The following is a 112,752-nucleotide window of genomic DNA, read 5'->3' on the forward strand; positions in this document are numbered from 1 at the left end:
GCCGGACCGAGGACGGATACCCCCCACCCCGGCCCCGACCCCACCACCGAACCGCATGCGCTACACGAGCCCCCACCGGAGGAGCAGCTGCGCCGCAGGCATCCAGGGGCGCGGGGAACTGCGCAAAACGCCCGCCCCCACCCAGCCGCACACGCCATCCCCCGTACGCTGTACCGCGTGCAGGTACGACACGACGCCCCCCTCGCCCCCCTGACCACCTTCCGCCTCGGCGGGCCCGCCACCCGGCTCGTCACCGCGGTGACCGACGCCGAGGTGATCGAGGTCGTCCGCGAGGCCGACGCCACCGGCACGCCTCTCCTCGTCATCGGCGGTGGGTCCAACCTCGTCATCGGCGACAAGGGCTTCGACGGCACCGCGCTCGTCATCGCCACCAAGGGCTTCGAGCTCACCGGCGCCCACCTCACCCTCGCCGCCGGCGAAGTATGGACGGACGCCGTCGCCCGCACGGTGGACGCCGGACTCGCCGGGATCGAGTGCCTCGCCGGCATCCCCGGCTCCGCGGGCGCGACCCCCATCCAGAACGTCGGGGCGTACGGCCAGGAGGTGTCCTCCACCATCACCGAGGTCATCGCCTACGACCGCCGCAGCGGCGAGACCGTCACCCTCACCAACGACGACTGCGCCTTCTCCTACCGCCACAGCCGCTTCAAGGAAGACCCCGCCCGCTACGTCGTCCTGCGCGTCCGCTTCGCCCTGGAGGACGCCGGCGGCCTCTCCGCGCCGATCAAGTACGCCGAGACCGCCCGCACCCTGGGCGTGGAACCCGGCGACCGCGTCCCCCTCACCGACGCCCGCGAGACCGTCCTGAAGCTGCGCGCCGGAAAGGGCATGGTCCTTGACCCTGCCGACCATGACACCTGGTCGGCAGGCTCCTTCTTCACCAACCCCATCCTCACGGCCACCCAGTTCGCGGAGTTCCACGCGCGCGTGAAGCACCACCTCGGCGAGGACGCCGTACCCCCCGCCTACCCCGCGGGCGACGGCCGCACCAAGACCTCCGCGGCCTGGCTCATCGACAAGGCCGGCTTCACCAAGGGGTACGGCACCGGCCCCGCCCGCATCTCCACCAAGCACACCCTGGCCCTCACCAACCGGGGTGACGCCACCACCGAGGACCTCCTCGCGCTGGCCCGGGAAGTCGTGGCGGGCGTACGCGACACCTTCGGGATCACGCTCGTCAACGAGCCGGTGACGGTGGGCGTCAGCCTGTAGCCGACAGGTCCGAGAGCGCCCGCCCGTCAACACCGTCAGTACGCCAGCCCAACCCCCTGCTTCACCACCCCGGCATCCCCGACCATCCCCAGCATCGCGTGCGCCACATCCGCCCGCGAGATGAACCGCCCCCGAGCCGGGAACCCCCCGGCCACCACGCGATACACCCCGGTCACTGGCTTGTCCTGAAGACGCGGAGGGCGCACGACCGTCCAGTCCGTACCGCTCGCCGCCAGCTCCGCCTCCATCTCGCTCAGGTCGGCGTAGACGTCCTTGAGCACGGCGGACACGAGACCCCGCATCCACCGGTCCACCGCCCCCTCGGCCACCGGCGCCGGCCCGACCGGCCCCGCGCTGACCGCCAGCACCCGTCGGACCTGCTCCGCCTCCATCGCGGCCAGCACGACGCGGGTCAGCCGCGCCGCGACCCCGGCGTCCTTGCGGGCGCGCGGCCCGAGCCCGGACAGCACCGCGTCCCTCCCGGCCACGGCGGGCCGCAGCACCTCCGGGTCGGTGAGGTCCGCACGGACCACCTCCAGCCGTGCGCCCGTGACGGTCAGCCGGGCAGGATCCCGTACGACCGCCGTGACCTCATGGCCCGCCGCCAGGCCCTGTCCGACCAGCTCGCGCCCTATGCCCCCGGTGGCACCGAAAACCGTGAGTTTCATGGGTACTCCCGTACTCGAAGGAGGTGGGTGAGTATTCACTCACCTCTGCCTCCCTCTAGAGTGGGTAAGTACTCACCCACCCGTCAAGCCCGCCACCCGATCCAAGGGGACCGAACAACATGGAGCCCAAGCCCGGCCCGGCCCGCGTGCGCATCCTCGACGCCGCCCATGAGCTGATGCTCACCGTGGGGCTGGCGCGTGCCACGACCAAGGAGATCGCGAAGGCGGCAGGCTGCTCCGAGGCGGCGCTGTACAAGTACTTCGCCAGCAAGGAGGAGGTGTTCATCCGTGTCCTCGCGGAACGCCTCCCGAAGCTGGCCCCCCTGCTGCACGCCCTTGCCGCCGAGCCGGGCCGCCACACCCTGGAGGAGAACCTCACCGAGATCGCCCGCCAGGCCGCCCTCTTCTACGAGCAGAGCTTTCCGATCGCCGCCTCGCTGTACGCCGAGACCCAGCTCAAGCGGCGCCACGACGACGCGATGCGCGAGATGGAGTCCGGCCCGCACAAGCCGATCGAGTGGCTCGACGCCTACCTCCGGGCCGAGCAGGCCATAGGCCGGGTCGCCCCCACCGCCGACACCTTCGCCGCGGCCTCCCTGCTCCTGGGCGCCTGCGCGCAACGGGCGTTCGCCTACGACGCCACACAGGACGGCGTACGGCCGCCGGTGGAGGAGTTCGCCGCCCGGCTGGCCCGGACCCTCCTGGGCGGAATCTCGGCAGCGGGGGAATCGGCGTGACCGCACCGGCCCTCATGGAACACCGCGTCGTGTCCCAAGGTCCTGGTCTGCTTCAAGAGACCGGGCCGCTGAGCCAGTCGTCCACCCCCGACAGCAGCTTGGTCTTCACGTCCTCCGGCGCCGCCGAGGCCCGTACCGACTGCCGGGCCAGTTCCGCCAGTTCCGCGTCCGAGAAGCCGTGCCACCGTCGCGCGAACTCGTACTGCGCGGCCAGCCGGGAGCCGAACAGCAGCGGGTCGTCCGCGCCCAGCGCCATCGGCACGCCGGCCTCGAACAGCTTGCGCAGCGGCACGTCCTCGGGCTTCTCGTACACCCCGAGAGCCACGTTCGACGCCGGGCACACCTCGCACGTCACCTGCCGGTCCGCCAGCCGCTTCAGCAGCCGGGGGTCGTCCGCCGCGCGCACCCCGTGCCCGATCCGGTTCGCCTCCAGGTCGTCGAGGCAGTCCCGTACCGACGACGGACCGGCCAGCTCGCCGCCGTGCGGTGCCGACAGCAGCCCGCCCTCGCGCGCGATGTGGAAGGCCCGGTCGAAGTCCCGTGCCATGCCCCGGCGTTCGTCGTTCGAGAGCCCGAAGCCGACCACTCCCTTGTCCGCGTAGCGCACCGCCAGCCGGGCCAGCGTGCGCGCGTCCAGGGGATGCTTCATGCGGTTAGCGGCGACCAGCACCCGCATCCCGAGCCCGGTCTCGCGCGAGGTCGTCTCCACCGCGTCCAGGATGATCTCCAGCGCCGGGATCAGCCCGCCGAGCCGGGGCGCGTACGACGTCGGGTCGACCTGGATCTCCAGCCACCCCGAGCCGTCGCGGACGTCCTCCTCGGCGGCCTCGCGCACCAGCCGCCGGATGTCCTCGGGCTCCCTGAGGCACGAGCGGGCCGCGTCGTACAGCCGCTGGAACCGGAACCAGCCCCGCTCGTCCGTCGCCCGCAGCTTGGGCGGCTCCCCGCTGGTCAGCGCGTCGACCAGCGCCTCGGGCAGTCGCACGCCGTACTTGTCGGCCAGTTCCAGAACCGTCCCCGGCCGCATCGAGCCGGTGAAGTGCAGGTGCAGATGGGCTTTCGGCAGATCAGAGACATCACGTACACGCTCCATCCCAGGATCCTGCCGTACGCCACCGCCGTCCCGGTACCGCTTTCCCCTTTAGTGGTCTTGCTCGCACAAAAAAAGGGGCACCTCCTCACGTGAGGAGGTGCCCCTTTCCCACGGCGACCTCAGTCGCGGGCCTCCGCCAGCAGCTTCTGGATCCGCGAGACACCCTCGACGAGATCCTCGTCACCCAGCGCGTAGGACAGCCGCAGATAGCCCGGCGTGCCGAAGGCCTCGCCCGGGACGACCGCGACCTCGGCCTCCTCCAGGATCAGCGCGGCCAGCTCGACCGTGTCCTGCGGGCGCTTGCCGCGGATCTCCTTGCCGAGCAGGGCCTTGACCGAGGGGTAGGCGTAGAAGGCGCCCTCGGGCTCCGGGCAGAGCACGCCCTCGATCTCGTTGAGCATGCGGACGATCGTCTTGCGCCGGCGGTCGAAGGCCGTGCGCATCTCCGCCACCGCGTCGAGGTTGCCGGAGACCGCGGCGAGGGCGGCGACCTGGGCGACGTTCGACACGTTGGACGTGGCGTGCGACTGGAGGTTGGTCGCGGCCTTGACGACGTCCTTCGGGCCGATGATCCAGCCCACCCGCCAGCCCGTCATGGCGTACGTCTTCGCCACACCGTTGACGACGACGCACTTGTCGCGCAGCTCGGGCAGGAGCGCGGGCAGCGAGGTGAACTTCGCGTCGCCGTAGACGAGGTGCTCGTAGATCTCGTCCGTCAGCACCCACAGGCCGTGGTCGACGGCCCAGCGGCCGATCGCCTCGGCGTCGGCCTGGCTGTAGACGGCGCCGGTCGGGTTGGAGGGGGAGACGAAGAGGACGACCTTCGTCTTCTCGGTGCGGGCCGCCTCCAGCTGCTCGACGGAGACCCGGTAGCCGGTCGTCTCGTCGGCGACCACCTCCACCGGGACACCGCCGGCCAGCCGGATCGACTCCGGGTAGGTCGTCCAGTACGGCGCCGGGACGATGACCTCGTCGCCCGGGTCGAGGATCGCGGCGAAGGCCTCGTAGATCGCCTGCTTGCCGCCGTTGGTCACCAGGATCTGGGACGGGTCGACCTCGTAGCCGGAGTCGCGCAGCGTCTTCGCGGCGATCGCGGCCTTCAGCTCGGGCAGACCGCCGGCCGGGGTGTAGCGGTGGTACTTCGGGTTCGAGCAGGCCTCGATCGCGGCCTGGACGATGTAGTCCGGGGTCGGGAAGTCCGGTTCACCGGCGCCGAAGCCGATCACCGGCCGCCCCGCGGCCTTGAGGGCCTTGGCCTTGGCGTCCACGGCGAGGGTGGCGGACTCGGAGATCGCGCCGACTCGGGCGGAGACCCGGCGCTCGGTGGGAGGGATTGCAGCGCTCATGGGACCCATCGTTCCAGACCGGAAACTCCCCCGGCACACGGGTTTCACAGACTGAACAACGGCTGAACAACCGTCCGGATTCGTTCCGCACGCTGGGCGATCTTCCGTCTCCAAGACCCGTACGGGCGCTTTCTGTTCGACGAGGGGCCGCGGACCACGTACACTCTCACCTCGTTGGCCTTCAGCAGCCCGCCCAGCCGGTGCACACCGAGCACCCGGTCGGATGCGGTACGTTGGGGGACGCACAAAGGGTCGTAGCTCAATTGGTAGAGCACCGGTCTCCAAAACCGGCGGTTGGGGGTTCAAGTCCCTCCGGCCCTGCTACACACACCGTCGCCAGGATGTGTGCGCATGTACGTACAGCAATGCACCGCCGTGCGGCTCCAACCGGGCGCGGCACGGCCACGACCCGGGAACAGGTGAGGACGAATGGCGGACGCCGTGGGCTCCATTGATACGCCTGATGCCCAGGATGAGGCGCCGGAGTCCAAGAAGACCCGTAAGGGCGGTAAGCGTGCCAAGAAGGGCCCGCTGAAGCGTCTCGCGCTCTTCTACCGGCAGATCGTCGCAGAGCTCCGCAAGGTCGTCTGGCCGTCGCGGAACCAGCTGACGACGTACACGACCGTGGTGATCGTCTTCGTCCTCGTCATGATCGGCCTGGTGACCGTGATTGACTATGGACTCAACCACGCCGCCAAGTACGTATTCGGCTGAGCACAGAGCGAAGGGCGCCGCGGTTACCGGCGCCCCTTTTCGCATGTTCCACCCCTTGTATCCAGGAAGAAGCAGCCACCGTGTCTGACCAGAACCTGAACGACGCCATCGAGCCCGACGAGTCTGTCGACGACGAGCTCGACATCGTCGAGGGCGCGGACGAGGACCTGGACGAGGTCGAGGCTGCCGACGCCGAGGCGGGCGAGCCCGCCGAGGAAGCCGCGCTGCACACCGAGGACGAGGTCGAGTCCGGCGGCGACGTCGAGGCCGTCGAGGACGAGGAAGAGGCGGAAGCCGAGGAGGAGCCGGCCGAGCCGGTCGATCCCGTCGCCGCCCTGCGCGAGGAACTGCGGACCCTTCCCGGCGAGTGGTATGTCATCCACACCTACGCCGGTTACGAGAACCGCGTGAAGACCAACCTCGAGCAGCGCGCCGTCTCGCTGAACGTCGAGGACTACATCTTCCAGGCCGAGGTGCCGCAGGAAGAGGTCGTCCAGATCAAGAACGGCGACCGCAAGACGATCCGCCAGAACAAGCTTCCCGGCTACGTTCTCGTCCGCATGGACCTGACGAACGAGTCCTGGGGCGTCGTCCGCAACACCCCCGGCGTCACCGGCTTCGTGGGCAACGCCTACGACCCGTATCCGCTGACCCTGGACGAGATCGTCAAGATGCTCGCCCCGGAGGCCGAGGAGAAGGCCGCCCGCGAGGCCGCCGAGGCCGAGGGCAAGCCGGTTCCGGCCCGCAAGGTCGAGGTCCAGGTCCTGGACTTCGAGGTCGGCGACTCGGTCACCGTCACCGACGGCCCGTTCGCCACGCTGCAGGCCACGATCAACGAGATCAACGCCGACTCCAAGAAGGTCAAGGGCCTCGTCGAGATCTTCGGCCGCGAGACCCCGGTCGAGCTGAGCTTCGACCAGATCCAGAAGAACTGACGTCTTCCGGACAGAGCTTCCGACCAGGTCAGGCGGGCTGTCACAGCTCGTCTGACCTGCTCGGTTTTTGGCCGCGCATCTATACCCGCTATCGTTGTGCGGTATGCCTGCGTTCGGGTGGTCCCCGTAGGCAGGCAGGACCCGAATCGAAAGGACCCGGAGAGCTATGCCTCCCAAGAAGAAGAAGGTCACGGGGCTCATCAAGCTCCAGATCAACGCCGGCGCGGCGAACCCGGCTCCGCCGGTCGGCCCCGCGCTCGGTCAGCACGGCGTCAACATCATGGAGTTCTGCAAGGCCTACAACGCCGCGACCGAGTCGCAGCGTGGCTGGGTGATCCCGGTGGAGATCACGGTCTACGAGGACCGCTCCTTCACCTTCGTCACCAAGACGCCGCCGGCCGCGAAGATGATCCTCAAGGCCGCGGGTGTCGAGAAGGGCTCGGGCGAGCCGCACAAGACCAAGGTCGCGAAGATCACCCAGGCGCAGGTCCGCGAGATCGCCACGACCAAGCTCCCCGACCTGAACGCCAACGACCTGGACGCCGCGTCGAAGATCATCGCCGGCACCGCCCGTTCCATGGGCATCACGGTCGAGGGCTGAGCCCCAACCCCCGTACACCACAAGCAGAAGTGGCAGGGCCTGCTCGGCCCGTACCACGACTCCTTTCAGAACACACAGGAGCAGTTGTGAGCAAGCGCAGCAAGGCCCTTCGCGCTGCGGACGAGAAGATCGACCGGGAGAAGCTGTACGCCCCGCTCGAGGCCGTCCGTCTCGCCAAGGAGACCTCCACGTCGAAGTTCGACGGCACCGTCGAGGTCGCCTTCCGTCTGGGTGTAGACCCGCGCAAGGCCGACCAGATGGTCCGTGGCACCGTGAACCTCCCGCACGGCACCGGTAAGACCGCCCGGGTCCTGGTCTTCGCGACCGGTGACCGTGCCGAGGCCGCTCGTGCCGCGGGCGCCGACATCGTCGGCGCCGACGAGCTCATCGACGAGGTGTCGAAGGGCCGTCTGGACTTCGACGCCGTCGTCGCCACCCCGGACCTCATGGGCAAGGTCGGCCGCCTCGGCCGCGTGCTCGGTCCGCGTGGTCTCATGCCGAACCCCAAGACCGGCACCGTCACCCCCGATGTCACCAAGGCTGTCAACGACATCAAGGGCGGCAAGATCGAGTTCCGCGTCGACAAGCACTCGAACCTGCACTTCATCATCGGCAAGACGTCGTTCGACGACACCAAGCTGGTGGAGAACTACGGCGCGGCGCTGGAGGAGATCCTCCGTCTGAAGCCGTCCGCCGCCAAGGGTCGCTACATCAAGAAGGCCGCCATCAGCACCACGATGGGCCCCGGCATTCCGCTCGACTCCAACCGCACCCGCAACCTCCTCGTCGAGGAGGACCCGGCCGCGGTCTGAGACACCGGCAGGTTCCCGGGCCCCGCACCTTTCGAGGTGCGGGGCCCGTTCCCATGTGCGGGGACTGTGCGCTGAGTTAGCGTGCGAGCAGGGCACTTGCACCAGGGGGACGCATGAAGAGGACGACGGTCTGGCTCACCACGGCCGCCGCACTGGCGGGACTCGCCGCCTGTACGTCCTCCGGCTCCTCCGACCGGCCGGAGCAGGAGAAACAGCCGGCCTCGGCCCGCGTCTCCCTCACGGCCCTGCGCACCGCCGAGCGCTCCACCGAGCGGGCCGGCACCGCCCGGGTGAGATCCACCACCGTGATGGGCACCCAGCTGTCCCTCACCGCGGACGGCGCCCTCGCCTGGCGCGACGGCCTCTCCGGCGCCCTCACCATCACCTACACCGGCGGCACCGCGGCCGAGGCGATGCGCGGCCTCGGCGTCACCTCCATGCGGGCCCGCTACCTCTCCGACGCCTACTACGCGCGCATGGGCGACACCTTCGCCGCGAAGACGGGCGGCAAGCACTGGCTCAGGTACGCCTACGACGACCTGAAGGCCCTCGGCGGGGGCGCCGCCCTCGCCGACCAGATGCGCTCCACCACCCCCGGCCAGTCGGTGCGGCTGCTGCTGGACTCCGACGACGTGCGTGAGCTCGGCCGGGAGACCGTGGACGGCCGGAGCACCACGCACTACGCCGGCACCGTGGATGTCGAGGACGTCACCGACGCTGGACTCCGCCGGCGCCTCCAGGACGCCGACGTCACCGCCGAGACCGTCGACATCTGGATCAACGAGAAGAACCTGCTGGTCAAGAAGGTCGAGCGGACCACCACGGCGAGCGGCAGGGTGACCCAGACCGCCCACTACAGCGACTACGGCGTCAAGGTCGCCGTACGGAGGCCGCCGGCCGCCGACACCGAGGACTTCAAGAACCTCCTGTCACGGTCGAGCACCAACCCCACCTGAGCCGCGGGGAATTCACGGCCCCCTCGCGCCCCGCTCGGATAAGCTCGCGGTCTTGCTGTGAATCGACCATGTGTTCCTTGGGGGGAATCTAATGGCTATTTCTGTACGACGTTCCGCGCACCGCCGGGCCATCGGCGCCGGCCTCGCCGCCGTGGCCCTCGCCGCGGGTGCGGTGAGCTGTTCCAAGGGGGGCGAGGAGTCGCCGAAGATGACGCCCGCGGCGGCTATCGCCAAGGCGGCGAAGAACACCGAGGAGATCACCTCCTTCCACTACCGCATGAAGGGCGAGATGCCCGGCCAGGGGCAGGTCAAGGCCGAGGCCGCCATGCGGACCAAGCCCGACATCGCGATGAGCATGAAGATGACCGCGGACGGCGAGGGTTCCGCGGAGATCCGGCTCGTCGACAAGGCCATGTACATCGGGGGCAACGCCGACATGGCCAAGGAGATGGACGGCAAGAAGTGGATGAAGTTCGACCTGTCCTCGCTCGGCAAGGACGGGGACCTCGGGGCCACCGCGCCCGGCGCCGGCCAGGCCGACCAGAACCCGGCCTCCATGTCCTCCTTCCTCAACGGCGCCAAGAACGTGAAGAAGGTCGGCACCGAGACCGTCGACGGCGTCAAGACCACCCACTACTCGGGCGACGTCACCCTGGCCGAGCTCAAGGCATCCTTCAAGGACGCCGACAAGTCGGTCCGTGAGCAGCGCGAGAAGAGCACCGAGCAGCTCGAGAAGCTGGGCCTGGACAAGTTCACGATGGACATGTGGGTCGACGGCGAGGAGCACGCCAAGCAGTTCCGCATGCAGGGCGACGCCGACAAGGGCAAGTTCGACATGACCTTCACCTTCCTCGACTACAACAAGCCGGTGACCGTCACGGCGCCGCCCGCCGGGGAGACCGCTGACCTGGCCGAGATGATGAAGGAGCTCCAGAGCAGCTGAGCGCCGTAGGGCCGGATTTGCTTGACAGGGATCCGGTCACGTACGCTCCTACAGAAGCCAAAGACCGCTGGTCGTTGCCGTGTCCTCGCAAGAGGGGGCGGTGGCCGAAGGATCCGCTGAAAACTGCGGACGACCCGCGCAGGTGACTGTGGATATGCTCCCGGAACACGTGCCTTGTGCAGGTGATTGCGGTCGAGCTACGCCCCGTGCGCCTGCGCCGGGGCGTTTCGTTTTGTGCAGCCCCTTCTGAGCGGTCCTCATCACCCGGAAGGAGGCCGACGCTCTATGGCAAGGCCCGACAAGGCTGCCGCGGTAGCCGAGCTGACGGAGCAGTTCCGCAGCTCGAACGCCGCCGTGCTGACCGAGTACCGGGGTCTCACCGTGGCGCAGCTCAAGACGCTGCGTCGTTCGCTCGGTGAAGACGCCCAGTACGCCGTGGTGAAGAACACGCTGACCAAGATCGCGGCCAACGAGGCCGGGATCTCGACGCTCGACGACCTGTTCAACGGTCCGACGGCGGTTGCCTTCATCACCGGTGACCCGGTGACGTCGGCGAAGGGTCTTCGTGACTTCGCCAAGGACAACCCGAACCTCGTCATCAAGGGCGGTGTCCTTGACGGCAAGGCGCTGTCCGCCGACGAGATCAAGAAGCTTGCGGACCTCGAGTCCCGCGAGGTTCTGCTCGCCAAGCTGGCGGGTGCCTTCAAGGGCAAGCAGACTCAGGCTGCTCAGGTCTTCCAGGCGCTTCCGTCGAAGCTCGTCCGCACCGTGGACGCGCTTCGTGCCAAGCAGGACGAGCAGGGCGGTGCCGAGTAACTCGGCTCGCATCATGACCGCCGCCTGAGGCAGTCCGCCCCAGGAAGCGGTCGTAGCGGGCCGAACGTACGCCCGCCAGACATGTACATCGGCACCAGCCGAATTAGTGGAAGGATCGCCCCTCATGGCGAAGCTCAGCCAGGAAGACCTGCTCGCGCAGTTCGAGGAGATGACCCTCATCGAGCTCTCCGAGTTCGTGAAGGCCTTCGAGGAGAAGTTCGACGTCACCGCCGCCGCGGCCGTCGCCGTCGCGGGCCCGGCCCAGGGTGGCCCGGCCGCCCCGGTCGAGGAGGAGAAGGACGAGTTCGACGTCATCCTCACCGGTGCCGGCGACAAGAAGATCCAGGTCATCAAGGTCGTGCGTGAGCTGACCTCCCTGGGTCTGAAGGAGGCCAAGGACCTCGTGGACGGCGCCCCGAAGCCCGTTCTCGAGAAGGTCGCCAAGGACGCCGCCGAGAAGGCCGCCGAGTCCCTCAAGGGCGCCGGCGCCTCCGTCGAGGTCAAGTAACACCTCACAGGCCTTTTCGATCGGCCTGTAACGCGCAAGCACCGAAGAGCGATCATCCATCCGGGTGGTCGCTCTTCGTCGTTCCTGGAGGCGCGGTCACGGTTACCGTGCGGCCTTGAGGGCGAGGGGTATGGTGATCTTCGTCGTGTCTCCCGGAACCCATGGTTCGGGCAGGGGGGCCTTGACGAACCGCACGCAGCGCGCAATTCTCAGGACGCGTCGCCAGAACGGTCCGAATCCGAGGCATGGATCGGCGACGAAGAGGGCAGTATCAACGTGCGTTGAGGGCAGCATGCCGAGGACGTTGAGGGCAGCGAGAGTTTTTGAAGACTGGGCAGAAAAGCAGGGCTGGACATCAGTGCGCCAAGTGGCTACACTGACCCTTTGCGCTGCCTGTTAGCTGTCCCCTGCCCGTCACCAGGGGTCTGCCCTCGCCTCAGCATCGACGACCGGACCATCTCCGAGCTGGCCTTTTGGCCACATCGGAGAGACCTGTCTCTGTGCCGCGGAGAGGGCCCGGGGAGCGCGTAGTGAGTCCGAGCCCTCGGAAGGACCCCCTCTTGGCCGCCTCGCGCACTGCCTCGACCGCGAATACGAACAACGCCGCCAGCACCGCCCCGCTGCGCATCTCTTTTGCAAAGATCAAGGAGCCTCTCGAGGTTCCCAACCTGCTCGCGCTGCAGACCGAGAGCTTTGACTGGCTGCTCGGGAACACCGCCTGGCAGAGTCGGGTCGAGGAGGCTCTGGAGTCTGGTCAGGACGTCCCCACCAAGTCCGGTCTGGAGGAGATCTTCGAGGAGATCTCCCCGATCGAGGACTTCTCCGGGTCGATGTCGCTGACGTTCCGCGACCACCGTTTCGAGCCGCCGAAGAACAGCATCGACGAGTGCAAGGACCGCGACTTCACCTACGCGGCCCCGCTCTTCGTGACGGCCGAGTTCACCAACAACGAGACCGGCGAGATCAAGTCCCAGACGGTCTTCATGGGCGACTTCCCGCTCATGACCCACAAGGGCACCTTCGTCATCAACGGCACCGAGCGTGTCGTGGTGTCGCAGCTGGTCCGCTCGCCGGGTGTCTACTTCGACTCCTCCATCGACAAGACGTCCGACAAGGACATCTTCTCCGCCAAGATCATCCCGTCCCGGGGTGCCTGGCTGGAGATGGAGATCGACAAGCGCGACATGGTCGGTGTCCGCATCGACCGCAAGCGCAAGCAGTCCGTCACCGTTCTCCTGAAGGCTCTCGGCTGGACCACCGAGCAGATCCTCGAGGAGTTCGGCGAGTACGAGTCGATGCGCGCCACCCTGGAGAAGGACCACACCCAGGGCCAGGACGACGCGCTGCTCGACATCTACCGCAAGCTGCGTCCGGGCGAGCCCCCCACGCGTGAGGCCGCGCAGACGCTTCTTGAGAACCTGTACTTCAACCCGAAGCGTTACGACCTCGCCAAGGTCGGCCGCTACAAGGTCAACAAGAAGCTGGGTGCGGAGGCTCCGCTCGACGCGGGCATCCTGACCGTCGAGGACATCATCTCGACGATCAAGTACCTGGTGAAGCTGCACGCGGGCGAGACCGAGACGGTCGGCGACAGCGGCACGAACATCGTCGTCGAGACCGACGACATCGACCACTTCGGCAACCGTCGTCTGCGCAGCGTCGGCGAGCTCATCCAGAACCAGGTCCGCACGGGTCTGGCTCGTATGGAGCGCGTCGTCCGTGAGCGCATGACGACCCAGGACGTCGAGGCGATCACGCCGCAGACCCTGATCAACATCCGGCCGGTCGTCGCCTCCATCAAGGAGTTCTTCGGCACCAGCCAGCTGTCGCAGTTCATGGACCAGAACAACCCGCTGTCGGGTCTCACCCACAAGCGCCGTCTGTCGGCTCTTGGCCCGGGTGGTCTCTCCCGTGAGCGGGCCGGCTTCGAGGTCCGTGACGTGCACCCGTCCCACTACGGACGCATGTGCCCGATCGAGACGCCCGAAGGCCCGAACATCGGTCTGATCGGTTCGCTCGCCTCCTACGGCCGCGTCAACGCGTTCGGTTTCGTGGAGACGCCGTACCGCAAGGTCGTCGAGGGCCAGGTCACCGACGAGGTCGACTACCTGACGGCCGACGAGGAGGACCGCTTCGTCATCGCGCAGGCCAACGCCACGCTCAGCGAGGACATGCGGTTCGAGGAGTCCCGGGTCCTGGTCCGCCGTCGTGGCGGCGAGGTCGACTACGTCCCCGGTGACGACGTCGACTACATGGACGTCTCGCCGCGCCAGATGGTGTCGGTCGCGACCGCCATGATCCCGTTCCTCGAGCACGACGACGCCAACCGCGCCCTCATGGGCGCGAACATGATGCGTCAGGCCGTGCCCCTCATCAAGAGCGAGGCCCCGCTCGTCGGCACCGGCATGGAGTACCGCTCCGCCGTCGATGCCGGTGACGTGGTCAAGGCCGAGAAGGCGGGTGTGGTCCAGGAGGTCTCCGCGGACTACATCACCACCGCCAACGACGACGGCACGTACATCACGTACCGCCTGGCCAAGTTCGCCCGCTCCAACCAGGGCACCTCGGTCAACCAGAAGGTCATCGTCAACGAGGGCGACCGGATCATCGAGGGCCAGGTCCTGGCCGACGGTCCGGCCACCGAGAACGGCGAGATGGCGCTGGGCAAGAACCTGCTCGTGGCGTTCATGCCGTGGGAGGGTCACAACTACGAGGACGCGATCATCCTGTCGCAGCGCCTCGTGCAGGACGACGTCCTCTCCTCGATCCACATCGAGGAGCACGAGGTCGACGCCCGTGACACCAAGCTCGGCCCCGAGGAGATCACCCGGGACATCCCGAACGTCTCCGAGGAGGTCCTCGCCGACCTCGACGAGCGCGGCATCATCCGTATCGGTGCCGAGGTCGTCGCCGGTGACATCCTCGTCGGCAAGGTCACGCCCAAGGGTGAGACCGAGCTGACGCCGGAGGAGCGCCTGCTCCGTGCGATCTTCGGTGAGAAGGCCCGTGAGGTCCGTGACACCTCGCTGAAGGTGCCGCACGGCGAGATCGGCAAGGTCATCGGCGTCCGCGTCTTCGACCGTGAAGAGGGCGACGAGCTGCCGCCGGGCGTGAACCAGCTGGTTCGGGTCTACGTGGCGCAGAAGCGCAAGATCACGGACGGTGACAAGCTCGCCGGCCGGCACGGCAACAAGGGTGTCATCTCCAAGATCCTGCCCATCGAGGACATGCCGTTCCTCGAGGACGGGACCCCGGTCGACATCATCCTCAACCCGCTGGGCGTGCCGTCCCGAATGAACCCGGGACAGGTCCTGGAGATCCACCTCGGCTGGCTCGCCAGCCGCGGCTGGGACGTCTCCGGCCTCGGCGAGGACTGGGCGAAGCGCCTGCAGGTCATCGGTGCCGACCAGGTCGACCCGGGCACCAACGTCGCCACCCCCGTCTTCGACGGTGCGCGTGAGGACGAGCTCGCGGGTCTGCTGCAGCACACCATCCCGAACCGCGACGGTGAGCGCATGGTGCAGCCCACCGGTAAGGCGAGGATGTTCGACGGCCGCTCCGGCGAGCCGTTCCCGGAGCCGATCTCGGTCGGCTACATGTACATCCTCAAGCTCCACCACCTGGTCGACGACAAGCTCCACGCCCGTTCGACCGGTCCGTACTCGATGATCACCCAGCAGCCGCTGGGTGGTAAGGCCCAGTTCGGTGGCCAGCGCTTCGGTGAGATGGAGGTGTGGGCGCTGGAGGCATACGGCGCCGCGTACGCCCTCCAGGAGCTGCTGACCATCAAGTCCGACGACGTCACCGGCCGCGTGAAGGTCTACGAGGCCATCGTCAAGGGCGAGAACATCCCCGAGCCCGGCATCCCCGAGTCCTTCAAGGTGCTCATCAAGGAGATGCAGTCCCTGTGCCTCAACGTGGAGGTGCTGTCCTCGGACGGCATGTCCATCGAGATGCGCGACACCGACGAGGACGTCTTCCGCGCGGCGGAAGAGCTCGGCATCGACCTGTCCCGGCGCGAGCCGAGCAGCGTCGAAGAGGTCTGACGGGAGTCCGGTCGGAGGTACCGGTGAGGAACCTCCGGCCGGCCCCAGGACCCCCGTTTCAGACCCCAAGACTTACAACCCTGAGAGGGATTGACGCATAGTGCTCGACGTCAACTTCTTCGATGAGCTCCGGATCGGCCTGGCCACCGCCGACGACATCCGTCAGTGGAGCCACGGCGAGGTCAAGAAGCCCGAGACGATCAACTACCGCACGCTCAAGCCGGAAAAGGACGGACTCTTCTGCGAGAAGATCTTCGGTCCGACCCGGGACTGGGAGTGCTACTGCGGCAAGTACAAGCGTGTCCGGTTCAAGGGCATCATCTGTGAGCGCTGCGGCGTCGAGGTCACTCGCGCCAAGGTGCGCCGTGAGCGGATGGGCCACATCGAACTGGCCGCCCCCGTCACGCACATCTGGTACTTCAAGGGTGTCCCGTCGCGTCTGGGCTACCTGCTCGACCTGGCGCCCAAGGACCTCGAGAAGGTCATCTACTTCGCGGCGTACATGATCACGTACGTCGACGAGGAGCGCCGCACGCGTGACCTGCCCTCCCTGGAGGCGCACGTCTCCGTGGAGCGTCAGCAGGTCGAGAACCGTCGTGACGCCGACCTCGAGGCCCGCGCCAAGAAGCTGGAAAGCGACCTGGCCGAGCTGGAGGCCGAGGGTGCCAAGGCCGACGTGCGCCGCAAGGTGCGCGAGGGTGCCGAGCGTGAGATGAAGCAGCTGCGCGACCGTGCGCAGCGCGAGATCGACCGTCTCGACGAGGTGTGGACCCGCTTCAAGAACCTCAAGGTCCAGGACCTCGAGGGCGACGAGCTCCTCTACCGCGAGCTGCGTGACCGCTTCGGCACGTACTTCGACGGTTCGATGGGTGCCGCGGCGCTGCAGAAGCGCCTGGAGTCCTTCGACCTCGACGAGGAGGCCGAGCGTCTCCGCGAGATCATCCGCACCGGCAAGGGTCAGAAGAAGACCCGTGCGCTGAAGCGGCTGAAGGTCGTGTCTGCCTTCCTGCAGACCTCCAACAGCCCCAAGGGCATGGTTCTCGACTGCGTCCCGGTCATCCCGCCGGACCTTCGCCCGATGGTGCAGCTGGACGGTGGCCGCTTCGCGACCTCCGACCTGAACGACCTGTACCGCCGTGTGATCAACCGCAACAACCGTCTGAAGAGGCTTCTCGACCTCGGCGCGCCCGAGATCATCGTCAACAACGAGAAGCGCATGCTTCAGGAGGCTGTTGACGCCCTCTTCGACAACGGTCGTCGTGGTCGCCCGGTCACCGGTCCCGGTAACCGCCCGCTGAAGTCCCTCAGCGACATGCTGAAGGGCAAGCAGGGTCGATTCCGTCAGAACCTGCTCGGCAAGCGTGTGGACTACTCCGCGCGTTCCGTGATCGTCGTCGGTCCGCAGCTGAAGCTGCACCAGTGCGGTCTGCCGAAGGCGATGGCGCTGGAGCTGTTCAAGCCGTTCGTGATGAAGCGCCTGGTCGACCTGAACCACGCGCAGAACATCAAGAGCGCCAAGCGCATGGTGGAGCGCGGCCGCACGGTCGTGTACGACGTCCTCGAAGAGGTCATCGCCGAGCACCCGGTGCTGCTGAACCGTGCTCCCACCCTGCACCGCCTCGGCATCCAGGCCTTCGAGCCGCAGCTGGTCGAGGGCAAGGCCATCCAGATCCACCCGCTCGTCTGCACCGCGTTCAACGCGGACTTCGACGGTGACCAGATGGCCGTCCACCTGCCGCTCTCCGCGGAGGCGCAGGCCGAGGCCCGCATCCTGATGCTGTCCTCGAACAACATCCTCAAGCCCGCCGACGGCCGTCCGGTGACGATGCCGACCCAGGACATGGTCCTCGGTCTGTTCTTCCTCACCACCGACGGTGAACTGCGTGACACCAAGGGCGAGGGCCGCGCGTTCGGCTCCACGGCCGAGGCGATCATGGCGTTCGACGCCGGCGAGCTGGCGCTCCAGTCGCAGATCGACATCCGCTTCCCGGTGGGTACCATCCCGCCGCGTGGCTGGACGCCGCCTGCGCAGGAGGAGGGCGAGCCGGAGTGGCAGCAGGGGGACACCTTCCGCCTGCGTACCACCCTGGGCCGCGCGCTCTTCAACGAGCTGCTGCCCGAGGACTACCCGTTCGTCGACTACTCGGTGGGCAAGAAGCAGCTCTCCGAGATCGTCAACGACCTGGCCGAGCGCTACCCCAAGGTCATCGTGGCGGCGACGCTCGACAACCTGAAGGCGGCGGGCTTCTACTGGGCGACCCGTTCCGGTGTCACCGTGGCCATCTCCGACGTCGTCGTTCCCGAGGCGAAGAAGGAGATCGTCAAGGGTTACGAGGCGCAGGACGAGAAGGTCCAGAAGCAGTACGAGCGCGGTCTGATCACCAAGGAAGAGCGCACTCAGGAGCTCATCGCGATCTGGACCAAGGCGACCAACGAGGTTGCCGAGGCGATGAACGCGAACTTCCCCAAGACGAACCCCATCTTCATGATGGTTGACTCGGGTGCCCGAGGAAACATGATGCAGATGCGGCAGATCGCCGGTATGCGTGGTCTGGTGTCGAACGCGAAGAACGAGACCATCCCGCGTCCGATCAAGGCGTCCTTCCGTGAGGGCCTGTCCGTGCTGGAGTACTTCATCTCCACGCACGGTGCCCGTAAGGGTCTGGCGGACACCGCCCTGCGTACCGCCGACTCGGGTTACCTGACCCGTCGTCTGGTGGACGTCTCCCAGGACGTCATCATCCGCGAGGAGGACTGCGGCACCGACCGTGGCCTCAAGCTCAACATCGCGGAGGTCGGCGCGGACGGCGTGCTGCGCAAGGCGGACGACGTCGAGACCAGCGTGTACGCACGTGCGCTGGCCGAGGACATCACCGTCGACGGCAAGGTGCTGGCCCCGGCCAACACCGACCTCGGCGACGTCCTCATCGACGAGCTCGTCAAGCACGGTGTCTCCCAGGTCAAGACCCGCTCGGTCCTGACCTGCGAGTCCGCCGTCGGCACCTGCGCCATGTGCTACGGCCGCTCGCTGGCCACCGGCAAGCTGGTCGACATCGGTGAGGCGGTCGGCATCATCGCCGCCCAGTCCATCGGTGAGCCCGGTACCCAGCTGACGATGCGTACCTTCCACACCGGTGGTGTGGCCGGTGACGACATCACCCAGGGTCTGCCGCGTGTCGTCGAGCTCTTCGAGGCCCGTACCCCGAAGGGTGTCGCCCCGATCTCCGAGGCCCAGGGCCGCGTGCGGATCGAGGAGACCGAGAAGACCAAGAAGATCGTCATCACGCCGGACGACGGCAGCGACGAGACGGCGTTCCCGATCTCGAAGCGCGCCCGTCTCCTGGTCAGCGAGGGCGAGCACGTCGAGGTGGGCCAGAAGCTCACCGTGGGTGCCACCAACCCGCACGACGTGCTGCGCATCCTGGGCCAGCGTGCCGTCCAGGTCCACCTGGTCGGCGAGGTCCAGAAGGTCTACAACTCGCAGGGTGTGTCGATCCACGACAAGCACATCGAGATCATCATCCGGCAGATGCTGCGCCGAGTGACGATCATCGAGTCCGGCGACGCCGAGCTGCTGCCCGGCGAGCTGGTCGAGCGCTCGAAGTTCGAGACCGAGAACCGTCGTGTGGTCCAGGAGGGCGGTCACCCGGCCTCCGGTCGTCCGCAGCTGATGGGTATCACCAAGGCCTCGCTGGCGACGGAATCCTGGCTGTCGGCCGCCTCCTTCCAGGAGACGACCCGAGTCCTGACGGACGCGGCGATCAACGCCAAGTCCGACAGCCTCATCGGCCTCAAGGAGAACGTCATCATCGGTAAGCTCATCCCGGCCGGTACGGGCCTGTCCCGCTACCGCAACATCCGGGTGGAGCCGACCGAGGAGGCCAAGGCCGCGATGTACTCGGCCGTCGGCTACGACGACATCGACTACTCGCCGTTCGGCACGGGGTCCGGCCAGGCTGTTCCGCTGGAGGACTACGACTACGGGCCGTACAACCAGTAAGCACGTAGCTCGAGTCGGAGGGCGGTCACCTTTTGGGTGGCCGCCCTTCGGCGTGCTCGCGTGTGGTTCTCCGGCGCCCCGAGGGGTAAGGCGGGTCTGGGCCTCCCCCTCACGCCCGCATGCCCTCAGGGAGGCTCCTACGGCATCCAGAGGCGGTCGGCCCGACAGCGGGCGCCCGCCAACCGGCCGCCGTGGCCGACACGCCGTCGCCGGGTGGCGGTGGGTGGGCCGGCGCTGGGCCAGGCGGGCGTTTCCGGTCGGGGATGCGGGAACCTGTCCCGGTATCGCAGCGTTGGAGCATCATGGAGGCATTCGACTGCCCAGGGGGTGCTCCTGTGTCGCAACCGTCGTGGCAAGCGTGGCAGGACAAGGACGAGTCGCCGTCAGGGCCGGGCATGGACGGCCCGGCAGCGGGGTCCTGGTCCGGCGCGAGCGCCCCCGTCGCCCGGCCCTGGCCCGGATACGCCGCCCCGCAGCCCGTCGCCCACCCCGGTGCCTCCGCCATGCTCGCCTCCCACGCCGACCGAGAGCGGGCCGTAGATGTGCTGCGGGCCGGGTACGGGGAGGGGCGGCTGGAGAAGGGGGAGTTCGACAAGCGGGTGGAGCGGGCGTACGGCGCACGTACCGTGGGGGAGCTGGCGCTGCTCGTCGCCGATCTGCCGCTCGGGCCGGTGCCGCAGCCGGCGCCCCTCACCGCCGTACCGCGGACGTTCCTGCCCGCCCCGCGGCCGCGGGCGAACGGAAAGGCGGTCGGAGCCGCCGTGTGCGGGCTGCTGTGTGTGCCGACCTTCGGGTTCACCGGGATTCCGGCGGTGATCCTCGGGCACGCGGCGCGGGCGGAGATGGAGCGGACGGGAGAGGGCGGCGACGGGCTCGCGCTGACCGGGCTGGTGTTCGGCTGGCTGTCGATCGCCGCGTGGTCGGTGGTGATGACGCTGCTGATCGCGGTGGGTCTCGCCTCCGGGTGAGCGGCGCGGGAAGACGCTTCGCGCGTGTGTGCGGCATGTGAAATCGAAGATCGTCCACGGCGTTGGGGCTTGACATCGCCCCCTCCGCGATGGTGTCGCCGTCCATCTGTTTTGACCGCAGCGAATGAGCTGGGTACGCTCAGACCTTGTGCCTGGGGTGTGCCCTGGCTCCCGTGCGTGCCTTGAACCGCACTAGGGGGGCCGTGAGCGGCCACCGTAATCTGCGCCCTTTTCGCCTCGCGGCGGGAGTCCGCCGGATTCGACACACCCGACCGCGTGGGTCGGCGAGTGTTTCAGGTTAGCTTCACCATTCGGCACACAGAAACCGGAGAAGTAGTGCCTACGATCCAGCAGCTGGTCCGGAAGGGCCGGCAGGACAAGGTCGAGAAGAACAAGACGCCCGCGCTCGAGGGTTCGCCCCAGCGCCGTGGCGTCTGCACGCGTGTGTTCACGACCACCCCGAAGAAGCCGAACTCGGCCCTGCGTAAGGTCGCGCGTGTGCGTCTGACCAGCGGGATCGAGGTCACTGCTTACATTCCGGGTGAGGGACACAACCTGCAGGAGCACTCCATCGTGCTCGTGCGCGGCGGCCGTGTGAAGGACCTGCCCGGTGTTCGCTACAAGATCATCCGTGGTTCGCTCGACACCCAGGGTGTCAAGAACCGCAAGCAGGCCCGCAGCCGCTACGGCGCCAAGAAGGAGAAGTAAGAATGCCTCGTAAGGGCCCCGCCCCGAAGCGCCCGGTCATCATCGACCCGGTCTACGGCTCTCCTCTTGTCACCTCCCTGATCAACAAGGTGCTGCTGAACGGCAAGCGCTCCACCGCCGAGCGCATCGTGTACGGCGCCATGGAGGGCCTGCGCGAGAAGACCAGCAACGACCCGGTCATCACGCTGAAGCGCGCGCTGGAGAACATCAAGCCCACGCTTGAGGTCAAGTCCCGCCGTGTCGGTGGCGCCACCTACCAGGTGCCGGTCGAGGTCAAGCCCGGCCGCGCCAACACGCTGGCGCTGCGCTGGCTGGTCGGTTACTCCCGCGCCCGTCGCGAGAAGACCATGACCGAGCGTCTGCTCAACGAGCTTCTCGACGCTTCGAACGGCCTCGGTGCGGCCGTCAAGAAGCGCGAGGACACCCACAAGATGGCCGAGTCCAACAAGGCCTTCGCGCACTACCGCTGGTAGTCGCAGACCCCATCGAGACCGAGAGAAGACTGAAGCCTTATGGCTACCACTTCACTTGACCTGGCCAAGGTCCGCAACATCGGGATCATGGCCCACATCGACGCGGGCAAGACGACCACCACCGAGCGGATCCTCTTCTACACCGGCGTCAGCTACAAGATCGGTGAGGTCCACGACGGCGCCGCCACCATGGACTGGATGGAGCAGGAGCAGGAGCGTGGCATCACGATCACCTCTGCTGCCACCACCTGTCACTGGCCGCTCGAGGACGACGACTACACGATCAACATCATCGACACCCCCGGGCACGTCGACTTCACGGTCGAGGTGGAGCGTTCGCTCCGCGTCCTCGACGGTGCCGTCACGGTGTTCGACGGTGTCGCGGGTGTCGAGCCGCAGTCCGAGACGGTGTGGCGTCAGGCCGACCGTTACGGCGTGCCGCGCATCTGCTTCGTGAACAAGCTGGACCGTACCGGCGCCGAGTTCCACCGCTGTGTGGACATGATCTCGGACCGTCTGGGCGCCGTCCCGCTCGTCATGCAGCTGCCGATCGGCGCCGAGATGGACTTCAAGGGCGTAGTGGACCTGGTCCGCATGAAGGCGCTCGTGTGGTCCGCCGAGGCGGCGAAGGGCGAGATGTACGACGTCGTCGACATCCCGGCCACGCACACCGAGGCTGCCGAGGAGTACCGCGGCAAGCTGGTCGAGGCCGTCGCGGAGAACGACGACGAGATCATGGAGCTGTTCCTGGAGGGCCAGGAGCCCACCGAGGAGCAGCTGTACGCCGCGATCCGTCGTATCACCATCGCGTCCGGCAAGTCCGACGGCGTCACCGTCACCCCGGTGTTCTGCGGGACCGCGTTCAAGAACAAGGGCGTCCAGCCCCTGCTCGACGCGGTCGTGCGCTACCTGCCGACCCCGCTCGACGTCGAGGCCATCGAGGGCCACGACGTCAAGGACCCCGAGGTCGTTGTCAAGCGCAAGCCGTCCGACGACGAGCCGCTGTCCGCGCTGGCGTTCAAGATCATGAGCGACCCGCACCTGGGCAAGCTCACCTTCGTCCGGATCTACTCCGGTCGCCTGGAGTCCGGCTCCGCGGTGCTGAACTCCGTCAAGGGCAAGAAGGAGCGCATCGGCAAGATCTACCGCATGCACGCGAACAAGCGTGAGGAGATCGAGTCGGTGGGCGCCGGCGACATCGTCGCCGTCATGGGCCTCAAGCAGACCACCACCGGTGAGACGCTGAGCGACGACAAGAACCCGGTCATCCTGGAGTCCATGGACTTCCCGGCGCCGGTGATCCAGGTCGCCATCGAGCCCAAGTCCAAGGGTGACCAGGAGAAGCTGGGTGTCGCCATCCAGCGTCTCGCGGAGGAGGACCCCTCCTTCCAGGTCCACTCGGACGAGGAGACCGGCCAGACCATCATCGGTGGTATGGGCGAGCTGCACCTCGAGGTGCTGGTCGACCGTATGCGCCGTGAGTTCAAGGTCGAGGCCAACGTCGGCAAGCCGCAGGTCGCCTACCGTGAGACGATCCGCAAGGCCGTCGAGCGCGTCGACTACACGCACAAGAAGCAGACTGGTGGAACCGGCCAGTTCGCCAAGGTGCAGATCGCGATCGAGCCGATCGAGAGCGGCGACGCCTCGTACGAGTTCGTGAACAAGGTGACCGGTGGCCGTATCCCGAAGGAGTACATCCCTTCGGTGGACGCCGGTGCGCAGGAGGCCATGCAGTTCGGCATCCTCGCCGGGTACGAGATGACGGGCGTTCGCGTCACGCTTCTCGACGGTGCCTACCACGAGGTCGACTCCTCCGAGCTCGCGTTCAAGATCGCCGGCTCGCAGGCCTTCAAGGAGGCCGCGCGCAAGGCAAGCCCCGTGCTGCTCGAGCCGATGATGGCCGTTGAGGTCACCACGCCCGAGGACTACATGGGTGAGGTCATCGGCGACATCAACTCCCGCCGTGGTCAGATCCAGGCCATGGAGGAGCGGGCCGGTGCCCGCGTCGTGAAGGGCCTCGTGCCCCTCTCGGAGATGTTCGGCTACGTCGGAGACCTCCGCAGCAAGACGTCGGGTCGCGCAAGCTACTCGATGCAGTTCGACTCCTACGCCGAGGTTCCGCGGAACGTCGCCGAGGAGATCATCGCGAAGGCCAAGGGCGAGTAACGCACCGCGTTCGCACGCTTTAGGCTTGACTCCGGAGCCCGGAGGGGCATTCACCCGCGTTTGTGGGAGAGTGCCCCCGGGCCGAGGCTTTCCAGCAAAGATCACCTGGCGCCGATGAAGCAAGGCGTTCAGAACCACTCCACAGGAGGACCCCGTGGCGAAGGCGAAGTTCGAGCGGACTAAGCCCCACGTCAACATCGGCACCATCGGTCACATCGACCACGGTAAGACGACCCTTACGGCCGCCATTACCAAGGTGCTGCACGACGCGTACCCGGACCTGAACGAGGCCTCGGCCTTCGACCAGATCGACAAGGCTCCCGAGGAGCGCCAGCGCGGTATCACCATCTCGATCGCGCACGTCGAGTACCAGACCGAGACGCGTCACTACGCCCACGTCGACTGCCCCGGTCACGCGGACTACATCAAGAACATGATCACGGGTGCGGCGCAGATGGACGGCGCCATCCTCGTGGTCGCCGCCACCGACGGCCCGATGCCGCAGACCAAGGAGCACGTGCTCCTGGCCCGCCAGGTCGGCGTCCCCTACATCGTCGTCGCCCTGAACAAGGCCGACATGGTGGACGACGAGGAGATCCTGGAGCTCGTCGAGCTCGAGGTTCGCGAGCTGCTCTCCGAGTACGAGTTCCCGGGCGACGACCTTCCGGTCGTCAAGGTCTCGGCGCTCAAGGCCCTTGAGGGCGACAAGGAGTGGGGCCAGACCGTCCTCGACCTGATGAAGGCCGTCGACGAGTCGATCCCGCAGCCCGAGCGTGACGTCGACAAGCCGTTCCTGATGCCGATCGAGGACGTCTTCACGATCACCGGTCGTGGCACCGTCGTCACCGGTCGTATCGAGCGTGGTGTCCTCAAGGTCAACGAGACCGTCGACATCATCGGCATCAAGACCGAGAAGACCACCACCACGGTCACCGGCATCGAGATGTTCCGCAAGCTGCTCGACGAGGGCCAGGCCGGTGAGAACGTCGGTCTGCTCCTCCGCGGCATCAAGCGCGAGGACGTCGAGCGCGGCCAGGTCATCATCAAGCCGGGTTCGGTCACGCCGCACACCCAGTTCGAGGCCCAGGCCTACATCCTGTCCAAGGACGAGGGTGGCCGCCACACGCCGTTCTTCAACAACTACCGTCCGCAGTTCTACTTCCGGACGACGGACGTGACCGGCGTGGTGACCCTCCCCGAGGGCACCGAGATGGTCATGCCGGGTGACAACACCGAGATGAAGGTGGAGCTCATCCAGCCCGTCGCCATGGAAGAGGGCCTGAAGTTCGCCATCCGTGAGGGTGGCCGGACGGTCGGCGCCGGCCAGGTCACCAAGATCACCGCCTGATCTTGACCTGACAGGTCTCCGAGACCCGTAGGTCTCTGAAGGGGCCCGTACGACTTCGGTCGTACGGGCCCCTTCGCCTTGCGCGCGGGGTTGCATGCGGGGCGGGTGAAGAGTCGGCGAACTCTGTGGGACGTCTTTTCGAGGCTTCGGCCAACTGTCCGCCCAGGCCGTCCCGAATGTTCTTGTCTGGTCGCTGTGGGTCGGTTGTGAGGGTCGTAGCCTGAGGCGTCCGGTGGCCACTCCCGGCCCGGGATTCCCTCGCAAGGACGGACGGACACGCAGGTGTCGATACAGGACGCGGCGCGCAGAAGGCCGATACCGCGACGGGTCGTCGGCGGACTGCAGCAGCCGCTTCCGCCCCTCTCCGCGCCCGCCTCGCCGGGGCAGCCCGCCCCCGCCGCCCGGCACGCCGCCGTTCGCGACCGCGCCGGCCGCCGGCTGTACGCCATCGACGGCATCCGGCTCCTCGCCGCCCTGATGGTCGCCATGCACCACTACGCCGGCACCCACCGCGTCGACCAGCCCGGCAACCGCATATGGGACCGCCCCGTCTCCGACATCATGCCGACGGTGTTCCGGTTCGCCTCCTACGGCTGGATCGGCGTCGAGATCTTCTTCGTGATCAGCGGCTTCGTGATCTGCATGTCCTGCTGGGGACGTACCCCCCGGCAGTTCTTCACGTCCCGGGTGATCCGGCTGTACCCGGCGTACTGGTTCGCCATCGTCTTCACCACGGCCGTCCTGGCGGCCCTGCCGGGCGTGTGGGACCGCCTGCGCACCCGCGACGTCCTGCTCAACTTCACGATGCTCCAGTCCGGTTCGGGCGTCATGAACGTCGACGGCGTCTACTGGACCCTCTGGTCGGAGCTCCGCTTCTACCTCCTCTTCCTGGTCGTCGTGTGGAGCGGCCTGACCTACCGCAAGGTCGTCGTCTTCTGCTGTGTGTGGGGCGCCGCGGCCATGCTGGCCCCGATCTCGAAGCTCCCCCTCCTCGAACTGGTCGCCAACCCGGAGGGCGCCTGGTACTTCATCGCGGGCCTGTCCCTCTACCTGATGCACCGCTTCGGCCAGGACCTGCTGCTGTGGGGCATCCTCGCGATGGCCTGGCTGATGGGCCAGCGTGAACTCGGCCTCAGGATCGACGAGGTCGAGCATGTGTCGGGGTGGCGAGGGAGCGTGGCGATCTTCACCGTGTTCCTGCTCGCCATGGTGGCCATCGCCCTCGGCGCGACGGACCGCGTCCGCTGGAAGTGGCTGGTGACGGCGGGCGCGCTGACGTACCCCCTCTACCTGATGCACTACGCGGCGGGCACGGCGGTCATCAACCGCCTCCGCGACACCATGGACGCCCGCCTCCTGATCGTCTCCGTCCTCGCCGGCTTCATGCTGCTGAGCTGGCTGGTGCACCGGTTCGTGGAACGGCCGGTGGCGCGGCTGCTGAAGCGGGGGCTGGACACGTCGTTCGCGCGACTGCGGAACGCGAGCGCCTGACGGCGGTGCGAGGCCCGGCGTCCGTACCGGGACCAGACGCCCGGGACCCGACGCCCGCACGGGGACCTGACCTCCGTACGGCGACCGTGCTTTCTGAGTACGAACGCTCATGCGACCGCGGTGGCCCGCGCGCTGTGATGGACCCATGCCGGACCTCACACTCGACGACGACCGCGCGACCGGTGCCTGGGTCGCCCCGCTGCTCTCGACGCTCCTGACCCTGCCCGCCTGTGTGCTCGTCTACTTGGCCGGATTCGAATCGAGCTTCGGCATCGCCTTCCCCGTGCTGCTCGGCGGCTTGGGCCTCGCACTGTTTCTGCTCGCGGCCAGCTGGGCTCTGCCGTGGGAGCGTGGCGGTACGGGCCGTCGGGTGGCGTTCGCGTTCGCGGCGCCGGTGCTGGTGGTGTGCGTGTATGTCGTGTTCGCGGTGCTGGTGGAGTGGCCGTAGGCCACCAAGGTCAGGAATCCGTGTCGCTGACGAGTCGCAGTGCAGGGGGTGGTGGGGCGAACTCGCCGATTTCGAGCGCTGCCTCGCGCCACTGAGCGATGAGTTCGAGGATGCCTTCGCTGTCCTGGCGGTAACCGGGCGGCGGCATGTGGGGGGCGGTCGGCCACATGATGGTGGCGGCGAACCGGACCGCGTGCATGGCGGCGCCCACGTGCGCGTCGACGGACCCGTCCTCCAGACGCCGCAGCGTGTCGAGCCGGGCGGCGGTGTCGAGGAGCTCGGCGTACATCATCGCGTGCGCCCGCGTGCGTACGGTCGTGGGTTCGTCCACGGGGGTCTGCCTCCGGGCCTCGGGTAGGGAGCGGTGTCCTTCAGCTGCGGACCGGCACGTCTGTCAGCTTCCCGAGCCGTGGGTGCCGAGGCCTGCCTCGCGACAGTCGCGGCAGCGGGGGGAAAGCCCCGGTCGCAGCCGTCGCAGTCGGCCATCGGGGGCGGAGGGACGGGGGCGCTGCCCGGTGGCGGGGCGGGAGGCGCCGCGGCAGGAAGGAACTCGGTGAGCCGGTGGGCGAGCAGTCCAGCGGGGTGGCGCAGGGGCTCGCCCGGGAGATTCGAGGTCAGCGAGTGGCGTACGGCTGCGGGGCGCGCACCGCGTGGGGGCGAGTCGCTGGACATCGCGCTCGGCGAGGAGGAAGCGGGGGTCGTCGTGGTGGAGCGTGGCGAGGAGAGCGGTGGCGGCGCGCTGGTTGTACGACACCGTGTGCGTGACGACGCGGCCGTTCGGGAGCCGTTTGCGCACCTGGGCCAGGTAGCCGTGGGCCTTCAGCTCGCGCAGGGCGGCGGCGATACGGGTCTCGCCGTCGGTGAAGCGGTCGGCGAGGGTCTTGATGTCGATGAGGGCCTGGTCGGGCAGCGACTGGATGTGCAGGGCGAGGCCGATCGCGGTGAGCGAGAGCTGTCGGTGCTGGGCGAGGTGGTTGCCGACGACCGTGAACCGGGTCGTGTGTGGTCGCGGCGAGCATATGCCAGCGAACAGGTAGGAAATGCAGCCGAGTTGAGAACCGCCACTCGTACGGGTGACCAGGGGTTCTGTGGAGGTGCGGTGGGGTGAGGTTGGGTTGGTTCTCTCCCCGGTTTTCGTCTGAAGGCTTTGATCACGCGTGGGTCCGGGCGGTGGAGCACCGGCACGTGGCGGACCGCGTTCCGGTGCGGCAGCGACGTTTTCGCGTCCTTCACCTCGGTGCGAAGCGTGGCGCGCACGACGTAGAGGGCGAGACGGAAGGGTCGGCCGGGGCTCTTGAGTCGGGCTTCTGATCACCGCCACCGCCACCGCCACCGCCACCGGGCCCGAGGCTGGGGCTGGGGCTGACTGTGAGCCCGCCACCCCCAGCCCCCCGACCTAGCCGAACGCCAGTTTTCATGTGTGCCCAGATGTCGGGGATGCCGTCAGCCGTGACGTCGGGGATGGCGAGCATGCGGGGCATATCGGTCGGCGACCAGCCGCTCGCGGCGTACTCGGTGTCCTTGTCGGCCGACGATGCGGCGGCTGTGGCGAGGGAGAGGACGTCGAGTCCCTTGCCCGCCGAATCGGCTTTGCCCTGGCGCAGCAGGGCGCGGCCGCTGGTGGAGCGGTAGAGCAGGTCGGCGATGCCGTCGCCGGTGATGTCGGAGACGCTGACCAGGTCACGGCTGGGCCAGGCGGTGCCGTCGTTGAGCAGCCGGGCGCTGGAGAAGGACGCCCCGGTGTAGCCCGTGAAGGCCCAGAACTGGGTGCCCGCGGTGACGAACAGGTCGGGGCGGTCGTCGCCTGTGACGTCGCCGGCCGAGAGGATCTGGTCGAAGGCGGAGGGGGCGGGGACGTCGACGCTCGAGCCGCTGGTGTCGGTGCCCTTCGCGGGCAGCAGGATCGGCAGGCGGGCGCAGGCCACCCTCCCCGCCACCCCGGGCGGCCTCTTCACCCCGTGCGACTCGCTACTGAACCTTGCTCGCCCACCGAACGGAAGCCCCGGCCAAGCACGCCGATGACTTCAATGGCGACGGCAACCGCGACTACGTGATGGGCGGCAGCGGATCATTCGGGCCGGACTTTCGCGAGCGCCGCGAAGCCGTCGTCGGCGTGGAGCAGCGTCAGGCCGTGGTGGTCGGCGGTGGGCGCGATCAGGATGTCGAGCGGGGACGGGCCTCGGTGATGGCCGATCCGCACCAGGTCGCGCTGGACCTCTATGACCTTGGGCCACGGGTCGTCGACCGCCGGCACCCAGCCGAAGGTCTGGCCGAGCATGGTGAAGAAGGGCTCGAAGTCGCGGTCGGCGCGCAGTCCTGGCATCAACTCGGACTCCACCGGAGGGCAGACGGCCACCAGGCCGCGGGCGACCCGGTCCGGCCAGGGCGCGGCGAGTTGTCCACACAGGGGTCGCCGCACGGCGGAGGTGTCGGCGAGGTAGCTCACAGCCCTGCTTGTTCCCTGGCTTCCAGGACGTCGAAGTCGAGGAACGCGTCGGCGTTCGCCGGAAGCCAGCGCAGCGCGCGGGCCCGGTCGTCGGCGCTGATCGATGCCGCTATGGCCAGGGCCCTGTTGATGGTGTCCCGCTTGGTCTTGGTGCCGAGCTGCTGCTGGGGGAAGGTCACCATGGCGTCGTCGACGTCGGTCAAGGTCCTGGACATGGGAGCCTCCCGCAAGACCGCGAACCGCCGGCAACCGCCCGACCGGGACCGCCGACGCGCCCCGGCGGCGCACCTGTGTTTGATCTGGGTCACTCCCGGGGTAAGGTCTCCGGCTCGATTGGCCAGGCCCCGTCCCCGTATGGCAGACTAGCGGGGTTGCTCGGTCGAGTGTTGATGCTGCGCGCCTCCCGCCGGGAGGCCTGGAAGCGAGTCCCACAGTACTCGTCGCCCTAACTGCCCTACGGCAGCGCTGGGGCGGACGTACGGGAATCTTCCGGGAAGTGGAGTGCGGCACTGGCCAGGCGCCCGGTGAACCTCTTTCCCAGATCAGGGATGTTCGAACAAGGGACATCTGTGTCAGTGAGAGTGCGACACACCCGACCGCGTGGGTCGGAGGAAGTCACGGAACACCGGGTTCCAGAGCTGTAAAAGAGACAGGACTACGGAGTAGCCATGGCGGGACAGAAGATCCGCATCCGGCTCAAGGCCTACGACCACGAGGTCATCGACTCCTCGGCGAAGAAGATCGTCGAGACGGTGACGCGCACTGGTGCGTCGGTCGCGGGCCCGGTGCCGCTGCCCACTGAGAAGAACGTGTACTGCGTCATCAAGTCGCCGCACAAGTACAAGGACTCGCGCGAGCACTTCGAGATGCGCACGCACAAGCGCCTGATCGACATTCTCGACCCGACCCCCAAGACCGTTGACTCTCTGATGCGACTCGACCTCCCGGCCGGTGTCGACATCGAGATCAAGCTCTGAAGGCCGGTGATCTGAGAATGGCTAAGCAGATCAAGGGCATCCTGGGCGAGAAGCTCGGCATGACGCAGGTGTGGGACGAGAACAACCGTGTTGTTCCGGTCACCGTCGTCAAGGCCGGCCCCAATGTCGTGACCCAGGTCCGCACGAACGACGCCGACGGCTACGAGTCCGTCCAGATCGCGTTCGGCGAGATCGACCCGCGCAAGGTGAACAAGCCCCTCAAGGGCCACTTCGCCAAGGCCGACGTCACTCCCCGCCGCCACCTCGTCGAGATCCGTACCGCTGACGCCAGCGAGTACACCCTCGGCCAGGAGATCACCGCTGAGGTGTTCGAGGCCGGCCTCAAGGTCGACGTGACCGGCAAGAGCAAGGGCAAGGGCTTCGCCGGTGTCATGAAGCGTCACAACTTCAAGGGCCTCGGCGCCGGTCACGGCACCCAGCGCAAGCACCGCTCGCCCGGTTCCATCGGTGGCTGCGCCACCCCGGGCCGCGTGTTCAAGGGCCTCCGCATGGCGGGTCGTATGGGCAACGAGCGGGTCACCACCCAGAACCTGACCGTTCACGCCGTTGACGCGGAGAAGGGCCTGCTGCTCATCAAGGGCGCGGTTCCTGGTCCGAACGGCGGCCTCGTCCTGGTCCGCACCGCGGCCAAGGGGGCCTGAGGACTATGAGCACCATTGACATTCTGTCGCCCTCCGGCGACACCGCCGGGACCGTTGAGCTCCCGGCCGAGATCTTCGACGTCGAGAAGATCAGCATCCCGCTGCTTCACCAGGTCGTCGTCGCGCAGCTGGCCGCCGCCCGTCAGGGCACGCACAAGGTCAAGCGTCGTGGCGAGGTCCGCGGTGGCGGCAAGAAGCCCTACCGCCAGAAGGGCACCGGCCGCGCCCGTCAGGGTTCGACCCGTGCGCCGCAGTTCGCCGGTGGTGGCGTCGTCCACGGCCCCACGCCGCGTGACTACTCGCAGCGGACCCCCAAGAAGATGAAGGCCGCGGCCCTGCGCCACGCCCTCACCGACCGGGCCCGCAACAACCGCATCCACGTCGTCTCCGGCGTCATCGAGGGCGAGTCGCCTTCGACGAAGGCCGCCAAGACGCTCTTCGGCAAGATCAGCGAGCGCAAGAACCTGCTGCTCGTCATCGACCGTGCCGACGAGGCCGCGTGGCTGTCCGCCCGCAACCTGCCCCAGGTCCACATCCTGGAGCCGGGCCAGCTGAACACGTACGACGTTCTCGTCTCGGACGACGTGGTCTTCACCCAGGCCGCTTTCGAGTCCTTCGTGTCTGGCCCCAAGGCCGCTGACACCGAAGGGAGCGAAGCCTGATGGCTACGCGTCACCCGAGCATCGCCTCGAAGGCCGCCAAGGCCAAGAAGGTCGCGCGCGTCGCCAAGGCGCGTCGCCACGAGGCCGAGGGCAAGAACACCGTCGTCACCGCGCCCAGCAAGGCGTTCACGGACCACCGTGACGTCCTGCTGAAGCCGGTCGTGTCCGAGAAGAGCTACGCGCTTCTCGACGAGGGCAAGTACACGTTCATCGTGGCCCCGGGCGCCAACAAGACCCAGATCAAGCAGGCCGTCCAGGCGGTCTTCTCGGTCAAGGTCACCGGCGTCAACACGATCAACCGCCAGGGCAAGCGCAAGCGGACCCGCACCGGCTTCGGCAAGCGTGCCGACAGCAAGCGCGCGATCGTGACCCTTGCCGAGGGCGACCGTATCGACATCTTCGGCGGTCCGTCCGCGTAAGCGGGTCGGATCGTCCGATATCGGACGAGGACTGAGAAATGGGAATCCGCAAGTACAAGCCGACTACGCCGGGCCGTCGTGGCTCCAGCGTCGCCGACTTCGTCGAGGTCACGCGGTCCACGCCGGAGAAGTCGCTGGTCCGCCCGCTGCACAGCAAGGGCGGCCGTAACAACGCCGGTCGTGTGACCGTTCGCCACCAGGGTGGCGGACACAAGCGCGCCTACCGAGTGATCGACTTCCGTCGTCACGACAAGGACGGCGTGCCGGCGAAGGTCGCGCACATCGAGTACGACCCCAACCGCACCGCGCGCATCGCGCTGCTGCACTACGCGGACGGCGAGAAGCGCTACATCCTCGCCCCGCGCAACCTGCAGCAGGGTGACCGCGTCGAGAACGGTCCCGGGGCCGACATCAAGCCGGGCAACAACCTGGCGCTCCGCAACATCCCGGTCGGTACCACGATCCACGCGATCGAGCTCCGTCCCGGTGGCGGCGCCAAGTTCGCCCGCTCCGCCGGTGCCTCCGTGCAGCTGCTGGCGAAGGAGGGCACCATGGCCCACCTTCGTATGCCCTCCGGTGAGATCCGCCTGGTCGACCAGCGCTGCCGCGCCACGGTCGGCGAGGTCGGCAACGCCGAGCAGAGCAACATCAACTGGGGTAAGGCCGGCCGCAAGCGCTGGCTGGGCGTCCGCCCGACCGTTCGCGGTGTGGCGATGAACCCGGTTGACCACCCCCACGGTGGTGGTGAGGGCAAGACCTCCGGTGGTCGCCACCCGGTCAGCCCCTGGGGTCAGAAGGAGGGTCGTACTCGTTCGCCGAAGAAGGCTTCGAACAAGTACATCGTCCGCCGCCGCAAGACGAACAAGAAGCGCTAGGAGCGGGTTTAGATGCCGCGCAGTCTCAAGAAGGGGCCCTTCGTCGACGACCACCTGATCAAGAAGGTGGACGCCCAGAACGAAGCCGGTTCCAAGAACGTCATCAAGACCTGGTCCCGTCGCTCGATGATCGTCCCGGCCATGCTCGGCCACACGATCGCGGTGCACAACGGCAAGACCCACATCCCGGTGTTCGTCACCGAGTCGATGGTCGGCCACAAGCTCGGCGAGTTCTCGCCGACGCGCACCTTCCGGGGTCACGTCAAGGACGACCGGAAGTCGAAGCGCCGCTAAACGCGGATCGCATTCAGACACGTAAGTAACTGAGAGGGACAACCATGGAAGCCAGGGCCCAGGCGCGGTACATCCGCGTTACGCCCATGAAGGCCCGCCGCGTGGTGGACCTTATCCGTGGCATGGACGCCACGGAGGCTCAGGCTGTTCTGCGATTCGCTCCGCAGGCAGCCTCAGTGCCCGTCGGCAAGGTGCTCGACAGCGCCATCGCCAACGCCGCGCACAACTACGACCACACCGACGCCGGCAGCCTCGTCATCTCCGAGGCGTACGTCGACGAGGGCCCGACCCTGAAGCGGTTCCGGCCGCGCGCCCAGGGCCGTGCCTACCGGATCCGCAAGCGGACCAGCCACATCACCGTGGTCGTCAGCAGCAAGGAAGGAACCCGGTAATGGGCCAGAAGGTTAACCCGCATGGGTTCCGGCTCGGTGTCACCACGGACTTCAAGTCCCGGTGGTACGCCGACAAGCTGTACAAGGACTACGTCAAGGAAGACGTCGCCATCCGTCGGATGATGACGTCCGGCATGGAGCGCGCCGGCATCTCGAAGGTGGAGATCGAGCGCACCCGTGACCGTGTGCGTGTGGACATCCACACCGCTCGTCCGGGCATCGTCATCGGCCGCCGTGGCGCCGAGGCCGACCGCATCCGCGGTGACCTCGAGAAGCTCACGGGCAAGCAGGTCCAGCTGAACATCCTCGAGGTCAAGAACCCCGAGACCGACGCTCAGCTGGTTGCCCAGGCCGTCGCCGAGCAGCTCTCCTCCCGCGTCTCCTTCCGCCGCGCCATGCGTAAGAGCATGCAGTCGGCGATGAAGGCCGGCGCCAAGGGCATCAAGATCCAGTGCGGTGGCCGCCTCGGTGGCGCCGAGATGTCCCGCTCGGAGTTCTACCGCGAGGGCCGTGTGCCCCTGCACACGCTCCGCGCGAACGTGGACTACGGCTTCTTCGAGGCCAAGACGACCTTCGGCCGCATCGGTGTGAAGGTCTGGATCTACAAGGGCGATGTCAAGAACATCGCCGAGGTCCGCGCCGAGAACGCTGCTGCCCGCGCCGGCAACCGCCCGGCCCGTGGTGGCGGCGGCGCCGACCGCCCGGCCCGTGGTGGCCGTGGCGGCGAGCGCGGCGGTCGCGGTCGTAAGCCGCAGACGGCTCCCGCTGCCGAGGCCCCCAAGGCCGAGGCTCCGGCTGCCGCTCCGGCTGAGAGCACCGGAACGGAGGCCTGACCGAAATGCTGATCCCCCGTAGGGTCAAGCACCGCAAGCAGCACCACCCGAAGCGCCGCGGTCAGGCCAAGGGCGGTACGACGGTCTCGTTCGGCGAGTACGGCATTCAGGCCCTCACGCCGGCGTACGTGACCAACCGTCAGATCGAGGCGGCCCGTATCGCCATGACCCGCCACATCAAGCGTGGCGGCAAGGTCTGGATCAACATCTACCCGGACCGCCCGCTCACGAAGAAGCCTGCCGAGACCCGCATGGGTTCCGGTAAGGGTTCGCCGGAGTGGTGGATCGCGAACGTGCACCCGGGCCGGGTCATGTTCGAGCTGTCCTACCCCAACGAGAAGATCGCCCGTGAGGCCCTGACTCGCGCCGCTCACAAGCTGCCGATGAAGTGCCGGATCGTCAAGCGCGAGGCAGGTGAAGCGTGATGTCGGCCGGTACCAAGGCGTCCGAGCTGCGCGAACTGGGTGACGAGGAGCTGCTGAACAAGCTCCGCGAAGCCAAGGAAGAGCTGTTCAACCTCCGCTTCCAGGCGGCGACGGGTCAGCTCGAGAACCACGGTCGGCTCAAGGCCGTCCGTAAGGACATCGCGCGGATCTACACCCTGATGCGTGAGCGCGAGCTGGGCATCGAGACGGTGGAGAGCGCCTGATGAGTGAGAGCAACGTGACTGAGCAGACTGCAGAGGCCCGCGGCTTCCGCAAGACCCGTGAGGGTCTCGTCGTCAGCGACAAGATGGACAAGACCGTCGTCGTCGCCGTCGAGGACCGCGTCAAGCACGCGCTGTACGGCAAGGTCATCCGCCGTACCAACAAGCTCAAGGCGCACGACGAGCAGAACGCTGCCGGCGTCGGCGACCGGGTCCTCCTCGCGGAGACCCGCCCGCTGTCGGCGACCAAGCGCTGGCGCGTCGTCGAGATCCTCGAGAAGGCCAAGTAATTCCTGCGGCCAACCCCGCAGGTCAGTTCCGCCAGGCTCGGCAGGGGCGCTCGTACTGAGGCCCCTGCCGGGAACCGGCAGACAAACAGGAGATAGACGTGATCCAGCAGGAGTCGCGACTGCGTGTCGCCGACAACACTGGTGCGAAGGAGATCCTTTGCATCCGTGTGCTCGGTGGCTCCGGTCGCCGCTACGCGGGCATCGGTGACGTCATCGTCGCCACCGTCAAGGACGCGATCCCCGGTGGCAACGTGAAGAAGGGTGACGTCGTCAAGGCGGTCATCGTTCGCACCGTGAAGGAGCGCCGCCGTCCGGACGGCTCGTACATCCGCTTCGACGAGAACGCCGCCGTCATTCTGAAGAACGACGGCGACCCTCGCGGCACCCGTATCTTCGGCCCCGTCGGCCGTGAGCTGCGCGAGAAGAAGTTCATGAAGATCATCTCGCTCGCGCCGGAGGTGCTGTAAGCATGAAGATCAAGAAGGGCGACCTGGTCCAGGTCATCACCGGTAAGGACAAGGGCAAGCAGGGCAAGGTCATCGCGGCCTTCCCCCGCGAGGACCGCGTCCTGGTCGAGGGTGTCAACCGGGTCAAGAAGCACACCAAGGCCGGCCCGACCGCTCGCGGTTCGCAGGCCGGTGGCATCGTCACGACCGAGGCGCCGATCCACGTCTCCAACGTCCAGCTGGTCGTTGAGAAGGACGGCAACAAGGTCGTCACGCGTGTCGGTTACCGCTTCGACGACGAGGGCAACAAGATCCGCGTTGCCAAGCGGACGGGTGAGGACATCTGATGGCTACCACCACGACTCCGCGTCTCAAGACGAAGTACCGCGAGGAGATCGCGGGCAAGCTGCGCGACGAGTTCAAGTACGAGAACGTCATGCAGATCCCCGGTCTCGTCAAGATCGTGGTCAACATGGGTGTGGGCGACGCCGCCCGCGACTCCAAGTTGATCGACGGCGCGATTCGCGACCTCACCACGATCACCGGTCAGAAGCCGGCCGTCACCAAGGCCCGTAAGTCCATCGCGCAGTTCAAGCTGCGTGAGGGCCAGCCGATCGGTGCCCACGTCACGCTTCGTGGCGACCGCATGTGGGAGTTCCTGGACCGCACCCTGTCGCTCGCGCTGCCGCGCATCCGCGACTTCCGTGGTCTGTCCCCCAAGCAGTTCGACGGCCGTGGCAACTACACCTTCGGTCTCACCGAACAGGTCATGTTCCACGAGATCGACCAGGACAAGATCGACCGTACCCGGGGCATGGACATCACCGTGGTGACCACGGCGACCAACGACGCTGAGGGCCGCGCGCTCCTTCGTCACCTCGGCTTCCCCTTCAAGGAGGCGTGAGCGAGATGGCGAAGAAGGCTCTGATTGCCAAGGCTGCTCGCAAGCCCAAGTTCGGTGTACGTGGCTACACGCGCTGCCAGCGCTGCGGCCGTCCGCACTCCGTGTACCGCAAGTTCGGCCTGTGCCGCGTGTGCCTTCGTGAGATGGCTCACCGTGGCGAGCTGCCGGGCGTGACCAAGAGCTCCTGGTAATCCCCCACTTGGGGATTCCCGAAGCTCTCGGTAAGTAAAGGGCAGTGTCAGGTGCCCACCCCTCCATGGCTTAGGCTAGGAGGGTTGGGCGCCTGGACGCCCATACGACTTACTACGCCGTAGGTCCACCGCACCGCACCCGCCTCGTCTCGGATCGAGGAGAGGGATGGGCACCTGGAAACCCCGGCGAGAGAGGCCGAAGGCCAATTCATGACCATGACTGATCCGATCGCAGACATGCTTACGCGTCTGCGGAACGCGAACTCGGCGTACCACGACTCTGTGACGATGCCGGCGTCCAAGATCAAGTCTCACATCGCGGAGATCCTCCAGCAGGAGGGCTTCATCACGGGCTGGAAGGTCGAGGACGCCGAGGTCGGCAAGAACCTCGTTCTCGAGCTGAAGTTCGGCCCGAACCGTGAGCGCTCCATCGCGGGCATCAAGCGGATCTCCAAGCCCGGTCTCCGGGTTTACGCGAAGTCCACCAACCTGCCGAAGGTGCTCGGCGGCCTGGGCGTGGCGATCATCTCCACGTCGCACGGGCTCCTCACCGACAAGCAGGCCGGCAAGAAGGGCGTAGGCGGAGAAGTTCTCGCCTACGTCTGGTAGCGGAAAGGAATCGGAGGAAACAGCTATGTCGCGTATTGGCAAGCTCCCCATCACGGTTCCCGCCGGCGTGGACGTCACCATCGACGGCCGTACGGTCTCGGTCAAGGGCCCCAAGGGTTCCTTGAGCCACACCGTCGCTGCGCCGATCGACATCGCCAAGGGTGAGGACGGCGTTCTCAACGTCACCCGCCCCAACGACGAGCGTCAGAACAAGGCCCTGCACGGCCTGTCCCGCACGCTGGTGGCGAACATGATCACCGGCGTGACCCAGGGTTACGTGAAGAAGCTCGAGATCAGCGGTGTCGGTTACCGCGTGCAGGCCAAGGGTTCGAACCTCGAGTTCGCTCTCGGCTACAGCCACCCGATCACCGTCGAGGCCCCCGAGGGCATCACCTTCAAGGTGGAGGCCCCCACCCGGTTCTCGGTCGAGGGCATCGACAAGCAGAAGGTCGGCGAGGTTGCGGCCAACATCCGCAAGCTGCGCAAGCCCGACCCGTACAAGGCCAAGGGCGTCAAGTACGAGGGCGAAGTCATCCGCCGCAAGGTCGGAAAGGCGGGTAAGTAAGCCATGGCATACGGACAGAAGATCCTGAAGGGCGACGCCTACAAGCGCGCCGCGATCAAGCGCCGTCACATCCGGATCCGGAAGAACATCTCCGGTACGGCGGAGCGTCCCCGTCTGGTCGTTACCCGCTCCAACCGCCACATCGTGGCCCAGGTGATCGACGACATCAAGGGTCACACCCTGGCGTCGGCGTCCACCCTGGACACCACGGTCCGCGGTGGCGAGGGCGACAAGTCCGCGCAGGCCAAGCAGGTCGGTGCCCTGGTCGCCGAGCGCGCCAAGGCCGCCGGTGTCGAGGCTGTCGTATTCGACCGTGGTGGCAACCAGTACGCCGGGCGCATCGCCGCCCTGGCGGACGCCGCCCGCGAAGCCGGCTTGAAGTTCTGAGCCGTTCGTAGCTAGCGGAAAAAGAGAGAGGTAATTCCAATGGCTGGACCCCAGCGCCGCGGTGGCGGTGCCGGTGGCGGCGAGCGGCGGGACCGGAAGGGCCGTGACGGCGGCGCTGCTGCCGCCGAGAAGACCGCGTACGTTGAGCGCGTTGTCGCGATCAACCGCGTCGCCAAGGTTGTGAAGGGTGGTCGTCGCTTCAGCTTCACTGCGCTCGTCGTAGTGGGCGATGGCGATGGCACCGTCGGTGTCGGTTACGGCAAGGCCAAGGAGGTGCCGGCCGCCATCGCCAAGGGTGTTGAGGAGGCCAAGAAGCACTTCTTCAAGGTCCCCCGTATCCAGGGCACCATCCCGCACCCGATCACGGGTGAGAAGGCGGCGGGCGTCGTCCTGCTCAAGCCGGCGTCCCCCGGTACCGGCGTTATCGCCGGTGGCCCGGTGCGTGCCGTGCTCGAGTGCGCCGGCGTTCACGACATCCTGTCGAAGTCGCTCGGTTCGTCGAACGCGATCAACATCGTGCACGCGACCGTGGAGGCCCTGAAGGGCCTGCAGCGTCCCGAGGAGATCGCGGCTCGCCGTGGTCTGCCCCTCGAGGACGTCGCTCCCGCGGCTCTGCTGCGTGCGCGTGCCGGGGCTGGTGCTGCGTAATGGCTCAGCTCAAGATCACGCAGACGAAGTCGTACATCGGCAGCAAGCAGAACCACCGTGACACCCTGCGCTCCCTTGGTCTCAAGGGCATCAACACGCAGGTCGTCAAGGAGGATCGTCCCGAGTTCCGCGGCATGGTGCACACCGTCCGCCACCTCGTGACGGTCGAGGAGGTCGACTGATCATGGCGGAGAACAACCCGCTCAAGATCCACAACCTCCGTCCCGCCCCGGGCGCCAAGACCGCCAAGACCCGTGTGGGTCGTGGTGAGGCGTCGAAGGGTAAGACGGCCGGTCGTGGTACCAAGGGTACGAAGGCCCGTTACCAGGTTCCGGAGCGCTTCGAGGGTGGCCAGATGCCCCTCCACATGCGTCTTCCGAAGCTGAAGGGCTTCAAGAACCCGTTCAAGACCGAGTTCCAGGTCGTGAACCTCGACAAGCTGGCCGCGCTCTACCCCGAGGGTGGCGAGGTCACCGTCGAGGGTCTGGTGGCCAAGGGTGCCGTTCGCAAGAACAGCCTCGTCAAGGTCCTCGGCCAGGGCGAGATCTCGGTGGCGCTGCAGGTGACGGTCGACGCCGTCTCCGGCTCCGCCAAGGAGAAGATCACCGCCGCCGGCGGCACGGTCACCGAGCTCGTCTGAGCACGATGACCTGAAGCAGTACCCACCGGGGATACCTCACAACGAGGTATCCCCGGTTGGTCGTTCCACGGCAGGCGGCGGCCCGGGTAAGGTGGCCTGCACTGCTTTCCCACATATTCGTCGAACCTCAAGACCGTCACCCTTGACGCAGTAGCGCGGGGGTCGCAGGAGGCACCGTGCTCACCGCGTTCGCCCGGGCGTTCAAGACGCCCGACCTGCGCAAGAAGCTGCTCTTCACGCTCGCCATCATCGTGGTGTACCGCGTGGGTACCCACATTCCGATCCCTGGCGTCAACTACACGGCAGTCCAGCAGTGTGTGACCGAGGCCTCCGGCAACCAGGGCCTCTTCGGCCTGGTCAACATGTTCAGCGGTGGCGCGCTGCTGCAGATCACGATCTTCGCGCTGGGCATCATGCCGTATATCACGGCGAGCATCATCCTTCAGCTGCTCACCGTGGTCATCCCGCGCCTGGAAGCCCTCAAGAAGGAGGGCCAGGCCGGTACGGCGAAGATCACGCAGTACACCCGTTACCTGACGGTGGCGCTCGCCATCCTGCAGGGCACCGGCCTGGTGGCCACCGCCCGCAGCGGCGCCCTGTTCTCGGGCTGCACGGTCGCGTCGAGCATCGTCCCGGACCGCGCGATCTTCACCACGATCGTCATGGTCATCACGATGACCGCCGGTACGGCCGTCGTCATGTGGCTCGGTGAGCTCATCACCGACCGCGGCATCGGCAACGGCATGTCGATCCTGATGTTCATCTCGATCGCCGCCACCTTCCCGTCCGCGCTGTGGGCCATCAAGAAGTCGGGCACGCTCGCCGACGGCTGGATCGAGTTCGGCACCGTCATCGCGGTCGGCCTGGTCATGGTCGGTCTGGTGGTCTTCGTCGAGCAGGCCCAGCGCCGCATTCCGGTGCAGTACGCGAAGCGCATGATCGGCCGTCGCTCCTACGGCGGTACGTCGACGTACATCCCGCTGAAGGTCAACCAGGCCGGTGTGATTCCCGTCATCTTCGCGTCGTCGCTGCTCTACATCCCGGCTCTGATCGCGCAGTTCTCGAACGGCAACTCGGGCTGGAAGACGTGGATCGAGCAGAACCTCGTCAAGGGTGACCACCCGATCTACATCACCCTGTACTTCCTGCTCATCGTTTTCTTCGCGTTCTTCTACGTGGCGATCTCCTTCAACCCCGAGGAAGTCGCCGACAACATGAAGAAGTATGGTGGCTTCATCCCGGGCATCCGGGCTGGCCGACCGACCGCTGAGTACCTCTCCTACGTACTCAACCGGATCACCTGGCCGGGTTCGCTGTACTTGGGTCTGATCGCTCTTGTGCCAACGATGGCGTTGGTCGGCTTCGGGGCAAGCCAGAACTTCCCGTTCGGTGGTACCAGCATCCTGATCATCGTGGGTGTGGGCCTCGAAACGGTGAAGCAGATCGAGAGCCAGCTCCAGCAGCGCAATTACGAAGGGTTCCTCCGCTGATGCGTATCGTCCTCGTCGGGCCGCCGGGTGCCGGCAAGGGAACGCAGGCCGCGTTCCTCGCCTCGAACCTGTCGATCCCGCACATCTCCACGGGCGACCTGTTCCGCGCCAACATCAGCCAGCAGACGGACCTCGGCAAACTCGCGAAGTCCTACATGGACGCGGGCAACCTGGTTCCGGACGAGGTCACCATCGGGATGGCCAAGGACCGTATGGAGCAGCCCGACGCCGTGAACGGCTTCCTGCTCGACGGCTTCCCGCGGAACGTCTCGCAGGCCGAGGCGCTCGACGAGATGCTGCAGCACGAGGGCATGAAGCTGGACGCTGTGCTGGACCTCGAAGTACCCGAGGAGGAGGTCGTCAAGCGCATCGCCGGCCGCCGCATCTGCCGCAACGACTCGGCGCACGTCTTCCACGTCTCGTACAAGGCGCCGAAGCAGGAAGGCGTCTGTGACGTCTGCGGCGGCGAGCTGTACCAGCGCGACGACGACTCCGAGGAGACGGTCCGCAAGCGCCTGGAGGTCTACCACACCCAGACCGAGCCGATCATCGACTACTACAAGGCCCAGGGCCTGGTGGTCACGATCTCGGCGCTCGGCAAGGTGGAGGACGTCACCGCCCGCGCCATGGAGGCCCTCAAGCGCGAGGACCACGTCGCGTAGCGGTTCTTCCGAGCACGACAGCCGCGGTTCCCTTCAGAGGGGGCCGCGGCTGCTGTGTGGGTGCACGTATCGTTGAAGGCGCCTTGTCGAAGGCGTCCGTCCACCGCCAGGTTTCCCCGGTTCCAGAAAGGCTCCCGCCGCATGGTGCAGATCAAGACCCCCGAGCAGATCGCCAAGATGCGCGAGGCGGGGCTGGTCGTCGCCGCCATCCACGCGGCGACCCGAGAGGCCGCGGTGCCCGGGGCCACGACCAGGGATCTCGACCAGGTCGCGCGCAAGGTCCTCGCGGAGCACGACGCCAAGCCGAACTTCCTGGGGTACGGCGGCTTCCCGGCCACGATCTGCACCTCCGTGAACGAGGTCGTCGTCCACGGCATCCCGTCCGACGAGGTCGTCCTCAAGGACGGCGACATCATCTCCATCGACTGCGGCGCGATCATCGACGGCTGGCACGGGGACGCGGCCTACACCGCGTTCGTGGGCTCGGGTCACGCTCCGGAGCTGCTCGAGCTCTCGCGGGTGACCGAGGAGTCCATGTGGGCCGGCATCGCGGCGATGAAGCAGGGCAACCGGCTCGTGGACGTCTCCCGGGCCATCGAGACGTACATCCGCCGCCAGCCGAAGCCGGGCGGCGGGCGCTACGGGATCATCGAGGACTACGGCGGCCACGGCATCGGCACCGAGATGCACATGGACCCGCATCTGCTGAACTACGTCGACCGGCGCCGGGGCAAGGGGCCGAAGCTGGTCACCGGGTTCTGCCTGGCGATCGAGCCGATGGTGTCCCTGGGCACGCCGCGGACGGAGGTCCTGTCGGACGACTGGACCGTCATTACGACGGACGGCACCTGGTCGTCCCACTGGGAGCACTCGGTCGCGCTGACGGAGGAGGGCCCGCTGGTGCTGACGTCTCCCGACGGGGGGAAGGCGAAGCTCGCGGAGCACGGCGTGGCCGCGGCTCCGGATCCGCTCGCTTAACGATCTACGTTCTGGGGCATGCATCCTCGATTCGTCTTTCCAAGGTCCCTGACGTAGACTGACTCGTCGGCTCTCGTGCACCCGCATGTCCGCATGCGCCCTGAAGGGAAACCTGCAGGGAAAGGCAAGGGAGTCGATCAAGGTAGTCGATTCGAAGGGCGAAGCGTGGCCAAGAAGCAAGGTGCCATCGAGATCGAGGGCACTGTCGTCGAGTCTCTTCCGAACGCCATGTTCAAGGTCGAGCTCCAGAACGGCCACCAGGTCCTGGCTCACATCAGCGGCAAGATGCGTATGCACTACATCCGTATCCTCCCTGACGACCGGGTCGTGGTGGAGTTGTCTCCGTACGACCTGACACGTGGCCGGATCGTCTACCGGTACAAGTAGATCTTGCCCGCATCCCGCTGCGGCGGGGTGGTGGCACTGACCCGGAGAACCTCAATCCCATGAAGGTCAAGCCGAGCGTCAAGAAGATCTGCGACAAGTGCAGGGTGATCCGCCGTCACGGTCGGGTCATGGTCATTTGCGAGAACCCGCGCCACAAGCAGCGCCAGGGCTGACGCAGGACCGAACCCTCTGCTCTCGCAGGGATTCGCGCGACGCAAGCTGAATTGTTCATACGCAGGGCCCAGACGTACTCCGTCTGACACCCCCGGTTCGGAGGCCGGGGACCCAGTTCGTACCTGGTACGGCGGCTGGGAACCGGCTCTGCGGAAGACCTCCGAAGATCACCAGGAGCCATTGAAGTGGCACGCGTTTCCGGTGTTGACATCCCGCGCGAAAAGCGCGTGGAGGTCGCCCTGACCTACGTGTTCGGCATCGGCCGGACCCTTTCGCAGAAGACGCTGGCCGAGACCGGCGTCAACCCGAACACCCGCGTTCGCGACCTCTCCGAGGAGGAGCTCGTCGCGATTCGTGAGTACGTCGACAACAACCTCAAGACCGAGGGTGACCTCCGTCGCGAGGTCCAGGCCGACATCCGCCGCAAGGTCGAGATCGGCTGCTACCAGGGTCTGCGCCACCGCCGTGGACTGCCCGTCCGTGGTCAGCGCACCAGCACGAACGCTCGTACCCGCAAGGGCCCGCGTCGCGCCATCGCCGGCAAGAAGAAGCCGGGCAAGAAGTAGTCCTCAGCGGACAACGCTTCATCAGCGGTCTTCGCTGTAGGACCGACCACCTCCCCGTAGGAGTTTGTAGATGCCCCCCAAGGGTCGTCAGGGCGCTGCCAAGAAGGTGCGCCGCAAGGAAAAGAAGAACGTCGCTCACGGGCACGCCCACATCAAGAGCACGTTCAACAACACGATCGTCTCGATCACGGACCCCTCGGGCAACGTGATCTCCTGGGCCTCCGCCGGCCACGTCGGCTTCAAGGGCTCGCGCAAGTCCACCCCCTTCGCCGCGCAGATGGCCGCCGAGTCGGCCGCCCGTCGCGCGCAGGAGCACGGCATGCGCAAGGTGGACGTGTTCGTCAAGGGTCCCGGCTCCGGCCGTGAGACCGCGATCCGCTCCCTCCAGGCCACCGGCCTCGAGGTCGGCTCGATCCAGGACGTCACCCCCACCCCGCACAACGGCTGCCGTCCGCCCAAGCGCCGCCGCGTCTGAGGCTCGGTTGTCTTGAGGTTGCGGGCGGTACGGCTCTTCGGGGCGGTGCCGCCCGTACCCTTGCAGTACCCCGCACTTTCGCCGGTGCGGGTCCGTCGGGCGTCAAATAGCGGGCGTCCACGAAAGAAGGATCTGATCCACACATGCTGATCGCTCAGCGTCCGTCACTGACCGAAGAGGTCGTCGACGAGTTCCGCTCCCGGTTCGTCATCGAGCCGCTGGAGCCGGGCTTCGGCTACACCCTCGGCAACTCCCTCCGCCGCACCCTCCTGTCGTCGATCCCCGGTGCCGCTGTCACCAGCATCCGCATCGACGGCGTCCTGCACGAGTTCACCACCGTGCCGGGCGTCAAGGAGGACGTCACCGACCTGATCCTCAACATCAAGCAGCTGGTCGTCTCCTCGGAGCACGACGAGCCGGTCGTGATGTACCTGCGCAAGCAGGGCCCGGGTCTGGTCACCGCCGCCGACATCGCGCCCCCGGCCGGTGTCGAGGTGCACAACCCCGACCTCGTCCTCGCCACGCTCAACGGCAAGGGCAAGCTGGAGATGGAGCTCACGGTCGAGCGTGGCCGCGGTTACGTCTCCGCCGTGCAGAACAAGCAGGTGGGCCAGGAGATCGGCCGTATCCCGGTCGACTCCATCTACAGCCCCGTGCTCAAGGTCACGTACAAGGTCGAGGCGACCCGTGTCGAGCAGCGCACCGACTTCGACAAGCTGATCGTCGACGTCGAGACCAAGCAGGCGATGCGTCCCCGTGACGCCATGGCCTCCGCCGGTAAGACCCTGGTCGAGCTGTTCGGTCTCGCCCGCGAGCTGAACATCGACGCCGAGGGCATCGACATGGGCCCGTCCCCCACGGACGCCGCCCTTGCCGCCGACCTGGCGTTGCCGATCGAGGAGCTGGAGCTCACGGTCCGCTCCTACAACTGCCTCAAGCGTGAGGGCATCCACTCCGTGGGTGAGCTCGTCGCCCGCTCCGAGGCCGACCTCCTGGACATCCGCAACTTCGGTGCGAAGTCCATCGACGAGGTCAAGGCGAAGCTGGCCGGCATGGGCCTGGCCCTGAAGGACAGCCCGCCCGGATTCGACCCCACGGCCGCTGCGGACGCCTTCGGCGCCGACGACGACGCGGACGCGGGTTTCGTGGAGACCGAGCAGTACTGATCGGTCGTTTGCCGGTGAGCATCCGCTCATCGGGTTCCTGACCCCGGTACCTGATACGGCCGGGGCAGACACACAGGAGAGAGAACATGCCGAAGCCCACCAAGGGTGCCCGTATGGGCGGCAGCGCCGCGCACGAGAAGCTGCTCCTCGCGAACCTCGCGAAGAGCCTCTTCGAGCACGGTCGCATCACCACCACCGAGGCGAAGGCGCGCAAGCTGCGTCCGTACGCCGAGCGTCTGATCACCAAGGGCAAGAAGGGCGACCTTCACAACCGCCGCCAGGTGCTTCAGGTGATCACGGACAAGAGCGTCGTCCACACGCTCTTCACCGAGATCGGCCCGCGCTACGAGAACCGTCCCGGTGGCTACACCCGCATCACCAAGATCGGTAACCGTCGTGGCGACAACGCGCCCATGGCTGTCATCGAGCTGGTCGAGGCGCTGACGGTCGCGCAGGCCGCGACGGGTGAGGCCGAGGCCGCCACCAAGCGTGCCGCCAAGGACGCCGAGGCTGCTCCGGCCGCCGAGGAGACCAAGGTCGACACCACCAAGGCCGACGAGGCCGAGGCTCCGGCCGAGCCCGCCGCGGACGCGGCTGAGGGTGACGCCAAGGACGCCTGACGCTTCCGCGTCGTGACGGGCCCGTCCCTTCGGGGGCGGGCCCGTCTCGCATTTCACGTTCCTGAGAGGATCCAGGGGTGAGCGACGAAGTACAGCCCGGTCATGTCCGTGTCCGCCTCGACCTCTCCTATGACGGAACCGAGTTCTCCGGATGGGCCAAGCAGGCCGGGGGACGGCGGACCGTACAGGGGGAGATCGAGGACGCCCTGCGGACCGTGACGCGGTCGAAGGACGTGACGTACGAACTGACCGTGGCCGGGCGGACGGACGCCGGGGTGCACGCGCGGGGGCAGGTGGCGCATGTGGATCTGCCCGAGGGGCTGTGGGCGGAGCATGGCGAGAAGCTGCTGAAGCGGCTGGCGGGGCGGTTGCCGAAGGATGTGCGCGTGTGGAGGCTCACCGAGGCGCCGACAGGGTTCAACGCGCGGTTCGCCGCTCTGTGGCGGCGGTACGTCTACCGGGTGGGGGACCGGCCCGGTGGGGTGGATCCGTTGCTGCGCAACCATGTGCTCTGGCACGACTGGGAGCTGGACGTGGCCGCCATGGACGCCGCCGCCAAGTCCCTCGTCGGGGAGCACGACTTCGCGGCGTACGCGAAGAAGCGTGAGGGAGCGACGACGATCCGCGAGATCCTCGACTTCGGGGTGCGGCGGCGGACGGACGCGGTCGTGGAGATCGAGGTCCGGGCCGATGCCTTCTGCCACAACCAGGTGCGGTCCATGGTCGGCGCGCTGCTGTTCGTGGGGGACGGGCACCGGGGTGTGGAGTGGCCGCGGAAGGTGCTGGACGCGGGTGTCCGGGACAGTGCCGTCCATGTCGTACGGCCGCACGGGCTGACCTTGGAGGAGGTCGGCTATCCGGCGGACGAGTTGCTGGCGGCGCGGAACAAGGAGGCGCGGAACAGGCGGTCGTTGCCGGCGGCCGGGCGCTGAACCGGCTGCGGGCAACGACCGGAGCCCGGTCGCGGTCGGGCTCACTGCCTGACGGTGAAGTACTGCCAGGCGCCCCAGGTGCTCAGGTTGGTGTCGTCCCTACTGCTGTGGATGTACTCCGCGGCGATGCGGAACCTGCTGTTGACGGACCGGGTGAGAGCCATCTGGTGGCGGCCGGCGCTGGCGGAACTGAGGGCTGAGCAGGGAGTGGTGGTCTGCGTGTGCCAGGCGCCGCTGTAGTACCGCTGCACTCGGAACTTGATGCACTGGCCGGCCTTGTTGGGTGTGACCGTGGCGTCGAGTTGCTCCTTGGTGGTGTGGTGATACACCCGGTAGAGCGTGCTGCCGTAGTACGTGTTCGTGTAGTAACCGGACAGCTTCTCCGAGATCCGCACGTAGGAGTGCACCGTTCGGGCGGAGGTCTTGGGGGCGTACCGGTAGTCGCCGGCGAACACCGCGCTGAACGTGGTGTTGCGGGTGAGCTTGTAGGACCCGGTCAGGTTGCCGTGGGAGTCCACCGTGCCCGACTTCACCAGGACCGACGTGCCGCCGAACGGCTTGGCGTAGATCGCCACCGTACGGCTGTTGTACGTCGTGCCGAGGTGAGCGGTGATCTTCGCGGACTGGCCGTAGGCGTACGTCGAGTGGTCGGTGGTGATGGTCACGGACGCCGACGCCCGGGACACCTGAGTGGTGCCGGTGCTGCTGCCCGGCTTGTGTGAGATGTCGCCGCCGTAGGCCACCTTGTAGGTGTTGGCGCCGCCGATCTGCGGGGTGTCCGCGAACGTGAACGAGCCGTTCGCGGCGACCTCCGCGTCGGGAAGTGCGATGCCGGACGGGTGGGCGAGGTCGGTCTTCGTCACCTTGACGACCCCACCGGTGGCGAAGGGGGAGCCGGAGAGCGTGCCGGACACGGTCAGCTTCTGCGCGCGGGTGGCCGTGGCCGGGGCCACGACACTGATCGTGGTGGCCAGCTTGGACACCTGGATCAGGCTCGTCGTGCTCGCCGTCGCGTGGTTCGCGTCCCCCGCGTAGCTCGCGGCGTAGGTGTAGGTGTCCTCCGTCGGCGGGGTGTCGGTGAAGGTGAAGGAGCCGTCCGCCTGCGTCGTCACATCGGGCAGCGCTGTCCCGTTCCGCGTGATGTGCGCGACCTGGCCCGCGGGCAGCGCCGCGGACGAGGTCAGGGTGCCGGTGACGGTCAGCGGACGGCCCGGGACGCCCGTGCTCGGGGCGGTGAGGTGGAGCGAGGTGGCCGCAGGCGGCCCCTCGCTGACGACCGGGCCGCTCACCGTCTGCAGGTCGGAGCTGTCGCCGGTGGCACCGGAGAAGGCCAGGAGCGCGGTGGACGTCAGCGTTGGTGTCGCGTCCATCACCTGCGCCCCGTCGATCCAGACGTACAGATGGCCGGCGGCCACCTGGATGTCGACCTGATGCGTGCCCTGGCGCAGGGAGGTGCCGAGTGGGACCAGCGACTGGTAGTCGATCACCGACGAGCCGGCCGAACTGCGGCCGACGCCCACGAAGTTCTGCACCTTGAGCGTGTTGTTCCAGCCGGTGGCGAGCGCGATCACCGTGCCGGGCCGCCCCGCGATGCCGAGGCCGTCACCGGTGCCGCCCAGTGCCGAGGCGGAGTTCTGGGCCGGGTCGAGCAGGCTGAGCGTCATGCCCTTCCCGCCGGTGCCGGGGCCGAACTTCGTGGTGAAGGTGGCCCGCAGACCGTCGGTGCGCAACGGCTCGGTGTACACCGCCGTGCCCGCCTGATTGCTGGTGGCCGGAGTCAGCTGCACCCCGCCGCCGTCAGCGGGCACCGCCGAGCCGTTGGTCTGCCACCGCCCGTCGTTCGCCGAGGTGGTCGTGGCGGTGCCGGTACCGGTGCCCTTGACCGGGACGTACATGGCGCCCTGGCTGTTGCCGTTCGCGTCGGTGCCGGTACCCGTGACCTCGTAGAAGGCGCTCAGATCCGCGGCCGAGCGCGGAGTGAACGTCACGCTCTGCACCGCGGTCTGCTCAGGACCGATGATCAGGCCCTCCGACAGCTGCACCGGGCTGTTGAAGTCACCCGTCGGCGCCTTGGCCTTCGTCACCGTCACCGGGATGTTGCCGGTGTTGGTGATGGTGAACGACAGCGACCTGGAGCTGCCGATCGGTACCTGGCCGAAGTCCAGGGAACTCGGGGAGAACTCCAGGTGCCCCTGTCCCGTGATGGCCGTCGCGCTGACCGGCACGCTCAGCGTGTGCGAGCCGCCGCCGCTGCTGCTGCTGACCACGAGCGCGTCGCTGTCGACCTGGTCGTCGGTCGGCGTGTAGGTGACCGAGAGCACGAACGAGCCACCGGCCGGTACGACCGTGCCCGCGCTCGGCAACCCCGAGGTGGAGAAGACGCCGCCGGGCGAGTCGACCGAGTCGATGGTCTCCGGTTCGGTACCGGTGTTGGTGATCTGGAGGTTCAGCGTCGAGGAGCTGCCGGTGGGTACTTCTCCGAAGTCCAGGGCGGCGGGGGCCGCCCCGAGGCCGGGCCTGGTGCCGACACCGTGGAGGGCGAAGACCAGTTTCTGGCCGTCCGACAGGTTCGCGGTCAGCGTGCCGTTGATGCCGCCGGTGGCGGTGGGGGCGAAGCTGATCGGTACGTCCAGGGTGGCGTCCGCCGCCAGTGCCGTGGGGTGCTCGGGGGTGGGTACGGCGGACGGGGCGACCGAGAACGCCCCGGAGGCCTTGAGCCCGGTGATGCTGACGTCCTGCGTGGCGGTCAGCTTCATGTCGGCCGCATCACTGCTGCCCACACCGACCTGGCCGAAGTCCAGCGAGGCCGCGGTCAGTGCGGTCCTGGCCGGGCTGCCGAACCCGTAGAGCACACCGTCCCGGGTGCCGACGTACACCTTGCCGCGCTCGGCGGTCGGTGTGCTGAACTTCGTCGCGGTGCCGATCGGTGCGGACCACAGCAACTGGAGACGGCCGTTGCCGTCGGGGGTGGGGCTGTAGGCGCGCAGAGTGCCGTCGGCCCCGGAGGCGTTGGTCGCGGAGGTCATCCATACCAGGGCACTGGACTCGTCCATGCCGTCGGACGTGACCAGGGGAGAGCCGCTGGTGTAGCCGAAGGTGTCCTGGCTCTGGCCGGTGAGGGTGAGCGCGGGTGTACCGCCGTTGCGCACGCCGTACTTGAGCGCGCGCAGCGGGCCCTGGTTGCCGACGACGTAGACATAGCCACCGTCGCCGCCCCAGAACGCGGGGTGTCCCCACATGCCCTGGTAGGGGCCGGACTTGCTCACCGCGGCGTCGCCGCCCTGGGGGCCCTGGCCCATGCCGCCGAGGTTGTCGCGGTCGAGCAGGAACACCCGCCCGTCCTTGCCCTGCTGGACCAGCAGATGGGGGTGCTCGGCGGTACCGAAGCCGTCCGGCAGCGCCATCGGGGCGCCCGAGGAGACGTCCTGGTCGGTCAGGTCCAGGGTCGCGGCGTTGCTGGGGCTGAAGAAGTCGGCGGTGCTGAGGCTGTTGTCCGCGTTGACCTGGAGGCGTACGACGGACTCGGCGAGGGTGCCCTGAACGGTCTTGCCGGGCCCGGGCGCCGGGCTGATGCCGTTGCCGGTGCTGAAGAAGATCCGGCCGGACCCGTCCGAGACCAGTCCGCCGCCGGACTGCCAGATGCCGGCGCCGCCCGTGCTGGCACCGGTCACCGCGGCCCACATCGAGGTGATGCTGTGTCCGGTGGTGCTCACGCCGACCACATAGCCGCGGTACGGCCACGCGTCACAGTGGCCGCCGAAGCCCGCGTAGACGACGCCGTCCATCAACAGCAGGCCGGGGCGCTGCTGTTCGTAGTAGGCGTCGAACTTGTTGCCCGGGTCGTTGAGGGGGCTTCCGGCGATGGTGACCGGCCACCCGGCACGCTCGGCTCCGGAGGCCGGGTCCACCGCGTGCATCAGCCACTTCGGGTGGCGGTGCGTGGAGGTGCCGTCGTCGACCTTGGTGGTGAAGTAGAGGGAGCCGGTGGCGGAGTCGTAGACGGGGGTCGCGGTCGCGCCCACGTTGGGCACCAGGTCACCACAGCCGATCGCGGAGGCCGGCCACGCCGGTCCGTAGTTCTTGCTCCACTGGATCGCACCGGTCGTGCGGTCGAGACCGTACAGGGTGTTGCTCTCGGTGACCGCGATCACCTGGTCGCCCAGCACCAGCGGCTGGGCGTATATCTGCCCGTCCAGTTTGGTGGCGAAGAGCCGGCCGAAGGCGGACGACTGGACGACCGCCGGGGAGAGCCCTGGCTCGTTCCGGTCCCAGTTGGTGCGCAGGTTGTCGACGCCCTGGGTGCCCTGGTCGGCCTGGGCCGAGGACGCCACCAAGCCGATCGTCGTGCCGATCAGTGCCGCAGTGGCCACGGCCACGATGGAGAGCAGCCACGTGCGCCGCCGGCCGCGGTGACGCCCACCGCGTGCGGGCGTGGAAAACCCGGGCAAATCGGAACCCCCCTCTGATGTCCGTGCCCGGAACGGTCACAGGTACGGCACAAACGTGAAGACTGAGTGGTTGTTCTTATCACCAGTTGGCCCGATTGCGCACTGCGCGGGCGTGCTTCGCGTCAGGATCGTCATCCGTCTCGACGGCGCGGCGCCTTTGCGGCTGAATGTCCGCCCCCGGCAGGGGGCCTGGTCCGTCAGCCGGTGCCTACGAGGGTTCCCTTCACGAACTTCGTGTTGCCGGTGCCGTTCTGCCAGGGGGACAAGACTCCTTGGAGATGGCCCGAGTTGACCACGACGTAGGCCGAGTTGTCGGCCCGGACGCCGTACTGGGGGCTCGCCACCCCTGTTCCGTCGTCGTCCTTGCCGGTGAGGACGACCAGGCCGTCGGCGATGACCTTGCACTGGGAGCTCGCGACACCCAGCCCCGCGTATCCGCCGCCACCGGCCCCGCCGTTCTTGCCGTCCCGGGTGAGATTGGTGGCCGACAGCATGAGGACTCCGGTGGTGTTCGTCGCGTGGACGTACATACCGTGCCAGCCGTTCCGGTCGGTGGAACACGCGACCATCTTGATCACTCCGGGCACGGACTCGATGTCGAATCCGTGCAGCTTCGACCACTCCGCCCGGCAGCTGGTGAAGGAGGAGTTGCCCGCTCCCGACATCCACCAGCCGCAGCCGCCGACGCCCAGGACGTACACGTCGTGGAAGACGGAGTCGGTGGAGTTGTTCAGCACGATGCCGTGGGAGCCGGTCCACAGCACGGAGACGCGGTCGTAGTGCAGGCAGAACGGTGCCTGGGGTCCGCCCGTGGCGTTGAAGTTGTACCAGGTGTTGATGCCGATGCCCGTGACGGAGCGGACATGGACGTCCCGGAGCTGCAGGTGCTGGATCTGCCCGGTCGCGCGGATGCCGTCGATCTCCGCTCCGGAGCGGGGCAGGTCGGAACCGTCGATGGTCAGGGAGAAGATGCGCTGCGCGTTGGCCGGGCGGGAATAGCCCCCCAGTTGCCGGTCCAGGACCTGGACGACGGCGTCTCCCGTGAACGACGGAAGGGGACGGATGCCGACCACCGGGTTCTCGGCGTTCGGCTGGGCCTCACCGGCGGCGTGCGAGCCCTGGAGGGTGACGTACGGGCCTATGCGCAGGGGAGCGCTCGTGCGGTACACCCCCGCCGGGAGGACGGTGACGTTGCCCGGCTGGCAGGCGTCCAGCGCCGCCTGGATCGCCGCGGTGTCGTCGGTGGTCCCGTCCCCCTTGGCGCCGTGGTCCTTGACGTTCACCCATCCCGCGTCCGCGGCCACCGCGGCGGCGTCAGCGGTGGAGACCGCGGTGGCGGACAGGGAGACGCCGCCCACCGCGAGGGCCGATCTGAGGACGGAGCGTCGTGTGTTCGAACCGGTCATGTGGTGCCCCCCTGGGCTGCTCGAAGATCGGCAGCCAGTATCCAGCAGCACAGGGAGGTGACAAGAAGCGCACAAACTGAAGGCATCTGCCCGGGTCGTCCGGATGTGAAACCTGTTGGTTACCCCACTCTTCAACAAAAATAAGGCGCACGGGGGGACTTATCGGTCATAAGTCTCCGCGATGCTCTTACGTCATCCACATCCCTCGGATAACCTTTCCCATCTGGCCCCTTTGTTCGAAAGGGGATCTTTGGGGTGGGGAACACATCGGGCCAACGGCCCGGAGGGTGGGAATGTCATTCATTGACTCTGCCCGCATGTCCGGAGCGACCGGTGCCGGGGGGCATCGATCCACGCGGCGTGGAGGAAAGCGTGGTGCCGAACAGGCGCCCCTGGGGCTTCTGCCCGCGCCGCCCTCGCATGCGGAGAAGTACTCGTACGTCAAGAGGCGCCTGTGGGTGCTGACGCTCGCCTCGATCGTCAGCTTCGGGTGTCTGACCGTCAGCCAAGTGGCGCTGACCAAGGCCAGCCCAGTGATGTGGATCTTCGCGCCGCCGCTGTTCTTCACGGTCGTCTACTACCTCGTGTCGCTGAAGGTGAACGGCTTCACGCGCGACTTCGACTTCGAGTACCACCAGCAGCTCGTGCGTGGCTGGCGGCCCGCGGTCTACCCCAGCGTCGACGTCTTCCTTCCGGTGTGCGGCGAGCCCATCGAGGTGCTCCACAACACCTGGACGCATGTACGGCAGTTGGCCGACCGGTACCCGGGCGTGTGCGTGCCCTTCGTCCTCGACGACGGAGCGAGCCCGGAACTCGCCGCCATGGCCCGGGACTTCGGCTTCCGCTACGGCACCCGTGAGAACCGCGGCTGGTTCAAGAAGGCCGGCAACCTGCACTTCGGGTTCGGCCAGTCCGACGGCAAGTACGTCCTGATCCTCGACGCCGACTTCACGCCGCGCTCCGACCTGCTGGAGGAGCTGCTGCCGTACATGGAGACCGACGAGCGCATCGGGATCGTGCAGTCCCCGCAGTACTTCCGGGTGCTGGACTCGCAGAACTGGATCGAACGCGGCGCCGGTGCGGTGCAGGAGCTGTTCTACCGCTCCGTGCAGGTGTCCCGGCAGAACAGTGACGGCGCCATCTGCGTCGGCTCCTGTGCCATCTACCGGCGGGCCGCGCTGGAGACCAACGGCGGTACGACCCTCATCGAGCACTCCGAGGACGTGCACACCGGGTTCGACCTGCGCGGTCTCGGCTGGGACCTGAAGTACGTGCCGGTCGCGCTGTCCACGGGGGTGTGCCCGGACACCGCCGGAGCCTTCTTCAACCAGCAGTACCGCTGGTGCTCGGGATCGATGTCGCTGCTCGCCAGCAAGAAGTTCTGGGACGCGCCGATACGTTTCTCCAGCCGGCTCTGCTATTTGTCCGGCTTCTTCTACTACATCCACACGGCGCTGTTCACCTTCTTCGCGCCGCTCGTGCCCGTCATGCTGCTGCTCACCAGCCCCGAGATGCTCCAGGTCAAGCACCTGGTCTGGGTGCTGCCCAGCATCGCCTACACCACCCTGGTCTTCCCGATGTGGCACAAGGCGCCGTACCGGCTGGAGGCATGGTCGGCACGGATGATGTACGGCTGGGCGCATGTCTTCGCCATCTGGGACATCCTGCGCAAGCAGCGCATGGGCTGGCAGCCGACCGGCTCCAAGGGCGCGAAGAAGAACAAGACCCGCCGGTTCTGGCTCGGCATGTGGATCTGGAGCGGCGGAACCGCCGTGGTCTGGGTCGGCGCGGCCGTGTACCGGCTGTTCACCGGCTACCCGCCGGACTTCGCTCTCGTCCTGTCCTCCGGGCTGTTCTACGCACTGGTTGTCGCGCGAGCGCTCATCCAGCCCAAGGAACACCACTCGGCAGGTGAACCCGCATGATGCGCAGGACCGCCCTCCCGCTGGGCGCGGCGCTGATATCCCTGGCGGCGGTCGCCGGCTGCGGCGTGCTCGGCGACGACGGCCCCGCCGCGCAGGCCACCAAAGAACCGGCCGCCGGGTCCTCCTCGAAGGCACCGGAGGCGGAACTGCCGTACGACGTGAAACCCCTGCTGCACCCCGACAAGGAGTACTTCGGGGTGGCCCTGGACGGCGCGCCCAGCTCGCTGAAGCCGGTGGACGCCTTCGCCAGGACCGTCGGCAAGAAGCCCAACATGGTCGGCTCGTACTCGTCGTGGGGGGACGGCTTCAACGCCGTGGGCGCTCAGAAGGTCTTCGGTGACGGCGGCATGCTCTACGTGTCGTGGGAGCCGTTCAAGCCCGGACTCGGCAAGATCGCCGACGGCTCGCAGGACGCGTACATCAAGAAGTACGCGGACAGCGTGCGCAAGACGGACGTGCCCGTGGCGATCAGCTTCGGCCACGAGATGAACGGCCACTGGTACCCGTGGGGCACCAAGGACACCACCCCCGAGACCTTCGTGAAGGCGTGGCGGCACATCCACGACGTCTTCCAGGAGGTCGGCGCCACCAACGTGATCTGGGTGTGGAGCCCGAACGTCGTCAACCCGGTCCGTTCCGTGAAACTGAAGCCGTACTGGCCCGGTGACGCGTACGTCGACTGGGTCGGCATCGTCGGCTACTGGACCGAGACCGGCGCGCACACCTTCGACACCCTCTACGGCCCGACCCGCAGCCAGATCGACGCCTTCACCGACAAGCCGGTGCTGATCAGCGAGACCTCGGCCGAGCCCGGAGAGCGGCGGCGCGCCGACGTGCGCGCGCTGCTCGCGGGGGTGAAGGAGGACAAGGACGTCATCGGCTTCCTGTGGTTCAACATCTCCAAGCGGGCCGACTGGCGCATCGAGAGCAGCCCGCTCGCCCTGGCCGAGTTCAAGCGCCTCATCGCCGACGACGACTTCGGATTCGAGGTGCCGCGTTCATGACGACGCAGCAGCAGGACGGCAGTTGGTCGGAGCCCGGCCCGCAACAGGAGTGGCAGCAGCACTACCCGCCCTACACCGAGCAGCAGCCACAGGTCCACAGCGACCAGCAGGGCTACGGACAGCAGCAGACCTACGGTGATCAGCAGCTGTACGCCGGGCAGCCGTACATCCCGCAGCAGCCGACCCACCCGCAGGAGTACTACGCGCGTCCCTACTCGGGCGATTCCGACGCCGAGTACTACGTCCCCGAGTACACCGTCGTCCAACCCGAGCCGGAGCCGGAGCCGGGCTATGTGCTGCCCGAGGTCCCGGTGTCGGCGTGGTCGGTGGACACCGGCCGCTCGGCGTGGATCAGCCGGGGAGCCCTGCTCCTGATCCTTCTCGTGCAGGCCGGGCTGTCCTTCCGGCTCGACGGCAGCGCCTTCCCGCAGGAGGCGAAGTTCCTGATGTCCGACGGCGAACTGTCGGGGCTGGTCGCCCAGCTCGGCCTCGCCGGGGCCCGGGCGCTGAGCCTGGCGTGGGCGCTCGGAGCCACGGCACTGCTGTTCGGCGCCACCCGGCTGCTGTTCAACGCGCGGGCCGGTCTCGCGGCCGCCGCCATGTACTCCGTGCTGGAGTCGACCGCCTTCACCGGCCGGTACGCCTCCCTGCACTCCCTGTCGCTGTTCCTGCTCGCCGCCGCCCTGTGGCTGCTGGCCCGGACCCGGCAGTCCGGCCCCGCGGCCGTACTGCTCGCGGCACCCTTCGCAGCCCTCGCGCCGTTCGCCGCGTACTCGGCCGCCCTGTACCTGCCCACGCTGACCGTGCTCGCCGTACTGACCGCCTACCGCTTCCGCGGCGCCGGCGCCTTCGTGCGGGGCGCGCTGTTCGCGGTGGTCACCGGCGCTCTGTGCTTCGTCGGCGTCCAGCTCGCGGGAATGCCGAGCGGCTGGAACGTCCAGAGCAGGGACAGTGCCGTCGAGCTGCTCAAGGAGAGCGCTCAGTGGGGCGGGGTCGTCCTGCTCGTCGCGGTGATCGGTGCCATCGGCTTCATCCGGCGGGCCCGGATGGGCGAGATGCCGTGGGCCGAGGGCAGCGCGCCGGGCGCGGTCCGGCGGTCCCTGCTGGGCCTGACGATGTGCGCCACCGCCCTGCTCGCTCCGCTCTACCAGGCCTGGCTGGGCAACGGCAGCTCGCTGTACGTCCACGTCGGCTTCGGACTGCTCTTCGCGGTGCCGATGGCGGGCCTCGGCGTCTCACGGATGATGGGCGCGCACTTCCGGTACCCGCAGATCGGCATCATGATCTACGTCGCCGCCCTGGTCATCGGCATGGCCCAGACCGGGGGGCTGTACCGGCCGCCGGACTCGGCCGCCATGATCAGCTCCCTGCGCGAGATCGTGGACACCAAGGGCGCGTACCTGACGGACGACCCGGAGATCTCCGCCTACTACCTCCGGGCGGACACGAAGCCCGCCCAGTGGCACCGGGCCGGGCAGGGCACGGCTCTGACGGCCGAGGTGAAGAAGGGCTCCTACGACGCGATCGTGCTGCGGGCCTCCTCCGTCCCCGAGGCGCTGCGCGGCAACACCGACTACCGGCTGCGCGCCGTGCTGCGGCCCTCCGACAAGGACGGCGGACAGGAGCCGTACCGGATCTGGGTGAAGCGATGACGGCGTACACACCACCGGTCGACGAAACGACCGCCCAGGAACCCGAGGACGATGCGCCCTCCGATCACCGCCGGTCCGCCGACGGTGCCGGCAGGGGCTCGGCGTGGCTCGTCTTTCTGCTGCCGGCGCTGGCCGCGGCCGCCTGCGTGGTGCCGGGGCTCGGCGGGCGCCAGCTGTGGCGCGACGAGCACGCGACCTGGTGGGCGTCCACGATCTCGTGGCACGACCTCGGACGGCTGATCGGCAGCATCGACGTCGTGATCGCGCCCTACTACGCGGTCATGCACCTGTGGATCGACGTGGCCGGGGACTCGGCGGCGATGCTGCGGCTGCCGGAGGCGCTCGCCATGGCGGTCTCGGCCGGGCTGGTCGGGCTGCTGGGGCGCCGGATGTTCGCGGTGCGCACCGGCGTGCTGGCCGGACTGCTGTTCGCGGTGGTGCCGATGATCACCCGGTACGGCCAGGAGGCCCGGCCCTACGCCTTCGCGACGATGTTCGCGCTGCTGGCCACGCTGTGGCTCATCCGGGCGCTGGACCGGCCGAGCCTGCGCAACTGGGCGCTGTACGGGCTCGCCATCGCGGCCACGGGATTCAGCCACCTGGTGGCCATGGCGGTGCTCGCCGGGCATGTGTGGCTCGTCTTCCTGGCCAAGAAGCGCGGCGACCGCATCGCCCACTACGCGTTCGCCGGCGCGGCCATGCTGGGACTGTCCATCACCTTCCCGATGGTGGCGCAGGGCACCGGGCAGAGCGGCCAGATCGCCTGGAACGTCACCACGACCAAGGACCTGACCCAGTTCCCGGACACCCTGTTCGGCTCGTGGATCACCGGCGGAGCCGTGATGGCCCTCGGCGTGGTCGGCCTGCTGCTGGCCGGGCGGTACTCGGTGCTGCTCGCCGCCTGGGCCGTGCTGCCGCCGGTGCTCACCTTCGTGACCGCCAACCAGTTGCACCTCTTCCTGCCGCGGTACCTGCTGTTCACCATCCCGGCCTGGACGCTGCTGGTGGCCGCCGTGCTCACCCGGCTCGTCGGCAGGCTCGACCCGGACGCCCGACGGGGGACCGGCGCCCAGGTGCTGAGCGGGCTGCTGGTCGCGGTGGTGGCGGCCGGATACGCCTTCGTGGCGTGGCCGGCCATCGGCGACGCCAAGAAGGACCTGCCGACGGAACCGGACTTCCGGGCCGCGGCGAACGTCGTCGCGGCGGGTGAGAAGTCCGGTGACGGGATGATCTTCAACGGCGGGATGTCGGAGCGCCGGGCCATGGCGTACGAACTGCGGGACCGCAAGGCCCCCAAGGACGTGCTCATGGAGTACACCCCGCAGCAGAACGGGTCCTACGGTGCCACCGAGTGCCGCAAGCCGGCGAGCTGCCTCAAGGGCACCGACCGGCTGTGGCTGGTCTCCACCATCAGCGACGGGCGACCGCTGCTCACCGGCATGAACGAGAAGACCTCGGCGGCGATCGAGAAGTCCTTCAAGGCCGGTCGCACGGTGAAGCTGAACCACATCGTGGTGCAAGTTCTCGAGCGCAAGTAGCGGCCGACACGGAGTTGTGAAGGAGGCCGCTGGATGCGGCTCACAGTCATCGGCACCGGCTATCTCGGTGCCACCCACGCCGCCTGCATGGCGGAGCTGGGACACGAGGTGCTCGGGGTCGACGTGGACCCCGACAAGGTAGCCGCGCTCCAGGCGGGGCAGGTGCCGTTCCACGAACCGGGACTGCCGGAGCTGATCGCGAAGCACACGGTGAGCGGACGGCTCCGGTTCACCACCGACTACGCGGCGGCCGGCGCCTTCGGCGAGGTGCACTTCGTGTGTGTGGGCACCCCGCAAAGCAAGGGCTCCGAGGGCGCCGACCTGACCTACGTCGACGCGGCCTTCGCGGCGATCGCCGGGCACGCGGTCGAGGGGGCGCTGCTGGTCGGCAAGTCGACCGTGCCGGTGGGCACGGCGGAGCGGCTGGCGGCCGCGCACGAGCGGGTGGAGGTGGCCTGGAACCCGGAGTTCCTGCGCGAGGGCTTCGCCGTGGAGGACACACTCCGGCCGGACCGGCTGGTGTTCGGGGTGCGGTCTTCGCACGCGGAAACGATCCTCCGCCAGGTGTACGCCCCCGTCCTCGACGCCGGCACCCCGCTGGTCACCGCCGACTTCCCGACCGCCGAGCTGGTCAAGACGGCCGCCAACGCGTTCCTCGCCACCAAGATCTCCTTCATCAACGCGATGGCCGAGGTCTGCGAGGCCGCGGGCGGCGATGTAGAGGTCCTCGCCGAGGCGATCGGCCACGACGACCGGATCGGCAGGAAGTTTCTGCGCGCCGGCATCGGCTTCGGCGGCGGCTGTCTGCCCAAGGACATCCGGGCCTTCGCGCACCGCGCCGGGGAACTGGGGGTCTCGCTGGACTTCCTGCGGGAGGTCGACGCGATCAACATGCGCCGCCGCGACAAGCTTGTCGACGTGGCGCGCGAGCTGTGCGGGGGTTCGGTCCTGGGGGCCCGGATCGCCGTGCTCGGAGCGGCCTTCAAGCCCGACTCCGACGACATCCGTGACTCGCCCGCGCTGAACGTGGCCGCCCGGCTGCGTCTCGACGGTGCCGATGTCACGGTGTACGACCCCGAGGCGCTGGACAACGCCCGCAAGGCGTTCCCGCTCCTCGGCTACGCGCTGTCGGCCGAGGAGGCACTGGAAGGTGCCGATCTCGTGCTGCATCTCACCGAGTGGCCGCAGTTCCGGGAGATCGACCCGGAGCGGGCCGCGCGACTGGTGGCCCGCGCACGGATCGTGGACGGCCGGGGGGCGCTCGACGGGGAGCGCTGGGCCGCGGCGGGTTGGCACTTCCGGGCGCTGGGCAGACCCGCGCTCGCTGGGGAGAGGCCCGTTCAGGGCCTCTGGGGAGGGAAGAGAACGACATGACGAGCCTCGACAGATACCCGGACGTACGGGTCACGGTCGTGATGCCGACGTACAACGAGGCGGCGAACCTGCCCCGGATGGCCGAGCTGGTGCTCGGTCTGGACATCGACGGGCTGCATCTGAAGATCGTCGACGACTCCAGCCCGGACGGGACCGGCCGGATCGCCGAGGAGCTCGCCGAGAAGTACAACGCCGACCAGCCTGCCGGGCGGCGCCGGATGAGCGTGCTGCACCGGACCGAGAAGGACGGGCTCGGGCGTGCCTATGTCGCCGGCATGAGTGCCGCTCTGGACGAGGGCGCCGACTACGTGATCCAGATGGACGCCGACGGCAGCCACCCGGTGGAAGCGGTCCCACGGATGCTCGGTACGGCCGTGGCGTCCGGCGTCGGCCTGGTCGTCGGCAGCCGGTACGTCGAGGGCGGCTCGCTGGACGAGGAGTGGGGCAGGCACCGTGTCCTGCTGTCGCGATTCGCCAACCGGTACGCCCGGACCGTGCTCGGCACCAAGATCCGGGACATCACCGCCGGCTTCAACCTTTGGTCGGCGGCCACCCTGCGGGACATCGACCTCGCGACCCTGGACAGCGCCGGCTACAGCTTCCAGGTCGAGCTGAAGTTCAAGGCCGTCCGGGCCGGGCACAGCGCCGTGGAGATCCCGATCCGCTTCGAGGAGCGCACCGAGGGCGTCTCCAAGATGAGCCTCTCGACGCAGATCGAGTCGGCGGTGATGCCGGTACGGCTGCGACTGCGCAACCGACGGGGCTGAACGGGACGGTGAGCAGCGGACGTCACGCGCTTCCCTCCAGATTCGGGAAGCTGTACCGCGAGATCGCGAAGTTCGGCATGGTCGGTGCGTCGGGCTTCGTGGTCAACCTCGCGGTCTTCAACCTCATCAGGACCGTCACGGAGTGGCAGACCGTCCGGGCGAGCGTCCTGGCCACGGTCGTGGCCATCCTGAGCAACTACCTCGGCCTGCGGTACTTCGCCTACCGCAACCGGGACCAGGAGGACCGCAACAGCCGCAGGAAGGAGCTGACCCTCTTCCTGCTGTTCAGCGCGATCGGACTGGTCATCGAGAACTCGGTTCTCTATGCCACGACCTACGGGTTCGGCTGGGACGGCACGCTCGCCACCAACGTCAGCAAGTTCCTCGGCATCGGTGTGGCGACTCTCTTCCGCTTCTGGTCCTACCGCACCTGGGTCTTCAGGGCGGCCGGGAGCCGGCCGGCGGCCGACAGCCCGCCGGAACCCGTCGTGCCGTATCCCGAGCCCGTCCTGAGCGGCTCCTGGGAGCGGACCTGAACCGCGAGCGGACCTGAAGGAACCGGACCCGGCGCGCCTCGGCGCGCCGGGTCACTCGCTCGCAGCCGTGGAAGCCTGAGCCTCGCCGCGCCGGTGGATCTGGCGGAAGGTGAACTCGGCCAGGTTGTCGCCGATGCTGAAGACCGCGGTGTCCTTCTCCGTGACGTTCTTGCCGCTGGCGAAGCCGGCGATGGTGAAGTACGCGTAGCGGCCGTAGGAATTCGAGGTCGTGCGGCAGATCGCGGAGTTGCAGAAGGGCTTGACCGCGCCGCCCGAGAGCGACTTGACGATGTCCTTCTTGGTGTTGACCTGGCTCTTCGCCTTGGTCGCCTGGGCCTCGGTGTCGAAGACGGCCACGCCGACCGTCACCGAGACGCCGTCCTTGGTGTAGCTGACGCGCATGAACTGGGTGCAGCTGTTGCCGGTGAGGATCTTGCCGAGGCCGGCCTGGACGTTGTCGCCCGCCGCGCAGTTCTTCGTGTCGGAGGTCGTGCCCTTCTTGTACACGGTCGAGCCCATGGTCAGCTGGGTGCCCGGGAAGAGGATCCGGGCGCTGAGCGGGGCCGTGTCCTTGGCCTTGCTGGCGATGAAGTCCTTCGGGTCCAGCGGTGGCGGGGCGCTGGTCGGCGCGAACGACGGGGCGGTCCCGGTCGCGCTGGGGATCGCGGCGGCCGACAGCGAGGACGTCGGCTTGTTCGCCTCGTCGTCACCGCCGTCCGCCGACACCACGGCCATCGCCACCGCGGTGCCTATCGCGACCGTGGCGAGCGCGCCGCCCACGATGAAGAACAGCCGACGCCGTCTGTTGCGGATCTCGGAGGCCTCGGCGAGCGCGGCCCAGTCCGGAGTCTGCTCGCCCCCGCCGCTGCTCCACGGCTGCTGTGACTGCGGTTTCCAGGGATCCCACTGGGACGGGGGTCCCCCCTGCTGCCCAAAGCTCATGGGGCGCATCTTAGACGGGGGACGGGAGGTGCTGTCGGGCCTGTGGACACTGGCCTCGGGACCTTTCCGGCACCGGTGCACATCTCGGCCGCAGAGGCTTCCCGAGGGCCTCGTTTTGACCCGTCCGTGCGACCCCGGGTATCCTGCATCTTCGTTGTGTATTGGCTCGCTCGTTCTCACGCGAGAGGCCTTTACCTAGGTTCCCTGGAGCAGTTACCAGTGGGCGGCATACGGGCAGTGCCCCGGCCATTGTCGTCCCCAGCTGCACGATCGCTTCAGTGATGCCATGTCTCAGCACCCATCCACTGAAGAAGAAGGCTGCGAAGTGCGTACGTACAGCCCCAAGCCCGGCGATGTGACTCGCCAGTGGCACGTCATTGACGCTCAGGACGTCGTCCTGGGTCGTCTGGCTACCACTGCCGCGAACCTCCTCCGTGGCAAGCACAAGCCGACCTATGCCCCGCACATGGACATGGGCGACTTCGTCATCATCATCAACGCCGACAAGGTGCACCTGTCCGGCAACAAGCGGACCCAGAAGATGGCGTACCGCCACTCCGGCTACCCGGGTGGTCTGCGCTCCGTCCGCTACGACGAGCTCCTCGCGAAGAACCCCGAGAAGGCCATCGAGAAGGCCGTCAAGGGCATGATCCCCAAGAACAGCCTGGGCCGTCAGATGCTCACCAAGCTGAAGGTCTACTCGGGCGACCAGCACCCGCACGCTGCCCAGCAGCCGGTGCCGTTCGAGATCACCCAGGTCGCGCAGTAAGTCCGGCCACCCCCTAAGACTGAAGAGAATCTGAGGAGAATCGTGGCCGAGACCACCGTCGAGACGCCCGTCGAGGGCGAAGAGATCGTCGACATCGACAGCTACACCACCGAGTCCGAGGTCCCCGTCGAGGGCGAGTACACCTCGGAGTCGATGGCGTCCCGCTTCGGCGACCCGCAGCCGGCCGCCGGCCTGGGTCGTCGCAAGAACGCCATCGCCCGCGTCCGGATCGTCCCGGGCACCGGCAAGTGGAAGATCAACGGTCGCACCCTTGAGGACTACTTCCCCAACAAGGTGCACCAGCAGGAAGTCAACGAGCCCTTCAAGGTGCTCGAGCTCGAGGGCCGCTACGACGTCATCGCCCGCATCGCGGGTGGCGGCGTCTCCGGTCAGGCCGGTGCGCTCCGTCTCGGTGTCGCCCGCGCGCTGAACGAGGCCGACGTGGACAACAACCGCGGCGCCCTGAAGAAGGCCGGCTTCCTCCGCCGCGACGACCGTGCGGTCGAGCGCAAGAAGGCCGGTCTCAAGAAGGCCCGCAAGGCCCCGCAGTACAGCAAGCGTTAATCTTCGCTGCCTGTTCTGCTCGTACCTGCTCGTTCCTGCGAGTCAGCAGTACGTCCGTTCGCCCCGGCGGCACGTCACAGTGCCGCCGGGGCGTTCGTTTATCACAGCCTCAGGCGTATAACGGCACAAGACGCTCAAAGGCTCATGTGATCGGATGATCTCCGTAACTGACGCTTCCTCAGGAGGACAAGTGGGACGACTCTTCGGCACGGACGGCGTGCGCGGTGTCGCCAACGCGGATCTGACGGCCGAGATGGCGCTCGGTCTCTCCGTCGCGGCGGCGCACGTGCTGGCCGAGGCGGGTACGTTCCAGGGCCACCGGCCGACGGCCGTGGTCGGACGGGACCCGCGTGCGTCCGGGGAGTTCCTGGAGGCTGCCGTGGTCGCGGGCCTCGCGAGCGCCGGCGTGGACGTCCTGCGCGTCGGAGTGCTGCCCACGCCCGCGGTGGCGTATCTCACCGGCGTGCTCGGCGCCGACCTCGGCGTCATGCTCTCCGCCAGCCACAACGCCATGCCCGACAACGGCATCAAGTTCCTCGCGCGCGGCGGGCACAAGCTCGACGACGAGCTGGAGGAGCGCATCGAGGCCGTCTACGAGGAACACAAGGGTGGTGAGCCCTGGGAGCGGCCGACCGGCGGTGGCGTCGGCCGGGTCCGCGAGTACACCGAGGGCTTCGACAAGTACGTGGCCCACCTGATCGCCGTACTGCCGAACCGCCTCGACGGGCTGAAGATCGTCCTCGACGAGGCGCACGGCGCTGCCGCCCGGGTGTCGCCGGAGGCCTTCTCCCGGGCCGGCGCCGAGGTGATCACCATCGGTGCCCAGCCGGACGGGCTCAACATCAACGACGGCTGCGGCTCCACGCATCTCGACCTGTTGAAGGCCGCGGTCGTCGACCACGGGGCCGATTTCGGCATCGCGCACGACGGGGACGCGGACCGCTGCCTGGCCGTCGACCACACCGGTGAGGAGGTGGACGGCGACCAGATCATGGCCGTGCTCGCGCTGGCGATGAGAGACCGGTCGGCGCTGCGGTCCGACACCGTGGTCGCGACGGTCATGTCGAACCTGGGGTTCAAACTGGCGCTGGAGCGGGAGGGGCTTCGGCTCGTCCAGACCGCCGTCGGGGACCGGTATGTGCTCGAGGAGATGAAGGAGCACGGGTACGCCCTCGGTGGCGAGCAGTCCGGGCACGTCATCATCCTGGATCACGCCACGACCGGGGACGGGACGCTGACCGGGCTGATGCTGGCGGCGCGCGTCGCGGAGAGCGGACGGTCGCTGAAGGAGCTTGCCTCCGTGATGGAGCGGCTGCCGCAGGTGCTGATCAACGTCCCTGATGTGGATCGGTCCCGGGTCGCCACGTCCGGGGAGCTGGCCGCGGCGGTGGCTGAGGCCGAGGGTGAACTCGGGGCCACCGGGCGGGTGTTGCTGCGGCCGTCCGGTACCGAGCCGTTGGTGCGGGTGATGGTCGAGGCGGCGGACATCGATCAGGCCCGATCGGTGGCCGGGCGGCTGGCGGACGCGGTGAAGTCGGCGCTGGGCTGATTTCTGGGTGCCGGGTGGGGCCTGTGCGTCAGGTGCGTTTGCGCCAGGCCCACTTCTGGAGCAGCAGGGTCACCGTTCCCGCCAGGATGATGCCCAGGAGGTTCAGGAGGAGTTGTTCCGTCGATCCCCAGGTCTGTTCGGTGTCGCCGTAGCTGAGGGCCACCGCCGCGTTGGCGGCCGCAGGGACCGTGGTGACCGAGATGGCCACACCCACCAGGGCACCGGACTTCGCCGAGGTCAGGGAGAGGGTGCCGGCGGCGCCGGCCAGGACGGCGACGATGAAGGAGAAGGCGTCGGGGGCGTAGACGAAGCCGGTCTGGGGGCGGTCGGCCTCCAGCTGGTCCTTGCTGAACAGGTCCAGCGCGTCCATGAAGAGGCTGAAGCCCACCGTCACCACCATGGCCACGGCGAAGCCCACCAGGAGCGCGATCAGTGAGCGCAGGGCCAGGCGGGGGGCGCGCTGCACTATCGAGGTGGAGATGCCGGCGAGCGGGCCGAACTCCGGGCCCACGGCCATCGCGCCCACGATGAGGACCGCGTTGTCGAGCACCACACCGCAGGCCGCGATCATCGTGGCCAGGGTGATGAAGGCGAGGTAGGTGGCCGAGAGCGTCGACTCCTCGTGCGTGGCTTCCGTCAGGTGCTCCCACAGGACCGCGTCCGCCCCTTCGCCGGGAGCCTCCGCCTCGGCCTTGTCGGCGCGTTTCGACAGGGACAGGTCGATGTTCTCGACCGCGATGGAGCCGGTGTTGTCGAGGCCCAACCCCTGGAGTTCGGTGAGGAGTTCGTCGCCCGCCTCGCGGGCCACGTCGCACATCACGACATCGCCCGCCGGGTTGCGGGCGGCGCCCGGCACCACGACGAGGTGGGTGGTGCCGACCGTCTTCTCGATCAGTCGGACCACGTCGTCGGTCTGGTCGGCCGGGGTGATCAGACGCAGATGCAGCATGACGCCTTTCTAACAGGCGCGGGTTCTCAGAGCTTGCGGAGGCTGAGTTTGCGCACCTTGTGGTCCTGTCCCTTGCGGATGACGAGGGTGGCGCGGCCGCGGGTGGGGGCGATGTTCTCCACCAGGTTGGGCTTGTTGATGGTGCGCCACAGGGTGCGGGCGTAGTCGACGGCCTCCTCCTCGGAGACCTGGGTGTACTTCCTGAAGTACGAGTCCGGGTTCTGGAAGGCGGTCTGGCGCAGCTTCTTGAACCGGCTGAGGTACCAGCGCTCGATGTCCTCGGCGCTCGCGTCGACGTACACGCTGAAGTCGAAGTAGTCGGCGAGACCGACGCGGGTGCGGCCGTCCGTGCCGGGGAGGGCGGGCTGCAGGACGTTGAGGCCCTCGACGATCAGGATGTCGGGGCGGCGCACGGTGAGCCGCTGGTCCGGGACGATGTCGTAGATCAGGTGGGAGTAGACGGGGGCGGTGACCTCGTCCTTGCCCGCCTTGATGTCGGCGACGAAACGGGTCAGCGCCCGGCGGTCGTACGACTCCGGGAAGCCCTTGCGCGACATGAGCCCGCGGGCCTCCAGCTCCTTGGTCGGCAGCAGGAAGCCGTCGGTGGTGACCAGCTCCACGCGCGGGTGCTCGGGCCAACGGGACAGGAGGGCCTGGAGGAGTCGGGCCACGGTCGACTTCCCCACGGCGACGGAGCCCGCGACGCCTATGACGAACGGGGTGCCGGACTGTGAGCCCTGTTCGCCGAGGAAGGTGTTCAGGGCGCCCCTGAGGCCGTCCGTGGCGCCGACGTAGAGATTCAGCAGCCGGGACAGCGGGAGGTAGATGTCCCGCACCTCGTCGAGGTCGATGACGTCACCGAGGCCGCGCAGCTTCTCGACCTCTTCGGCGTTCAGCGGGAGGGGCGTCTTCTCGCGCAGCGCACTCCACTCTGAGCGGGTGAGATCGACGTAAGGAGTCGCCTCCGGCTTGTGCCGGTGGGCGCTCCGGGGCATCGGGGAGACCGGAGAGATCACAGTCCATTGTTAACGGAGTTTGAACGGGGTGGGGGGTGGGGTGGGTCACGTCGGGCTGTGAGGGACCACATCATCATGATCATGTCACTTGATCGCCTGCTCCGCCGCGGGTCAGCTCAGGTTCTGCCGGCACTCCGTGAGGGCGAACTCGCCGCAGCTGTCCGCGATCTTCTCCATGAGCCCGCCGTCAGGCACGCCCGGGTTCCAGGCGAGGACGGGGTACTCGCTGTCCTCGTCGGGCTGGGAGGTGGGGATCTTGGTGCCCGACTTCCAGTGCAGCTTGCCGTAGGCGTCGAAGTGCATCGCATCCGTGACCTCGGCGATCGGCCCGTCCTGAGTCTGCAGCGTGTGGTGGAGGTTCATGGGCTTGTCCACGAAGAGGAACGTCGCGACGTCAAAGGCGGCCCAGCCGCACCCCCCTTGGTGACCCTTTCCGTCTGGGGATCGACCGGTTGCGTTCCGAGGAACAGGGTCTCCCACTCCGGGCATCCGGCCTGCGTGGCGGGCAGGTCCAGGGCCGTGCAGAGGTAGACGTCGATCTCGACCTTGTGACGTTGCAGTTGTGGCGGAAGGGGATGGCTCGTTCTCGCCGGTGCCGAGATATCCGGATTCGGGCACGAAGTGCCGTGATCCGGCGCCTCTCGCACCCTAGGCTGCCGCGCATGTGCGGAATCGTGGGATACGTGGGGTCGCAGTCGGCGCTCGATGTCGTGATGGCCGGGCTGAAGCGGCTGGAGTACCGGGGGTACGACTCGGCAGGGGTCGCCGTGCTGGCGGACGGTGGGCTGGCGGCGGCGAAGAAGGCCGGGAAGCTGGTCAATCTGGAGAAGGAGCTGGTGGACCGGCCGTTGCCGACCGGGCTGACCGGCATCGGGCACACGCGGTGGGCCACGCACGGCGGGCCGACGGACGTCAACGCGCATCCTCATCTGGACAACGCGGGCCGGGTGTCGGTCGTCCACAACGGGATCATCGAGAACTTCGCCGTGCTGCGGGCCGAGTTGGAGGAGCGGGGGCACGAGCTCGCCTCCGAGACGGACACGGAGGTGGTGGCGCATCTGCTCGCCGAGGAGTTCTCCGCGACCGCCGACCTCGCGGAGGCCATGCGGCTGGTGTGCCGGCGGCTGGAGGGGGCGTTCACGCTGGTGGCGGTCCACGCGGACGAGCCGGACGTCGTCGTGGGCGCGCGCCGGAACTCGCCGCTGGTGGTGGGCGTGGGGGACGGGGAGGCGTTTCTGGCGTCGGACGTGGCGGCCTTCATCGCCCACACCCGCTCCGCGATCGAGCTCGGCCAGGACCAGGTCGTGGAGCTGCGCAGGGACGGCGTGACCGTCACCGGCTTCGACGGCCGCCCCGCCGACGTCCGCTCGTTCCACATCGACTGGGACGCCTCCGCCGCCGAGAAGGGCGGTTACGACTACTTCATGCTCAAGGAGATCGCCGAGCAGCCGAAGGCGGTCGCCGACACCCTGCTCGGCCGTATCGACGGGGCCGGTTCCCTCACGCTGGACGAGGTCCGGATCTCCGCCGGTGAGCTGCGGGAGGTCGACAAGGTCGTCATCGTGGCGTGCGGTACGGCCTTCCACGCGGGGATGATCGCCAAGTACGCCATCGAGCACTGGACCCGTATCCCCTGCGAGGTGGAGCTGGCGAGCGAGTTCCGCTACCGGGACCCGATCCTCGGACCGCGCTCCCTCGTGATCGCGATCTCCCAGTCCGGGGAGACCATGGACACGCTCATGGCGCTACGGCACGCCCGCGAACAGGGCTCCAAGGTCCTGGCGATCTGCAACACCAACGGGTCGACGATCCCCCGCGAGTCGGACGCCGTGCTGTACACGCACGCGGGGCCCGAGGTCGCCGTGGCGTCTACGAAGGCGTTCCTGACGCAGCTCGTGGCGTGTTACCTGGTGGCGCTGTACCTGGGGCAGGTGCGCGGCACCAAGTGGGGCGACGAGATCTCCGCCGTCATCCGGGACCTGTCGCACATCTCCGGTGAGGTCGAGCGAGTGCTGGAGACGATGGAGCCGGTGCGGGCGCTGGCGCGGTCACTGGCCGGCAAGAACACCGTGCTGTTCCTCGGGCGACACGTCGGTTATCCGGTCGCGCTGGAGGGCGCGCTGAAGCTCAAGGAACTCGCCTACATGCACGCCGAGGGCTTCGCGGCTGGGGAGTTGAAGCACGGGCCGATCGCGCTGATCGAGGAGGACCTGCCCGTGGTCGTGGTCGTGCCGTCGCCTCGGGGGCGGTCGGTGATCCACGACAAGATCGTGTCCAACATCCAGGAGATCCGGGCCCGGGGGGCGCGGACGATCGTGATCGCGGAGGAGGGGGACGAGGCGGTGGTGCCGTACGCCGACCACCTGATCCGGATCCCTGCCACGCCGACGCTGCTGCAGCCGCTGGTGGCGACCGTGCCGCTGCAGGTGTTCGCGTGTGAGCTGGCGACCGCCCGGGGCAACGAGGTGGACCAGCCCAGGAACCTGGCGAAGTCGGTCACTGTGGAGTAGCCGGCTGCCCGGTCCGGTACAGGTTGCGGGCGGCGCGGATCAGCAGGAACTCCAGCGCGAATCCGGCGACCGCGGCGAGTCCCAGCGGGGACGAGTCCTTGATCCCGTTGACGACAAGGGCGACGAGGAGGACGGGCCACAGCGTGGCCAGCGCGGTCACGAGGAGGAAGTGGCCCGTCACGCGTCCGGCCGGCTCCCGGCCTTCGGGCTGCTTGCGCCCGTCGGTCGGGGTCCGCGGGGCCGGGGCCGTTCCTTCGCGCGGCTGCGGTATCTCCGCCGCAGGACGGGCGGGCAGGGGGACGACCGCGGCCGCGGGAACGGCCTTGTCCAGTACGGCGATCCGCTCGGCCGTGACGTCCCCGTACAGGGTCGGCTCCACGGCCACCTGGAATCCGTCGAGCCCGGTCAGGCTCCGGGCCCCGTCGGGGCGGGTGGTCATCGCGGCGCAGGCGTCGTACCGCACGGTGACCAGGCCGCCCGGCGTCGACAGCGTCACGCCCGCCTCCCCGATGATCAGCGTGACGTCGTCGTCCTCCAGGGACGGGTGCAGGGTGCCGGAGACCCCGGACGCCGAGAAGTGCGGGGCGTGGGTGAGGCCCGCCCAGTCGGCGCCCCGGGCCGGTACCTGGAGCAGGCCGCCGTCCCAGGCCTCGCGGGCGACCGCGCGCAGATCTTCCACGTCGACCGCCTCCAGGTCCTCCCTGAGCTGCCCGGGACTCTGTATCCGGTGGCCGGTCAACAGACTGAGCGCGTACGACGGCAGCAGGGTCGCGCCGAGGTCGGGGACGTCGTAGCGCTTGAGCAACTTGCCGCGCGCGGAGTCCAGTTCGGCCTGCTCGATCCGGCCCGCGCGCAGCCTGGCGAAGGCGTCGACGAACCCGCCGACCGCCGCGTCCTGCTTCTGCGGCAGCGCGTCGGCGTACGCGGTGATGGTGGCGAAGTCGGCGTCGCGCGAGGAGTAGTCGGCCTCCGCCGAGTAGGAGTAGCCGCCCTTCTGGCGCAGGTCCTGGAACAGCGCGCGGCCCAGCACCTCGGCGAACACGGCGGCAGCGGTGGAGCGGCGCACGACGGAGGTGAAGACGAGGTGACCGTCCTCGCCGCGGAGATAGGCGGGCGTGACGGGGAGCGCGCTGGACGGGGCCGGGGTGGGGAAGCGGCGGCCGGCGGGCAGGGTGAGGTCCAGGCCGGCCGGAACACGGTCCGCGGTGAGGAACAGTGCGGCGTTGTCCCGGGTGAAGCGGGTCTCGGCCCAGTGGCGCACCTGGTCGGCCGTCAGGCTCCGGGTGCCGAGTTCGTCGTAGCTGGACAGGCCGTAGCCCTGGGCGCCGTAACGCCACAGCGGCATCAGGGACAGGGGGCCTTTCCCGCGGCTGCCCGCCTCCGTGCGCAGGATCTCCTTCTCCGTCTCCAGCCGCTCCATCGGGAGATCACGCAGGGCCGCGCAGACGCTGTTGAGGTACGTGACGACCTCGTCCTCGTCGCCCGTGACGTGGAAGAGGGTGTAGGTGTCGGCGGTGGCGCCGTTGTAGTGCAGGTCGGACAGGCCCAGGTGGTACAGGGCGAGGTGTTCGACGAGGTGGGTGATGCCGGAGGTGGGCAGGGTCTCGTCGGCGTGGCCCACCCGGAAGGCGAGACCGGCGGTGATCTCGCCGGGGCGTGGGGCGAAGAGGGTGGGGACGCCGTGGACGGTGGTGTGGCGGACGAGGCCGTCGAGGGCGTCGAGTTCCGGGGCGGTCGGGTGCTCGTGCGTGGTCATGTCGGGTGTCGTCTCCCTCAGAGCGTCGCCGACGCGGCGGTGCGGTACTCCGTGAACCGGGTCTTCCAGTCGGGCACGTTCCGCCAGAAGGACTCGGACACCGTGTCGCCCAGGGCGGCGAAGTGCCGGGCGGCGTCGCCGAGATGGCCGCCGAGGGAGAAGGCCAGGGCGAAGGTGCTGTGGCTGTCGGTCCAGTGCCAGTCGCGGTGGTGGTCGGGGTGCAGGACGGAGACGCGGGCGGCGTGGCGCAGTTCGTCGCGGACGGATGGGTCCCGTAGGTACTCCGCCGCCTCGGCACCTTCCAGATCGCTGAAGTGCTCGACGTGGGCCTGGGCGACCAGGACGCCGCCGTGCGATCCCTCCGGCGCGGCGTTCGCGCACTCCTGCGCGAAGGCGTGCGCGGCCTCCCACGAACCGCCCCACTCGGGGCAGAGCTGCTTCAGCAGGTGCGACTGCGCGCGGAAGCGGTGGGGGTGGTGCGGGTGGTGCTCCGCCAGCCGGTCGTAGCGGCGCCGGGCCTCGGACTGCCCCAGCTCCAGCCCGCGGGCGGTCGTCAGCCGGGCGGTCCACGCGGGGGCGTACGACGGCTGCTCCGCGCACACCTCGATCAGTAGCCGTTCCGCCTTGCGCAGCCAGTCATGGAACAGCTCGGCCTGGTCCCACGAGACGTCCTCGGCGCGACCGCGGCCGCGGGCACGCCGGCCGAGGTGGATGTACCGCTCGGCGAGGAGGGTGCGGGGGAGTGGGTCTGCGGGCTGGGCCTTCGCCGCCTTCTCCAGGAACCACTCGGTCCGGTCGACGCCGGCGAGGAGCGCTGCCGCGAAGGAGACGTCGGCGGGGGAGGTGATCTCCGCGAAGAACGCCTGCGTGGCCGCCCAGTCCCCGTCCCACGCCGCGGTGCGGAGCGGGGCGAGTTCGGGCACGGCGTCGAACGGGTCGGTCACCAGCGGTCTTGTCCCGTCGACAGTACTTTCGCCCATACGACGGTCCCCCTGGCCTTGTCGATACGCGGTGCTGCGCAGGCTAGCAGGAGGGGTTACGCGGGGTTACTGAGTTATGAGGGTGCTCTTGAGGGCGTCGAGGAAGGCGGAGAAGGGGGTGGGCGGGAAGGTGAGGGTGGCGGTGTTGGGGGTCTTGGAGTCGCGGATGGATATGTCACGCGAACGGTGATGTGATCCGCTTCGGAGCGTTCCGCGAGGTGGGCGAGTTGTGCCTGCGAGGAGGCACGGTTGCCGAGTTGGATCTGTTGGGGGAGGCGCGGAGGAGGGGAGGGGACTGGCGTTGGTCAAGGCCTGCGCCGGCCTGTGGGGGTGGCAGCCGCTGTCCAGGAACGGCAGCCGGGGAAAGCTCGTGTGGTGTGACCTGGTCGCGGCCTGAAGGGTGCCTTCAGATGTGCGACTCGGGAGGGAAGCCGGTCCAGCGCAGTTCTGCGGGCAGGTGCCGCATGTCGTTGGAGACGAGGACGGAGGCTGCTCGACCGGGCGCGTAACGGATGACCGTGAGCGCCGCATTGGCGTGGTTGAGGCTGAGCCAGCGCCACATCGGGGCACACATGGCGTCCCGGACGAGCCAGGCGACGAGGAAGTTGTGGGTGACGACCAGCTCATGTCGGTCCTGCCCGGCATCCGCGGGTCCGGTGAACAGGTCGAGGGCCTGGCGGGCCAGCGCGGCGCCCTGCTCCCGCTCGTCGTCGGTGGTGTCGGCGAGGAAGCGAAGGTAGTGGTCCGCTGATTCGGGGGGGGAGTTCGTGCCTGGGGGGAACGTACGGCACGTAGTCGCCGGCGACTTCCGAGACGAGCAGGGGGACGTTCTTCAGTTGGCCGTGGATCAGGTGGGCGGTCTGTGCCGCCCGCGGTAGTGGTCCGTGATGAACGGCCGTGAAGGGGATGTCCCGGAGGCGGCGGCCGAGCAGTGTGGCCTGCTCTCGGCCGGCCCGGGTCAGCCCGCTCTCGTCCGGCGTAGCCTCGCCGTGCCGGACGAGGTAGAGGTAACGGGTGGCTGTGCCGGTCGTCTCAAGCTTCACGGTGAGCGGTCTCCTCGACCTGTACTTCTGGCGTGATCATGGTCACTTTGACCCGGGGAAAGCATGTGAGGCCCTTGTGGGCTGCGTAAAGAACGCTTAAAACACTCCTTGCTCTTGGTTCATGAACATGGGGGGTCCCGTGCGTCCGGCACGTCCACTTGGTGTCGCTGCCGCCTTCGGGTCGGCCACTGTACTGACCGTCCTGTGCCTGGGCGGATGCTCGGCCGCCCCCTCGGGTGCGGACCGTTCGCAGGCGAATTCGGCGTCCCCGACGGCTGAGGCCCTCAGGGTCAAGCCCTCGGCGGCCCCCTCCCTCAGCGCATCCCCCTCCACGTCTCCGACGCCTTCGACGTCCCCCTCGTCCACGCCGACACGGCGGGCGCAGACTTCCTCGCCCCAGGTGGGTGGGTCAGGGGGGTCGACCCGCACCGGCGGTTCCGGTGAGTCCGGTACGACCGGGAACGGTTCGGGTGGCGGATCCGGCACCATCCCCCAGAACCCCAACCGGGGCCCGACGCCTCCCCCCGCACCGCCCCGGCCGACCCCCACGCCGGAGTGGACCTCGGGTGCCTGGCAGCCCGGCGATCCCGTGGAGACGACCGCTGCGGTGATGACGCCCGGGCGTGGTTGACCTGCGAGGGGAACATTTCGCCGCGGCCCAGGGGATCCTGTCCGTGCTGGAGGTGTGCGGCATCCTCGTGACGGAGAGTGTGCGCGAGCGCATCACCCGATGTGCCGAGGCGGATCGTAGAGTGCCCGGATGAGCATCATCGGGGTCGGTATCGACGTAGCCGAGATCGAGCGGTTCGCGGCGTCGCTGGAGCGTACGCCGGGGATGGCCCGGCGGCTGTTCCTGGACAGTGAGCTGATGCTGCCCAGCGGGGAGCGGCGGGGCGTCGCCTCGCTCGCCGCCCGGTTCGCCGCGAAGGAGGCCCTGGCCAAGGTGCTCGGGGCGCCGGCCGGACTGCACTGGACCGATGCCGAGGTGTATGTGGAGGACAGCGGGCAGCCCCGGCTGCGGGTGACCGGGACCGTGGCCGCCCGAGCCGCCGAACTGGGTGTGCGGTCGTGGCATGTGTCGCTCAGTCACGACGCGGGGGTCGCGTCGGCGGTGGTGATCGCGGAGGGGTGACCTCCGAGAGGCCGGATCGACAACTTCGAACGCGCCGAGCCCGGTTCGGCGTGGTTCCACCACGCCGCGCTCGGGGCGCCGGATTCGTCCGCGAACAAGCGGGCACCTTGAACTCCATGACGCCTGTGGTCCCAGCGGCATGTGAACGGTGAGGGACGGCGCCGGAAAGGTGCATCGATGGACGACGCGATAAGAGAGGCGCGAACCTTTTCCACGGTCTTGATGACCGGGGGGACATGCGCGTGCATTGCAGCAATCGTCACCGGCGATGTGGTGCCGACCATCCTCGGAGTCATCGCCGCGGTCTGCGGAGTGGTTCTGGCTGTGTTCGTCTTCCTGACACATCGGCAAACTCGGCAGAGACACGAATGACACTTGCTGCGCTCATGCCGGACCGCACCCGGTATGAGGAGGGGCGATGGGGGGAGACTCGGACCCATGCGTACTGCGTACAACGTGGAGACGGTCAGGGCCGCCGAGCGGGAGTTGATGGCACGGCTTCCGGAGGGCGCGCTGATGCAGCGGGCGGCGGCCGGGCTCGCCGCGGCCTGCGCGGACCTGCTGGGGCGGGTGTACGGCCGCAGGGTCGTGCTGCTCGTCGGGAGCGGGGACAACGGCGGGGACGCCCTCTATGCGGGGGCCCGCCTGGCGCGCCGGGGCGCCGGAGTCGCCGCCGTGCTGCTCGCGCCCGAACGCGCTCACTCCGGAGGCCTTGCCGCGCTGCGGCGGGCCGGGGGTCGGGCCGTCGGGGTCGACGGGCGGGCCGTGGGGGACGAAGGGCCTGCCAGGGGGACGCATGGCGCCGAGCGGCTGATCGAGGACGCCGACCTCGTCCTCGACGGGATCGTCGGTATCGGCGGCAAGGGCGGCTTGCGACCCGACGCGGCCCGGCTGGCCGAGGTGGCCGAGAGGTCTCGGCCCGCCATCGTCGCCGTGGACCTGCCGAGTGGGGTCGACGCCGACACCGGGGAGGTGCGCGGCGCGGCCGTGCGGGCCGACCTGACCGTCACGTTCGGGACGCACAAGCCGGGGCTGCTGGTCGATCCCGCGCGGGAGTACGCCGGGTCGGTGCGGCTCGTCGACATCGGGCTCGCCCTCCCGGAGGAGGCCGAACTGGAGGCGCTGCAACACTCCGACGTACGGCGGCTGTTGCCCGTGCCCACCGGGGAGAGCGACAAGTACCGGCGAGGCGTCGTCGGGATCGCAGCCGGGTCCGCACGGTATCCGGGAGCCGCCGTGCTCGCCGTGTACGGGGCGCTGCGGGGCGGCGCCGGGGCCGTGCGGTACGTCGGGCCCGCCGCGGAGGCCGTGATCGCCCGCTTCCCCGAGACGCTCGTCTCCGACCGGGGGCCGAAGCGGGCCGGGCGGGTGCAGGCGTGGGTCGTCGGGCCGGGGGCCGGGGACGACGCGTCGGCCGTCGTGGAGGTGCTGGCCTCGGACGTGCCGGTGCTCATCGACGCGGACGGGCTGCGGCTCGCCGACCGGGACGCCGTACGCGCGCGTACCGCGCCGACGCTCATGACCCCGCACGCCGGGGAGGCCGCCGCGCTCCTCGGGGTGCCGCGCGAGGAGGTCGAGGGGGCCCGGCTGGCCTCGGCGCGGGAACTCGCCGGGCGCTACGAGGCGACCGTGCTGCTCAAGGGGTCGACCACGCTGGTCGCCGACGCCGGTGGCGGTGCCGTACGCGTGAACCCGACCGGGACGGCGTGGCTGGCCACCGCCGGAAGCGGGGACGTCCTGTCCGGCCTCGCGGGGTCGCTGCTCGCGTCCGGGCTGAGCGCTCTGGACGCCGGCAGCGTCGGCGCGTATCTGCACGGCCTCGCCGGCCGGTTCGCGGCGGACGGCGCGCCGGTGGGGGCGCATGACGTGGCGGAGGCGGTGCCGGCGGCCTGGAGGGACGTGACGGACTCGTGACGCCCGGCAAGAACGCATGATGACCGGGCGGCGTGAGAACGCGCGACCACCGTCCGGCAAACGGACGAGCGGCCGCCAACTAGTACCTGATGGGACCAATACCGGTCGGTCGAATATGCGGAGCCGAAAGGGCGATGTTTCGCTGGCCGCATGGATGAGCCAAATATACGCGGCACCACCCGGCGTGAATTGCTGGGAGGAGCGGCAGTCGTTCTGGGGAGTCCCGTTCTCGGTTTCCGCGAGGACCACCCGGAACCATTAGAGCAAGAGCCCGGCGGGAACTGCGGCAGCGACTACGACGAGGAGTACGAGGAGCTGCTGGCGGCCGCCGAGGATGTCGAGGTCAGCGACCGCTTCCTCGCATCGGCGAAGTGGAGTCGCCCCATCCGGAAGCGGGCCAGGGTGACCATGCGGTACGGCGTGCGGGGAAACTGGCTGGTCGGATACCACACCGGAGTGGATCTTGCCGTGCCCACGGGGACCCCGGTTTACGCGGTGGGCACCGGCGTCGTCGTCCTGGCCAGCTGGTCGGGGTCGTACGGAAAGGCCGTGACGCTCAAGATGAGCGATTCCCGGTACGTCGTCTACGGCCACCTCTCGCGCATCTCGGTCGCGCGCGGCGCCAAGGTCAAGGCCGGCACCCGGCTCGGGAGCAGCGGCGCCACCGGGCGCGCCACCGGCCCGCACCTGCACTTCGAGGTGCGCGCCCGGCGCCCGTACGGCTCCGACATCGACCCGGTGAAGTACCTGGCCCGGCACGGTCTGCGCCTCTGACACACGCGTGACGCGCGCGCGTGAGTGCGTCCCGGGACGCACTCATCGGCGGTGTCAGTCGCCTCTGAGACACTGGGGGCGCCATGAACGAGACAGCAACCGCCCCGACCGCACCGCTGCGCGCCCGCGCCGAGATCGACCTGGCCGCGCTGCGGGCCAATGTGCGGACCCTGCGCGCCCGCGCGTCGGGTGCCGCCGTCATGGCCGTGGTCAAGTCCGACGCGTACGGCCACGGCGCGGTGCCCTGCGCCCGCGCCGCGGTCGACGCGGGGGCGCAGTGGCTCGGGACCGCCACACCTGAGGAAGCCCTCGCGCTGCGCGAGGCGGGGCTGCCGGGGCGGATCATGTGCTGGCTGTGGACGCCCGGCGGCCCCTGGCGGGAGGCGATCGAGGCCGACCTCGACGTGTCCGTCAGCGGGATGTGGGCGCTGCGGGAGCTCGTCGCGGCGGCCCGCGAGGCCGGCGTCCCCGCGCGCGTGCAGCTCAAGGCCGACACCGGTCTCGGGCGGGGCGGCTGCCAGCCGGGCGCGGACTGGTCCGAGCTGGTCGCCGAGGCCCTGCGCGCGCAGTCCGAGGGGCTCCTGCGTGTCACCGGGCTCTGGTCGCACTTCGCCTGCGCCGACGAGCCCGGGCATCCCTCCATCACCGCCCAGCTCACCCTCTTCCGGGAGATGCTGGCGTACGCCGAGAGCCAGGGCGTGCGCCCCGAGGTGCGGCACATCGCCAACTCACCCGCCACGCTCACCCTTCCGGAGAGCCACTTCGACCTCGTCCGGACCGGCATCGCGGTCTACGGCATCTCGCCCAGCCCCGAGCTCGGTGACCCCGCCGACTTCGGACTGCGCCCGGTGATGACACTGTCGGCGTCGATCGCGCTGGTCAAGCGCGTTCCGGGCGGCCATGGCGTCAGTTACGGCCATCACTACGTCACCCCTGGTGAAACGACCCTCGGCCTGGTGCCCGTCGGCTACGCGGACGGCATCCCGCGCCACGCCTCCGGGACCGGCCCGGTGCTGGTCGACGGCAAGTGGCGTACGGTCGCCGGGCGGGTCGCCATGGACCAGTTCGTCGTGGACCTCGGCGGCGACGAGCCCCCCGTCGGCACCCGGGCCGTGCTCTTCGGTCCAGGTGACCGGGGCGAGCCCACCGCCGAGGACTGGGCACAGGCCGCGGGCACCATCGCATACGAAATCGTGACCCGCATCGGAACGCGCGTTCCCCGCGTCTATGTGAACGAGGAACAAGCGGGGTAACCGCACAGTGCGCGTCAGAACATCGAGTGGTGCGACACCGGTATCACCCGACCCAGCGAACAGGAGCGGTACGTGAGCGAGAGCAGCGCGGAGGCCGTCGTCGAGGCCGCCGCCTCGGCGGCCCTCGCCTCCGCGACGGGGGCGGGCGCCGGCTGGCGCCGGGCGACCGGGATCGCCGGCGCCGCGATAGGCGTGATCGCCGCGGGCGCCGCGGCGGGGGTGGCCGTGGAGCGGCTCACCGTCGGACGCGGGATGCGGCAGCGGGCGAGGCTCGCCCTCGACTCCACCGGACCGTACGGCTCCCTGCGCGGCACCCCCGGCAAGGCGTACGCCGAAGACGGCACCGAGCTGTACTACGAGGTCGACGACGTCGACCCGGAGGCCGCGCCCGCGCTGTCGCCGCGCCGGCGCCGGCTGTTCGGGCGCAAGGCCCCCGCGCCCGTCACCGTCGTCTTCAGCCACGGCTACTGCCTCAGCCAGGACTCCTGGCACTTCCAGCGCGCGGCGCTCCGGGGTGTCGTACGGACCGTGCACTGGGACCAGCGCAGCCACGGACGGTCGGGGCGGGGTGTGCGGCAGGTGCAGGACGGGGTGCCGGTCGACATCGAGCAGCTCGGACAGGACCTGAAGGCCGTCATCGACGCTGCCGTGCCCGAGGGGCCGATCGTGCTCGTCGGGCACTCCATGGGCGGGATGACCGTCATGGCGCTGGCCGACCAGTACCCCGAACTCATTCGCGACCGGGTGGTCGCGGTCGCCCTGGTCGGCACGTCGTCCGGACGGCTCGGCGAGGTCAACTTCGGGCTGCCCGTCGCGGGCGTCAACGCCGTACGGCGGGTGCTGCCGGGCGTCCTCAAGGTGCTGGGGCAGCGCGCCGACCTGGTGGAGAAGGGGCGCCGGGCCACCGCCGACCTGTTCGCCGGGATCATCAAGCGGTACTCCTTCGCCTCCCGGGACGTCGATCCGGCCATCGTCCGGTTCGCCGAGCGGATGATCGAGGGCACCCCGATCGACGTAGTCGCCGAGTACTACCCGGCGTTCGACAACCACGACAAGACCGCCGCCCTCGTTCACTTCGCGGACAAGCCGGTGCTGGTGCTGGCCGGGGTGGGCGACATGGTCACGCCCAGCGAGCACAGCGAGGCCATCGCCTCGCTGCTGCCGGAGGCGGAGCTGGTGCTGGTCCCCGACGCCGGGCACCTGGTCATGCTGGAACACCCGGAAGTGGTCACCGACCGCCTCGCCGACCTGCTCACCCGCGCGGGTGCGGTGCCCGCAGGGGCTACCGTTGGCGGTTATGGAAGCAGTACCGCGCAACCCGGTTGAGACCGAGCTGACCGTCACATCCCCCGAGCAGATGCGCGAGCTGGGCCTGAAGCTCGCCAAGCTGCTGCGCGCCGGGGACCTCGTGATGCTCAGCGGGGAGCTCGGCGCGGGCAAGACGACGCTGACCCGCGGACTCGGTGAGGGGCTCGGGGTGCGGGGGGCCGTCACCTCGCCGACCTTCGTGATCGCCCGGGTGCATCCGTCCCTGGGGGACGGGCCGCCGCTCGTCCACGTCGACGCGTACCGCCTGGGCGGCGGGCTCGACGAGATGGAGGACCTCGATCTCGACGTCTCGCTGCCGGACTCGGTGATCGTCGTGGAGTGGGGCGAGGGCAAGGTCGAGGAACTGACCGACGACCGGCTCCAGGTGTGGATCCACCGAGCGGTCGGTGACACGACCGACGAGGTGCGGCACGTGACGCTGACGCCGGTCGGGGAGCGCTGGGCCGCTGCCGACCTCAGTGTCCTCACGGCCTGAGAGCCCCCGTACCCTCCCGCGGACATTTTCGGTGAACGTTCCGACAAACCGTCGGCAAGCTGTTGCACTCGACGTCTTGTGCGTGGTCACATGGTACCCAGCTCGTAGTTAGGTCTACCTAACCACGCCCGCCCCCGAACTTCAGGAGGCGTCCATGTCGGCCACCGAGAACCGGCCCCAACCACCGCCGTACGCGATCGTCGGCGGCATGTCCATGCGTGATCTGCTGGCGTCCTGCGCTGCGGCGGAGGCCGTCTCCACACCGCCGCGGCTGCCCGATCCGGGGACGGCGCGGGCCGCTGCCGCCGAGCGTCCGAAAGCGGCCTGACCGGCTCAGTGGATCACCGCGACCTTCGCGCCGATCGTCGCGAAGGCCCACATCGCGTCGCCGTCCTCGCGGGACTCCCGGATGCCGCCCGTCGGCACGGTGGTGACCGGCGTTCCGGGATCGCGCACGGCCGCGCTGAAGCCGATCGCCACCCCGTCGATGCTGGTGAAGCGGACCACGTGTTCGATGGGGATGCCGTCGGTGCCGGTCACGGAGTTCGAGCGGGAGGTGACCACGTAGACGCCGGGGGCCGGGTCGATGGTGCCGGGGAGGACCTGGAAGGTGCGGGTGACCTTGTCGCCGGCGTTGACCAGCCAGACGCGGTTGTCGTCCAGGGAGTACACGACGCGTTCGCCGGCGCCGGAGCCCGGCGGCGGGGCGGCCGGGTTCTGTCCGCCGCCGGGGGCCTTCGAGGTGACGGCCGCGGGAGTGCCACCCGTGTGTGCCCTGGTGGGGACCGTCGCGGAGGCCTGGTAGGCGAGGAAGCCGACCGTCGCGACGGCCGCTGTGGTGAGGGCGGTCACGAAAGCCGCGTTGCTGATTGCCACCGGTCACCTCTCGAGTACTTGGTCCTGATTTGTGGCGACCGTAGCAGCTCGTCGAGCGGGCGCCGTGCCGTCGTGGCTGGTCGCGCCCACGCGGCGACGCCGGTATCGGCCTGCGGCCACTCAGGCCCTCCCGGAGCCGTAGGCTGTTTGCGTGCTCTTGCTCGCTCTGGATACCGCCACCCCCGCCGTGACCGTCGCCCTGCATGACGGGCGGGACGTCGTCGCCTCGTTCAGCCAGGTGGACGCCCGCCGGCACGGGGAGCTGTTGCTGCCGGCCGTCGACCGGGTGCTCGCGGACGCGGGGGTGAAGCTGGACGCGGTCACCGGGATCGTCGTCGGAATCGGACCCGGGCCCTACACCGGGCTGCGCGTCGGGCTCATGACCGCCGACACCTTCGGGCTCGCGCTCGGCATCCCCGTGCACGGGATGTGCACCCTGGACGGACTCGCCTACGCGGCCGAACTCGACGAGGGCCCCTTCGTCGTGGCCACCGACGCGCGGCGCAAGGAGGTCTACTGGGCCACCTACGCCGACCCCCGCACCCGCGTCGGCGACCCCGCGGTCGACCGGCCCGCCGACATCGCCGAGCAGGTCGAGGGACTGCCCGCCGTCGGCGCCGGGGCGCTGCTCTACCCCGACACCTTCCCCGACGCCCGGGAGCCCGAGCACGTCACGGCAGCCGCGCTCGCCGCCCTCGCCGCCGAGCGGATCGAGGCCGGGGAGGAACTGCCCGCCCCGCGGCCGCTGTATCTGCGGCGGCCCGACGCGCAGGTCCCCAAGAACTACAAGGTGGTCACCCCCAAGTGACCACACCCGTGATTCCCGTTCTGCGTGAGATGCGCTGGTGGGACATCGACCCCGTCCTGGAGCTGGAGAAGGACCTCTTCCCGGAGGACGCCTGGTCCCGGGGCATGTTCTGGTCCGAGCTCGCGCACTCCCGGGGGCCCGAGGCCACCCGGCGGTACGTGGTGGCCGAGGCGGGCGGGCGGATCGTGGGGTACGCCGGGCTCGCCTCCGCCGGTACTGCCTCCGACAGCGACTCCGCCGCGGGGGCCGACATCCAGACGATCGCCGTCGCCCGCGACCACTGGGGCACCGGACTCGGGGCCACGCTGCTGACCGAGCTGCTGCGGGCCGCTACCGCCTTCGAGTGCGCCGAAGTGATGCTGGAGTGCCGGATCGACAACATCCGCGCCCAGAAGCTCTACGAGCGCTTCGGCTTCGAGGCCATCGGGTTCCGGCGCGGCTACTACCAGCCGGGCAACGTGGACGCCCTGGTCATGCGACTGACCGACCCTTCAACATCCGTACGAGGAACCGAGATCAATGGCTGACGAACCGCTTGTCCTGGGCATCGAGACCTCCTGTGACGAGACCGGCGTCGGCATCGTCCGGGGGACCACCCTGCTGGCCGACGCCATCGCGTCCAGCGTCGACGAGCACGCCCGGTTCGGCGGAGTGGTGCCGGAGGTCGCGAGCAGGGCGCATCTGGAGGCCATGGTCCCCACCATCGACCGTGCGCTGAAGGAGGCGGGGGTGAGCGCCCGCGACCTCGACGGCATCGCCGTCACCGCCGGTCCCGGACTCGCCGGTGCCCTCCTCGTCGGGGTCTCCGCCGCGAAGGCGTACGCCTACGCCCTCGGCAAGCCCCTCTACGGCGTCAACCACCTCGCCTCCCACATCTGCGTCGACCAGCTGGAGCACGGGGCGCTGCCCGAGCCGACGATGGCGCTGCTGGTGTCCGGGGGCCACTCGTCCCTGCTGCTGTCCTCGGACATCACCTCCGACGTACGGCCGATGGGCGCGACCATCGACGACGCGGCCGGAGAGGCCTTCGACAAGATCGCCCGGGTGCTGAACCTCGGCTTCCCGGGCGGCCCGGTCATCGACCGGTACGCGCGCGAGGGCGACCCGTCGGCTATCGCGTTCCCGCGCGGGCTGACCGGGCCCCGCGACCCGGCGTACGACTTCTCGTTCTCCGGTCTGAAGACGGCGGTCGCCCGCTGGATCGAGGCCAAGCGGGCCGCGGGGGAGGAGGTGCCGGTGCGTGACGTGGCGGCCTCCTTCCAGGAGGCGGTGGTGGACGTGTTGACCCGCAAGGCCGTGCGGGCCTGCAAGGACGAGGGTGTCGACCACCTCATGATCGGCGGCGGCGTGGCCGCCAACTCCCGGCTGCGGGTCCTGGCCCAGGAGCGCTGCGAGGCGGCGGGCATCCGACTCCGGGTGCCCCGGCCCAAGCTGTGCACCGACAACGGCGCGATGGTCGCGGCGTTGGGCGCGGAGATGGTCGCACGCAACCGGTCCGCGTCGAGCTGGGACCTGTCGGCCGACTCCTCCCTCCCGGTGACCGACCCGCACGTGCCGGGCCATGACCACGTCCACGAGGTCAGCAAGGAGAACCTCTACTCGTGACGGTCGCGCTGATGTGGGAGGCCCGGGCGGTCGAGGGCCGCGGCGAGGAGCTGCTTGCCTGGGCCCGCCGACAGGAGCTTGCCGTACGGCCGTTGCGGCGCGAGACGTTCCGGGCGCCACAGGACCGCGTCCTCGTCATCACGTGGTGGGACGCGGCCTACGACGCCGAGCTGCCCGAACTTCCCGAGCCGGACACCGAGTTGGCGAGCAGGGCGGTGCACCGGTGGCGGTTCGAGTCCGTGGGTTGACCCCGGCTCCTACGACACCTCCGTCTCGCAGCGCAGCCGGCGGTCCGGCCCCAGCTCCCGTACCGGGCCCGTGAGGCGCAACAGCGCTGTGTGGCGGACCTCCGCGCTCGACGCCGCCAGCCGTAGCTCCAGGTCGCCCGGTTCGACGACTCGGCGGCCCGTGCGGTCGGTGAAGGCCGACAGGTCGGCGTGGAAGCGGAAGGTCACACGACGGGACTCGCCCGGCTCCAGCTCCAGCCGCCGATAGCCGATCAGCCGGACGTCCGGGCGGGTCACCGAGGCCACCGGGTCGTGCAGATACAGCTGCACGACCTCGGCGCCCGCCCGGCCCCCCGCGTTGCGCACGGTCAGCGAGACGTCGTACGTGCCGTCCGTGCCGATCTCCGCCGGTGCCCCGCCCGTGAAGTCCTCCCACCCGAACTCCGTGTAGGAACGCCCGTGCCCGAAGGCGTACAGCGGGGTCGGGTCCAGGTTGCTGACCCCGCCCGCGAGGCCCAGCGGCGGCTGGAGGTAGGTCCACGGCTGGCCGCCGGGCACCCGCGGCACGCTCACCGGGAGGCGGCCCGAGGGGTTGACCCGGCCCGACAGCACGCCCGCGACGGCCGGGCCGCCCTCCTCGCCGGGGAAGAAGGCCTGGACGACCGCGCCGAGCCTGCCGTCCCAGCGGCCGAGCGCGTAGGGGCGACCGGTCAGCAGGACCAGCACCACCGGGACGCCGGTCGCGACCAGCGAGTCCAGCAACTCACCCTGGACGCCCGGCAGTCGCAGATCCGTCACATCGCAGCCCTCGCCCGATGTGCCCCGGCCGAACAGGCCCGCCCGGTCGCCGAGTACCGCCACGCAGATGTCCGCCTCGGCCGCGCGGGCCACCGCCTCCTCGAAGCCGCCGGTGTCCGGGTCGTCGACCCCGCAGCCCTCGGTGAACGTCACCTTGGCGTCGGGGAGTTCGGCGCGCAGCGCCTGAAGGACCGTGGGGATCTCGATGCCCGTCGGGATGTCGGGGTGGTGGGTGAGCACATGCGAGGGGAAGGAGTAGCAGCCCAGCATGGCGAGGGCGTCCGCGGCCCGGGGGCCGACGACCGCGATCCGGGTGTCCGGGGCCAGCGGGAGCAGGCCGTCCGGGTTGTCGAGGAGGACCACCGACTCCTCGGCGAGGCGGCGGGCCAGGACGCGGTTCGCCGTCGAGTCGAGGTCGATCCGCTCGGTGGGTTCCGGGCTCCAGTCCTCGTCCAGCAGGCCCAGTTCGCACTTCTGGAGCAGGACCCGGCGGGCCGCGCGGTCGATCAGCGACTCGGGGACCTCGCCCGCGCGGACCGCCTCGATGAGTGGCTTGCCGTAGCACTTGAGGGTCGGCAGTTCGACGTCCAGGCCCGCCGCGAGCGCCGCGTGGGCCGCGGCCGCCTCGGTGCCGGCGATCCGGTGCTGGGTCTGCAGGAAGCCGACGCCGAAGTAGTCGGCGACCACCGTTCCGGTGAACCCCCACTCCTCGCGCAGCAGTTCGGTCAGCAGGCCGGGGTCGGCGGAGGCCGGGACGCCGTCGGTGTCGGTGTACGCGGCCATCACCGAGCGGGCCCCGCCCTCGCGCAGGGCGAACTCGAAGGGCGGCAGGGTGATGTCGGCGAACTCGCGCACGCCCGCGCGTACGGGGGCGAGGTTGCGGGCGCCGGCCGAGGACGCGTACCCGGCGAAGTGCTTGAGCGTGGCGACGATCCCGGCCGACTCCAGGCCGCGGACGTACGCCGCGCCGATCGTGCCCACCAGGTACGGGTCCTCGCCGATCGTCTCCTCGACCCGTCCCCAGCGCGGGTCGCGGACGACGTCCAGAACGGGGGCCAGGCCCTGGTGGACGCCGACCGCGCGCAGGTCGCGGCCGATGGCGCCGGCCATCTCCTCGACCAGTCCGGCGTCCCAGCTCGCACCCCAGGCCAGCGGGACCGGGTAGGCGGTGGCCTGCCAGGTGGTGAAGCCGGCCAGGCACTCCTCGTGGGCCAGCGCCGGGATGCCGAAGCGGCCGGCCCCGGCGATACGGCGCTGGGCGCGGGCCAGTGCCTGCGCGCCCAGCGCCGGGTCCACGGGGGCGGTGCCGAAGGGGCGGGTGAGCTGGCCCAGACCCCGGGTGATCAGCTCGTCCCAGTCGTAGTCGGCGGTCATCTCGCGCTGGAGCGGGGCGACTCCGTCCCCGTCCGTGCTGGCGCCCACCCACACGCCGTAGAGCTGGGCGGTCTTCTCCTCCAGGGTCATCCGGGAGAGGAGGTCGTCGACACGGGCGGAGGCGGTCAGGGCGGGGTCACGCCAGGGCGCGGTGGTCATGTAACTCCTGTCGGGCTCGACTGTCGGGTCGACGACCTCGCGAATGTTTCGATATTCAATCCGAATGTTTTGGGAACCTAGGGCCGTCAGGAGGGTTCGTCAAGAGGTCGCGCAGGGATACGATCGCCGCCATGACACCCCCGGAGCCCGCTGAAACCCGGACGACATCCCCCGCGGTGGGACGGTCGCAGCAGACCGCGACCCTCGCCGAGATCGCCCGGGAGGCCGGCGTCTCGGCGCCGACAGTTTCGAAGGTCCTCAACGGCCGGGCCGACGTAGCCCCCGCGACCCGCGCCCGCGTCGAGGACCTGCTGCGCGCGCACGGCTACCGGCGCCGGCGTGCCGAGGCGAGCCGTTCGCCCCTGATCGACCTGGTCTTCCACGAGCTGGAGAGCGCGTGGGCGATGGAGGTCATCCGGGGCGTGGAGAACGTGGCCCGCGACGCCGGGCTCAGTGTCGTGCTGAGCGAGAGCGCCGGGCGGCTGACACCCGGGCGCACCTGGGCCGACCAGGTCGCCGCCCGCCGCCCGCACGGAGTGGTCCTCGTGCTGTCCGGGCTCGACGAGTCCCAGCGCGCACTGCTGGGCAGCAGATCGATCCCGTTCGTGGTGATGGACCCGGCCGGCGATCCGGGCGCCGACGTGCCCTCCATCGGCGCGACCAACTGGCAGGGCGGGCTCGCCGCGACCCGGCACCTCGTCGAACTCGGGCACCGCAGGATCGGCGCGATCACCGGCCCCTCCCGCATGATGTGCAGCCGCGCCCGCGTCGACGGTTACCGGGCCGCCCTGGAGACCGCCGGGCTGCCCGTCGACCCCGAGCTGATCATGGCCGGCGACTTCCACCACGAGACCGGCTACCGCCAGGGCCTGGAACTGCTGCGCCGCCCGGACCGGCCCACCGCGGTCTTCGCCGGCAACGACCTCCAGGCGCTCGGTCTGTACGAGGCGGCCCGCGAGCTGGGACTGCGCATCCCCGAGGACCTGAGCGTGGTCGGGTTCGACGACCTGCCGGTGGCGCCCTGGGTGGGGCCGCCGCTGACGACCGTACGGCAGCCGCTGACCGAGATGGCCGAAGCCGCGGCCAAGCTGGTGCTCGACCTGGGGCGGGAGGGCGGGAGCCCGGCGGCGACCCGGGTGGAGCTGGCGACGAGCCTGGTGGTGCGCAGCAGTACGGCGCGCCGCGCCGGGCCGGAGCAGGGTGCCTAGGGGCCTCGCACACTCGCTCCTCCGAAGCCAATCGGTTGCCCGACCGAAACTTTCGACGAGGCGGGGAGCAAGCCAGTACGGTCGTGACGCTGGAATGAGAAGTCTGAGATTTTCCGAAGAAAGCCGTCCACGAGGCGTTCCTCGTAATAATTCGGACTTACGTTCCTCCCTGTGACCGGAGACGACGACGGACGACGAGTGGGCCGACGGCCGAGAGTGCTGAAGCTCGTCGGCCTCACCCTCGCGGGCGCGCTGGTCGCGGGATGCGCGGCGACGGGCTGGGCGTACTGGCACCTCAACAGCAACATCAAGAGCGTCGACATCGACAGCGCGCTCGGCGACGACCGCCCCGCCAAGGTGACTCCGACCCCGTCGGCCTCGCAGGAGGCACCGCTGCCCACCGAGGCCGTCAACATCCTGGTCCTCGGCTCCGACTCGCGCAGCGGCAAGGAGAACCAGGCGCTCGGCGGCGGCAGTAGCACCGGGGCCCGGTCCGACACCGCGATGGTCGTGCACATCGACGCGGGCCGCACCTCGGCCACCGTCGTCAGCATCCCGCGCGACACCCTCGTCACCCGCCCGTCCTGCCCGCTGCCCGACGGCGGCTCCACGGCGATGGCCTACGGCGCGATGTTCAACAGCGCCTACTCGGTGGGCGGCCCGGTGTGCGCGGTCAAGACCGTCGAGTCGATCACCGACGTTCGCATGGACCACTACATCGAGATCGACTTCTCCGGCTTCGCCAAGCTGGTGAACGCCCTAGGCGGGGTCACGGTGACCACGGACGAGGACATCGACGACGACGACAGCCACCTGCATCTCAAGGCCGGCACCCACCACCTGGACGGCAAGCAGGCCCTCGCGCTCGCCCGCACCCGGCACGGCATAGGCGACGGCAGCGACCTCGGCCGCATAGGCCTGCAGCAGAAACTGGTGAAGGCCCTGCTGGAGCAGATCTCCTCCACCAGCCTCCTGACCAGCCCCGCCAAGCTGTACTCCGTCGCCGACGCCGTCACCGGCAGCCTCACCACCGACACCGGCCTCGACTCCCTGAGCGAGCTGATGAGCCTCGGCGAGAGCCTGAAGGGCCTGTCGAGCGACGAGGTGAAGACGGTGACCATGCCGGTCGTGACCGCGCCCTCGGACCCCAACCGGGTGGTGGCGAAGGAACCGGCGGCGAGCGAGCTGTGGGAGTCCCTCCGCTGATGTCGTAGCAGGTCAGCGGGGTGGAAAAAATCTCCGAAGAAATTTGCGCGGTCTGTCGATCCCGGCCTGTCCCGATCGACGCACTGGTGAGAGGCCGGGAAGGACCGGGCCCCGCAACGACCGAGGAGTCACCATGCCGCGTTACCTGTCGATGGTCCAGATCGACGAGAAGACCGCCCCCGCCGAGGGCCCCAGCGACGCCCTGATGCAGCGCATGGGCGAGCTGATCGAGGAGATGACGAAGGCCGGGGTGCTGCTCGACACCGCCGGGCTGACTCCGACCGCGCAGGGCTCGCGGGTGCGGTGGGAGAACGGGCAGCTGTCGGTGACCGACGGGCCCTTCACCGAGGCGAAGGAGGTCGTCGGCGGGTACGCCATCGTCCAGGCCAAGGACATGGCCGAGGCGATCGAGTGGACCAAGCGCTTCCTGAAGGTGCACGAGGAGCACTGGACGGTCACCTGCGAGGTGCGGGAGATCATGGAGGGCTGAGCCCGCTTCCTTGGCCGTACGGCCGTACAGGTGTCGAATGGGGGCTGTGACCACCTCACAGCCCTCCCACACCGACGCCCGATCCTCCGTCGAGACCGTCTTCCGCATGGAGTCGCCGCGCATCATCGCCGGTGTCACCCGTGTCGTCCGGGACGTCGGCATCGCCGAGGAGCTCGCCCAGGACGCGCTGGTCGCCGCGCTGGAGCAGTGGCCGCGCGACGGCGTCCCCGACAACCCGGGCGCCTGGCTCATGGCCATCGCGCGGCGCAAGGCCGTGGACCTGGTCCGCCGCAGGGAGAACTACGCCCGCAAGCTGGCCGAGATCGGCCGGGACCTGCCGGAGACCGCCCCGCCGGAGGAGCCCGCCGACCCCGAGGACATCGACGACGACCTGCTCAGGCTCGTCTTCACCACCTGCCACCCGGTGCTGTCCGCCGAGGCCCGCACCGCCCTCACGCTGCGTCTGCTCGGCGGTCTGACCACCCCGGAGATCGCCCGCGCCTTCCTGGTCCCGGAGGCGACGGTCGCCCAGCGCATCGTGCGCGCCAAGCGGACCCTCGCCACGAAGAACATCGCCTTCGAGGTGCCCTACGGCCCCGACCGCGAGGCCCGTCTCGGCTCGGTCCTGGACGTCATCTACCTGATCTTCAACGAGGGATACGCGGCCACCGCCGGCGACGACCTGCTGCGCCCCTCCCTGTGCGAGGACGCCCTGCGCCTGGCCCGCCTGCTGTCCGCCCTCATGCCCAAGGAACCCGAAGTGCACGGCCTGGCGGCCCTGTTGGAGTTCCAGGCCTCCCGCACGGCCGCCCGCACCGGACCGCGCGGTGAGCCGGTCCTCCTCAGGGACCAGAACCGCAGCCGCTGGAACCGCATGCTCATCGCCCGCGGCATCAAGGCCCTGGGCCGCGCCGAGGCCACCTCCGCCGGGGCGCCCGGCCCGTACGTCCTCCAGGCCACCATCGCCGCCTGCCACGCGCACGCGTACTCCTACGAGGAGACCGACTGGCAGACCATCGCCACCCTCTACGCCCTGCTCGCCGCCCGCGCCCCCTCCCCGGTCGTCGAGCTCAACCGAGCCGTCGCGGTCTCCATGGCCGAGGGTCCTGGCCCGGCCCTGGAGATCGTCGACGCGCTCACCGACGAACCCGCTCTGCTCGACTACCACCTGCTGCCGAGCGTGCGCGGCGATCTCCTGGCCCGCCTCGGACGTACGACGAAGGCGCGGGCCGAGTTCGAACGGGCGGCCGCGCTGACCCGCAACGAACGGGAGCGGGAGCTGCTGCTGGCCAGAGCACGGGAGTGCGGTCAGTAGCGGTCGGAAACCCGTCGTCGAACGGCTGCTCATCGGCAAATTCGTTCCACTGGTGTCCCGTTGGCGGTCTAAACAACTTGAGACTGTTCACGCGCCGCCGTGAGCCCGAAGTACGTCTTCCTGGTCTCGTCCAGCAACGGCAAGAAGCTGCCCTCGTCGGTGAAGTCGTCGCCCTCGCCTACTCCGGCTCCTGGCGCGACGGTCTCTCCGCGGCCGCGGCGATGAACGTCTTCGGCCCCGTGCTGTGGACCTCACGCCCCGCCCTGTCGAAGGAGGTCTCGAGCTATCTGCTGCGCGAGTCCGCGAGCAGCGGGCAGGTCGCCTACACGCCGTACTACGACGGCAACGAGCCCGCGAGCACCCGGATGAGCAGCCAGGCCCTGCGCGCCGGTGCCGGCCCGTCCGCCGCGGCACGGCCGGGCCCGGTCGGCGCGGACCCGCACCTGGAGCCGTTCAGGACCGTCCTGCACCGGTGACGGCCCTCGCGGGGGCGCCGATCAGCATGGTCGGCGCCCCCGCGACCCGGGTCAGGAACACCGTCGCCGAGTGCGGCCCCTGCGGTTTGGGAAGGGCCTTGCGCCGCAACTCCTCCGGCTCGACGGCCGACCCCCGCTTCTTCACGGTCAGGATCCCGACCTTCCGCTCCCGCAACAGGGCCTTCAACTTCTTCACGTTGAACGGGAGTTGATCGGTGATCTCGTAGGCGGTGGCGTACGGCGTCGGAAGCAGGGAGTCCGACGTGACGTACGCGATGGTGGCGTCGACGAGTCCGCCCTCGACCTCCTGCGCCACCTCGGCGACCAGATGGGCCCGGATGACGGCGCCGTCGGGCTCGTACAAGTACCGCCCCACGGACCGGACTCCGGGATCGGGCAGCCCCCGGCCCAGCAGCGTCCGCGGGCCCGGCAGCAGCGTCGCCCGGACCGCCCCCGGCGCGGTGCCGAACCACAGCACCGCCTCCTTCACGTCCCCGCCGTCGGAGATCCACTCCGCCTCGGCCTGAGCCGGGACCGCCTCGTGCGGAATGCCGGGTGCGACCTTCAGCGCCGCGTGCGGGGCCCTCAGAGCCGCCTGCACGGCCCATGACAGGGGCGGCGAGTAGGCCTCGGGATCGAAGATGCGGCCCCGTCCGCCCCGCCGCGCGGGGTCCACGAACACGGCGTCGTACGAGGTCGTGTCGACCTCCGTGACGTCCGCCTCCCGTACGTCGATCAGCCCGGCGAGCCCCAGCGCGTCCGCGTTCGCCCGCGCGGCCGCCGCCGTGAGCGGGTCCCGGTCCACCGCGAGGACCCGGATCCCGGCGCGGGCCAGTGCGATCGCGTCGCCGCCGATCCCGCAGCACAGGTCCGCGACGGAGGTGACGCCCATCGACTTCAGCCGGAGGGCCCGGTAGGCCGCCACGCTCGCCCGCGTGGACTGCTCGACGCCGTTCGGCGTGAAGAACATCCGCTCCGCGTCCGCGGCCCCGAACTTCACCCCCGCCCGCTGCCGCAGCCGAGCCTGGCCGAGCGCCGCGGAGACCAGTTCGGCGGGGTGCGCACGGCGCAGCCGGGTGGCGACGGCGAGTTCGTCGGCGGGGGCGGTGCCGCGCACTTCGTCGAGGAGGGCACGGCCCTCGGGGGTGAGGAGGGGGGCGAGGTCGTTCACCGGGTCATTGTGGGCCAGTCGGTGGACGGTTCGCTTCCGAGCGGCGGTGTCAGCCCGGGGGCGACGCCGTGACCTGCGAGGATCCGGCGCCATGGGAACAGTAGGACAAAACTATAAAAATGGTGCGTTGGTGGCGTCGATCCGCGGCGGACTGGTCCTCCTTGCCATGGCCGCCCTGGTCCCCGGCTGCGCCCGCCCGGCCGGGACCGACGCAGGGGCGCGACGGCCCCTCCAGGCACCCCTGGCCCCCGCCGCCGACCTCCAGGCCGACAAGGCCGCCGCCCGGGCCGCCCGGCTCCGCGCCCAGCAGGCCCGGATCGCCGCCGCCAGGCGCTGGGGCCTGAAGGAGGTCCCGCTGACGGCCCCGCAGGCGCCCGTGACCAAGCCCCGCATCACCACCCGCCACGGCTTCGAGGTCGACGGCCACGAGGAGAAGGGGCTCCCGCCGGTCTTCACCACCGTCCCCACCGAGCAGAAGATCGTCTTCCTCACCATCGACGACGGCGCCGAGAAGGACCCCGCGTTCCTGCGGATGATGAGCGACCTGCGGATCCCGTACACCGCCTTCCTCAGCGACTACCTGATCAAGAACGACTACGGCTACTTCCGGAAGATGCGGGACGCGGGGGTCGTACTCGACAACCACACCCTCCACCACCCCTACCTGCCCGGGCTGTCGTACGCCCACCAGAGGCACGAGATCTGCGGGATGCAGGACGTCATGGAGAAGCGCTACGGCACGCGGCCCGCGCTCTTCCGGCCGCCCTACGGCAACTACAACGAGGACACCCTGCGCGCGGCCAGATCCTGCGGCATCAGGTACGCGCCGATCTGGAACGAAGAGGTCTTCGTCGACCACTGGGAGTACCGCGAGTGGGACCAGAAGATCCACCCCGGCGACATCGTGCTCAGTCACTTCCGGGGCCGGGAGGACTGGAAGGGCACGATGCCCGACATGGTCCGCCGCTTCCTGGACAAGGTCACGGCCGAGGGATACGCCGTCGCACGCCTCGAGGACTACCTGTGAGACCGCGGACCCTCATCGCCACCGGGCTGGCGGCCGTACTCCTCACCGGCTGCGCCCAGTCCGTCGACCCCATCGAGCGGCTGGGGAAGAAGGCGGCCCAGCGGGTGGGGTCGTACGGGCCGGCGCGGGCGGACGGACGGCCGTACCGCCACTGGGGCCTGCCCTCCCCGCTGCCGGCCGCCCCGCGGGTGCCGGCCCGCGCGCCGGGGGGCCGGGGCGGCCTGCCACCGGTCGTGCGGCGGGTCGGGACGTCCGACAAGGTCGTCTTCCTCACCTACGACGACGGCGCGGAGAAGGACCCGCGGTTCGTCGACCTGGTCCGTGAACTGCGGCTGCCCGTCAGCATGTTCCTCACGGACAGTGTCCTCGGCCCCGGGTACGGCCACTTCGCGCGCCTCCAGTCGGTCGGCGCGAGCATCCAGAACCACACCCTCGACCACCCCGCCCTGCGCGGGCTGCCGTACCCCGGCCAGCGCGCCGAGATCTGCGGACAGCAGGAGAAGGTGCGCTCCCGCTTCGGGATCCGGCCGCGGCTGTTCCGGCCGCCCTACGGCAGGTACGACCGCACGACCCTGCGCGCGGCGGCCGACTGCGGGCTCTCGGCGGTGGTGCTGTGGAGCGTGCCGCCGGAGGGGGAGACGCGGGGGCTGAGGGCGGGCGACATCGTGTCGGTGGCGTCGGGAGGGACGACGGGCCCGACCCTGACGGAACGCACGACGGCGGTGCTGCGGGAGGTGGAGCGGCGGGGACTGACCGTGGGGCGCCTGGAGGACTACCTCTAGGCAATCCAGCCTGTCCGGCGTGTGAGGACGAGGCCCTTCGGGTGCCGAAGCGGGGGTCTGGGGGCGCAGCCCCCGGGACGGCCGCCCCCACCCACCCGCACCCGAATTCCGCTCAGCCCGCGCGGCGAATTAGCAGTCCGCTTGACCGAGTGCTAATCACGGTCATAGTCTCGGGTCTGGCACTCCCCCCTGGAGAGTGCCAACACAGCGACGGGCAGGTCCGGCACCCGCGACGACGGATCCACCTGGTCGCCACCTCAGACAGTCAACCCCGTGATCTCCGAAGGGGGAGGTCGGATCGTGACGACCACCAGCTCCAAGGTTGCCATCAAGCCGCTCGAGGACCGCATTGTGGTCCAGCCGCTCGACGCCGAGCAGACCACCGCCTCTGGCCTGGTCATCCCGGACACCGCCAAGGAGAAGCCCCAGGAGGGCGTCGTCCTGGCCGTGGGCCCGGGCCGCTTCGAGAACGGCGAGCGTCTGCCGCTCGACGTCCAGACCGGTGACATCGTGCTGTACAGCAAGTACGGCGGCACCGAGGTGAAGTACAACGGCGAGGAGTACCTCGTCCTCTCGGCCCGCGACGTGCTCGCGATCATCGAGAAGTAATTCACCCCAGCATTTCTCTGAGCTGCGCCCCTGGCCCCCGCGACCACTAACAAGCCGGGCGCCCGGGGCGCAGTCTCTTTTCACCTAGATTTCCGAGAGGGCTCACGCTCCCATGGCGAAGATCCTGAAGTTCGACGAGGACGCCCGTCGCGCCCTCGAGCGCGGCGTCAACAAGCTTGCCGACACGGTCAAGGTGACGATCGGCCCCAAGGGCCGCAACGTCGTCATCGACAAGAAGTTCGGCGCTCCCACCATCACCAACGACGGTGTCACGATCGCCCGTGAGGTCGAGATCGAGGACCCGTACGAGAACCTCGGCGCCCAGCTGGTGAAGGAGGTGGCGACCAAGACCAACGACATCGCGGGTGACGGCACCACCACCGCCACCGTGCTGGCCCAGGCGCTGGTCCGCGAGGGCCTGAAGAACGTCGCCGCGGGTGCCTCCCCGGCCGCCCTGAAGAAGGGCATCGACGCTGCGGTGAAGGCCGTGTCCGAGGAGCTCCTCGCGACCGCCCGCCCGATCGACGAGAAGTCCGACATCGCCGCCGTCGCCGGTCTGTCCGCCCAGGACAGCCAGGTCGGCGAGCTCATCGCCGAGGCGATGGACAAGGTCGGCAAGGACGGTGTCATCACCGTCGAGGAGTCCAACACCTTCGGTCTGGAGCTGGACTTCACCGAGGGCATGGCCTTCGACAAGGGCTACCTGTCCCCGTACATGGTCTCCGACCAGGAGCGTATGGAGGCCGTCCTCGACGACCCGTACATCCTGATCAACCAGGGCAAGATCTCCTCGATCCAGGACCTGCTGCCCCTCCTCGAGAAGGTCATCCAGGCGGGCGCCTCCAAGCCGCTGCTGATCATCGCCGAGGACGTCGAGGGCGAGGCCCTGTCGACCCTGGTCGTCAACAAGATCCGCGGCACCTTCAACGCGGTCGCCGTCAAGGCCCCCGGCTTCGGTGACCGCCGCAAGGCGATGCTGCAGGACATGGCGACGCTGACCGGCGCCGAGGTCATCTCCGAGGAGGTCGGCCTCAAGCTCGACCAGGTCGGCCTCGAGGTGCTGGGCTCCGCCCGCCGTGTCACCGTCACCAAGGACGACACCACGATCGTCGACGGCGCCGGTGACTCCTCCGCCGTCCAGGGCCGCGTCGCCCAGATCAAGGCCGAGATCGAGAACACCGACTCCGACTGGGACCGCGAGAAGCTCCAGGAGCGCCTCGCGAAGCTGGCCGGCGGCGTGTGCGTGATCAAGGTCGGCGCCGCCACCGAGGTGGAGCTGAAGGAGAAGAAGCACCGTCTGGAGGACGCCATCTCCGCGACCCGCGCCGCGGTCGAGGAGGGCATCGTCTCCGGTGGTGGCTCCGCTCTGGTCCACGCCGCCAAGGTGCTCGAGGGCGGCCTCGGCAAGACCGGCGACGAGGCCACCGGTGTCTCCGTCGTCCGCAAGGCCGTCGTCGAGCCGCTGCGCTGGATCGCCGAGAACGCCGGCCTGGAGGGTTACGTCATCACCTCCAAGGTCGCCGAGCTCGACAAGGGCCAGGGCTTCAACGCCGCGACCGGCGAGTACGGCGACCTGGTCAAGGCCGGCGTCATCGACCCGGTCAAGGTCACCCGCTCCGCCCTGGAGAACGCCGCCTCCATCGCCTCCCTCCTGCTCACGACCGAGACCCTGGTCGTCGAGAAGAAGGAAGAGGAGGAGCCGGCCGCCGGTGGTCACAGCCACGGCCACTCCCACTGAGCCCACAGCTCCAAGGAGCCCCCGTTCCCTCTCCTTCCGGAGAGGGAACGGGGGCTTTCCCCTTCGCGGGCCTGGTCAGGGTCACCCGGTCACTGCCCGAGCACCCCCAGCTGTGTCATCAGCCCCGCCCGGTCGTACTGCCACCACCCCTCGCAGATCCGCCCGTCCCGGAACCGGTGCCAGGTGGTCCCGGTCATGGTGACGTTCTGCCCGCTCGCCGGGATGCCCAGGAACTCGCCGGTGTGCTTCCCGGCCCAGGTCCAGCGGGTGCACACCCGGTCGCCCTGGGCGATCTGGTCGTCCACCCGGAAGGTGAAGACGAAGGCCCGCCGCCACCCCTCGTACTCCTCGCGTGCCGCCGCGAGCCTCTGGTCCCCGGGATTGGCGGGATCATGATCGACGTAGTCGTCGGTGAACCGCTCGAACAGCTCCGCCGTCCCGGCCCGCCCGGCCTGCTCGAAGAACTCCCGCGCGACGCCCGGGTTCAGCTGCTCGTCCCGCACCACCTCCAGGTCGGTGAAGGTCGGCATCTCGTCGCACAGCGCGACCATGCCCTGGAAGATCCGCTCGGTCTCCGGCAGCCCCGAATTGCGCATCGCCTCCTCGTACGACGGGAACTCCACGATCTCGACGAAGTGCGACGCGTCGGACCGGTCCTTGCCGACCACCGCGTGCGTCGCGGTCCGCTTCCCCTTGGTCTGCTCGACCCAGGTGTCCATCAGCCGGTTCATCTCGTCGAATCGGCTGGTCTTGCAGTCGATGAGCTGTACGAAGGTCATCTCGACATCGCCTCCGGCCCCCCTGGGTCCGGTATCACGGCACCATTGTCCGCCCGTCGCTGTCAGGACGGCACGCGCTGGCGGAGACCGTCACTGCGGCCCGTACTTCCGCCCCGTCCTCGACGTGACCCCGCCCAGCAGCCCGCGCGGCGCCACCTTCACCAGTCCCATGAGGGCCTTGTAGCGCGGGTCCGGGATCGACAGCGTCCTGCCGCGGGCCAGGTCGGTGAGGGCCGCGGCGACCAGCTTGTCCGCGTCGAGCCACATCCAGCCGGGGATGTTGTCCGTGCCCATCCCGGCCCGCTGGTGGAACTCGGTCCGCACGAAACCCGGGCACAGGGCCATCAGCCGGACCCCGCTGCCCGCCAGGTCCCGCGCCGCGCCCTGGGTGAACTGCACGACCCACGCCTTGGAGGCGCCGTACGTCCCGCGCGGCACGAACGCGGCCACCGACGCCACGTTCACCACGCCTCCGCGCCCCCGCTCCCGCATCGCCTCCGACGCCGCCGACGTCAGTCGCAGCACCGCCTCGCAGTGCACCTTGAGCATCTTCAGCTCGTCGGCCATGGAGACGTCGAGATAGCGGCCCTTGTTGCCGAAGCCGGCGTTGTTGACGAGGAGGTCGACGGGTGACCTGCGGTCGGACAGGCGGGCGGCGACCGCCTCGATGCCGGGGTCCGTGGCGAGGTCGGCGGTGAGGACCTCGGCCTCGATGCCGTGCCGGTCGTGGAGCTCGGTCGCCTGGTCCTGGAGCCGCTTGGTGTCGCGGGCCACCAGCACGAGGTTGTGCCCGTCAGCCGCCAGCCGTCGTGCGAACGCGGCACCGATGCCCGCGGTCGATCCCGTAATCAATGCCGTTGTCATGGCGCAAGGTTAATGACCGGGACCGACAGCGTCCGCCTGCCCAGGGCCCGTCAGGAGCCGTACTTCTCCACATACTCGCGCGCCGACTTCCGCAGCTCCGGATGGAGTGCCTCGCCCGCCGCCAACAGCCGTGGCTGGAGCGGCCGTTCGGTGGTCATCGCCCGGAACGCCAGGGCGACCGTCACGTCGTGGTCCGGCCGGTGCACGATCTCGACCGGGTCCCCGGCGCGGATCTCGCCCGGCTGGATCACCCTCAGATACGCGCCCGGCGCCCCCTGCTGCGTGAACCGCTTCACCCAGCGCGGCTCGCCCATGTGGCCCTGGAAGGTGCCGCACGGTATCCGCGCGCTGGTGACCTCCAGCACCACCTCGCGCCCGATCCGCCAGCGCTCGCCGATCCGCGCGCCGGAGACGTCGATGCCCTCGGTGGTGAGGTTCTCCCCGAACGCGCCGTCGGCCAGCGTGCGGCCGAGCTCGTCCGCCCACTCGTCCAGGTCCTCGCGCGCCATCGCGTACACGGCCTGGTCGTCACCGCCGTGATGCTGCCTCTTGCACACCGCGTCCCCGGCGAGCCCGCTGCCGCCGATGCCCTTGGGCCCGGGCGCGGCCACCCGCACCGGCCCCTCGACCGGCCGCTTGTCGATACCGGTGACACCCTCCGGGTTGTCCGTGTACGTGACGGCCTTCTCGCTGCCCAGATTCACCGACAGAAGCTTCATGGCGGCACGGTAGGGGAGGACCACCCAAAGGTGCTACGCATTATTCGCCGTCATATCAAAGCGCGGCTTATCCTTGAGAAGTGATCGAGGCCCGACATCTCCGAGTCCTGCGTGCCGTCGCGTCCACCGGCTCCTTCTCCGCCGCCGGGCGCGAACTGGGCTGCACCCAGCCCGCCGTCAGTCAGCAGATGAAGGCCCTGGAGACGTCCGTCGGCACGCCGTTGCTCATCCGCAGCGGACGCGAGATGCGCCTGACCGAGGCGGGGCAGGCCCTGGTGCGCCACGCCGCCGGCATCCTGGCGGGGCTCACAGCGGCGGAGGAGGAGGTCGCCGCCATTGCCGGGCTGCGGGCCGGGCGCGTCCGGCTCGTCTCCTTCCCCAGCGGCAGCTCCACCCTCGTCCCCACCGCGCTCGCCGCCCTGCGCGCCGCTCACCCCGGCACCCGGGTCTCCCTGGAGGAGGCCGAACCCCCGCACTCCGTCGGCCTGCTGAGGGAGGGCGACTGCGACATCGCGCTCGCCTTCCGGTACGAGGGGGCCGTCGGGGGTGACGAGTGGGACGACCTCGTCGTGCGGCCCCTGCTGAGCGACCGGCTCGTCGCCCTCGTACCGGAGCGGCACCGGCTCGCGCGCGCGGGGTCCGTGGCCATCGGGGAGCTCGCCGGGGAGTCGTGGATCGCCGGATGCCCGCGCTGCCGAAGCCAGTTGGTCGAGGTGTGCGAGGGGGCCGGCTTCACGCCCCGCATCGACTTCGCCACCGACGACTACCCGGCCGTCGTCGGCCTGGTGGGCGCCGGCCTCGGCGTCGCCGTCCTGCCCCAGCTGGCCGTCGAGTCCGTACGGCCACGGGGTGCGCGCACGGTGGCGCTGGAACCGGCGGTCCGGCGGGAGATCGTCGCGCTCACCCTGCCCGACCTGGCGCAGGTGCCCGCGGTGGCGGCGACGCTGGAGCAGCTGGCCCGCGCTGCCGAGCGGTAGCCCCCCGGACACAGGGAAGGGCAGGCACGCGCGTGCCCTTCCAGGAGAAACGTTCCTTCAGTTGTTCGATGCGCCGCTCCCGACGGCTGACGCCGACACCAGCCGGTGCCGCGCCCGCCCCATGAGCTCCTCGCGCTCGTCCTCGGTCAGCCCGCCCCACACGCCGTACGGCTCTCTCACCGCCAGCGCGTGCGCCGCACACTGCGCGCGCACCGGGCACCTCATGCAGACCTCCTTGGCCGAGTTCTCGCGAGCGCTCCTCGCCGCACCGCGCTCGCCCTCCGGATGGAAGAAGAGCGAGCTGTCCACCCCGCGACAGGCGGCCAGGAGCTGCCAGTCCCACAGGTCCGCGTTCGGTCCGGGAAGGCGGGAGAAATCTGCCATTGCGTGACCCCTTGTAGCCGTTCTGGGCGGATACGGTGTCCACGACCGTACATCTACGATCTAAGGAGATGAAAATATGACTCATTGCGAATCTAGCCTCAGACACCAGGAAATGGGAAGAAAATGGTCTGAATGGGGCATGGGTTGTGATGAAACGTTGTGGGTCCGTCGTGCATGTCTGCACCGTGTCCGCGCCCTCACGTAGAGTGCCGAAGACAGTGCGCAGCCCCGTAACTCTTTCGGGTGACCGTCGTTGAGAGTGCGGAGGCGGTTGAAGCAAGAAGTGCTCGGGCAGGCGTCCGAGACGGTCGACCGCACAGGTGACGATTTCGTACCAGCCTGGAGGCTCAAGGTGACGTGCATCAGCTGCGGAGGGCGGCCATGACATCCGTCCTCGTCTGCGACGACTCCCCGCTTGCCCGAGAGGCGCTGCGCCGCGCGGTCGCGACCGTGCCCGGCGTCGAGCGCGTGACGACCGCGGCCAACGGCGAGGAAGTCCTCCGCCGCTGGGGCGCGGACCGTTCGGACCTGATTCTGATGGACGTACGCATGCCCGGTCTGGGCGGCGTCGAGACCGTGCGGCGGCTGCTGTCCGCGGACCCCGGTGCGCGCATCATCATGCTCACGGTCGCGGAGGACCTCGACGGGGTCGCTCTCGCGGTCGCCGCCGGTGCGCGCGGCTACCTCCACAAGGATGCCTCGCGCGCGGAGTTGCGCGCCACGGTGACGCAGGCGCTCGCCGACCCGACCTGGCGGCTCGCCCCGCGCCGGCTGCGGTCGGCGGAGATGGGCGCGGCGCCGACGCTCACCGCGCGTGAGATCCAGGTGCTCGAAGGGATGAGCCACGGGCGGTCCAACGCGGAGATCGGGCGCGAGCTGTTCCTGTCCGAGGACACCGTCAAGACGCACGCGCGGCGGTTGTTCAAGAAGCTCGGGGCTTCGGACCGGGCGCATGCTGTCGCTCTCGGATTCCGTTGGGGTCTGGTGCGCTGAGCGTTCCGCGTGAGGTCGTAGCAGGTCTGCGGGTTGTTCGTGGCTGGTCGCGCAGTTCCCCGCGCCCCTGACGGGGCGCGGTAGAGCCGTCCTTTCGACGCCCCGCTGCTTGTTTCGTGGCGGATGCCGCATCCTTGAGATGTGGAGTCTCTCGGGGACGATTCGGTCGAGCGGAAGGGGAGGGCGCAGGGTATGGGTTCCGGCGCACCTGCTCATAACGCTTCGGTGCACAACAACCAGCGCGATGTCACGGATCCAACGACGCCAGGGCACCATGGACCGATGCGTGACGACGAGGCGGCTCATCCCCATGGGGCGATCGGTGCGCTCGTCCACAGTGCCGTGGAAGGGGACGAGCAGGCCACGCACGACCTGCTCGCCCATGTCCACCCACTGGCCCTGCGCTACTGCCGCACCCGGCTGTCCCGTCTCCCGGGCGACGCCCGGCACTTCGTGGAGGACCTCGCGCAGGAGGTCTGCGTAGCCGTCCTCCTCGCCCTGCCGCGCTACCGCGACACCGGGCGCCCCTTCGAGGCGTTCGTGTTCGCCATCGCCGCGCACAAGGTCGCCGACCTGCAGCGCGCCGCGATGCGCCACCCCGGTTCCACGGCCGTCCCCTCGGACGAGATGCCCGAGCGGCCGGACGACTCGCTCGGCCCGGAGGAGCGGGCGCTGCTCAGCAGCGACGCCGAGTGGGCCAAGAAACTCCTGGCCAACCTCCCCGAGAACCAGCGCGAGCTGCTCCTGCTGCGCATCGCCGTGGGGTTGACGGCGGAGGAGACGGGTCAGATGTTGGGAATGTCACCCGGTGCGGTTCGTGTGGCCCAGCACCGGGCGCTGAGCAGACTGCGAGCGCTGGCCGAGCAGTAAGGCACGCGCTCCTGAACGGGCGAGGCGCCGGTTCCGTACGAACATACGAAGCCCGGAGCGGGGCCCAACCGTGGGTTCCATGGAATCCATGGAATTCGCCACCCTTGCTTCCCGTTAGCATGGACATCCGCACCGATCAAGGCCATTTGGGGAAGGTGTCATGACTGCAAACGTCGACGGAGTGCCCGACAAATTCGCGACGCTCGGGCTCACCTACGACGACGTGCTGCTGCTGCCGGGAGCGTCCGAGGTGCTCCCCAACGCGGTCGACACCTCGTCCCGCATCTCCCGCAACGTCCGGGTCAACATCCCGCTGCTCTCGGCCGCCATGGACAAGGTGACCGAGTCCCGCATGGCCATCGCCATGGCCCGCCTCGGCGGCGTCGGCGTGCTGCACCGCAACCTCTCCGTCGAGGACCAGGTGAACCAGGTCGACCTGGTCAAGCGGTCCGAGTCCGGCATGGTCACCGACCCGATCACCGTGCACCCGGAGGCGACCCTCGCCGAGGCCGACGCGCTGTGCGCCAAGTTCCGCATCAGCGGCGTCCCGGTCACCGACCCGGCCGGCAAGCTCCTCGGCATCGTCACCAACCGTGACATGGCCTTCGAGTCGGACCGCAGCCGTCAGGTGCGCGAGGTCATGACGCCGATGCCGCTGGTCACCGGCCAGGTCGGCATCTCCGGCACCGACGCCATGGAACTGCTGCGCCGCCACAAGATCGAGAAGCTTCCCCTCGTCGACGAGGCGGGCGTCCTCAAGGGCCTGATCACCGTCAAGGACTTCGTCAAGGCGGAGAAGTACCCGAACGCCGCCAAGGACTCCGAGGGCCGCCTGCTCGTCGGTGCCGCCGTCGGTGCCAGCCCCGAGGCCCTGGAGCGCGCCCAGGCGCTCGCCGCGGCCGGCGTGGACTTCCTGGTCGTCGACACCTCGCACGGCCACAACAGCAACGCCCTCAGCTGGATGGCGAAGATCAAGTCGAGCGTCGACGTCGACGTGATCGGCGGCAACGTCGCCACCCGCGACGGAGCCCAGGCGCTGATCGACGCCGGTGTCGACGGCATCAAGGTGGGCGTGGGCCCCGGCTCGATCTGCACCACCCGTGTGGTCGCCGGCATCGGCGTCCCGCAGGTCACCGCCATCTACGAGGCATCCCTCGCCGCCCGTCCCGCGGGCATCCCGCTGATCGGCGACGGCGGCCTGCAGTACTCCGGCGACATCGGCAAGGCGCTCGCCGCGGGCGCCGACACCGTGATGCTGGGCTCGTTGCTCGCGGGCTGCGAGGAGTCGCCGGGCGAGCTGCAGTTCATCAACGGCAAGCAGTTCAAGTCGTACCGCGGCATGGGCTCGCTCGGTGCCATGCAGTCCCGTGGCCAGGGCAAGTCGTACTCGAAGGACCGCTACTTCCAGGCCGAGGTCGGCTCCGACGACAAGCTCGTCCCCGAGGGCATCGAGGGCCAGGTGCCCTACCGCGGCCCGCTCTCCAGCGTCCTGCACCAGCTCGTCGGCGGCCTGCGCCAGACCATGGGCTACGTGGGCGCGGCCACCATCGACGAGATGGAGTCCAAGGGCCGCTTCGTGCGGATCACCTCGGCGGGTCTGAAGGAGTCGCACCCGCACGACATCCAGATGACGGTCGAGGCGCCGAACTACAGCCGTAAGTGAGCCTTCACTGAAGACCACGCGCGCGTGAGGGCGGTCCCGGGGCATCCGGGGCCGCCCTCGGCGTACCCGTCGGGGATACTGGAAGGCGCTGCAACGCATCAGGGAAAGGCCACACATCGTGACTGAGATCGAGATCGGGCGCGGCAAGCGCGGCCGCCGGGCGTACGCCTTCGACGACATCGCCGTCGTCCCCAGCCGTCGTACGCGCGACCCGAAGGAGGTCTCGATCGCCTGGCAGATCGACGCCTACCGCTTCGAGCTGCCGTTCCTGGCCGCCCCCATGGACTCGGTCGTCTCCCCGGCCACCGCGATCCGCATCGGCGAGCTCGGCGGCCTGGGCGTGCTGAACCTCGAGGGCCTGTGGACCCGGTACGAGGACCCCCAGCCGCTGCTCGACGAGATCGTCGGGCTGGACCTGGACGCCGCGACCCGGCGCCTCCAGGAGATCTACTCCGCCCCCATCAAGGAGGAGCTGATCGGGCAGCGCATCAAGGAGGTGCGCGACTCGGGCGTGATCACGGCGGCGGCGCTCTCCCCGCAGCGCACGGCCCAGTTCTCCAAGGCCGTCGTGGACGCGGGCGTGGACATCTTCGTCATCCGCGGTACGACGGTCTCGGCGGAGCACGTGTCGGGCTCGCACGAGCCGCTGAACCTGAAGCAGTTCATCTACGAGCTCGACGTCCCGGTGATCGTCGGCGGCTGCGCCACGTACACCGCGGCCCTGCATCTGATGCGCACCGGCGCGGCGGGCGTCCTGGTCGGCTTCGGCGGCGGCGCGGCGCACACGACGAGGAACGTACTGGGCATCCAGGTCCCGATGGCCACCGCGGTGGCCGACGTGGCCGCGGCCCGGCGTGACTACATGGACGAGTCCGGCGGCCGGTACGTGCACGTGATCGCCGACGGCGGTGTCGGCTGGTCCGGCGACCTCCCCAAGGCGATCGCCTGTGGCGCGGACGCCGTGATGATGGGCTCCCCGCTGGCCCGTGCCACGGACGCGCCGGGTCGCGGCCACCACTGGGGCATGGAGGCCGTCAACGAGGAGCTGCCGCGCGGCAAGAAGGTCGACCTCGGCACGGTCGGCACCATAGAGGAGGTCCTGGCGGGTCCGTCGCACATCCCGGACGGCTCGATGAACTTCTTCGGCGCGCTGCGGCGGGCGATGGCCACGACCGGGTACAGCGAGCTGAAGGAGTTCCAGCGCGTCGAGGTGACGGTGGCGGACTCGCAGCACAAGCGATAGTCAGGGCTTACGGCGGCTTGAGGGCCGGTCGTCCCGGGTGGGGCGGCCGGCCTTTTGCGTGCCCGAAAGGGCTGGTGGGGGCCACCAGCCCCGGAGCCCGCCACACCCACGCGCCCCCCTTCACATCCGATGCGCCGCCCCTTCGTCGGGTACCGGCAGCGTCAGAGCGCCGCCTTCTTGGCGCCGGTGAAGGCGACGTACGCGGCGATCGCGAAGAACACGAACGTCAGCGGGTCGGCGTCCGCCTTCCAGGCCTCCTGGAGGACGTCGAAGTGCTGGAAGAAGAGTTCGCTGAAGCTCAGCGGGGTCTCCTTGGCGGCGATCACGGCCTCGCCCACCAGCTGGCCGATGTAGACGGAGCCCAGCGACAGGACCGCGCTCGCGACCGGCAGCACGGGGTTGCGGCCACCGAGGCGCCCTGCGGCGAGGCCGACCAGGAAGCCGACGCCGACCGCCGCCCAGCCGATCTCGTGCTTGGTCAGGCCGATGATCGCGCCGTAGACACCGCCGGCGACCACGGCGGCGCCGAAGGCGGCCACCAGACCGAGGCCGAGGTTGTTGCGCACCGGAGCGGGGGCGGGGACGTACGGGACCCCTGGTGCCGGAGGCGGGGGTACGGACCCCGGCTGCGGGGCGGGCGGGGCGCCGTCGGCCGACTTCTGCGCGTACGGGTTGCCGTCGACCGGCTCGGGCTGGGCCTGCGGCTGGGTCGGCGGCTGGGCAGGCGGTGGAGCTGACTGGCTCATGACAGAAATCCCCCCCACGGGATGGAACGAGCGGAATGGTGAAGCAGAGAAGCGTGCGCACGACTGTGCGACGAGTGAGGGGAGATTAACAGGTGGGTCCGACAGAGCCACCGGCGTTTTGACGTCAGAGGCGGTGCGCCGCTCCCGTCGGTGTGGCCCCCCGAGTGTCCAGCAACAGCTGGGCCTTCACCGACAGGCCCTGGAGGTCGTACGTGCGGTGGTGCTGGAGCAGGATCGTCAGGTCCGCGTCGGCCGCCGCCTCGTAGAGGGAGTCCGCGCGGGGGACAGGACGGTCCAGGACGCTCCAGGACGGGATGTGGGGGTCGTGGTAGCTGACGGAGGCGCCGAGTTCCATCAGGCGTACGGCGACCTCCTGGGCGGGCGTGCCCTGCTGGTCGGCGAGGTCGGGCTTGTAGGTGACGCCGAGGAGGAGGACCCGGGCGCCGCGGGCGGACTTGCCGTGCTCGTTGAGGAGGGCCGCGCCGCGCTGGACGACGTAACGGGGCATCTGGTCGTTGACCTGCCGGGCGAGTTCGACCATGCGCAGGGAGCGGCCGGCGCCGCTGAAGTCCCGGGGGGCCGCGTGGCCGCCGACGCCGGGGCCGGGGCGGAAGGCCTGGAAGCCGAAGGGCTTGGTCTCCGCGCAGCGGATGACGTCCCAGAGGTCGACGCCGAGGTCGTGGCAGAGGACGGCCATCTCGTTGACCAGGGCGATGTTGACGTGGCGGAAGTTGGTCTCCAGGAGCTGGACCGTCTCCGCCTCGCGCGGGCCACGCGCGCGTACCACCTTGTCGGTGAGGCGCGAGTAGAAGGCCGCGGCCGATTCCGTGCACGCGGGGGTGAGGCCGCCGATCACCTTGGGGGTGGTGGCGGGCGTGAAGTCCCGGTTGCCGGGTTCCACGCGGGTGGGGGCGTAGGCGAGGTGGAAGTCGCGGCCCGCCCGTAGGCCCGAGCCCTTTTCGAGGAGCGGGCGCAGGAAGTCCTCGGTGGTGCCCGGCGGCACGGGGGACTCCAGGATGACGGTGGTGTGCGGGCGCAGGTGTGTGCTCAGAGTGTGGGCCGCCGCCTCCACCTGGCTCAGGTCCAGACCGCCGTCCGGGCCCGCCGGGGTCGGTGCGCAGATGACCGCCGTACGGACGCGGCCGAGTTCGGCCGGGCCCGCGGCCGTCCGGAAACCCCCCGAGAGCATCCGGCGCATTTCGGCGGGGCTGAGGGAGCCGGCCTCGGGGCCGGTGCGGTAGCCGAGGGTGGAGATGCCGGCGGCGACAGCGGCCTGGGCCAGGGGCAGTCCGTAGGGACCGAGTCCGATCACGGCGAGATCTGCGGGCATGGCGTGGGCCGTCCTTCCCAGTAACCGAAGCGGGACAGGTGCGCAAGCCCTGTGGACTGGACGAGCTAGCGCAATGTCAGACTAGGAGTAAATATGACCGATATACGGGATTGATTCCGTGTGTCTTCCTGTGGGGTTGTGAGCTTTGGCCTACGCGGCGGTGAAAGTTATCCACAGGCTGAGGGTGACTGGTGGCTGAAGCCGGGCAACCCGGTCAGAATTTGGGCATGGGGGATGCGGACGGGGCCACTCCTCAAGGAAGATCCGGCCCGCGACGGTGACCGGTGCGACCGACAGCTGGAGGCAGCAGTGGTGAGGACAGCGACACTGGGGCCGGCGCAGCGCGCCGAGTCACTCGCAGCAATGGCCGAGCGCGAACTGGACATCCTGGTGGTGGGAGCCGGCGTGGTCGGTGCGGGTACCGCGCTCGACGCGGTGACCCGGGGCCTGTCCGTGGGACTGGTCGAGGCACGTGACTGGGCGTCCGGCACCTCCAGCCGCTCCAGCAAGCTGATCCACGGCGGCCTGCGCTATCTGGAGATGCTCGACTTCGCCCTCGTGCGCGAGGCGCTGAAGGAGCGCGGACTGCTGCTGGAGCGGCTCGCCCCGCATCTCGTGAAGCCCGTGCCCTTCCTGTACCCCTTGCAGCACAAGGGCTGGGAGCGGTGGTACGCCGGCTCGGGCGTCGCGCTCTACGACGCCATGTCGATGGCCCGGGGGCACGGCCGGGGTCTGCCCGCCCACCGCCACCTGAGCCACCGTCACGCCCTGCGTGTCGCGCCCGCCTTGAGGAAGGACGCGCTGGTCGGGGCGTTGCAGTACTACGACGCCCAGATGGACGACGCCCGCTTCGTGGCCACCCTCGTGCGTACGGCCACCGCCTACGGCGCCAAGACCGCCAACCGCGCGCGGGTGACCGGGTTCCTGCGCGAGGGCGAGCGGGTGGTCGGGGCCCGGGTGCAGGACGTCGAGGCGGGCGGGGAGTACGAGATCCGCGCCAAGCAGGTGGTCAACGCGACCGGGGTGTGGACCGACGACACCCAGGCGATGGTCGGCGAGCGGGGGCAGTTCCACGTCCGAGCCTCCAAGGGCATCCACCTCGTCGTGCCCAAGGACCGCATCCACTCCTCGACCGGGCTGATCCTGCGCACCGAGAAGTCCGTGCTGTTCGTCATCCCCTGGGGGCGGCACTGGATCATCGGCACCACCGACACCGACTGGGACCTCGACAAGGCCCACCCGGCCGCCTCCAGCGCGGACATCGACTACCTGCTGGAGCACGTGAACTCGGTGCTCGCGGTGCCGCTGACCCGGGACGACGTCCAGGGCGTGTACGCGGGCCTTCGGCCCCTGCTCGCCGGTGAGTCGGACGCCACCAGCAAGCTCTCGCGCGAGCACACCGTGGCGCATCCGGTACCGGGACTCGTCGTCGTGGCGGGCGGCAAGTACACGACCTACCGGGTGATGGCCAAGGACGCCGTGGACGAGGCGGTGCACGGCCTCGACGCCCGGGTCGCCGAATGCGTCACGGAGGACGTGCCGCTGCTGGGCGCCGAGGGGTACCGGGCACTGTGGAACGCGCGGGCGCGGATCGCGGCGCGGACCGGGCTCCATGTCGTCCGGGTCGAACATCTGCTGAATCGGTACGGCAGCCTTGCGGAGGAGGTCCTCGACCTCATCGCCTCGGACGCCACGCTGGGCGAGCCGCTGCAGGCCGCCGACGACTATCTGCGCGCCGAGGTCGTCTACGCGGCCTCGCACGAGGGCGCGCGGCATCTGGACGACGTGCTGACCCGGCGCACCCGGATCTCCATCGAGACCTTCGACCGGGGGGTGCGCTCGGCCCGTGAGGCCGCCGAGCTGATGGCGCCGGTACTGGGCTGGGACAAGGACCAGATCGAGCGCGAGGTCGAGCACTACGAGAAGCGGGTTGAGGCGGAGCGGGAGTCGCAGCGGCAGCCGGACGACCTGACGGCGGACGCGGCGCGGTTGGGGGCGCCGGACATCGCGCCGTTGTAGTGCCCCGGACGCGAGGTCGGCCGACATCACTCGAACGAGTGTCGTGAGCTGGGATCTTCGTTCGGAACCGGGTCGTTCTACGGGGTGCGGGGGCAGAACTCGGCGGCGAGCAGGGCCGGTTCGAGGTCGGGGTCTGCGACCGACGTCGTGTTCACGCGGAAGGTGAGGACGCGACGGCCGCCGACCGTGGCTGCGGTGCGCACGTAGCTGCCGGTGATGCGGCCGTTGTGCCCCCACACCGTCGTGCCGCACGGCAGCTTCACCGGGAACAGCCCCATGCCGTACAGGCCGTGTGCGGTGCGGGTGTCCGTCATCTCGTGCAGCCAGTACGGGGACAGCAGCCGGCCGCCGAGGAGTGCCGCGTAGAAGCGGTCCAGGTCGGCGAGGGTGCTCACCAGCTCGCCCGCGGCCCCGGCCACCCGCGGGTCGAGTGCGGTGACGTCGGACCCGTCGGCGGTGTACGCACGGCCGTGCGGGGAGGGGAGGGAGGTGCGCGAGCCAGGGAAGGAGGTGCCCGTCAGGCGCAGCGGGACGATGATCCGCCGCTCGGCCTCGGCGGCGTAGGAGTCGCCGGTGACCTGCTGAATCACCATGCCGAGCAGGACGTAGTTGGTGTTCGAGTACGAGTAGCGGCCGGGATCGGCCGGAGGGTGGGTGAGCGCGATACGGACGGCTTGAACAGGAGCGAGGGGAACCAGGCCCCGGGTGTCCGCGGTGAAGTCGTTCAGGCCGCTGGTGTGGGTGAGCAGGGCGCGCAGGGTCAGCGCGCGGCCGTCGTTGCCCGCTCCACGCACCAGGCCGGGCAGGTGCTGCTCCACCGTGTCGGACAGCTTCAGCCGGTGTTCCGCGGCCAGTTGGAGGACGACCGTCGCGATGAAGGTCTTGGTGATGCTGCCGGCGCGGAAGTGGTCGGCGCGACCGATTCCCGGACCCGCCTCGGCGTAACGGGTCCCGCTCTGTTCCCGGGCCAGGAGCGCCGCGGCGGGAGCACCGCCCTGCGCCACGAGCAGCGGAAGGAGCGCGTCTGTGGGCGGAGCCGAGGGGGCCGGGGAGGCGGCCGGGGCCAGGGCGAACAGCGCGACGGACACCAGGGAGGCCAGTAGTGCCCGAAGTGGCGGCATCGCGGATCCTCCCTTGTCAGGGCCATCATGCAGGGTCGCGGAGCGGAATCCGCACCCGGTCCACGAGGAGGCGCGTGCCGGGGTGCCGGAGGCCGGGGCGCCGGGTGGGTGCTCGGGGCTTGCTGGGCTGGGTGAGTTCAGGGGGGCCAGGGCGGTTGGAGTCTCTGAGGGGGACGGTTCCGTGAGGGGGGGAGGGGCTTGTGTGCCGAGCGGGGTCGAGGGTGGTCGGAGTCCCCGGGGCGACGGTTCTGTGAGCGGTTGGGAACTGTGCGTCGAGGGGGGCGACGGCGGTCGGAGCCTGCGGCGGTGACGCAGCTGTAAGCGGGCGGGAACTGTGTGTTGAGGGGGACCGTGGGCCCACGGGACCTCTGTGCCGACCTCGGCGGGCCGTGCCGCGGGCGAGGTGGAGCCACGGGCACCCTGGGCGTCGGGCACTTGTCGGGTGAGGGACAATGGAGGCTCTGTCAGGGCGGGTTCATGAGGGGACGCATGTCGGACGCGGAGCGGGCGGGAACATCCCGGCAGGACGAGAACGGCCGTCTCCTCGCCGGGCGGTACCGGCTGGGAGGAGTGCTCGGCCGCGGAGGCATGGGCACGGTGTGGCGCGCCGAGGACGAGACCCTGGACAGGACGGTGGCCGTCAAGGAACTCCGGTTCCCGTCCAGCATCGACGATGACGAGAAGCGCCGGCTGATCACGCGCACGCTGCGGGAGGCCAAGGCGATCGCGCGGATCCGCAACACCAGCGCGGTGACCGTGTACGACGTGGTCGACGAGGACGACCGGCCGTGGATCGTGATGGAACTCGTCGAGGGCAAGTCGCTCGCCGAGGTCATCCGGGAGGACGGGCTGCTGGAGCCCAAGCGCGCGGCGGAGGTGGGCCTCGCGATCCTCGACGTGCTCAGGTCCGCGCACCGCCAGGGCATCCTGCACCGGGACGTGAAGCCGTCCAACGTGCTGATCTCCGAGGACGGCCGGGTCGTGCTCACCGACTTCGGCATCGCCCAGGTCGAGGGCGACCCGTCCATCACCTCCACGGGCATGCTCGTCGGGGCCCCCTCCTACATCTCCCCGGAGCGGGCCCGCGGGCACAAGCCGGGACCCGCGGCCGACCTGTGGTCGCTCGGCGGGCTGCTGTACGCGGCGGTCGAGGGCGCCCCGCCGTACGACAAGGGCTCCGCGATCGCCACGCTCACGGCGGTGATGACCGAGCCGCTGGAGGAGCCGAAGCACGCGGGCCCGCTGCGGGACGTCATCTACGGCCTGCTCACCAAGGACCCCGCCCAGCGGCTCGACGACAGTCGCGCGCGGGCCATGCTCACCGCGGTGATCCACGCGCCCCAGCCCAAGGAGGCCGAGCCGGAGCCGGCGGCTGACGCGACGCGGGTGGTGCCGTTGCCGGCGCAGCCGCAGGAGCGTGCGGGCGGGGAGCGGCTGCGCGGGGCGCTGCGTTCCGTGCGGAAGGTCGCCGGGGCGGCGGCGACGTCCGCGGCCGCCTCCCGCACCAAGTCCGGGAGCGGTGTGGCGGGTTCGGGTACGGCGGGATCGGGCGATGCGGGCTCGGGGGGCGGCGGGAAGGTGCCCGCCCAGGCTTCGGAGGCGTCTTCGGCGGCTTCGGCCGCGCCGGCTGCCTCGACCTCTCCGGCTGCGTCATCGACCTCGGCGCCTTCCGCGTCTCGGGACAAGGGTGCGGCGAGTGCGTCGGCCGCTTCCGGGACGGCAGCGGCTTCGACGTCGGCTACGACGTCCGTTTCGAGTGGGGCGGCCGGGGTCCGGGACGGGAAGACGCAGCAGGCCGACGCGGTGTCGGACGGGCGGAGTTCGGGATGGCCCGTGATGACGCCGCCGCCGGACCTGGCGCCGAGGCCGGTGCCGAGGGCGCCGCTGACCGACGTGGTGCCGCGACGGACGCTGGTGATCATCGCGCTGGTCGTGGCGCTCGCGGTCATCGGTACCGTGCTGGCTCTCACGCTCGGTGGCGACGACGACAGCGACGCTGCGAAGGGCGGCGGCACCAAGGTGACGGCCGTCGCGAGCGCCAGTGCCGACACCAAGGAGGACGAGAGCGGGAGCACCCGCAGCGGCGGGTCCGCCACCGGATCCGCGTCGTCGGAGGCGGGTGCGGGGTCCGCGAACACGCCGAGTACGGAGGAGAGCGGCCGTAGTTCGGAAGGGTCCTCCGGTTCGGGGGGCTCCACCGGCGACGGTGCGGTGGCCTCGACGC

At 69.3% G+C, this 112,752-nt stretch carries 115 protein-coding genes, 1 tRNA gene and 3 pseudogenes (1 of these 119 only partly in view); 91 read left to right on the forward strand and 28 right to left on the reverse strand.

All coding sequences use genetic code 11. The annotated features are described in order from the left end of the window. The first annotated feature begins 177 nt into the window (after window positions 1-177). Window positions 178-1,233, forward strand: a complete 1,056-nt coding sequence (locus ABZT93_RS01150; protein WP_356097105.1) for a UDP-N-acetylmuramate dehydrogenase — start codon at window positions 178-180, stop codon at window positions 1,231-1,233. Window positions 1,234-1,268: 35 nt separating this feature from the next. Here the strand turns inward: ABZT93_RS01150 and ABZT93_RS01155 are convergent, their stop codons facing one another. Beyond that, on the reverse strand, window positions 1,269-1,901 hold the full coding sequence (locus tag ABZT93_RS01155; RefSeq protein WP_356097108.1) for an NAD(P)H-binding protein: 633 nt from the start codon (window positions 1,899-1,901) through the stop codon (window positions 1,269-1,271). 119 nt (window positions 1,902-2,020) lie between these two features. Between ABZT93_RS01155 and ABZT93_RS01160 the strand changes: the two genes are divergently transcribed. Beyond that, a complete protein-coding gene (locus ABZT93_RS01160) occupies window positions 2,021-2,638 on the forward strand; it encodes a helix-turn-helix domain-containing protein (protein WP_356097111.1) in 618 nt (205 codons plus the stop codon). A gap of 52 nt (window positions 2,639-2,690) precedes the next feature. Here the strand turns inward: ABZT93_RS01160 and ABZT93_RS01165 are convergent, their stop codons facing one another. Continuing rightward, window positions 2,691-3,731, reverse strand: coding sequence for an adenosine deaminase (locus ABZT93_RS01165; protein ID WP_356097114.1), 1,041 nt, complete (start codon window positions 3,729-3,731; stop codon window positions 2,691-2,693). A 119-nt stretch (window positions 3,732-3,850) separates the two neighbouring features. Then, the gene (locus ABZT93_RS01170; protein ID WP_356097117.1) at window positions 3,851-5,077 is read right to left on the reverse strand and encodes a pyridoxal phosphate-dependent aminotransferase; all 1,227 of its coding nucleotides are present in this window, start codon (window positions 5,075-5,077) and stop codon (window positions 3,851-3,853) included. A gap of 248 nt (window positions 5,078-5,325) precedes the next feature. Here ABZT93_RS01170 and ABZT93_RS01175 point away from each other — a divergent pair. The 18 genes from ABZT93_RS01175 to ABZT93_RS01260 all read left to right on the forward strand — a co-directional run bounded on the left by ABZT93_RS01175 (window position 5,326) and on the right by ABZT93_RS01260 (window position 27,010). Next, window positions 5,326-5,398 (forward strand) — tRNA-Trp (locus ABZT93_RS01175). 108 nt (window positions 5,399-5,506) lie between these two features. Beyond that, window positions 5,507-5,791 (forward strand): preprotein translocase subunit SecE, encoded by a 285-nt coding sequence (gene secE, locus ABZT93_RS01180; RefSeq protein ID WP_057607929.1) that lies wholly within the window; start codon window positions 5,507-5,509, stop codon window positions 5,789-5,791. A gap of 80 nt (window positions 5,792-5,871) precedes the next feature. Next, the gene (nusG, locus tag ABZT93_RS01185; protein ID WP_356097120.1) at window positions 5,872-6,726 is read left to right on the forward strand and encodes a transcription termination/antitermination protein NusG; all 855 of its coding nucleotides are present in this window, start codon (window positions 5,872-5,874) and stop codon (window positions 6,724-6,726) included. Window positions 6,727-6,892: 166 nt separating this feature from the next. Continuing rightward, on the forward strand, window positions 6,893-7,327 hold the full coding sequence (gene rplK / locus ABZT93_RS01190; RefSeq protein WP_019072313.1) for a 50S ribosomal protein L11: 435 nt from the start codon (window positions 6,893-6,895) through the stop codon (window positions 7,325-7,327). A gap of 86 nt (window positions 7,328-7,413) precedes the next feature. Next, window positions 7,414-8,139, forward strand: a complete 726-nt coding sequence (gene rplA / locus ABZT93_RS01195) for a 50S ribosomal protein L1 (protein ID WP_007384045.1) — start codon at window positions 7,414-7,416, stop codon at window positions 8,137-8,139. A gap of 113 nt (window positions 8,140-8,252) precedes the next feature. Next, on the forward strand, window positions 8,253-9,095 hold the full coding sequence (locus ABZT93_RS01200) for a hypothetical protein (protein ID WP_356097123.1): 843 nt from the start codon (window positions 8,253-8,255) through the stop codon (window positions 9,093-9,095). A 91-nt stretch (window positions 9,096-9,186) separates the two neighbouring features. Continuing rightward, entirely contained in the window at window positions 9,187-10,038 is an 852-nt protein-coding gene (locus tag ABZT93_RS01205; RefSeq protein ID WP_356097126.1) for an LppX_LprAFG lipoprotein, read from the forward strand. 285 nt (window positions 10,039-10,323) lie between these two features. Then, window positions 10,324-10,854, forward strand: a complete 531-nt coding sequence (rplJ, locus tag ABZT93_RS01210; protein WP_007384048.1) for a 50S ribosomal protein L10 — start codon at window positions 10,324-10,326, stop codon at window positions 10,852-10,854. 124 nt (window positions 10,855-10,978) lie between these two features. Beyond that, window positions 10,979-11,362 (forward strand): 50S ribosomal protein L7/L12, encoded by a 384-nt coding sequence (rplL, locus tag ABZT93_RS01215; RefSeq protein WP_030039747.1) that lies wholly within the window; start codon window positions 10,979-10,981, stop codon window positions 11,360-11,362. A gap of 560 nt (window positions 11,363-11,922) precedes the next feature. Beyond that, complete coding sequence (gene rpoB / locus ABZT93_RS01220; protein WP_356097130.1) at window positions 11,923-15,408, forward strand: DNA-directed RNA polymerase subunit beta; 3,486 nt, start codon at window positions 11,923-11,925, stop codon at window positions 15,406-15,408. A gap of 100 nt (window positions 15,409-15,508) precedes the next feature. Then, window positions 15,509-19,408, forward strand: a complete 3,900-nt coding sequence (locus tag ABZT93_RS01225; protein ID WP_356097133.1) for a DNA-directed RNA polymerase subunit beta' — start codon at window positions 15,509-15,511, stop codon at window positions 19,406-19,408. A 503-nt stretch (window positions 19,409-19,911) separates the two neighbouring features. Further along, window positions 19,912-20,376 carry a DUF1707 and DUF4190 domain-containing protein gene (locus ABZT93_RS01230; protein WP_356098391.1) on the forward strand — a complete coding sequence of 155 codons (465 nt, stop codon included), beginning with the start codon at window positions 19,912-19,914 and terminating at the stop codon, window positions 20,374-20,376. 336 nt (window positions 20,377-20,712) lie between these two features. Next, window positions 20,713-21,084 carry a 30S ribosomal protein S12 gene (rpsL, locus tag ABZT93_RS01235; protein ID WP_003948652.1) on the forward strand — a complete coding sequence of 124 codons (372 nt, stop codon included), beginning with the start codon at window positions 20,713-20,715 and terminating at the stop codon, window positions 21,082-21,084. Between the two features lie 2 nt (window positions 21,085-21,086). Continuing rightward, window positions 21,087-21,557, forward strand: coding sequence for a 30S ribosomal protein S7 (gene rpsG, locus ABZT93_RS01240; RefSeq protein ID WP_007384059.1), 471 nt, complete (start codon window positions 21,087-21,089; stop codon window positions 21,555-21,557). Between the two features lie 39 nt (window positions 21,558-21,596). After that, window positions 21,597-23,723, forward strand: coding sequence for an elongation factor G (gene fusA / locus ABZT93_RS01245; protein WP_020118526.1), 2,127 nt, complete (start codon window positions 21,597-21,599; stop codon window positions 23,721-23,723). A gap of 154 nt (window positions 23,724-23,877) precedes the next feature. Then, complete coding sequence (tuf, locus tag ABZT93_RS01250) at window positions 23,878-25,071, forward strand: elongation factor Tu (protein ID WP_164423757.1); 1,194 nt, start codon at window positions 23,878-23,880, stop codon at window positions 25,069-25,071. 282 nt (window positions 25,072-25,353) lie between these two features. Continuing rightward, window positions 25,354-26,562 (forward strand): acyltransferase, encoded by a 1,209-nt coding sequence (locus ABZT93_RS01255; protein WP_356097137.1) that lies wholly within the window; start codon window positions 25,354-25,356, stop codon window positions 26,560-26,562. Between the two features lie 145 nt (window positions 26,563-26,707). Further along, window positions 26,708-27,010 (forward strand): hypothetical protein, encoded by a 303-nt coding sequence (locus ABZT93_RS01260; RefSeq protein WP_356097140.1) that lies wholly within the window; start codon window positions 26,708-26,710, stop codon window positions 27,008-27,010. A gap of 10 nt (window positions 27,011-27,020) precedes the next feature. On the opposite strand, the gene ABZT93_RS01265 is transcribed toward ABZT93_RS01260, so the two are convergent. From ABZT93_RS01265 to ABZT93_RS01285, 5 genes and pseudogenes are all read right to left on the reverse strand, one after another. Beyond that, window positions 27,021-27,341 (reverse strand): hypothetical protein, encoded by a 321-nt coding sequence (locus tag ABZT93_RS01265; protein ID WP_356097143.1) that lies wholly within the window; start codon window positions 27,339-27,341, stop codon window positions 27,021-27,023. A gap of 63 nt (window positions 27,342-27,404) precedes the next feature. After that, window positions 27,405-28,052: pseudogene (locus ABZT93_RS01270) on the reverse strand (helix-turn-helix domain-containing protein). Window positions 28,053-28,239: 187 nt separating this feature from the next. After that, window positions 28,240-28,935, reverse strand: a complete 696-nt coding sequence (locus ABZT93_RS01275; RefSeq protein ID WP_356097145.1) for a VCBS repeat-containing protein — start codon at window positions 28,933-28,935, stop codon at window positions 28,240-28,242. Window positions 28,936-29,078: 143 nt separating this feature from the next. Beyond that, window positions 29,079-29,456, reverse strand: a complete 378-nt coding sequence (locus ABZT93_RS01280; protein WP_356097148.1) for a VapC toxin family PIN domain ribonuclease — start codon at window positions 29,454-29,456, stop codon at window positions 29,079-29,081. Continuing rightward, window positions 29,453-29,671 carry a DUF2191 domain-containing protein gene (locus ABZT93_RS01285; protein WP_356097151.1) on the reverse strand — a complete coding sequence of 73 codons (219 nt, stop codon included), beginning with the start codon at window positions 29,669-29,671 and terminating at the stop codon, window positions 29,453-29,455. The genes ABZT93_RS01280 and ABZT93_RS01285 overlap by 4 nt, the downstream gene beginning before the upstream one ends. Window positions 29,672-30,124: 453 nt before the next feature. Here ABZT93_RS01285 and rpsJ point away from each other — a divergent pair, with 453 nt between their 5' ends. The 31 genes from rpsJ (at window position 30,125) to truA (ending at window position 47,346) form a co-directional block, all read left to right on the forward strand. Continuing rightward, window positions 30,125-30,433 carry a 30S ribosomal protein S10 gene (gene rpsJ / locus ABZT93_RS01290; RefSeq protein ID WP_003948644.1) on the forward strand — a complete coding sequence of 103 codons (309 nt, stop codon included), beginning with the start codon at window positions 30,125-30,127 and terminating at the stop codon, window positions 30,431-30,433. A 17-nt stretch (window positions 30,434-30,450) separates the two neighbouring features. Continuing rightward, complete coding sequence (gene rplC / locus ABZT93_RS01295) at window positions 30,451-31,095, forward strand: 50S ribosomal protein L3 (protein ID WP_037680411.1); 645 nt, start codon at window positions 30,451-30,453, stop codon at window positions 31,093-31,095. A 5-nt stretch (window positions 31,096-31,100) separates the two neighbouring features. After that, entirely contained in the window at window positions 31,101-31,757 is a 657-nt protein-coding gene (gene rplD, locus ABZT93_RS01300; protein WP_057607914.1) for a 50S ribosomal protein L4, read from the forward strand. Further along, entirely contained in the window at window positions 31,757-32,176 is a 420-nt protein-coding gene (rplW, locus tag ABZT93_RS01305; protein ID WP_356097153.1) for a 50S ribosomal protein L23, read from the forward strand. The genes rplD and rplW overlap by 1 nt, the downstream gene beginning before the upstream one ends. A 38-nt stretch (window positions 32,177-32,214) precedes the next feature. Next, on the forward strand, window positions 32,215-33,051 hold the full coding sequence (gene rplB, locus ABZT93_RS01310) for a 50S ribosomal protein L2 (protein ID WP_007384068.1): 837 nt from the start codon (window positions 32,215-32,217) through the stop codon (window positions 33,049-33,051). A gap of 12 nt (window positions 33,052-33,063) precedes the next feature. Next, the gene (gene rpsS, locus ABZT93_RS01315; RefSeq protein WP_007384069.1) at window positions 33,064-33,345 is read left to right on the forward strand and encodes a 30S ribosomal protein S19; all 282 of its coding nucleotides are present in this window, start codon (window positions 33,064-33,066) and stop codon (window positions 33,343-33,345) included. A 44-nt stretch (window positions 33,346-33,389) separates the two neighbouring features. Beyond that, entirely contained in the window at window positions 33,390-33,737 is a 348-nt protein-coding gene (gene rplV / locus ABZT93_RS01320) for a 50S ribosomal protein L22 (protein ID WP_006604878.1), read from the forward strand. Beyond that, window positions 33,737-34,570 (forward strand): 30S ribosomal protein S3, encoded by an 834-nt coding sequence (gene rpsC, locus ABZT93_RS01325; protein WP_020118534.1) that lies wholly within the window; start codon window positions 33,737-33,739, stop codon window positions 34,568-34,570. Before rplV ends, rpsC begins: the two co-directional genes overlap by 1 nt. A gap of 5 nt (window positions 34,571-34,575) precedes the next feature. Continuing rightward, window positions 34,576-34,995, forward strand: coding sequence for a 50S ribosomal protein L16 (rplP, locus tag ABZT93_RS01330; RefSeq protein WP_006140905.1), 420 nt, complete (start codon window positions 34,576-34,578; stop codon window positions 34,993-34,995). Beyond that, the gene (rpmC, locus tag ABZT93_RS01335; protein ID WP_005481220.1) at window positions 34,995-35,219 is read left to right on the forward strand and encodes a 50S ribosomal protein L29; all 225 of its coding nucleotides are present in this window, start codon (window positions 34,995-34,997) and stop codon (window positions 35,217-35,219) included. Before rplP ends, rpmC begins: the two co-directional genes overlap by 1 nt. Further along, window positions 35,219-35,506, forward strand: a complete 288-nt coding sequence (gene rpsQ / locus ABZT93_RS01340; protein ID WP_007384073.1) for a 30S ribosomal protein S17 — start codon at window positions 35,219-35,221, stop codon at window positions 35,504-35,506. The genes rpmC and rpsQ overlap by 1 nt, the downstream gene beginning before the upstream one ends. A 98-nt stretch (window positions 35,507-35,604) precedes the next feature. Next, window positions 35,605-35,973 (forward strand): 50S ribosomal protein L14, encoded by a 369-nt coding sequence (gene rplN, locus ABZT93_RS01345; protein ID WP_003998823.1) that lies wholly within the window; start codon window positions 35,605-35,607, stop codon window positions 35,971-35,973. A gap of 2 nt (window positions 35,974-35,975) precedes the next feature. Further along, window positions 35,976-36,299: a 50S ribosomal protein L24 gene (rplX, locus tag ABZT93_RS01350; RefSeq protein ID WP_003992365.1), complete on the forward strand. Its 324-nt coding sequence runs from the start codon at window positions 35,976-35,978 to the stop codon at window positions 36,297-36,299. Next, a complete protein-coding gene (gene rplE, locus ABZT93_RS01355; RefSeq protein WP_007384074.1) occupies window positions 36,299-36,856 on the forward strand; it encodes a 50S ribosomal protein L5 in 558 nt (185 codons plus the stop codon). The genes rplX and rplE overlap by 1 nt, the downstream gene beginning before the upstream one ends. A 5-nt stretch (window positions 36,857-36,861) precedes the next feature. Beyond that, window positions 36,862-37,047, forward strand: coding sequence for a type Z 30S ribosomal protein S14 (locus tag ABZT93_RS01360; protein ID WP_003948630.1), 186 nt, complete (start codon window positions 36,862-36,864; stop codon window positions 37,045-37,047). Window positions 37,048-37,257: 210 nt separating this feature from the next. Beyond that, window positions 37,258-37,656, forward strand: a complete 399-nt coding sequence (gene rpsH / locus ABZT93_RS01365) for a 30S ribosomal protein S8 (RefSeq protein WP_007384075.1) — start codon at window positions 37,258-37,260, stop codon at window positions 37,654-37,656. Between the two features lie 25 nt (window positions 37,657-37,681). Continuing rightward, window positions 37,682-38,221, forward strand: a complete 540-nt coding sequence (gene rplF / locus ABZT93_RS01370) for a 50S ribosomal protein L6 (protein WP_020118535.1) — start codon at window positions 37,682-37,684, stop codon at window positions 38,219-38,221. Window positions 38,222-38,224: 3 nt separating this feature from the next. Further along, window positions 38,225-38,608, forward strand: coding sequence for a 50S ribosomal protein L18 (gene rplR / locus ABZT93_RS01375; protein WP_007384077.1), 384 nt, complete (start codon window positions 38,225-38,227; stop codon window positions 38,606-38,608). A 39-nt stretch (window positions 38,609-38,647) separates the two neighbouring features. Beyond that, entirely contained in the window at window positions 38,648-39,256 is a 609-nt protein-coding gene (gene rpsE / locus ABZT93_RS01380; RefSeq protein WP_013001409.1) for a 30S ribosomal protein S5, read from the forward strand. Then, window positions 39,256-39,438, forward strand: a complete 183-nt coding sequence (rpmD, locus tag ABZT93_RS01385; RefSeq protein WP_005481207.1) for a 50S ribosomal protein L30 — start codon at window positions 39,256-39,258, stop codon at window positions 39,436-39,438. The genes rpsE and rpmD overlap by 1 nt, the downstream gene beginning before the upstream one ends. 2 nt (window positions 39,439-39,440) lie before the next feature. Beyond that, window positions 39,441-39,896 carry a 50S ribosomal protein L15 gene (gene rplO / locus ABZT93_RS01390; protein ID WP_003974249.1) on the forward strand — a complete coding sequence of 152 codons (456 nt, stop codon included), beginning with the start codon at window positions 39,441-39,443 and terminating at the stop codon, window positions 39,894-39,896. 176 nt (window positions 39,897-40,072) lie between these two features. Next, on the forward strand, window positions 40,073-41,386 hold the full coding sequence (gene secY, locus ABZT93_RS01395; RefSeq protein WP_356097157.1) for a preprotein translocase subunit SecY: 1,314 nt from the start codon (window positions 40,073-40,075) through the stop codon (window positions 41,384-41,386). Then, window positions 41,386-42,048, forward strand: a complete 663-nt coding sequence (locus ABZT93_RS01400; protein ID WP_356097160.1) for an adenylate kinase — start codon at window positions 41,386-41,388, stop codon at window positions 42,046-42,048. Before secY ends, ABZT93_RS01400 begins: the two co-directional genes overlap by 1 nt. Before the next feature lie 141 nt (window positions 42,049-42,189). Then, window positions 42,190-43,026, forward strand: coding sequence for a type I methionyl aminopeptidase (map, locus tag ABZT93_RS01405; RefSeq protein ID WP_356097163.1), 837 nt, complete (start codon window positions 42,190-42,192; stop codon window positions 43,024-43,026). Window positions 43,027-43,191: 165 nt separating this feature from the next. Next, window positions 43,192-43,413, forward strand: coding sequence for a translation initiation factor IF-1 (infA, locus tag ABZT93_RS01410; RefSeq protein WP_003948620.1), 222 nt, complete (start codon window positions 43,192-43,194; stop codon window positions 43,411-43,413). Window positions 43,414-43,472: 59 nt separating this feature from the next. Next, window positions 43,473-43,586 (forward strand): 50S ribosomal protein L36, encoded by a 114-nt coding sequence (gene rpmJ / locus ABZT93_RS01415; protein ID WP_003998809.1) that lies wholly within the window; start codon window positions 43,473-43,475, stop codon window positions 43,584-43,586. Window positions 43,587-43,772: 186 nt separating this feature from the next. Further along, window positions 43,773-44,153: a 30S ribosomal protein S13 gene (gene rpsM, locus ABZT93_RS01420; protein ID WP_352389232.1), complete on the forward strand. Its 381-nt coding sequence runs from the start codon at window positions 43,773-43,775 to the stop codon at window positions 44,151-44,153. Between the two features lie 70 nt (window positions 44,154-44,223). After that, complete coding sequence (gene rpsK, locus ABZT93_RS01425; RefSeq protein ID WP_003956432.1) at window positions 44,224-44,628, forward strand: 30S ribosomal protein S11; 405 nt, start codon at window positions 44,224-44,226, stop codon at window positions 44,626-44,628. A 143-nt stretch (window positions 44,629-44,771) separates the two neighbouring features. After that, window positions 44,772-45,794 (forward strand): DNA-directed RNA polymerase subunit alpha, encoded by a 1,023-nt coding sequence (locus ABZT93_RS01430; RefSeq protein WP_003966937.1) that lies wholly within the window; start codon window positions 44,772-44,774, stop codon window positions 45,792-45,794. 86 nt (window positions 45,795-45,880) lie between these two features. Then, a complete protein-coding gene (gene rplQ / locus ABZT93_RS01435) occupies window positions 45,881-46,414 on the forward strand; it encodes a 50S ribosomal protein L17 (RefSeq protein WP_356097167.1) in 534 nt (177 codons plus the stop codon). A gap of 77 nt (window positions 46,415-46,491) precedes the next feature. Further along, entirely contained in the window at window positions 46,492-47,346 is an 855-nt protein-coding gene (gene truA / locus ABZT93_RS01440; RefSeq protein ID WP_356097170.1) for a tRNA pseudouridine(38-40) synthase TruA, read from the forward strand. Between the two features lie 41 nt (window positions 47,347-47,387). Here truA and ABZT93_RS01445 read toward each other — a convergent pair whose 3' ends face one another. Together ABZT93_RS01445 and ABZT93_RS01450 are read right to left on the reverse strand one after the other, a co-directional pair. After that, entirely contained in the window at window positions 47,388-51,716 is a 4,329-nt protein-coding gene (locus tag ABZT93_RS01445) for a choice-of-anchor D domain-containing protein (RefSeq protein WP_356097173.1), read from the reverse strand. Window positions 51,717-51,991: 275 nt separating this feature from the next. Continuing rightward, window positions 51,992-53,200: a glycosyl hydrolase family 28-related protein gene (locus tag ABZT93_RS01450; protein ID WP_356097176.1), complete on the reverse strand. Its 1,209-nt coding sequence runs from the start codon at window positions 53,198-53,200 to the stop codon at window positions 51,992-51,994. Window positions 53,201-53,517: 317 nt separating this feature from the next. Between ABZT93_RS01450 and ABZT93_RS01455 the strand changes: the two genes are divergently transcribed. Genes ABZT93_RS01455 through ABZT93_RS01485 form a run of 7 tightly spaced genes read left to right on the forward strand, consistent with a single transcriptional unit; the run spans window position 53,518 to window position 61,996 of the window. After that, a complete protein-coding gene (locus ABZT93_RS01455; RefSeq protein ID WP_356097179.1) occupies window positions 53,518-55,125 on the forward strand; it encodes a glycosyltransferase family 2 protein in 1,608 nt (535 codons plus the stop codon). Next, window positions 55,122-56,129, forward strand: coding sequence for a glycosyl hydrolase (locus ABZT93_RS01460; RefSeq protein WP_356097181.1), 1,008 nt, complete (start codon window positions 55,122-55,124; stop codon window positions 56,127-56,129). The genes ABZT93_RS01455 and ABZT93_RS01460 overlap by 4 nt, the downstream gene beginning before the upstream one ends. Continuing rightward, a complete protein-coding gene (locus ABZT93_RS01465) occupies window positions 56,126-57,781 on the forward strand; it encodes a hypothetical protein (RefSeq protein ID WP_356097183.1) in 1,656 nt (551 codons plus the stop codon). The genes ABZT93_RS01460 and ABZT93_RS01465 overlap by 4 nt, the downstream gene beginning before the upstream one ends. Beyond that, complete coding sequence (locus ABZT93_RS01470; RefSeq protein ID WP_356097185.1) at window positions 57,778-59,319, forward strand: glycosyltransferase family 39 protein; 1,542 nt, start codon at window positions 57,778-57,780, stop codon at window positions 59,317-59,319. Before ABZT93_RS01465 ends, ABZT93_RS01470 begins: the two co-directional genes overlap by 4 nt. A gap of 33 nt (window positions 59,320-59,352) precedes the next feature. Then, window positions 59,353-60,693 carry a UDP-glucose/GDP-mannose dehydrogenase family protein gene (locus ABZT93_RS01475; protein WP_356097188.1) on the forward strand — a complete coding sequence of 447 codons (1,341 nt, stop codon included), beginning with the start codon at window positions 59,353-59,355 and terminating at the stop codon, window positions 60,691-60,693. Continuing rightward, window positions 60,690-61,460: a polyprenol monophosphomannose synthase gene (locus tag ABZT93_RS01480; RefSeq protein ID WP_356097191.1), complete on the forward strand. Its 771-nt coding sequence runs from the start codon at window positions 60,690-60,692 to the stop codon at window positions 61,458-61,460. The genes ABZT93_RS01475 and ABZT93_RS01480 overlap by 4 nt, the downstream gene beginning before the upstream one ends. Before the next feature lie 8 nt (window positions 61,461-61,468). Continuing rightward, a complete protein-coding gene (locus ABZT93_RS01485) occupies window positions 61,469-61,996 on the forward strand; it encodes a GtrA family protein (protein WP_356097194.1) in 528 nt (175 codons plus the stop codon). A gap of 51 nt (window positions 61,997-62,047) precedes the next feature. Here ABZT93_RS01485 and ABZT93_RS01490 read toward each other — a convergent pair whose 3' ends face one another. Then, window positions 62,048-62,938 (reverse strand): hypothetical protein, encoded by an 891-nt coding sequence (locus ABZT93_RS01490; RefSeq protein WP_356097197.1) that lies wholly within the window; start codon window positions 62,936-62,938, stop codon window positions 62,048-62,050. Window positions 62,939-63,263: 325 nt separating this feature from the next. Here ABZT93_RS01490 and rplM point away from each other — a divergent pair, with 325 nt between their 5' ends. The 3 genes from rplM to glmM all read left to right on the forward strand — a co-directional run bounded on the left by rplM (window position 63,264) and on the right by glmM (window position 65,820). Beyond that, window positions 63,264-63,707, forward strand: coding sequence for a 50S ribosomal protein L13 (gene rplM, locus ABZT93_RS01495; protein ID WP_356097200.1), 444 nt, complete (start codon window positions 63,264-63,266; stop codon window positions 63,705-63,707). 42 nt (window positions 63,708-63,749) lie between these two features. After that, complete coding sequence (gene rpsI, locus ABZT93_RS01500; RefSeq protein WP_031038459.1) at window positions 63,750-64,271, forward strand: 30S ribosomal protein S9; 522 nt, start codon at window positions 63,750-63,752, stop codon at window positions 64,269-64,271. Between the two features lie 190 nt (window positions 64,272-64,461). Then, entirely contained in the window at window positions 64,462-65,820 is a 1,359-nt protein-coding gene (gene glmM / locus ABZT93_RS01505; RefSeq protein WP_356097203.1) for a phosphoglucosamine mutase, read from the forward strand. A gap of 28 nt (window positions 65,821-65,848) precedes the next feature. Here the strand turns inward: glmM and ABZT93_RS01510 are convergent, their stop codons facing one another. The 3 genes from ABZT93_RS01510 to ABZT93_RS01520 form a co-directional block, all read right to left on the reverse strand. Beyond that, on the reverse strand, window positions 65,849-66,769 hold the full coding sequence (locus ABZT93_RS01510) for a DUF389 domain-containing protein (protein ID WP_356097206.1): 921 nt from the start codon (window positions 66,767-66,769) through the stop codon (window positions 65,849-65,851). 26 nt (window positions 66,770-66,795) lie between these two features. Continuing rightward, complete coding sequence (gene coaA / locus ABZT93_RS01515; RefSeq protein ID WP_356097209.1) at window positions 66,796-67,764, reverse strand: type I pantothenate kinase; 969 nt, start codon at window positions 67,762-67,764, stop codon at window positions 66,796-66,798. 132 nt (window positions 67,765-67,896) lie between these two features. After that, on the reverse strand, window positions 67,897-68,160 hold the full coding sequence (locus tag ABZT93_RS01520; protein ID WP_356097212.1) for an HNH/ENDO VII family nuclease: 264 nt from the start codon (window positions 68,158-68,160) through the stop codon (window positions 67,897-67,899). A gap of 287 nt (window positions 68,161-68,447) precedes the next feature. Here ABZT93_RS01520 and glmS point away from each other — a divergent pair, with 287 nt between their 5' ends. Then, window positions 68,448-70,295, forward strand: a complete 1,848-nt coding sequence (glmS, locus tag ABZT93_RS01525; RefSeq protein WP_356097214.1) for a glutamine--fructose-6-phosphate transaminase (isomerizing) — start codon at window positions 68,448-68,450, stop codon at window positions 70,293-70,295. On the opposite strand, the gene ABZT93_RS01530 is transcribed toward glmS, so the two are convergent. The 3 genes from ABZT93_RS01530 to ABZT93_RS01540 form a co-directional block, all read right to left on the reverse strand. After that, window positions 70,282-72,051, reverse strand: a complete 1,770-nt coding sequence (locus ABZT93_RS01530; protein ID WP_356097217.1) for an insulinase family protein — start codon at window positions 72,049-72,051, stop codon at window positions 70,282-70,284. The genes glmS and ABZT93_RS01530 overlap by 14 nt on opposite strands. A 17-nt stretch (window positions 72,052-72,068) precedes the next feature. Next, on the reverse strand, window positions 72,069-73,031 hold the full coding sequence (locus ABZT93_RS01535) for a hypothetical protein (RefSeq protein ID WP_356097220.1): 963 nt from the start codon (window positions 73,029-73,031) through the stop codon (window positions 72,069-72,071). A 66-nt stretch (window positions 73,032-73,097) separates the two neighbouring features. Then, entirely contained in the window at window positions 73,098-73,205 is a 108-nt protein-coding gene (locus ABZT93_RS01540; protein WP_356098393.1) for a DUF397 domain-containing protein, read from the reverse strand. Between the two features lie 83 nt (window positions 73,206-73,288). Here ABZT93_RS01540 and ABZT93_RS01545 point away from each other — a divergent pair. Then, window positions 73,289-73,428 (forward strand): annotated as a pseudogene (locus tag ABZT93_RS01545) (ATP-binding protein); the annotation flags it as partial. A gap of 9 nt (window positions 73,429-73,437) precedes the next feature. Here the strand turns inward: ABZT93_RS01545 and ABZT93_RS01550 are convergent. Next, a pseudogene (locus ABZT93_RS01550) lies at window positions 73,438-74,074 on the reverse strand (histidine phosphatase family protein). 760 nt (window positions 74,075-74,834) lie between these two features. Here ABZT93_RS01550 and ABZT93_RS01555 point away from each other — a divergent pair. The 8 genes from ABZT93_RS01555 (at window position 74,835) to ABZT93_RS01590 (ending at window position 81,279) form a co-directional block, all read left to right on the forward strand. Further along, window positions 74,835-75,206: a holo-ACP synthase gene (locus ABZT93_RS01555; RefSeq protein ID WP_356097223.1), complete on the forward strand. Its 372-nt coding sequence runs from the start codon at window positions 74,835-74,837 to the stop codon at window positions 75,204-75,206. Between the two features lie 177 nt (window positions 75,207-75,383). Next, window positions 75,384-75,578, forward strand: a complete 195-nt coding sequence (locus ABZT93_RS01560; protein WP_356097226.1) for a hypothetical protein — start codon at window positions 75,384-75,386, stop codon at window positions 75,576-75,578. 66 nt (window positions 75,579-75,644) lie between these two features. Then, entirely contained in the window at window positions 75,645-77,120 is a 1,476-nt protein-coding gene (locus ABZT93_RS01565) for an NAD(P)H-hydrate dehydratase (protein ID WP_356097229.1), read from the forward strand. Window positions 77,121-77,270: 150 nt separating this feature from the next. Further along, window positions 77,271-77,894: a M23 family metallopeptidase gene (locus ABZT93_RS01570; RefSeq protein ID WP_356097232.1), complete on the forward strand. Its 624-nt coding sequence runs from the start codon at window positions 77,271-77,273 to the stop codon at window positions 77,892-77,894. Window positions 77,895-77,977: 83 nt separating this feature from the next. Then, window positions 77,978-79,147, forward strand: coding sequence for an alanine racemase (gene alr / locus ABZT93_RS01575; RefSeq protein WP_356097235.1), 1,170 nt, complete (start codon window positions 77,978-77,980; stop codon window positions 79,145-79,147). Between the two features lie 72 nt (window positions 79,148-79,219). Continuing rightward, window positions 79,220-80,473 carry an alpha/beta hydrolase gene (locus ABZT93_RS01580; protein ID WP_356097238.1) on the forward strand — a complete coding sequence of 418 codons (1,254 nt, stop codon included), beginning with the start codon at window positions 79,220-79,222 and terminating at the stop codon, window positions 80,471-80,473. Further along, complete coding sequence (tsaE, locus tag ABZT93_RS01585) at window positions 80,445-80,951, forward strand: tRNA (adenosine(37)-N6)-threonylcarbamoyltransferase complex ATPase subunit type 1 TsaE (protein ID WP_356097241.1); 507 nt, start codon at window positions 80,445-80,447, stop codon at window positions 80,949-80,951. Before ABZT93_RS01580 ends, tsaE begins: the two co-directional genes overlap by 29 nt. Before the next feature lie 154 nt (window positions 80,952-81,105). Next, on the forward strand, window positions 81,106-81,279 hold the full coding sequence (locus tag ABZT93_RS01590; protein ID WP_356097243.1) for a hypothetical protein: 174 nt from the start codon (window positions 81,106-81,108) through the stop codon (window positions 81,277-81,279). A gap of 5 nt (window positions 81,280-81,284) precedes the next feature. Here ABZT93_RS01590 and ABZT93_RS01595 read toward each other — a convergent pair whose 3' ends face one another. After that, window positions 81,285-81,827 (reverse strand): hypothetical protein, encoded by a 543-nt coding sequence (locus tag ABZT93_RS01595; protein WP_356097246.1) that lies wholly within the window; start codon window positions 81,825-81,827, stop codon window positions 81,285-81,287. Between the two features lie 151 nt (window positions 81,828-81,978). On the opposite strand from ABZT93_RS01595, the gene tsaB reads away from it, so the two are divergent. From tsaB to ABZT93_RS01615, 4 genes are read left to right on the forward strand one after another with little or no spacing between them, the layout of a single operon-like run. Beyond that, window positions 81,979-82,635 (forward strand): tRNA (adenosine(37)-N6)-threonylcarbamoyltransferase complex dimerization subunit type 1 TsaB, encoded by a 657-nt coding sequence (gene tsaB, locus ABZT93_RS01600; protein WP_356097249.1) that lies wholly within the window; start codon window positions 81,979-81,981, stop codon window positions 82,633-82,635. Further along, window positions 82,632-83,162: a ribosomal protein S18-alanine N-acetyltransferase gene (gene rimI, locus ABZT93_RS01605; RefSeq protein WP_356097252.1), complete on the forward strand. Its 531-nt coding sequence runs from the start codon at window positions 82,632-82,634 to the stop codon at window positions 83,160-83,162. Before tsaB ends, rimI begins: the two co-directional genes overlap by 4 nt. Beyond that, window positions 83,155-84,240, forward strand: a complete 1,086-nt coding sequence (tsaD, locus tag ABZT93_RS01610; RefSeq protein WP_356097255.1) for a tRNA (adenosine(37)-N6)-threonylcarbamoyltransferase complex transferase subunit TsaD — start codon at window positions 83,155-83,157, stop codon at window positions 84,238-84,240. Before rimI ends, tsaD begins: the two co-directional genes overlap by 8 nt. Then, on the forward strand, window positions 84,237-84,488 hold the full coding sequence (locus tag ABZT93_RS01615) for a hypothetical protein (RefSeq protein WP_356097258.1): 252 nt from the start codon (window positions 84,237-84,239) through the stop codon (window positions 84,486-84,488). Before tsaD ends, ABZT93_RS01615 begins: the two co-directional genes overlap by 4 nt. 9 nt (window positions 84,489-84,497) lie before the next feature. Here the strand turns inward: ABZT93_RS01615 and ABZT93_RS01620 are convergent, their stop codons facing one another. Continuing rightward, window positions 84,498-86,798, reverse strand: coding sequence for a glycoside hydrolase family 3 N-terminal domain-containing protein (locus tag ABZT93_RS01620; protein ID WP_356097261.1), 2,301 nt, complete (start codon window positions 86,796-86,798; stop codon window positions 84,498-84,500). A 131-nt stretch (window positions 86,799-86,929) separates the two neighbouring features. Here ABZT93_RS01620 and ABZT93_RS01625 point away from each other — a divergent pair, with 131 nt between their 5' ends. From ABZT93_RS01625 to ABZT93_RS01645, 5 genes are all read left to right on the forward strand, one after another. Continuing rightward, window positions 86,930-88,006, forward strand: a complete 1,077-nt coding sequence (locus tag ABZT93_RS01625) for a LacI family DNA-binding transcriptional regulator (protein WP_356097263.1) — start codon at window positions 86,930-86,932, stop codon at window positions 88,004-88,006. Between the two features lie 171 nt (window positions 88,007-88,177). Further along, on the forward strand, window positions 88,178-89,212 hold the full coding sequence (locus ABZT93_RS01630; RefSeq protein ID WP_356097266.1) for an LCP family protein: 1,035 nt from the start codon (window positions 88,178-88,180) through the stop codon (window positions 89,210-89,212). Between the two features lie 133 nt (window positions 89,213-89,345). Continuing rightward, window positions 89,346-89,702 (forward strand): YciI family protein, encoded by a 357-nt coding sequence (locus ABZT93_RS01635; RefSeq protein WP_356097269.1) that lies wholly within the window; start codon window positions 89,346-89,348, stop codon window positions 89,700-89,702. A gap of 37 nt (window positions 89,703-89,739) precedes the next feature. Further along, window positions 89,740-91,017, forward strand: coding sequence for an RNA polymerase sigma factor (locus ABZT93_RS01640; protein WP_356097272.1), 1,278 nt, complete (start codon window positions 89,740-89,742; stop codon window positions 91,015-91,017). Window positions 91,018-91,094: 77 nt separating this feature from the next. Continuing rightward, window positions 91,095-91,493, forward strand: a complete 399-nt coding sequence (locus tag ABZT93_RS01645) for a hypothetical protein (RefSeq protein ID WP_356097275.1) — start codon at window positions 91,095-91,097, stop codon at window positions 91,491-91,493. Here the strand turns inward: ABZT93_RS01645 and ABZT93_RS01650 are convergent. Then, window positions 91,471-92,664 (reverse strand): class I SAM-dependent methyltransferase, encoded by a 1,194-nt coding sequence (locus ABZT93_RS01650; protein ID WP_356097278.1) that lies wholly within the window; start codon window positions 92,662-92,664, stop codon window positions 91,471-91,473. The genes ABZT93_RS01645 and ABZT93_RS01650 overlap by 23 nt on opposite strands. Before the next feature lie 91 nt (window positions 92,665-92,755). On the opposite strand from ABZT93_RS01650, the gene ABZT93_RS01655 reads away from it, so the two are divergent. The 4 genes from ABZT93_RS01655 (at window position 92,756) to groL (ending at window position 96,820) form a co-directional block, all read left to right on the forward strand. Then, entirely contained in the window at window positions 92,756-93,691 is a 936-nt protein-coding gene (locus ABZT93_RS01655; protein ID WP_356097281.1) for a polysaccharide deacetylase family protein, read from the forward strand. Then, window positions 93,688-94,473 carry a polysaccharide deacetylase family protein gene (locus ABZT93_RS01660; RefSeq protein ID WP_356097283.1) on the forward strand — a complete coding sequence of 262 codons (786 nt, stop codon included), beginning with the start codon at window positions 93,688-93,690 and terminating at the stop codon, window positions 94,471-94,473. Before ABZT93_RS01655 ends, ABZT93_RS01660 begins: the two co-directional genes overlap by 4 nt. Before the next feature lie 300 nt (window positions 94,474-94,773). Continuing rightward, window positions 94,774-95,082, forward strand: a complete 309-nt coding sequence (gene groES, locus ABZT93_RS01665; RefSeq protein WP_028807844.1) for a co-chaperone GroES — start codon at window positions 94,774-94,776, stop codon at window positions 95,080-95,082. A gap of 112 nt (window positions 95,083-95,194) precedes the next feature. Continuing rightward, complete coding sequence (gene groL / locus ABZT93_RS01670; protein ID WP_356097285.1) at window positions 95,195-96,820, forward strand: chaperonin GroEL; 1,626 nt, start codon at window positions 95,195-95,197, stop codon at window positions 96,818-96,820. Window positions 96,821-96,909: 89 nt separating this feature from the next. Here the strand turns inward: groL and ABZT93_RS01675 are convergent, their stop codons facing one another. The 3 genes from ABZT93_RS01675 to ABZT93_RS01685 all read right to left on the reverse strand — a co-directional run bounded on the left by ABZT93_RS01675 (window position 96,910) and on the right by ABZT93_RS01685 (window position 99,182). Next, complete coding sequence (locus ABZT93_RS01675) at window positions 96,910-97,599, reverse strand: ester cyclase (RefSeq protein WP_356097288.1); 690 nt, start codon at window positions 97,597-97,599, stop codon at window positions 96,910-96,912. 90 nt (window positions 97,600-97,689) lie between these two features. Continuing rightward, window positions 97,690-98,463, reverse strand: coding sequence for an SDR family oxidoreductase (locus ABZT93_RS01680; protein ID WP_356097291.1), 774 nt, complete (start codon window positions 98,461-98,463; stop codon window positions 97,690-97,692). A 50-nt stretch (window positions 98,464-98,513) separates the two neighbouring features. Further along, complete coding sequence (locus ABZT93_RS01685) at window positions 98,514-99,182, reverse strand: MOSC domain-containing protein (RefSeq protein ID WP_356097294.1); 669 nt, start codon at window positions 99,180-99,182, stop codon at window positions 98,514-98,516. 80 nt (window positions 99,183-99,262) lie between these two features. On the opposite strand from ABZT93_RS01685, the gene ABZT93_RS01690 reads away from it, so the two are divergent. Then, entirely contained in the window at window positions 99,263-100,159 is an 897-nt protein-coding gene (locus ABZT93_RS01690; protein WP_356097297.1) for a LysR family transcriptional regulator, read from the forward strand. A gap of 57 nt (window positions 100,160-100,216) precedes the next feature. Here the strand turns inward: ABZT93_RS01690 and ABZT93_RS01695 are convergent, their stop codons facing one another. Beyond that, a complete protein-coding gene (locus ABZT93_RS01695) occupies window positions 100,217-100,543 on the reverse strand; it encodes a WhiB family transcriptional regulator (protein ID WP_356097300.1) in 327 nt (108 codons plus the stop codon). Window positions 100,544-100,924: 381 nt separating this feature from the next. On the opposite strand from ABZT93_RS01695, the gene ABZT93_RS01700 reads away from it, so the two are divergent. The 4 genes from ABZT93_RS01700 (at window position 100,925) to ABZT93_RS01715 (ending at window position 105,312) form a co-directional block, all read left to right on the forward strand. Further along, entirely contained in the window at window positions 100,925-101,536 is a 612-nt protein-coding gene (locus ABZT93_RS01700) for a response regulator transcription factor (RefSeq protein ID WP_003948568.1), read from the forward strand. A gap of 282 nt (window positions 101,537-101,818) precedes the next feature. Next, complete coding sequence (locus ABZT93_RS01705; protein ID WP_007384137.1) at window positions 101,819-102,406, forward strand: sigma-70 family RNA polymerase sigma factor; 588 nt, start codon at window positions 101,819-101,821, stop codon at window positions 102,404-102,406. Window positions 102,407-102,566: 160 nt separating this feature from the next. Beyond that, entirely contained in the window at window positions 102,567-104,069 is a 1,503-nt protein-coding gene (gene guaB / locus ABZT93_RS01710; RefSeq protein ID WP_356097303.1) for an IMP dehydrogenase, read from the forward strand. 118 nt (window positions 104,070-104,187) lie between these two features. Beyond that, entirely contained in the window at window positions 104,188-105,312 is a 1,125-nt protein-coding gene (locus tag ABZT93_RS01715; protein ID WP_356097306.1) for a GuaB3 family IMP dehydrogenase-related protein, read from the forward strand. A 161-nt stretch (window positions 105,313-105,473) separates the two neighbouring features. Here ABZT93_RS01715 and ABZT93_RS01720 read toward each other — a convergent pair whose 3' ends face one another. Beyond that, entirely contained in the window at window positions 105,474-106,058 is a 585-nt protein-coding gene (locus ABZT93_RS01720; RefSeq protein ID WP_356097309.1) for a hypothetical protein, read from the reverse strand. A 124-nt stretch (window positions 106,059-106,182) separates the two neighbouring features. Continuing rightward, the gene (locus ABZT93_RS01725) at window positions 106,183-107,388 is read right to left on the reverse strand and encodes a nucleotide sugar dehydrogenase (protein WP_356097312.1); all 1,206 of its coding nucleotides are present in this window, start codon (window positions 107,386-107,388) and stop codon (window positions 106,183-106,185) included. A 312-nt stretch (window positions 107,389-107,700) separates the two neighbouring features. Here ABZT93_RS01725 and ABZT93_RS01730 point away from each other — a divergent pair, with 312 nt between their 5' ends. After that, complete coding sequence (locus ABZT93_RS01730; RefSeq protein WP_356097315.1) at window positions 107,701-109,407, forward strand: glycerol-3-phosphate dehydrogenase/oxidase; 1,707 nt, start codon at window positions 107,701-107,703, stop codon at window positions 109,405-109,407. A gap of 77 nt (window positions 109,408-109,484) precedes the next feature. Here the strand turns inward: ABZT93_RS01730 and ABZT93_RS01735 are convergent, their stop codons facing one another. Continuing rightward, window positions 109,485-110,528: a serine hydrolase domain-containing protein gene (locus ABZT93_RS01735; RefSeq protein WP_356097318.1), complete on the reverse strand. Its 1,044-nt coding sequence runs from the start codon at window positions 110,526-110,528 to the stop codon at window positions 109,485-109,487. A gap of 489 nt (window positions 110,529-111,017) precedes the next feature. Here ABZT93_RS01735 and ABZT93_RS01740 point away from each other — a divergent pair, with 489 nt between their 5' ends. Further along, window positions 111,018-112,752: the 5' portion of a serine/threonine-protein kinase gene (locus tag ABZT93_RS01740; protein ID WP_356098396.1), read on the forward strand. The gene runs 416 nt beyond the window's last position; 1,735 of the gene's 2,151 nt are visible here — the first part of the coding sequence; its start codon is at window positions 111,018-111,020; its stop codon lies off the right edge, out of view.

It is taken from the genome of Streptomyces sp. NPDC005303 (genome assembly GCF_040607335.1).
GTDB lineage: Bacteria > Actinomycetota > Actinomycetes > Streptomycetales > Streptomycetaceae > Streptomyces.

Coding starts and splice junctions, on each gene's coding strand:
- ABZT93_RS01155 (WP_356097108.1), bottom strand. CDS start 1,901: ATGAAACTCACGGTTTTCGGTGCCACCGGGGGCATAGGGCGCGAGCTG.
- ABZT93_RS01160 (WP_356097111.1), top strand. CDS start 2,021: ATGGAGCCCAAGCCCGGCCCGGCCCGCGTGCGCATCCTCGACGCCGCC.
- ABZT93_RS01165 (WP_356097114.1), bottom strand. CDS start 3,731: ATGGAGCGTGTACGTGATGTCTCTGATCTGCCGAAAGCCCATCTGCAC.
- ABZT93_RS01170 (WP_356097117.1), bottom strand. CDS start 5,077: ATGAGCGCTGCAATCCCTCCCACCGAGCGCCGGGTCTCCGCCCGAGTC.
- secE (WP_057607929.1), top strand. CDS start 5,507: ATGGCGGACGCCGTGGGCTCCATTGATACGCCTGATGCCCAGGATGAG.
- rplK (WP_019072313.1), top strand. CDS start 6,893: ATGCCTCCCAAGAAGAAGAAGGTCACGGGGCTCATCAAGCTCCAGATC.
- ABZT93_RS01200 (WP_356097123.1), top strand. CDS start 8,253: ATGAAGAGGACGACGGTCTGGCTCACCACGGCCGCCGCACTGGCGGGA.
- ABZT93_RS01205 (WP_356097126.1), top strand. CDS start 9,187: ATGGCTATTTCTGTACGACGTTCCGCGCACCGCCGGGCCATCGGCGCC.
- rplJ (WP_007384048.1), top strand. CDS start 10,324: ATGGCAAGGCCCGACAAGGCTGCCGCGGTAGCCGAGCTGACGGAGCAG.
- rplL (WP_030039747.1), top strand. CDS start 10,979: ATGGCGAAGCTCAGCCAGGAAGACCTGCTCGCGCAGTTCGAGGAGATG.
- ABZT93_RS01230 (WP_356098391.1), top strand. CDS start 19,912: ATGCTCGCCTCCCACGCCGACCGAGAGCGGGCCGTAGATGTGCTGCGG.
- rpsG (WP_007384059.1), top strand. CDS start 21,087: ATGCCTCGTAAGGGCCCCGCCCCGAAGCGCCCGGTCATCATCGACCCG.
- fusA (WP_020118526.1), top strand. CDS start 21,597: ATGGCTACCACTTCACTTGACCTGGCCAAGGTCCGCAACATCGGGATC.
- ABZT93_RS01260 (WP_356097140.1), top strand. CDS start 26,708: ATGCCGGACCTCACACTCGACGACGACCGCGCGACCGGTGCCTGGGTC.
- ABZT93_RS01285 (WP_356097151.1), bottom strand. CDS start 29,671: ATGTCCAGGACCTTGACCGACGTCGACGACGCCATGGTGACCTTCCCC.
- rpsJ (WP_003948644.1), top strand. CDS start 30,125: ATGGCGGGACAGAAGATCCGCATCCGGCTCAAGGCCTACGACCACGAG.
- rplC (WP_037680411.1), top strand. CDS start 30,451: ATGGCTAAGCAGATCAAGGGCATCCTGGGCGAGAAGCTCGGCATGACG.
- rplD (WP_057607914.1), top strand. CDS start 31,101: ATGAGCACCATTGACATTCTGTCGCCCTCCGGCGACACCGCCGGGACC.
- rplW (WP_356097153.1), top strand. CDS start 31,757: ATGGCTACGCGTCACCCGAGCATCGCCTCGAAGGCCGCCAAGGCCAAG.
- rplB (WP_007384068.1), top strand. CDS start 32,215: ATGGGAATCCGCAAGTACAAGCCGACTACGCCGGGCCGTCGTGGCTCC.
- rpsS (WP_007384069.1), top strand. CDS start 33,064: ATGCCGCGCAGTCTCAAGAAGGGGCCCTTCGTCGACGACCACCTGATC.
- rplV (WP_006604878.1), top strand. CDS start 33,390: ATGGAAGCCAGGGCCCAGGCGCGGTACATCCGCGTTACGCCCATGAAG.
- rpsC (WP_020118534.1), top strand. CDS start 33,737: ATGGGCCAGAAGGTTAACCCGCATGGGTTCCGGCTCGGTGTCACCACG.
- rplP (WP_006140905.1), top strand. CDS start 34,576: ATGCTGATCCCCCGTAGGGTCAAGCACCGCAAGCAGCACCACCCGAAG.
- rpmC (WP_005481220.1), top strand. CDS start 34,995: ATGTCGGCCGGTACCAAGGCGTCCGAGCTGCGCGAACTGGGTGACGAG.
- rpsQ (WP_007384073.1), top strand. CDS start 35,219: ATGAGTGAGAGCAACGTGACTGAGCAGACTGCAGAGGCCCGCGGCTTC.
- rplX (WP_003992365.1), top strand. CDS start 35,976: ATGAAGATCAAGAAGGGCGACCTGGTCCAGGTCATCACCGGTAAGGAC.
- rplE (WP_007384074.1), top strand. CDS start 36,299: ATGGCTACCACCACGACTCCGCGTCTCAAGACGAAGTACCGCGAGGAG.
- ABZT93_RS01360 (WP_003948630.1), top strand. CDS start 36,862: ATGGCGAAGAAGGCTCTGATTGCCAAGGCTGCTCGCAAGCCCAAGTTC.
- rpsH (WP_007384075.1), top strand. CDS start 37,258: ATGACCATGACTGATCCGATCGCAGACATGCTTACGCGTCTGCGGAAC.
- rplF (WP_020118535.1), top strand. CDS start 37,682: ATGTCGCGTATTGGCAAGCTCCCCATCACGGTTCCCGCCGGCGTGGAC.
- rplR (WP_007384077.1), top strand. CDS start 38,225: ATGGCATACGGACAGAAGATCCTGAAGGGCGACGCCTACAAGCGCGCC.
- rpsE (WP_013001409.1), top strand. CDS start 38,648: ATGGCTGGACCCCAGCGCCGCGGTGGCGGTGCCGGTGGCGGCGAGCGG.
- rpmD (WP_005481207.1), top strand. CDS start 39,256: ATGGCTCAGCTCAAGATCACGCAGACGAAGTCGTACATCGGCAGCAAG.
- rplO (WP_003974249.1), top strand. CDS start 39,441: ATGGCGGAGAACAACCCGCTCAAGATCCACAACCTCCGTCCCGCCCCG.
- ABZT93_RS01400 (WP_356097160.1), top strand. CDS start 41,386: ATGCGTATCGTCCTCGTCGGGCCGCCGGGTGCCGGCAAGGGAACGCAG.
- map (WP_356097163.1), top strand. CDS start 42,190: ATGGTGCAGATCAAGACCCCCGAGCAGATCGCCAAGATGCGCGAGGCG.
- rpmJ (WP_003998809.1), top strand. CDS start 43,473: ATGAAGGTCAAGCCGAGCGTCAAGAAGATCTGCGACAAGTGCAGGGTG.
- rpsK (WP_003956432.1), top strand. CDS start 44,224: ATGCCCCCCAAGGGTCGTCAGGGCGCTGCCAAGAAGGTGCGCCGCAAG.
- ABZT93_RS01430 (WP_003966937.1), top strand. CDS start 44,772: ATGCTGATCGCTCAGCGTCCGTCACTGACCGAAGAGGTCGTCGACGAG.
- rplQ (WP_356097167.1), top strand. CDS start 45,881: ATGCCGAAGCCCACCAAGGGTGCCCGTATGGGCGGCAGCGCCGCGCAC.
- ABZT93_RS01450 (WP_356097176.1), bottom strand. CDS start 53,200: ATGACCGGTTCGAACACACGACGCTCCGTCCTCAGATCGGCCCTCGCG.
- ABZT93_RS01455 (WP_356097179.1), top strand. CDS start 53,518: ATGTCCGGAGCGACCGGTGCCGGGGGGCATCGATCCACGCGGCGTGGA.
- ABZT93_RS01460 (WP_356097181.1), top strand. CDS start 55,122: ATGATGCGCAGGACCGCCCTCCCGCTGGGCGCGGCGCTGATATCCCTG.
- ABZT93_RS01465 (WP_356097183.1), top strand. CDS start 56,126: ATGACGACGCAGCAGCAGGACGGCAGTTGGTCGGAGCCCGGCCCGCAA.
- ABZT93_RS01470 (WP_356097185.1), top strand. CDS start 57,778: ATGACGGCGTACACACCACCGGTCGACGAAACGACCGCCCAGGAACCC.
- ABZT93_RS01475 (WP_356097188.1), top strand. CDS start 59,353: ATGCGGCTCACAGTCATCGGCACCGGCTATCTCGGTGCCACCCACGCC.
- ABZT93_RS01480 (WP_356097191.1), top strand. CDS start 60,690: ATGACGAGCCTCGACAGATACCCGGACGTACGGGTCACGGTCGTGATG.
- ABZT93_RS01490 (WP_356097197.1), bottom strand. CDS start 62,938: ATGAGCTTTGGGCAGCAGGGGGGACCCCCGTCCCAGTGGGATCCCTGG.
- ABZT93_RS01510 (WP_356097206.1), bottom strand. CDS start 66,769: ATGCTGCATCTGCGTCTGATCACCCCGGCCGACCAGACCGACGACGTG.
- coaA (WP_356097209.1), bottom strand. CDS start 67,764: ATGCCCCGGAGCGCCCACCGGCACAAGCCGGAGGCGACTCCTTACGTC.
- glmS (WP_356097214.1), top strand. CDS start 68,448: ATGTGCGGAATCGTGGGATACGTGGGGTCGCAGTCGGCGCTCGATGTC.
- ABZT93_RS01530 (WP_356097217.1), bottom strand. CDS start 72,051: ATGACCACGCACGAGCACCCGACCGCCCCGGAACTCGACGCCCTCGAC.
- ABZT93_RS01535 (WP_356097220.1), bottom strand. CDS start 73,031: ATGGGCGAAAGTACTGTCGACGGGACAAGACCGCTGGTGACCGACCCG.
- ABZT93_RS01555 (WP_356097223.1), top strand. CDS start 74,835: ATGAGCATCATCGGGGTCGGTATCGACGTAGCCGAGATCGAGCGGTTC.
- ABZT93_RS01560 (WP_356097226.1), top strand. CDS start 75,384: ATGGACGACGCGATAAGAGAGGCGCGAACCTTTTCCACGGTCTTGATG.
- ABZT93_RS01565 (WP_356097229.1), top strand. CDS start 75,645: ATGCGTACTGCGTACAACGTGGAGACGGTCAGGGCCGCCGAGCGGGAG.
- ABZT93_RS01570 (WP_356097232.1), top strand. CDS start 77,271: ATGGATGAGCCAAATATACGCGGCACCACCCGGCGTGAATTGCTGGGA.
- alr (WP_356097235.1), top strand. CDS start 77,978: ATGAACGAGACAGCAACCGCCCCGACCGCACCGCTGCGCGCCCGCGCC.
- tsaE (WP_356097241.1), top strand. CDS start 80,445: ATGGAAGCAGTACCGCGCAACCCGGTTGAGACCGAGCTGACCGTCACA.
- ABZT93_RS01590 (WP_356097243.1), top strand. CDS start 81,106: ATGTCGGCCACCGAGAACCGGCCCCAACCACCGCCGTACGCGATCGTC.
- tsaD (WP_356097255.1), top strand. CDS start 83,155: ATGGCTGACGAACCGCTTGTCCTGGGCATCGAGACCTCCTGTGACGAG.
- ABZT93_RS01620 (WP_356097261.1), bottom strand. CDS start 86,798: ATGACCACCGCGCCCTGGCGTGACCCCGCCCTGACCGCCTCCGCCCGT.
- ABZT93_RS01625 (WP_356097263.1), top strand. CDS start 86,930: ATGACACCCCCGGAGCCCGCTGAAACCCGGACGACATCCCCCGCGGTG.
- ABZT93_RS01635 (WP_356097269.1), top strand. CDS start 89,346: ATGCCGCGTTACCTGTCGATGGTCCAGATCGACGAGAAGACCGCCCCC.
- ABZT93_RS01640 (WP_356097272.1), top strand. CDS start 89,740: ATGGGGGCTGTGACCACCTCACAGCCCTCCCACACCGACGCCCGATCC.
- ABZT93_RS01655 (WP_356097281.1), top strand. CDS start 92,756: ATGGGAACAGTAGGACAAAACTATAAAAATGGTGCGTTGGTGGCGTCG.
- groL (WP_356097285.1), top strand. CDS start 95,195: ATGGCGAAGATCCTGAAGTTCGACGAGGACGCCCGTCGCGCCCTCGAG.
- ABZT93_RS01675 (WP_356097288.1), bottom strand. CDS start 97,599: ATGACCTTCGTACAGCTCATCGACTGCAAGACCAGCCGATTCGACGAG.
- ABZT93_RS01680 (WP_356097291.1), bottom strand. CDS start 98,463: ATGACAACGGCATTGATTACGGGATCGACCGCGGGCATCGGTGCCGCG.
- ABZT93_RS01685 (WP_356097294.1), bottom strand. CDS start 99,182: ATGAAGCTTCTGTCGGTGAATCTGGGCAGCGAGAAGGCCGTCACGTAC.
- ABZT93_RS01695 (WP_356097300.1), bottom strand. CDS start 100,543: ATGGCAGATTTCTCCCGCCTTCCCGGACCGAACGCGGACCTGTGGGAC.
- ABZT93_RS01700 (WP_003948568.1), top strand. CDS start 100,925: ATGACATCCGTCCTCGTCTGCGACGACTCCCCGCTTGCCCGAGAGGCG.
- ABZT93_RS01705 (WP_007384137.1), top strand. CDS start 101,819: ATGCGTGACGACGAGGCGGCTCATCCCCATGGGGCGATCGGTGCGCTC.
- guaB (WP_356097303.1), top strand. CDS start 102,567: ATGACTGCAAACGTCGACGGAGTGCCCGACAAATTCGCGACGCTCGGG.
- ABZT93_RS01720 (WP_356097309.1), bottom strand. CDS start 106,058: ATGAGCCAGTCAGCTCCACCGCCTGCCCAGCCGCCGACCCAGCCGCAG.
- ABZT93_RS01725 (WP_356097312.1), bottom strand. CDS start 107,388: ATGCCCGCAGATCTCGCCGTGATCGGACTCGGTCCCTACGGACTGCCC.
- ABZT93_RS01735 (WP_356097318.1), bottom strand. CDS start 110,528: ATGCCGCCACTTCGGGCACTACTGGCCTCCCTGGTGTCCGTCGCGCTG.